The 103,466-nt window shown below is 43.0% G+C and carries 109 protein-coding genes; 31 read left to right on the top strand and 78 right to left on the bottom strand.

Features of this window, described 5'->3' with window-relative positions; translation table 11 throughout:
• Nucleotides 1-230: 230 nt before the first annotated feature.
• On the bottom strand, nucleotides 231-1,271 hold the full coding sequence (locus CVD27_RS04950; RefSeq protein ID WP_101646774.1) for an NAD(P)/FAD-dependent oxidoreductase: 1,041 nt from the start codon (nucleotides 1,269-1,271) through the stop codon (nucleotides 231-233).
• A gap of 233 nt (nucleotides 1,272-1,504) precedes the next feature.
• Between CVD27_RS04950 and CVD27_RS04945 the strand changes: the two genes are divergently transcribed.
• From CVD27_RS04945 to CVD27_RS29040, 7 genes are all read left to right on the top strand, one after another.
• Nucleotides 1,505-2,350: an ABC transporter ATP-binding protein gene (locus CVD27_RS04945; protein ID WP_101646773.1), complete on the top strand. Its 846-nt coding sequence runs from the start codon at nucleotides 1,505-1,507 to the stop codon at nucleotides 2,348-2,350.
• Nucleotides 2,301-3,221: an iron-hydroxamate ABC transporter substrate-binding protein gene (locus CVD27_RS04940; RefSeq protein ID WP_101646772.1), complete on the top strand. Its 921-nt coding sequence runs from the start codon at nucleotides 2,301-2,303 to the stop codon at nucleotides 3,219-3,221. Before CVD27_RS04945 ends, CVD27_RS04940 begins: the two co-directional genes overlap by 50 nt.
• Nucleotides 3,222-3,279: 58 nt before the next feature.
• On the top strand, nucleotides 3,280-4,287 hold the full coding sequence (locus CVD27_RS04935) for a FecCD family ABC transporter permease (protein WP_101646771.1): 1,008 nt from the start codon (nucleotides 3,280-3,282) through the stop codon (nucleotides 4,285-4,287).
• A complete protein-coding gene (locus CVD27_RS04930; RefSeq protein WP_101646770.1) occupies nucleotides 4,284-5,291 on the top strand; it encodes a FecCD family ABC transporter permease in 1,008 nt (335 codons plus the stop codon). The genes CVD27_RS04935 and CVD27_RS04930 overlap by 4 nt, the downstream gene beginning before the upstream one ends.
• A 388-nt stretch (nucleotides 5,292-5,679) precedes the next feature.
• On the top strand, nucleotides 5,680-8,625 hold the full coding sequence (locus CVD27_RS04925; RefSeq protein WP_101646769.1) for a DEAD/DEAH box helicase: 2,946 nt from the start codon (nucleotides 5,680-5,682) through the stop codon (nucleotides 8,623-8,625).
• A 240-nt stretch (nucleotides 8,626-8,865) separates the two neighbouring features.
• Nucleotides 8,866-9,276, top strand: coding sequence for a CBO0543 family protein (locus CVD27_RS27925; protein WP_180960152.1), 411 nt, complete (start codon nucleotides 8,866-8,868; stop codon nucleotides 9,274-9,276).
• A gap of 164 nt (nucleotides 9,277-9,440) precedes the next feature.
• Nucleotides 9,441-9,959: a CBO0543 family protein gene (locus CVD27_RS29040; protein ID WP_101646767.1), complete on the top strand. Its 519-nt coding sequence runs from the start codon at nucleotides 9,441-9,443 to the stop codon at nucleotides 9,957-9,959.
• A 5-nt stretch (nucleotides 9,960-9,964) separates the two neighbouring features.
• Here the strand turns inward: CVD27_RS29040 and CVD27_RS04910 are convergent, their stop codons facing one another.
• Nucleotides 9,965-10,627 carry an AraC family transcriptional regulator gene (locus tag CVD27_RS04910; protein ID WP_101646766.1) on the bottom strand — a complete coding sequence of 221 codons (663 nt, stop codon included), beginning with the start codon at nucleotides 10,625-10,627 and terminating at the stop codon, nucleotides 9,965-9,967.
• A gap of 385 nt (nucleotides 10,628-11,012) precedes the next feature.
• Between CVD27_RS04910 and CVD27_RS04905 the strand changes: the two genes are divergently transcribed.
• From CVD27_RS04905 to CVD27_RS04880, 6 genes are all read left to right on the top strand, one after another.
• Nucleotides 11,013-11,876: a dimethylarginine dimethylaminohydrolase family protein gene (locus CVD27_RS04905; RefSeq protein WP_101646765.1), complete on the top strand. Its 864-nt coding sequence runs from the start codon at nucleotides 11,013-11,015 to the stop codon at nucleotides 11,874-11,876.
• Nucleotides 11,877-12,081: 205 nt separating this feature from the next.
• The gene (locus tag CVD27_RS04900) at nucleotides 12,082-13,566 is read left to right on the top strand and encodes an aldehyde dehydrogenase family protein (RefSeq protein ID WP_101646764.1); all 1,485 of its coding nucleotides are present in this window, start codon (nucleotides 12,082-12,084) and stop codon (nucleotides 13,564-13,566) included.
• Nucleotides 13,567-13,713: 147 nt separating this feature from the next.
• Entirely contained in the window at nucleotides 13,714-14,112 is a 399-nt protein-coding gene (gsiB, locus tag CVD27_RS04895) for a glucose starvation-inducible protein GsiB (protein WP_101646763.1), read from the top strand.
• 177 nt (nucleotides 14,113-14,289) lie between these two features.
• Nucleotides 14,290-15,384, top strand: a complete 1,095-nt coding sequence (locus CVD27_RS04890) for a hypothetical protein (RefSeq protein WP_101646762.1) — start codon at nucleotides 14,290-14,292, stop codon at nucleotides 15,382-15,384.
• Nucleotides 15,384-16,076, top strand: a complete 693-nt coding sequence (locus CVD27_RS04885; protein ID WP_101646761.1) for a hypothetical protein — start codon at nucleotides 15,384-15,386, stop codon at nucleotides 16,074-16,076. Before CVD27_RS04890 ends, CVD27_RS04885 begins: the two co-directional genes overlap by 1 nt.
• A 257-nt stretch (nucleotides 16,077-16,333) precedes the next feature.
• Nucleotides 16,334-16,849, top strand: coding sequence for a type 1 glutamine amidotransferase domain-containing protein (locus tag CVD27_RS04880; RefSeq protein ID WP_101646760.1), 516 nt, complete (start codon nucleotides 16,334-16,336; stop codon nucleotides 16,847-16,849).
• Between the two features lie 210 nt (nucleotides 16,850-17,059).
• Here CVD27_RS04880 and CVD27_RS04875 read toward each other — a convergent pair whose 3' ends face one another.
• Both CVD27_RS04875 and CVD27_RS04870 read right to left on the bottom strand, forming a co-directional pair.
• On the bottom strand, nucleotides 17,060-17,605 hold the full coding sequence (locus tag CVD27_RS04875) for a DoxX family protein (RefSeq protein ID WP_101646759.1): 546 nt from the start codon (nucleotides 17,603-17,605) through the stop codon (nucleotides 17,060-17,062).
• A gap of 155 nt (nucleotides 17,606-17,760) precedes the next feature.
• Complete coding sequence (locus CVD27_RS04870; RefSeq protein WP_101646758.1) at nucleotides 17,761-18,642, bottom strand: PhzF family phenazine biosynthesis isomerase; 882 nt, start codon at nucleotides 18,640-18,642, stop codon at nucleotides 17,761-17,763.
• Between the two features lie 232 nt (nucleotides 18,643-18,874).
• Here CVD27_RS04870 and CVD27_RS04865 point away from each other — a divergent pair, with 232 nt between their 5' ends.
• Nucleotides 18,875-19,798: a sensor domain-containing diguanylate cyclase gene (locus CVD27_RS04865; RefSeq protein ID WP_180960151.1), complete on the top strand. Its 924-nt coding sequence runs from the start codon at nucleotides 18,875-18,877 to the stop codon at nucleotides 19,796-19,798.
• Between the two features lie 19 nt (nucleotides 19,799-19,817).
• Here CVD27_RS04865 and CVD27_RS04860 read toward each other — a convergent pair whose 3' ends face one another.
• Both CVD27_RS04860 and CVD27_RS04855 read right to left on the bottom strand, forming a co-directional pair.
• On the bottom strand, nucleotides 19,818-20,636 hold the full coding sequence (locus tag CVD27_RS04860; protein WP_101646756.1) for a class I SAM-dependent methyltransferase: 819 nt from the start codon (nucleotides 20,634-20,636) through the stop codon (nucleotides 19,818-19,820).
• Nucleotides 20,637-21,068, bottom strand: coding sequence for a MarR family winged helix-turn-helix transcriptional regulator (locus CVD27_RS04855; RefSeq protein ID WP_101646755.1), 432 nt, complete (start codon nucleotides 21,066-21,068; stop codon nucleotides 20,637-20,639).
• Between the two features lie 512 nt (nucleotides 21,069-21,580).
• Between CVD27_RS04855 and CVD27_RS04850 the strand changes: the two genes are divergently transcribed.
• The 3 genes from CVD27_RS04850 to CVD27_RS04845 all read left to right on the top strand — a co-directional run bounded on the left by CVD27_RS04850 (nucleotide 21,581) and on the right by CVD27_RS04845 (nucleotide 24,432).
• On the top strand, nucleotides 21,581-22,585 hold the full coding sequence (locus CVD27_RS04850; protein WP_101646754.1) for a peptidoglycan recognition protein family protein: 1,005 nt from the start codon (nucleotides 21,581-21,583) through the stop codon (nucleotides 22,583-22,585).
• A gap of 206 nt (nucleotides 22,586-22,791) precedes the next feature.
• Nucleotides 22,792-22,998 (top strand): spore germination protein, encoded by a 207-nt coding sequence (locus tag CVD27_RS27730; protein ID WP_142384076.1) that lies wholly within the window; start codon nucleotides 22,792-22,794, stop codon nucleotides 22,996-22,998.
• 144 nt (nucleotides 22,999-23,142) lie between these two features.
• The gene (locus CVD27_RS04845) at nucleotides 23,143-24,432 is read left to right on the top strand and encodes an NCS2 family permease (protein ID WP_101646778.1); all 1,290 of its coding nucleotides are present in this window, start codon (nucleotides 23,143-23,145) and stop codon (nucleotides 24,430-24,432) included.
• A 62-nt stretch (nucleotides 24,433-24,494) separates the two neighbouring features.
• Here CVD27_RS04845 and CVD27_RS04840 read toward each other — a convergent pair whose 3' ends face one another.
• The gene (locus CVD27_RS04840) at nucleotides 24,495-25,676 is read right to left on the bottom strand and encodes a NupC/NupG family nucleoside CNT transporter (RefSeq protein WP_101646753.1); all 1,182 of its coding nucleotides are present in this window, start codon (nucleotides 25,674-25,676) and stop codon (nucleotides 24,495-24,497) included.
• Nucleotides 25,677-25,931: 255 nt separating this feature from the next.
• Here CVD27_RS04840 and CVD27_RS04835 point away from each other — a divergent pair, with 255 nt between their 5' ends.
• Nucleotides 25,932-26,693 carry a TrmB family transcriptional regulator gene (locus CVD27_RS04835; RefSeq protein WP_101646752.1) on the top strand — a complete coding sequence of 254 codons (762 nt, stop codon included), beginning with the start codon at nucleotides 25,932-25,934 and terminating at the stop codon, nucleotides 26,691-26,693.
• Between the two features lie 28 nt (nucleotides 26,694-26,721).
• Here the strand turns inward: CVD27_RS04835 and deoD are convergent, their stop codons facing one another.
• The 7 genes from deoD to ssb all read right to left on the bottom strand — a co-directional run bounded on the left by deoD (nucleotide 26,722) and on the right by ssb (nucleotide 32,448).
• On the bottom strand, nucleotides 26,722-27,426 hold the full coding sequence (deoD, locus tag CVD27_RS04830; protein WP_101646751.1) for a purine-nucleoside phosphorylase: 705 nt from the start codon (nucleotides 27,424-27,426) through the stop codon (nucleotides 26,722-26,724).
• A gap of 46 nt (nucleotides 27,427-27,472) precedes the next feature.
• Nucleotides 27,473-28,639, bottom strand: coding sequence for an MFS transporter (locus CVD27_RS04825; RefSeq protein WP_101646750.1), 1,167 nt, complete (start codon nucleotides 28,637-28,639; stop codon nucleotides 27,473-27,475).
• A 326-nt stretch (nucleotides 28,640-28,965) separates the two neighbouring features.
• Nucleotides 28,966-29,535, bottom strand: coding sequence for a DUF6241 domain-containing protein (locus CVD27_RS04820; RefSeq protein WP_101646749.1), 570 nt, complete (start codon nucleotides 29,533-29,535; stop codon nucleotides 28,966-28,968).
• Nucleotides 29,536-29,745: 210 nt separating this feature from the next.
• Nucleotides 29,746-30,927 (bottom strand): 3D domain-containing protein, encoded by a 1,182-nt coding sequence (locus tag CVD27_RS04815; protein ID WP_101646748.1) that lies wholly within the window; start codon nucleotides 30,925-30,927, stop codon nucleotides 29,746-29,748.
• Between the two features lie 128 nt (nucleotides 30,928-31,055).
• Nucleotides 31,056-31,490: a hypothetical protein gene (locus tag CVD27_RS04810; RefSeq protein WP_101646747.1), complete on the bottom strand. Its 435-nt coding sequence runs from the start codon at nucleotides 31,488-31,490 to the stop codon at nucleotides 31,056-31,058.
• 372 nt (nucleotides 31,491-31,862) lie between these two features.
• Nucleotides 31,863-32,087 carry a hypothetical protein gene (locus CVD27_RS04805; protein WP_101646746.1) on the bottom strand — a complete coding sequence of 75 codons (225 nt, stop codon included), beginning with the start codon at nucleotides 32,085-32,087 and terminating at the stop codon, nucleotides 31,863-31,865.
• The gene (ssb, locus tag CVD27_RS04800; protein ID WP_101646745.1) at nucleotides 32,074-32,448 is read right to left on the bottom strand and encodes a single-stranded DNA-binding protein; all 375 of its coding nucleotides are present in this window, start codon (nucleotides 32,446-32,448) and stop codon (nucleotides 32,074-32,076) included. The genes CVD27_RS04805 and ssb overlap by 14 nt, the downstream gene beginning before the upstream one ends.
• Before the next feature lie 245 nt (nucleotides 32,449-32,693).
• On the opposite strand from ssb, the gene CVD27_RS04795 reads away from it, so the two are divergent.
• Nucleotides 32,694-33,125, top strand: a complete 432-nt coding sequence (locus CVD27_RS04795; protein WP_101646744.1) for a YwpF family protein — start codon at nucleotides 32,694-32,696, stop codon at nucleotides 33,123-33,125.
• Between the two features lie 92 nt (nucleotides 33,126-33,217).
• Nucleotides 33,218-33,478: a hypothetical protein gene (locus tag CVD27_RS04790; protein WP_101646743.1), complete on the top strand. Its 261-nt coding sequence runs from the start codon at nucleotides 33,218-33,220 to the stop codon at nucleotides 33,476-33,478.
• Nucleotides 33,479-33,674: 196 nt separating this feature from the next.
• Here the strand turns inward: CVD27_RS04790 and CVD27_RS04785 are convergent, their stop codons facing one another.
• The 5 genes from CVD27_RS04785 to spoIIID form a co-directional block, all read right to left on the bottom strand.
• Nucleotides 33,675-34,016 (bottom strand): hypothetical protein, encoded by a 342-nt coding sequence (locus CVD27_RS04785; protein WP_101646742.1) that lies wholly within the window; start codon nucleotides 34,014-34,016, stop codon nucleotides 33,675-33,677.
• Between the two features lie 105 nt (nucleotides 34,017-34,121).
• Complete coding sequence (gene fabZ, locus CVD27_RS04780; protein ID WP_101646741.1) at nucleotides 34,122-34,556, bottom strand: 3-hydroxyacyl-ACP dehydratase FabZ; 435 nt, start codon at nucleotides 34,554-34,556, stop codon at nucleotides 34,122-34,124.
• 74 nt (nucleotides 34,557-34,630) lie between these two features.
• Entirely contained in the window at nucleotides 34,631-34,918 is a 288-nt protein-coding gene (locus tag CVD27_RS04775; RefSeq protein ID WP_101646740.1) for a DNA-directed RNA polymerase subunit beta, read from the bottom strand.
• 271 nt (nucleotides 34,919-35,189) lie between these two features.
• A complete protein-coding gene (locus tag CVD27_RS04770) occupies nucleotides 35,190-36,191 on the bottom strand; it encodes a rod shape-determining protein (protein WP_101646739.1) in 1,002 nt (333 codons plus the stop codon).
• A 254-nt stretch (nucleotides 36,192-36,445) separates the two neighbouring features.
• Nucleotides 36,446-36,718, bottom strand: a complete 273-nt coding sequence (gene spoIIID / locus CVD27_RS04765) for a sporulation transcriptional regulator SpoIIID (RefSeq protein WP_007086083.1) — start codon at nucleotides 36,716-36,718, stop codon at nucleotides 36,446-36,448.
• 604 nt (nucleotides 36,719-37,322) lie between these two features.
• Here spoIIID and CVD27_RS04760 point away from each other — a divergent pair.
• Nucleotides 37,323-37,634 (top strand): MGMT family protein, encoded by a 312-nt coding sequence (locus CVD27_RS04760; protein WP_101646738.1) that lies wholly within the window; start codon nucleotides 37,323-37,325, stop codon nucleotides 37,632-37,634.
• 75 nt (nucleotides 37,635-37,709) lie between these two features.
• Here the strand turns inward: CVD27_RS04760 and CVD27_RS04755 are convergent, their stop codons facing one another.
• The 8 genes from CVD27_RS04755 to CVD27_RS04720 form a co-directional block, all read right to left on the bottom strand.
• Nucleotides 37,710-39,707 carry a penicillin-binding transpeptidase domain-containing protein gene (locus CVD27_RS04755; protein ID WP_101646737.1) on the bottom strand — a complete coding sequence of 666 codons (1,998 nt, stop codon included), beginning with the start codon at nucleotides 39,705-39,707 and terminating at the stop codon, nucleotides 37,710-37,712.
• A gap of 300 nt (nucleotides 39,708-40,007) precedes the next feature.
• Nucleotides 40,008-40,817: a M23 family metallopeptidase gene (locus CVD27_RS04750; protein WP_101646736.1), complete on the bottom strand. Its 810-nt coding sequence runs from the start codon at nucleotides 40,815-40,817 to the stop codon at nucleotides 40,008-40,010.
• Between the two features lie 223 nt (nucleotides 40,818-41,040).
• Nucleotides 41,041-42,075 (bottom strand): stage II sporulation protein D, encoded by a 1,035-nt coding sequence (spoIID, locus tag CVD27_RS04745; protein ID WP_101646735.1) that lies wholly within the window; start codon nucleotides 42,073-42,075, stop codon nucleotides 41,041-41,043.
• Between the two features lie 312 nt (nucleotides 42,076-42,387).
• The gene (gene murA, locus CVD27_RS04740; protein WP_101646734.1) at nucleotides 42,388-43,698 is read right to left on the bottom strand and encodes a UDP-N-acetylglucosamine 1-carboxyvinyltransferase; all 1,311 of its coding nucleotides are present in this window, start codon (nucleotides 43,696-43,698) and stop codon (nucleotides 42,388-42,390) included.
• Nucleotides 43,699-43,730: 32 nt separating this feature from the next.
• Complete coding sequence (locus tag CVD27_RS04735) at nucleotides 43,731-44,531, bottom strand: YwmB family TATA-box binding protein (RefSeq protein ID WP_101646733.1); 801 nt, start codon at nucleotides 44,529-44,531, stop codon at nucleotides 43,731-43,733.
• 251 nt (nucleotides 44,532-44,782) lie between these two features.
• Entirely contained in the window at nucleotides 44,783-45,019 is a 237-nt protein-coding gene (locus tag CVD27_RS04730; RefSeq protein ID WP_101646732.1) for a DUF1146 family protein, read from the bottom strand.
• 180 nt (nucleotides 45,020-45,199) lie between these two features.
• A complete protein-coding gene (locus CVD27_RS04725; protein WP_101646731.1) occupies nucleotides 45,200-45,379 on the bottom strand; it encodes a hypothetical protein in 180 nt (59 codons plus the stop codon).
• Nucleotides 45,380-45,446: 67 nt separating this feature from the next.
• A complete protein-coding gene (locus tag CVD27_RS04720) occupies nucleotides 45,447-45,773 on the bottom strand; it encodes a general stress protein (protein WP_101646730.1) in 327 nt (108 codons plus the stop codon).
• 156 nt (nucleotides 45,774-45,929) lie between these two features.
• Between CVD27_RS04720 and CVD27_RS04715 the strand changes: the two genes are divergently transcribed.
• Both CVD27_RS04715 and CVD27_RS04710 read left to right on the top strand, forming a co-directional pair.
• Nucleotides 45,930-46,277, top strand: coding sequence for an IDEAL domain-containing protein (locus CVD27_RS04715; RefSeq protein ID WP_101646729.1), 348 nt, complete (start codon nucleotides 45,930-45,932; stop codon nucleotides 46,275-46,277).
• A 70-nt stretch (nucleotides 46,278-46,347) separates the two neighbouring features.
• Complete coding sequence (locus CVD27_RS04710) at nucleotides 46,348-46,602, top strand: GlsB/YeaQ/YmgE family stress response membrane protein (protein ID WP_101646728.1); 255 nt, start codon at nucleotides 46,348-46,350, stop codon at nucleotides 46,600-46,602.
• Between the two features lie 90 nt (nucleotides 46,603-46,692).
• Here CVD27_RS04710 and cls read toward each other — a convergent pair whose 3' ends face one another.
• The 3 genes from cls to CVD27_RS04695 all read right to left on the bottom strand — a co-directional run bounded on the left by cls (nucleotide 46,693) and on the right by CVD27_RS04695 (nucleotide 51,988).
• Nucleotides 46,693-48,192, bottom strand: coding sequence for a cardiolipin synthase (gene cls / locus CVD27_RS04705; RefSeq protein WP_101646727.1), 1,500 nt, complete (start codon nucleotides 48,190-48,192; stop codon nucleotides 46,693-46,695).
• Nucleotides 48,193-48,344: 152 nt separating this feature from the next.
• On the bottom strand, nucleotides 48,345-49,184 hold the full coding sequence (locus tag CVD27_RS04700) for a CheR family methyltransferase (RefSeq protein ID WP_101646777.1): 840 nt from the start codon (nucleotides 49,182-49,184) through the stop codon (nucleotides 48,345-48,347).
• 32 nt (nucleotides 49,185-49,216) lie between these two features.
• Nucleotides 49,217-51,988: a CHASE3 domain-containing protein gene (locus tag CVD27_RS04695; protein WP_101646726.1), complete on the bottom strand. Its 2,772-nt coding sequence runs from the start codon at nucleotides 51,986-51,988 to the stop codon at nucleotides 49,217-49,219.
• A 234-nt stretch (nucleotides 51,989-52,222) separates the two neighbouring features.
• Between CVD27_RS04695 and CVD27_RS04690 the strand changes: the two genes are divergently transcribed.
• Nucleotides 52,223-52,678, top strand: coding sequence for a Dps family protein (locus CVD27_RS04690; protein ID WP_101646725.1), 456 nt, complete (start codon nucleotides 52,223-52,225; stop codon nucleotides 52,676-52,678).
• A gap of 40 nt (nucleotides 52,679-52,718) precedes the next feature.
• Here the strand turns inward: CVD27_RS04690 and CVD27_RS04685 are convergent, their stop codons facing one another.
• From CVD27_RS04685 to CVD27_RS04670, 4 genes are all read right to left on the bottom strand, one after another.
• Complete coding sequence (locus CVD27_RS04685; protein WP_101646724.1) at nucleotides 52,719-53,861, bottom strand: PP2C family protein-serine/threonine phosphatase; 1,143 nt, start codon at nucleotides 53,859-53,861, stop codon at nucleotides 52,719-52,721.
• Nucleotides 53,862-53,943: 82 nt separating this feature from the next.
• A complete protein-coding gene (gene sigB / locus CVD27_RS04680) occupies nucleotides 53,944-54,738 on the bottom strand; it encodes an RNA polymerase sigma factor SigB (RefSeq protein ID WP_101646723.1) in 795 nt (264 codons plus the stop codon).
• Nucleotides 54,704-55,186 carry an anti-sigma B factor RsbW gene (rsbW, locus tag CVD27_RS04675; protein ID WP_101646722.1) on the bottom strand — a complete coding sequence of 161 codons (483 nt, stop codon included), beginning with the start codon at nucleotides 55,184-55,186 and terminating at the stop codon, nucleotides 54,704-54,706. The genes sigB and rsbW overlap by 35 nt, the downstream gene beginning before the upstream one ends.
• A gap of 13 nt (nucleotides 55,187-55,199) precedes the next feature.
• The gene (locus tag CVD27_RS04670) at nucleotides 55,200-55,514 is read right to left on the bottom strand and encodes an anti-sigma factor antagonist (protein ID WP_101646721.1); all 315 of its coding nucleotides are present in this window, start codon (nucleotides 55,512-55,514) and stop codon (nucleotides 55,200-55,202) included.
• Between the two features lie 187 nt (nucleotides 55,515-55,701).
• On the opposite strand from CVD27_RS04670, the gene CVD27_RS27920 reads away from it, so the two are divergent.
• On the top strand, nucleotides 55,702-55,872 hold the full coding sequence (locus CVD27_RS27920) for a hypothetical protein (protein ID WP_180960153.1): 171 nt from the start codon (nucleotides 55,702-55,704) through the stop codon (nucleotides 55,870-55,872).
• A gap of 66 nt (nucleotides 55,873-55,938) precedes the next feature.
• Here CVD27_RS27920 and CVD27_RS04665 read toward each other — a convergent pair whose 3' ends face one another.
• Both CVD27_RS04665 and CVD27_RS04660 read right to left on the bottom strand, forming a co-directional pair.
• Entirely contained in the window at nucleotides 55,939-56,277 is a 339-nt protein-coding gene (locus tag CVD27_RS04665; RefSeq protein WP_101646720.1) for a hypothetical protein, read from the bottom strand.
• 176 nt (nucleotides 56,278-56,453) lie between these two features.
• Nucleotides 56,454-57,380 (bottom strand): magnesium transporter CorA family protein, encoded by a 927-nt coding sequence (locus CVD27_RS04660; RefSeq protein WP_101646719.1) that lies wholly within the window; start codon nucleotides 57,378-57,380, stop codon nucleotides 56,454-56,456.
• Nucleotides 57,381-57,501: 121 nt separating this feature from the next.
• Between CVD27_RS04660 and CVD27_RS04655 the strand changes: the two genes are divergently transcribed.
• The 3 genes from CVD27_RS04655 to CVD27_RS27915 all read left to right on the top strand — a co-directional run bounded on the left by CVD27_RS04655 (nucleotide 57,502) and on the right by CVD27_RS27915 (nucleotide 59,175).
• Nucleotides 57,502-57,771: a hypothetical protein gene (locus CVD27_RS04655; RefSeq protein WP_101646718.1), complete on the top strand. Its 270-nt coding sequence runs from the start codon at nucleotides 57,502-57,504 to the stop codon at nucleotides 57,769-57,771.
• A 54-nt stretch (nucleotides 57,772-57,825) separates the two neighbouring features.
• Complete coding sequence (locus CVD27_RS04650; protein ID WP_180960150.1) at nucleotides 57,826-58,539, top strand: hypothetical protein; 714 nt, start codon at nucleotides 57,826-57,828, stop codon at nucleotides 58,537-58,539.
• A gap of 399 nt (nucleotides 58,540-58,938) precedes the next feature.
• Nucleotides 58,939-59,175: a hypothetical protein gene (locus CVD27_RS27915; protein ID WP_180960149.1), complete on the top strand. Its 237-nt coding sequence runs from the start codon at nucleotides 58,939-58,941 to the stop codon at nucleotides 59,173-59,175.
• A gap of 30 nt (nucleotides 59,176-59,205) precedes the next feature.
• On the opposite strand, the gene CVD27_RS04645 is transcribed toward CVD27_RS27915, so the two are convergent.
• Both CVD27_RS04645 and CVD27_RS04640 read right to left on the bottom strand, forming a co-directional pair.
• On the bottom strand, nucleotides 59,206-60,492 hold the full coding sequence (locus CVD27_RS04645) for a hemolysin family protein (protein WP_101646717.1): 1,287 nt from the start codon (nucleotides 60,490-60,492) through the stop codon (nucleotides 59,206-59,208).
• Between the two features lie 77 nt (nucleotides 60,493-60,569).
• On the bottom strand, nucleotides 60,570-62,069 hold the full coding sequence (locus CVD27_RS04640) for a mechanosensitive ion channel (protein WP_101646716.1): 1,500 nt from the start codon (nucleotides 62,067-62,069) through the stop codon (nucleotides 60,570-60,572).
• 147 nt (nucleotides 62,070-62,216) lie between these two features.
• On the opposite strand from CVD27_RS04640, the gene CVD27_RS04635 reads away from it, so the two are divergent.
• Nucleotides 62,217-62,456, top strand: a complete 240-nt coding sequence (locus CVD27_RS04635; protein ID WP_101646715.1) for a hypothetical protein — start codon at nucleotides 62,217-62,219, stop codon at nucleotides 62,454-62,456.
• 43 nt (nucleotides 62,457-62,499) lie between these two features.
• Complete coding sequence (locus CVD27_RS04630) at nucleotides 62,500-62,670, top strand: CsbD family protein (protein ID WP_101646714.1); 171 nt, start codon at nucleotides 62,500-62,502, stop codon at nucleotides 62,668-62,670.
• A gap of 191 nt (nucleotides 62,671-62,861) precedes the next feature.
• Here the strand turns inward: CVD27_RS04630 and nuoN are convergent, their stop codons facing one another.
• The 13 genes from nuoN to CVD27_RS04565 all read right to left on the bottom strand — a co-directional run bounded on the left by nuoN (nucleotide 62,862) and on the right by CVD27_RS04565 (nucleotide 75,840).
• Nucleotides 62,862-64,349: an NADH-quinone oxidoreductase subunit NuoN gene (gene nuoN, locus CVD27_RS04625; RefSeq protein ID WP_101646713.1), complete on the bottom strand. Its 1,488-nt coding sequence runs from the start codon at nucleotides 64,347-64,349 to the stop codon at nucleotides 62,862-62,864.
• 6 nt (nucleotides 64,350-64,355) lie between these two features.
• Nucleotides 64,356-65,864: an NADH-quinone oxidoreductase subunit M gene (locus CVD27_RS04620; protein ID WP_101646712.1), complete on the bottom strand. Its 1,509-nt coding sequence runs from the start codon at nucleotides 65,862-65,864 to the stop codon at nucleotides 64,356-64,358.
• Nucleotides 65,861-67,732 carry an NADH-quinone oxidoreductase subunit L gene (nuoL, locus tag CVD27_RS04615; RefSeq protein ID WP_101646776.1) on the bottom strand — a complete coding sequence of 624 codons (1,872 nt, stop codon included), beginning with the start codon at nucleotides 67,730-67,732 and terminating at the stop codon, nucleotides 65,861-65,863. The genes CVD27_RS04620 and nuoL overlap by 4 nt, the downstream gene beginning before the upstream one ends.
• Before the next feature lie 139 nt (nucleotides 67,733-67,871).
• Entirely contained in the window at nucleotides 67,872-68,186 is a 315-nt protein-coding gene (gene nuoK / locus CVD27_RS04610; protein ID WP_101646711.1) for an NADH-quinone oxidoreductase subunit NuoK, read from the bottom strand.
• Nucleotides 68,183-68,704, bottom strand: a complete 522-nt coding sequence (locus tag CVD27_RS04605; RefSeq protein WP_101646710.1) for an NADH-quinone oxidoreductase subunit J — start codon at nucleotides 68,702-68,704, stop codon at nucleotides 68,183-68,185. Before CVD27_RS04605 ends, nuoK begins: the two co-directional genes overlap by 4 nt.
• The gene (nuoI, locus tag CVD27_RS04600; protein WP_101646709.1) at nucleotides 68,701-69,120 is read right to left on the bottom strand and encodes an NADH-quinone oxidoreductase subunit NuoI; all 420 of its coding nucleotides are present in this window, start codon (nucleotides 69,118-69,120) and stop codon (nucleotides 68,701-68,703) included. The genes CVD27_RS04605 and nuoI overlap by 4 nt, the downstream gene beginning before the upstream one ends.
• Nucleotides 69,121-69,210: 90 nt before the next feature.
• Nucleotides 69,211-70,215 (bottom strand): NADH-quinone oxidoreductase subunit NuoH, encoded by a 1,005-nt coding sequence (nuoH, locus tag CVD27_RS04595; protein WP_101646708.1) that lies wholly within the window; start codon nucleotides 70,213-70,215, stop codon nucleotides 69,211-69,213.
• Nucleotides 70,215-71,315 carry an NADH-quinone oxidoreductase subunit D gene (locus CVD27_RS04590; RefSeq protein ID WP_101646707.1) on the bottom strand — a complete coding sequence of 367 codons (1,101 nt, stop codon included), beginning with the start codon at nucleotides 71,313-71,315 and terminating at the stop codon, nucleotides 70,215-70,217. Before CVD27_RS04590 ends, nuoH begins: the two co-directional genes overlap by 1 nt.
• Nucleotides 71,316-71,318: 3 nt before the next feature.
• On the bottom strand, nucleotides 71,319-72,761 hold the full coding sequence (locus tag CVD27_RS04585; protein WP_101646706.1) for an NADH-quinone oxidoreductase subunit C: 1,443 nt from the start codon (nucleotides 72,759-72,761) through the stop codon (nucleotides 71,319-71,321).
• 3 nt (nucleotides 72,762-72,764) lie between these two features.
• Entirely contained in the window at nucleotides 72,765-73,277 is a 513-nt protein-coding gene (locus CVD27_RS04580) for a NuoB/complex I 20 kDa subunit family protein (RefSeq protein ID WP_101646705.1), read from the bottom strand.
• The gene (locus CVD27_RS04575; RefSeq protein ID WP_101646704.1) at nucleotides 73,268-73,639 is read right to left on the bottom strand and encodes an NADH-quinone oxidoreductase subunit A; all 372 of its coding nucleotides are present in this window, start codon (nucleotides 73,637-73,639) and stop codon (nucleotides 73,268-73,270) included. Before CVD27_RS04575 ends, CVD27_RS04580 begins: the two co-directional genes overlap by 10 nt.
• A gap of 578 nt (nucleotides 73,640-74,217) precedes the next feature.
• Nucleotides 74,218-75,075 (bottom strand): YitT family protein, encoded by an 858-nt coding sequence (locus CVD27_RS04570; protein ID WP_101646703.1) that lies wholly within the window; start codon nucleotides 75,073-75,075, stop codon nucleotides 74,218-74,220.
• Nucleotides 75,076-75,120: 45 nt separating this feature from the next.
• Complete coding sequence (locus CVD27_RS04565; RefSeq protein ID WP_101646702.1) at nucleotides 75,121-75,840, bottom strand: GntR family transcriptional regulator; 720 nt, start codon at nucleotides 75,838-75,840, stop codon at nucleotides 75,121-75,123.
• A gap of 310 nt (nucleotides 75,841-76,150) precedes the next feature.
• Between CVD27_RS04565 and CVD27_RS04560 the strand changes: the two genes are divergently transcribed.
• A complete protein-coding gene (locus CVD27_RS04560; protein WP_101646701.1) occupies nucleotides 76,151-77,137 on the top strand; it encodes an SIS domain-containing protein in 987 nt (328 codons plus the stop codon).
• Nucleotides 77,138-77,500: 363 nt separating this feature from the next.
• Here CVD27_RS04560 and CVD27_RS04555 read toward each other — a convergent pair whose 3' ends face one another.
• The 27 genes from CVD27_RS04555 to prfA form a co-directional block, all read right to left on the bottom strand.
• Complete coding sequence (locus CVD27_RS04555; RefSeq protein WP_101646700.1) at nucleotides 77,501-78,337, bottom strand: PfkB family carbohydrate kinase; 837 nt, start codon at nucleotides 78,335-78,337, stop codon at nucleotides 77,501-77,503.
• A 57-nt stretch (nucleotides 78,338-78,394) separates the two neighbouring features.
• Entirely contained in the window at nucleotides 78,395-79,408 is a 1,014-nt protein-coding gene (locus CVD27_RS04550; protein WP_101646699.1) for an SIS domain-containing protein, read from the bottom strand.
• Nucleotides 79,409-79,613: 205 nt separating this feature from the next.
• Complete coding sequence (locus tag CVD27_RS04545; protein WP_101646698.1) at nucleotides 79,614-80,528, bottom strand: carbohydrate ABC transporter permease; 915 nt, start codon at nucleotides 80,526-80,528, stop codon at nucleotides 79,614-79,616.
• Between the two features lie 2 nt (nucleotides 80,529-80,530).
• Nucleotides 80,531-81,406, bottom strand: a complete 876-nt coding sequence (locus tag CVD27_RS04540; protein WP_101646697.1) for a carbohydrate ABC transporter permease — start codon at nucleotides 81,404-81,406, stop codon at nucleotides 80,531-80,533.
• Between the two features lie 94 nt (nucleotides 81,407-81,500).
• Entirely contained in the window at nucleotides 81,501-82,784 is a 1,284-nt protein-coding gene (locus CVD27_RS04535; RefSeq protein WP_374703040.1) for an ABC transporter substrate-binding protein, read from the bottom strand.
• Nucleotides 82,785-83,052: 268 nt separating this feature from the next.
• Nucleotides 83,053-83,460 (bottom strand): F0F1 ATP synthase subunit epsilon, encoded by a 408-nt coding sequence (locus CVD27_RS04530; protein WP_101646696.1) that lies wholly within the window; start codon nucleotides 83,458-83,460, stop codon nucleotides 83,053-83,055.
• 21 nt (nucleotides 83,461-83,481) lie between these two features.
• Nucleotides 83,482-84,903: a F0F1 ATP synthase subunit beta gene (gene atpD / locus CVD27_RS04525; RefSeq protein ID WP_101646695.1), complete on the bottom strand. Its 1,422-nt coding sequence runs from the start codon at nucleotides 84,901-84,903 to the stop codon at nucleotides 83,482-83,484.
• A gap of 232 nt (nucleotides 84,904-85,135) precedes the next feature.
• On the bottom strand, nucleotides 85,136-85,993 hold the full coding sequence (gene atpG / locus CVD27_RS04520) for an ATP synthase F1 subunit gamma (RefSeq protein WP_101646694.1): 858 nt from the start codon (nucleotides 85,991-85,993) through the stop codon (nucleotides 85,136-85,138).
• Nucleotides 85,994-86,079: 86 nt separating this feature from the next.
• Nucleotides 86,080-87,588, bottom strand: coding sequence for a F0F1 ATP synthase subunit alpha (gene atpA / locus CVD27_RS04515; RefSeq protein ID WP_101646693.1), 1,509 nt, complete (start codon nucleotides 87,586-87,588; stop codon nucleotides 86,080-86,082).
• 113 nt (nucleotides 87,589-87,701) lie between these two features.
• Nucleotides 87,702-88,238, bottom strand: coding sequence for a F0F1 ATP synthase subunit delta (locus CVD27_RS04510; RefSeq protein WP_101646692.1), 537 nt, complete (start codon nucleotides 88,236-88,238; stop codon nucleotides 87,702-87,704).
• Nucleotides 88,235-88,771 (bottom strand): F0F1 ATP synthase subunit B, encoded by a 537-nt coding sequence (locus tag CVD27_RS04505; RefSeq protein WP_101646691.1) that lies wholly within the window; start codon nucleotides 88,769-88,771, stop codon nucleotides 88,235-88,237. Before CVD27_RS04505 ends, CVD27_RS04510 begins: the two co-directional genes overlap by 4 nt.
• A gap of 119 nt (nucleotides 88,772-88,890) precedes the next feature.
• Entirely contained in the window at nucleotides 88,891-89,115 is a 225-nt protein-coding gene (gene atpE, locus CVD27_RS04500; RefSeq protein WP_101646690.1) for a F0F1 ATP synthase subunit C, read from the bottom strand.
• A gap of 73 nt (nucleotides 89,116-89,188) precedes the next feature.
• Nucleotides 89,189-89,902, bottom strand: coding sequence for a F0F1 ATP synthase subunit A (atpB, locus tag CVD27_RS04495; protein ID WP_101646689.1), 714 nt, complete (start codon nucleotides 89,900-89,902; stop codon nucleotides 89,189-89,191).
• Between the two features lie 22 nt (nucleotides 89,903-89,924).
• Nucleotides 89,925-90,299 carry an ATP synthase subunit I gene (locus tag CVD27_RS04490; protein ID WP_101646688.1) on the bottom strand — a complete coding sequence of 125 codons (375 nt, stop codon included), beginning with the start codon at nucleotides 90,297-90,299 and terminating at the stop codon, nucleotides 89,925-89,927.
• A gap of 2 nt (nucleotides 90,300-90,301) precedes the next feature.
• A complete protein-coding gene (locus CVD27_RS04485) occupies nucleotides 90,302-90,526 on the bottom strand; it encodes an AtpZ/AtpI family protein (RefSeq protein ID WP_101646687.1) in 225 nt (74 codons plus the stop codon).
• 396 nt (nucleotides 90,527-90,922) lie between these two features.
• Complete coding sequence (locus CVD27_RS04480; protein ID WP_101646686.1) at nucleotides 90,923-93,109, bottom strand: S8 family serine peptidase; 2,187 nt, start codon at nucleotides 93,107-93,109, stop codon at nucleotides 90,923-90,925.
• Between the two features lie 81 nt (nucleotides 93,110-93,190).
• Nucleotides 93,191-93,820, bottom strand: coding sequence for a uracil phosphoribosyltransferase (gene upp, locus CVD27_RS04475; protein ID WP_101646685.1), 630 nt, complete (start codon nucleotides 93,818-93,820; stop codon nucleotides 93,191-93,193).
• A gap of 255 nt (nucleotides 93,821-94,075) precedes the next feature.
• Complete coding sequence (gene glyA / locus CVD27_RS04470; protein ID WP_101646684.1) at nucleotides 94,076-95,317, bottom strand: serine hydroxymethyltransferase; 1,242 nt, start codon at nucleotides 95,315-95,317, stop codon at nucleotides 94,076-94,078.
• Nucleotides 95,318-95,499: 182 nt separating this feature from the next.
• The gene (locus tag CVD27_RS04465; protein WP_101646683.1) at nucleotides 95,500-96,066 is read right to left on the bottom strand and encodes a TIGR01440 family protein; all 567 of its coding nucleotides are present in this window, start codon (nucleotides 96,064-96,066) and stop codon (nucleotides 95,500-95,502) included.
• A gap of 127 nt (nucleotides 96,067-96,193) precedes the next feature.
• On the bottom strand, nucleotides 96,194-96,640 hold the full coding sequence (rpiB, locus tag CVD27_RS04460) for a ribose 5-phosphate isomerase B (RefSeq protein WP_101646682.1): 447 nt from the start codon (nucleotides 96,638-96,640) through the stop codon (nucleotides 96,194-96,196).
• Nucleotides 96,641-96,902: 262 nt separating this feature from the next.
• Nucleotides 96,903-97,343: a low molecular weight protein arginine phosphatase gene (locus tag CVD27_RS04455; protein WP_101646681.1), complete on the bottom strand. Its 441-nt coding sequence runs from the start codon at nucleotides 97,341-97,343 to the stop codon at nucleotides 96,903-96,905.
• A gap of 136 nt (nucleotides 97,344-97,479) precedes the next feature.
• On the bottom strand, nucleotides 97,480-98,037 hold the full coding sequence (locus CVD27_RS04450; RefSeq protein WP_101646680.1) for a manganese efflux pump MntP: 558 nt from the start codon (nucleotides 98,035-98,037) through the stop codon (nucleotides 97,480-97,482).
• A 138-nt stretch (nucleotides 98,038-98,175) separates the two neighbouring features.
• Entirely contained in the window at nucleotides 98,176-99,219 is a 1,044-nt protein-coding gene (locus tag CVD27_RS04445) for an L-threonylcarbamoyladenylate synthase (RefSeq protein ID WP_101646679.1), read from the bottom strand.
• A gap of 185 nt (nucleotides 99,220-99,404) precedes the next feature.
• A complete protein-coding gene (locus tag CVD27_RS04440; RefSeq protein ID WP_101646678.1) occupies nucleotides 99,405-99,851 on the bottom strand; it encodes a GNAT family N-acetyltransferase in 447 nt (148 codons plus the stop codon).
• A 123-nt stretch (nucleotides 99,852-99,974) separates the two neighbouring features.
• Entirely contained in the window at nucleotides 99,975-100,970 is a 996-nt protein-coding gene (spoIIR, locus tag CVD27_RS04435; protein ID WP_101646677.1) for a stage II sporulation protein R, read from the bottom strand.
• 309 nt (nucleotides 100,971-101,279) lie between these two features.
• Nucleotides 101,280-102,293: a peptide chain release factor N(5)-glutamine methyltransferase gene (prmC, locus tag CVD27_RS04430; RefSeq protein WP_257984263.1), complete on the bottom strand. Its 1,014-nt coding sequence runs from the start codon at nucleotides 102,291-102,293 to the stop codon at nucleotides 101,280-101,282.
• Nucleotides 102,253-103,326: a peptide chain release factor 1 gene (gene prfA, locus CVD27_RS04425; protein WP_101646675.1), complete on the bottom strand. Its 1,074-nt coding sequence runs from the start codon at nucleotides 103,324-103,326 to the stop codon at nucleotides 102,253-102,255. The genes prmC and prfA overlap by 41 nt, the downstream gene beginning before the upstream one ends.
• Nucleotides 103,327-103,466 lie beyond the last annotated feature (140 nt).

Genomic DNA, 103,466 nt, shown 5'->3' with positions numbered 1-103,466 from the left:
CCTTTCTGATGGCCTCCTTGGGCTTAATTAATTTTTTTTGTGACCTTACACCCTTTCTGATGGCCTCCTTGGGCTTAATTAATTTTTTTTGTGACCTTACACCGTAACTAATGGCTTTCTTGGGCACTTTCAATTAGCCCCTCCCTACTAAAACGGGAAACTATTTTTTCGGCATTTTCCTATGTCACGACTGTCTTTTTCAATTGTACAAACACATGAACTCCTCCATTCTATTTAATTAATTGCCTCACCAATTCCTTATTCCGCTGCTTAAACACTTCATTATGCGAAGAAACCATCGCGCTTTTTTGCGCATCCGGCTGGATCCATTGTTTGGCTTTATTTACCGCATTGGCCGCATCTTGAAAAGCACCAGAAATTAATTGGACTTTTCCATCGTGCATCAGGATATCTCCCGCTGCATACAGTCCCTCGACCGAAGACTCGCTCGCCGCATTACCCGCAATATAATATTGATCGACTAAGGCAATATCCAAACTGCTATTCTTCAGCAGCGCTGCATCCTGTTCATAGCCGTGGTTAATGATCACTTCATCAATAGGCAGGTAGGATACCTCCCCTGTTTCAAAGTTCGTTAGCTCTACTTTTTCAATAACATCCTGCTCGGGGCTTGCCATCAGTTTCGTAATCGATGTATGCGGCAAACAAACCGCCGAACTGCTTAATAACTGGGTGGCCTGGGCCTCGTGGCCTTTTAAAGAATCCTTTCGATACGTGACATATACCTTTTTTGCAATCGACTCTAACTCATTGGCCCAATCAATCGCGCTATTTCCGCCGCCTGAAATAATCACCGTTTTATCCTTGAAATGCTTAAGTGATTTGACCGTATAGTTTAAATTGGACACTTCAAATCTCTCGGCTCCTTGAATTTCGAGTTTTTGAGGTTTCAGAATGCCGCTGCCGATCGCCACAATGACCGTTTTCGAAAAATGTTTCTGGCCTGAGGCAGCCTGTAAGACAAACACCCCTTCTTCATTGCGACTAATCGACTCCACCTTTTCATTTAACACGACGTCAGGATTAAACGTTAATCCTTGAGCCACCAGCTGTTCCATTAGTTTTGCTCCCGGAATTGGGGTCTGTCCCCCTACATCCCAAATCATTTTTTCAGGATAAATATGTAACTTCCCGCCTAACTGCGGCTGAAATTCGATTAGCTTCGTTTTCATTTCTCTTAATCCGCTATAAAAAGCAGAGTAAAGCCCTGCTGGTCCTCCACCGATGATTGTCACATCAAATAATTCCATTAGGCGCCCCTCCAATTGATAAACATTATCAGTTAATCGTATTGTAATTGAAAACGATTATCAATATCAAACATTTTTTATTTTTTTCACAAAATTTTAATAAATGATCTTGTTTATTCACACTTCTCCAAAAAAGTTATTGACAGCCTATTGTCATTCAACATATAGTTAATATCGAAAATGATAATCATTATCAATTGAACGGATCAATCTTATGTTAAGGAGGTTTACAAATGGTCCGATTATATACAAATGATTTAACAATTGGCTATGGCGAACAGCTCATTGTGAAAAATCTCAGTGTGACTATACCTGATCGAAAAGTGACGGCAATCATTGGCTCGAATGGCTGTGGAAAATCGACGCTATTAAAAGCGATTACCCGGATTATTTCGCAGCAATCTGGTGCTGTCGTATTAGATGGGAAAGACATTTCAAAGGAAAACACAAAGCTACTGGCAACCAAAATGGCGATTCTTCCGCAATCCCCTGAAAGTGCCGGCGGACTAACGGTTGGTGAACTTGTCTCTTATGGCCGCTTCCCCTATCAAAAAGGCTTCGGGCGTCTCACGAAAAGAGATATGGAAGTGATTGACTGGGCCTTGGAAGTAACAGGAACGAGCGACTTCAAGTTCCGCCCTATCGATGCCTTATCAGGCGGACAGCGGCAGCGCGTCTGGATAGCCATGGCGCTTGCGCAAGAAACAGACATTATCTTTCTCGATGAGCCCACTACTTATTTAGATATGGCCCATCAGCTCGAGGTGCTGGAGCTTTTACAGAAGCTGAACATAGAACAGGGACGTACAATTGTTATGGTCCTTCATGATTTAAATCACGCGGCCCGATTCGCGGACTTTATGATTGCCATGAAAAACGGCCACATCGTGAAGGCCGGAGATTGTGAAGAAGTGATGACCCGAGACGTGCTCCAAGAGGTTTTTCAAATCGACGCTGAAATTGGCAGAGATCCTCGAACCAATAAACCTATGTGCCTTACCTATCATTTAATTAAAGGAGACGATTCAAATGAAAAAGCTATTATTCCCGATTATTCTGCTCTTAGTGTTAATTATTAGTGCCTGCAGCCATTCTTCATCTGAAAAAACAGCAAGTACAGCTTCTAAAAAAGAAGCCAAAACCTTTACATATCAATCAGAAACGGGTCCTGTCGAAGTACCGACGCACCCGAAACGGGTGGTTTTGCTCTCCGGCTTCACCGGTAATGTCCTCTCTTTAGGAGTAAATGTGGTCGGAGTCGATGTTTGGTCTAAAAATAGCCCTACTTTTAAAAATGAGTTAAAAGATGTGGCCGAAGTGTCTGATGAGAATTTAGAGAAGATTATTGAATTAAATCCAGATTTAATTATTGGGTTATCCAATATTAAAAACCTCGATAAGTTAAAGGAAATTGCCCCTACTGTCACTTATACATGGGGAAAATTGGATTATCTCTCCCAGCATGTTGAAATTGGTAAACTATTAAACAAGGAAAAAGAAGCTCAAGCTTGGGTCGATGACTTCAAAAAGCGTGCTGACGAAGCTGGAACAGAGATTCGTGCGAAAATCGGTGAAAATGCGACCGTATCTGTCATGGAAGCATATAACAAAGATCTTTATGTATTCGGCAATAACTGGGCGCGTGGAACGGAAATCTTGTATCAGGCGATGAACTTGAAGATGCCTGAAAAGGTGAAGGAAATGGCGTTGAAGTCTGGTTATTATGCGATTTCTTCAGAGGTCCTTCCTGAGTATGCCGGTGACTATGTGATTCTAAGCAAATATTCAGATGCTGATACGTCCTTCCAGCAAACGGAGTCCTATAAGAATATTCCTGCTGTTAAGAACCATCATGTCTATGAAATGGAAGGGAATGGCGCTTCCTTCAGTGACCCGGTTACCCTGGATAAACAGCTCGAATTTTTCAAGAAATCATTTTTAGAAAAATAAGATGGCGTCGAGGGATTCTTGTATAGAATTCCTCTTCCCTATTCTAGGAGATAGACAGATGATAGAAAATCGACACTCCCTCCCCTTTATCTATAAACTAACGGTCAGTCTGCTTGTTTTGATCGGAATGTTTATCATTGCTTGTCTTTTTGGTGCCGCTGAGACCACGCTCAAGGATGTGTGGCTGGCACTTACGACCAATGCAAAAAATGAAACGACGCTGATGCTTCGTGAAATCCGCTTTCCACGAGAAGTCGCCGCGATCTTTGTTGGTGCTGGTTTGTCTGTCGCCGGGGCGATTATGCAGGGACTGACGCGAAATCCCCTCGCAGACCCAGGTATTCTTGGACTGACAGCTGGTGCCAACGCAGCGCTGGCAATCACGATTGCCTTTTTCCCTTCTGCTAATTACCTGTTTATCACGCTCGCTTGTTTTATTGGTGCGGCGGCCGGGACGATTATGGTTTTCGGAATTGGCACAATCACAAAAGGCGGTTTTTCTCCGCTCCGGATTGTCTTAGCGGGGGCGGCGATTTCTGGCTTCCTTTATGCGGTTGCTGAGGGGATCGGGATTTATTTTAAACTATCAAAAAATGTTTCGCTGTGGACTTCCGGAGGATTGGTTGGGACTTCTTGGAAACAGTTATCTGTCGTGGTGCCGGTTATTATCATCGGCATCCTGATTTCCCTCCTGCTTGCGCGGCATCTTACCATCCTTAGTCTAAATGAAGAGGTCGCCGTTGGCTTAGGGCAAAAAACCTCCCAAATCAAGGCCATCCTGTTTATCGTGATTATTCTGCTTGCCGGTGCATCGGTGGCGCTGGTCGGGAATATGGCGTTTATCGGTTTAATGATTCCGCACGTTGTCCGGGCCATGGTCGGGACGGATTACCGGTTGATCCTGCCGATGAGCGCCATTTCTGGAGCGATCTTTATGCTGTTCGCCGACACAGTTGGCCGGACGATCCATTCACCCTATGAAACACCCGTGGCCGCGATTGTGGCGGTACTAGGGCTGCCTTTCTTCTTGATTATTGTACGTAAAGGAGGCAGTATCTTCTCATGATTCATCCTGCATTAGTAAGAAAACAACGCTTGAGCTTTGTTATTTTGGTTATACTGATTTTACTTACTACGATCATCGCTATGGGGTGGGGCTATTCCTCTGTTTCTTATGACCGGATCCTCCCCACTCTGCTTGGTCATGGAACGTTTAAAGAGGAATTTGTGCTTCTTTCGATTCGGCTGCCTCGAATTGTGATCACCCTCTTGGCCGGGATGGCACTCGCCTTATCTGGCTCTATTTTACAAGGAATTACCCGAAATGATTTAGCCGATCCTGGGGTGATGGGCATTAACTCTGGCGCTGGTGTTGGGGTGGCGGTTTTCTTTCTTTTTTTCCCAATTGAAGCTGGCTCGTTTGTCTATGTCCTGCCACTTGTTGCCTTTGTTAGTGCGCTGCTAACGGCTGGGTTGATCTATCTATTTTCCTATAAGCGGACTACGGGGCTGCAGCCTGTACGATTGGTGCTCGTCGGGATTGGTTTTGCTATGGCGCTGTCCGGTGCGATGATTGTCCTGATTTCCTCAGCTGAGCGGGAAAAAGTTGATTTTATCGCGAAATGGCTGGCGGGGAATATTTGGGGAACGGATTGGCCGTTTATCTGGGCGATTCTTCCCTGGTTAGTGATTCTGATCCCGTTTACGTTATTCAAAGCCAACCGGTTGAATTTGCTTGGATTTAGTGAACCGGTTGCGATTGGGGTTGGGCTGTCGCTTGAAAGGGAACGAGTGGTACTGCTTTTAACCGCCGTTGCTTTAGCCGCTTCTGCTGTTTCGGTGACGGGAGGAATCTCCTTTATTGGATTAATGGCTCCGCATATTGCCAAGGCGTTAGTCGGACCGAGGAATCAATTATTTATCCCGATTGCCCTTCTTATTGGGGGCTGGCTCTTATTAGTTGCCGATACCTTGGGGCGGAATCTTGTGGAACCAAATGGAATTCCGGCGGGGATTATGGTGGCATTGATCGGGGCTCCTTATTTTTTATACCTTTTAATGAGAAGATGAGCCATTTTAAGTGTAACCCTCTTGGAAAGTTCTAAAGACTTGGCAAGAGGGTTTTATTTATACCTAATTGCATAGATTAGAGCAGATATTTAGTGTATTAGCTTACCTTCTTTAAGATATTATCAACCACTTTAGACCATTTATCGACCACTCCTCTAAACAAGAATTTAATGAAAAATCAACACATCATCCTCCCCCACTCCTCTAACCACAAATTTTTGGTTATAATATAGAAATATGGATTTTTCTAAGACAGCTGCATTACAAAAGGTGTCAGGCACCATCCGTGGACAGTGTCCATACCAGGTGTACAACGCCCATGATATATACATAACTTTAATAACCCGGGCTAAGGCCTTGTGGTTTGGTTTAAAGGGGTACGTTATTTATGCTTAAAACCAGGTTTATCAAATTACTGACAACTAAATTGGAGGATGGCCGTTTTCTGTTGACGGCTCAGGATGAGCGTGGGAAATATATGAACCCGTTCAGATGGAAAAACCTCGTTTTTAGCAGCCATGAAGAGAGCTTTTTTGGCACACTTCTCGAGACAGAAACAGTGAACGATGTAGAAGGTGTCGTCGTCAGCGGCTGGCAGCTCGTCTCTTTGTTTGCCAAGGAATCCTTCAATCGTTTTATTGACTGGGATTGGAACGAGCAGTCTGAGATCTGCCTTGCTTCTGCACTCGCCCTTTATGAAGGGATTTTAGAGAAGGATTGGCTGCCAGACTTTTCAGTCTGGGAGCATGGCGATTTCCGTTGGAAACTGCCGGAGCGGGTCAAGGACGAATTCGACTCCTCCTTTTGGGAACAGACTATCGTGGATGAATCTCAAACCTCAACTAGCGGTGAGGATGAACTTGACACGACCAAAGAATACATTTCGGAGTTATTTAATGGGGCCCTTGATGCCTATCTCACACGGAATTCAGCCATGAAGGATTTGTTTGGCCCCAAGCTAGATCTATTGAGAAAGCAAGAAATATCCGGTGTCGATCTAGCTCGTTACTTTGATGAAGAAAGCTGGCTTCAGTGGGTCGGAATTAAGGAAAATGACACCCCTTTTACCATTGGTCTTCGACTCGAGGAACCAATGGATGGTGAGGGTCCTTGGAGTCTGGATGTCTTTTTGCGCGGAAAAAATAATGTAGATGATATTTATGACGTCGAGGGCGTACGGAAGATTCCCGCGAAGTGGCGCCCGTACCTAGAAAAGGTCGACGAGGAGCGGAGCCGCTGGGCCCGGTTAATTCCTTGGCTTGAAGAGGATGGCTTTTTTAAGACTCATCTTACCGAGGAAGAAGCCTGGATGTTCTTAACCGATGCTAGTGAAACCTTGGTTGCGCTGAACGTTGAAATCCTCCTTCCTTCTTGGTGGCAGGCCATGAAGAATGCCAACTTGAAGGTGAAGGCATCCCTGAAGGGATCCTCCAGTCACCGTCCGTCCTTCGTTGGACTACAGGCAATGCTTGATTTCAACTGGCGCTTCTCGATGAACGGGGTGGATTTGTCTGAAGAAGAGTTTGGCCAGCTTGTCGAGGAAAAACGCCGGCTTGTGTTTATCCGCGGCCGCTGGGTAAAGCTCGACCCTCAGTTTATTCGTCAAATTCAGGATTTAATGAAACGGGCTGAAAAAGAGGGCTTACATGTCCGTGACCTATTGGAGCAGGAGCTCGTTGATTCAACAGCGACCGAAGAAGAATTGGAGAATCCTAAGGCCTTTGCAAAGATCCAGATCGAATTGAATCGTCAGTGGAAACAGATGGTCAAGATGCTTTCAGAAGTGCACGAAATTCCTCTGGAATCTGTTCCCGAAGGCTTGAATGGTGAACTCCGTCCTTACCAGCAGCTCGGCATGAGCTGGCTCTGGTTCCTGCGTCAATTTGGATTTGGCGCCGTCCTTGCCGACGACATGGGCCTCGGCAAAACCGTCCAGCTCATCTCCTACCTACTAAAGGTAAAAAACGAGGATACCTTAGAAATGGTGCCTGACACCGTTAGCACTACCAAACGCAAAAAAACGTCAGGTGCGGATGCGGCGGATTCTGCTCCAAAGGAGAAGGTTCCTACGAAGGCGTCGCTAATTATTTGTCCGACTTCTGTACTTGGAAACTGGCAGAAGGAGCTGGAACGGTTTGCTCCGGAGATGAAGGTGTATCTGCACTATGGTTCGAACCGTCTGAAGGAAGATGGCTTTAAGGAACGCGTTCAAGAGGCTGATGTGGTGCTGACTTCCTATGGATTGAGCCACCTGGATACAGAAGAATTCGATTCTATGCTTTGGAGTTCGATTGCCATTGATGAGGCGCAAAACATCAAGAATGCTCAAACCAAGCAATCGAAGGCAGTAAGGCGACTGCGCGGCCGTCACCATATTGCACTAACGGGAACCCCCATGGAAAACCGCCTATCAGAGCTGTGGTCTATCTTTGATTTCACCAATCATGGATATCTCGGCAGCTTAGGGCAGTTCCAGAAGAAGTTCGTCATTCCCATTGAAAAGGATGAAAAGAAGGAAAAAGTTCAGCAGCTTCAGTCTTTAATTCGTCCTTTCTTACTGCGCAGGACGAAAAAGGATGAAGAGGTCGCTCTCAACCTGCCGGATAAACTTGAGCAGAAGGAATACTGTCCGCTTACAGCAGAGCAGGCCTCCTTATATGAGCAGCTGATCCACGATACCTTTGCAGAGATTGAAAAGTTATCTGGTTTTGAGCGTAAGGGATTAATTCTCCAGATGTTGAGCCGCTTAAAACAGCTATGCAACCACCCTGCTCTCTATCTAAAAGAGAAGTCAGTTGGACGCGAGCTGCTCGATCGCTCAAATAAGATGGAGAAGCTGGTAGAGCTGGTGGATGCAGTCTTAGACCAAGGCGAGAGCTGTCTGATTTTCACCCAATATATTGAAATGGGTGAAATGATCCGCAGTGCCATAAAGAAACAGTTTGGTGTCGAGGTCCCATTCTTGAACGGAAGTATCCCGAAGACGCAGCGTGACAACATGATTGAACGGTTCCAAAATCAGGAGTTCCCTGTGTTCCTATTGTCGTTAAAGGCAGGCGGTACGGGGTTGAACCTCACGGCAGCCAATCACGTGATTCACTATGACCGCTGGTGGAATCCGGCAGTTGAAAACCAGGCAACCGACCGTGCTTACCGGATTGGGCAATCACGGTTTGTGCACGTGCATAAGCTGATTTGTACAGGGACACTTGAAGAAAAGATCGATGCTATGCTTGAGAAGAAACAATTCCTCAACGACCAAATCATCACCAGCGAAAACTGGCTCACCGAGCTCTCTACCGATGAACTAAAGGATTTAGTCTATTTAGGGTAAAGCCAGCCGGCGAGGGCAAGATTAGTACAGTGATGAAATAAGAAACGGTGACAGGCACCATTTGCAGCATCATGTTAAAAAGGGAAGATTCTATCCATTTTAGAATCTTCCCTTTTTATGACTAAAAATATAATTTAAACAAAATATATAGAATAACGTCTAGAAATATGGAAAGAGAAAGGAGAGGTAAAGATACTTTTCCTAATTGCGTCCCTCATAATATTTTACTTAATCGTCATCTTGATCCCCAAACGTATTTCCTGGCTGCAAATTTGGTCAACTGCCTTATTTTCAATTGTAGCTGAGAATATGTCCAATTTGGCATTAGATTTGAAATTAAACCTGTTCGGCTACATCGCACCAGGTAATCAATGGTCTGGATTTCTCCCAATTTTCTTATATCCGCCCGTAAATGCCATTTTTTTAAATTACTATCCTTTCGAGAAGTCTAAATTTCATCAGTTGCTTTACATTCTTGGTTGGACGGCATTTTGCCTTATGTATGAAGTAGCTGCGTTACGTTCAGGATTCTTTTACTATACGAAATGGAAACTGTGGTATTCAGCATTGTGCTACCCATTTTTGCTTTTAATGGTGCTAGGAAATTACAAATTAACTGAACGGCTCCACCGTCAGGCGGGCAAAATCTAAGCAGTACTGCCCCACCAACACAACCTTAATTTTCTGCTAGCCTTTTACCAGTAGAACATGAAATTACTTATAAATAAGTTAGAGAGTATTAATATGAAACTTTAAATAATTAAAATACCTTTCATGCGTAATACCTAATTTTAAAAACTTAGTTGGTGGTTATTATGTTTCTTATCTTATTTGGCATCATTTCGATTATATGTGCGTGGAGGTGGGGGGATTGGAGAAATTGGCGCCTTTATCTCCCCACCATCCAATATTTCATTATGGGTGACATGCTTTATAACTTATTCACTTGGAATTATTCCTTATGGTCATACCCAAACCCGCCCAATTTATTACCAAATCATTTACTCAATAACCTTTTCATCATGTTCACGATTTACCCGAGCACCATGCTAATTTTTTTATATCGCTTTCCTAAACAAAAACTGGTGAAGCTATTACTCTATATCTTCATTTGGATACTATTATGGTTAGGTTTTGAATTGGTTATGGTTTTAAATGGATTATGTGTTTATCATCACGGCTGGACATACGGGTGGTCGGTTGCTTTTGCATGCATAATGGTTCCAATGTTGATCCTGCATCACAAACGTCCTTTGTGGGCGTATATTTTGTCTGTGCCTATAACCGTGTTTCTGCTTTTATGGTTCGATGTTCCTGTGTTGAGTAATAAATAAAATAACTACTGGTTTTTTGGGCGGTTTTTTATTATTTCAAGATATTGTGTATCTCCTAACCCATAATCTCGGAATTCATTGATTAACGCCCATACAAGTTCCTTTTCCGGAACATCCCGGTTTTTTTCAATATACTGCATAAGATCACTGTCTTTATGAAGGTAATTCAAATAAAGCTCCACTCCCCTCTTTAAAGAGGCTGGCTGGATATCTGCAGGAAATGTTTTATCAATGAGAACTTGTTTGTAAATTGAATTATAACCATCCGCTTTTATAATAAAATGACTTAAAGGTTCAAACCGTTCACCGACGATATGTATTTCCACCTTCTCTTTATATTCCATACGGTCTAGCCAAGCAAGAATGGTTAAGAGGTTGATCTGACAAAACATATCCGCATCAAACCACAATTTTATCTGCGTAAATTCTTTTTGAAAAAGAGGACGCAGCGGCTTTAGCGTGTGATCCGTATACTGTTCTGCCGTTACGTGATGAACCTTCGCCCGTCTTTCGATAAATTCTTGCGAAAACAGATCCTTACTGGTGCTTCCATAGCACATCGCCTCATTAAAAGGGGCCATTATCTCCCCTTTAAGAAAATTCGTCTCTTGGTAAAAATCAAACATGGCTTGTCCATTAAGAATATGTAAGGTCTTATTATGAATCATTGTTTTACACCTCTTTCGGAGTGTTTTGTCACATACTATTATCGATTGGCATAGTGGCAGATGGCGAATACCATCCTTTATCTAGCGCCGAGGCACTTTACTCTCGGATATGTCACATTTTCTCTCGCATAACACACGATTTCTCTCGCATAACCCGCTTTCACTCTCGGATACACCTTTTTTACTAGCGCCACCCTCATTTACTCTCGCATAACACACGATTTCTCTCGCATAACCCGCTTTTACTCTCGGATATACCTTTTTTACTAGCGCCACCCTCATTTACCCTCAAAATATTGCCGATTCAGCACCCCAATTAATTCGTTTACTCTACACCTTTACAGGGAATATTATAAAATAATTTCGACTGCCCGAGGAGGACAACATGCAAAATCATACTCCAACCATCAAAAGCGCTTGTTTTAGTGAATATGACACCCTAAGAAAAGTGGTTTTATGCCCAGCGGACTTTATGACCATCCGCGAACCGATTAACGAGACTCAAAAGCAATTTTTAAAAGAAAACATTGATACCGAGCTAGCAAAAAAACAACATCAGCAGCTCGTGAAAACCTTAGAAGAAAACGATGTGGAAGTCCTATTGGTTTCTCCATCCAAGGCATTTCCAGAGCAAGTCTTCACTCGTGACATTGGCTTCACGCTGGGAAATCAGGTGTTCGTAGCGCATATGGCACATGATGTCCGTAAAGGTGAGGAACAGCCGCTAATTGATCTGCTCGAAAAAGAAAAAATTACTTATACCAACCTGTTAGAAGACAAAATTGAAGGCGGCGACGTCTTAATTGACCGTCACACCATCTATATTGGTATTAGTAACCGGACCAATGAATCCGCCATCGACCATTTACAAAGCTTACTGCCCACGTTTGAAGTCATTACCATTCCATTTACGGATACATACCTGCATTTAGACTGCGTCTTCAATATCCTCTCTGAACATGAGGCCTTAATTTTTCCGGGAGAAATTGATGAAGAAAAACTAAAGTTACTTGCTTCCCGATACGATTTAATTAAAGTTTCAAAAGAAGAACAAGCCACCTTAGGGACCAATGTCCTCTCGATCGGTAACAAACGAGTGCTAAGTTTGCCTATTAATAAAGAGGTAAACAAGCAGCTACGGGATCGTGGCTATAAAGTGATGGAGGTCGATATTACAGAAATTATTAAATCCGGCGGTGCGTTTCGTTGCTGCACGATGCCGATTTTGCGAGAAGCTCCACAGGTATAACTTATATCAAAAAACCTTCCTAAAATATCCAGGAAGGTTTTTTGTTATGTTTTGTTAAGTTTTGTTAATTTTCGTTAGGGTTCGTCATTCCTTGTCAGAATATTTGTATAATATTTTATTGAATCTACTATAATCGCAGTGTTAACCTTTTTTATGTGAGCTATCATGAGTAAATACATAGAAACTACTTTTATGGAGGGATCGTATGAATCAACTAACAGCAGTTCTAAAAGAAAAGGTAGAAAAGTTTTTAAGCGGAAAGAAGAAACTTTTTATTAATGGGGAATTTGTGGAAAGCAAATCTCAGAAAACCTTCGATTCCTATAATCCTGCGACTGGAGAAGTACTAGCCTGTGTTTATGAGGCAGGCCCAGAAGATATTGATTTAGCTGTAAAAGCCGCTCGTAAAGCCTTTGATGAGGGCCCATGGTCCAAAATGAGCGCGGCTAATCGCAGCCGTCTTATGTACAAGCTTGCTGATTTAATGGAAGAAAACGCTGAGGAACTAGCACAGCTCGAGACGCTCGACAATGGTAAGCCCATCCGTGAAACCACTAATGCCGATATCCCTTTGGCGATTGAACATATGCGCTATTATGCAGGCTGGTCTACAAAAATCGTTGGACAAACGATTCCTGTTAGCGGCCCCTACTTTAACTTTACCCGTCATGAAGCGGTTGGAGTGGTCGGACAAATTATCCCTTGGAACTTCCCTCTTCTCATGGCGATGTGGAAGCTTGGTGCGGCTCTTGCCACTGGATGTACCGTGGTTCTCAAACCAGCTGAACAAACGCCATTATCTGCTCTATATTTAGCAGAATTAATTCAAGAAGCCGGTTTCCCTGCAGGTGTGGTTAACATCGTGCCTGGTTTCGGCGAAACAGCCGGTCAGCCGCTTGTCGATCATCCTTTAGTGGATAAAATTGCTTTTACCGGCTCGACTGAAGTTGGTAAGCTAATTATGGCCAATGCCTCTAAAACATTAAAACGAGTGACCCTTGAGCTTGGCGGTAAGTCGCCAAACATCATCCTTCCAGATGCGGATTTAACCAAAGCGATTCCTGGTGCCCTTAATGGAGTTATGTTTAACCAAGGACAGGTTTGCTGTGCTGGATCCCGCGTGTTTATTCAGAAAAAGCAGTTTGATAATGTCGTAGCCGATATGGCCTCCCATGCTGAAAAAATCAAGCAAGGCGCTGGAATTCATGCCGATACAGAGATTGGACCGCTTGTTTCCGCTGAGCAGCAAAACCGGGTACTTGGATATATTGAAAAAGGACTTAACGAAGGCGCCCAGCTAGTTGCAGGCGGCATCAAGCCTCTGGAGCAAGGCTACTTCGTCTCCCCTACGATCTTTGCCGATGTTCGTGATGAAATGACGATTGCCAAGGAGGAAATCTTTGGACCGGTTATTTCTGCTATGCCTTATGATGATATTGACGAATTAATCAATCGTGCAAATAACAGCGAATACGGTTTGGCTGCTGGTGTGTGGACACGCGATGTGGCAAAAGCTCACTATATTGCCGGCAAGCTCCGCGCCGGAACCGTTTGGGTCAACTGCTACAATGCCTTTGATGCCGCTTCCCCATTTGGCGGATATAAGCAATCTGGTATCGGACGTGAAATGGGCTCCTATGCACTGGATAACTATACAGAAGTGAAGAGTGTCTGGATTTCCATGCAGTAACGTAAAATCAAAAGGGCTGATTCTGTTTACTCAGAATCGGCCTTTTTTTAATCATCCTAGAAAAATGTTTTAGAATCATGGAGCCCGGGTAGATAAAGAGTGTAAGTCGCAATAGCAATTCCAAATTTTATTAGGAGGGATTTTATTATGGCAAACAGAAAAGACGAAGACAAAGGTAAAATGACATTGGAAGAAGCAGGCCGTAAAGGCGGAGAGACAACTGCTCGCAATCACGACAAGGAATTCTACCAAGAAATCGGGCGTAAAGGCGGAGAAGCTACTGCTGAGAGCCATGACAAGGAATTCTATCAGGAAATCGGACGCAAAGGCGGAGAAGCTACTGCGGAGAGCCACGATAAGGATTTCTACCGGGAAATCGGGCGTAAAGGCGGAGAAGCCACTTCGGAGAACCACGATAAAGAATTCTATCAGGAAATCGGCCGTAAAGGCGGAGAAGCCACTTCGGAGAATCATGATAAAGAATTCTATCAAGATATCGGTGAAAAAGGCGGAAACGCACGCGCAAAACAACGAAATGATGACTAAAGCTAGTTAACATAGGGAGAAGATCTTCTTCTCCCTTTTTACATACTCCCCTTCCAAAACTCCCCTATTGACATTTCTCGATATTTTCAGATAAAAATCCATTCGTTTCTCCATAAAAATGGTAAAATAATTAGTAAATTGATAGATAGATAGAAATGCAGGAGTTGGACTTTTAAAATGAATCCTACCTTGATTGATTTCCATAAAAAAAGGTACGAGTGGGCTTTTAAGGCGATACAGGAATTCATCCATCTATTTGATGAATATCCGACAGAATCGGACTACACCAAGGGTCTGACCGATCTTTTTCATCAGGTGCGGTACGACCTTGAAAGCCCAGACAAGCATACCTTTAACAGCTTCACGACATTTTTAAAAGAAAGTGAAGAGGAAAGTAAAAAAGAGCTAGAAAACTATGAAAAACAATTAGAGCAGTACAAGATTTTATTTGCCAAACAAGCATCTATCATCGAACATGAAAAAGAAGAAGCTCTATTACAAGCGGACCGGTTTGAAAATGACATCCTTCACTATGACCAATTCCTAAAAGGGGTGGAGTTTAAAAAAACGGATTCTGATCACATTTGGGAGTTGGTGGATGATCTCATTGAGTATACTCCCTATAACAGAAAAGCAAGTGTCATCAATGAGGGAGCCGCCAGGTTACAGCTAAGTGTTGAAAGAGAATTAGAGATCGCGATTCGGAAAATCAAACAAGAGGCTGGTACTCTAAAAATAGAGCCAGGTCATTCTTTAGAACCGCCTGACCTCTCTCCTATTCCACAGATCGAGCAGAAAATTGATGCCTTCTGGTTTAAAGCCACCTATGAAAAAGCCCTTACCAATATGAAGAGCCGGGCACATGATTGGCTGACAGAGGTGTATGAAAGCTATAACCAGCTGCTGACATCCTTCTTAGATGGAATTAAAGAGCAAAAAGAGCAGGTCATCAAACAGGCAGAGGCTTCCAATCATGCGTACATACAAAAAATAAACAGCCTAGAAAATGAATTTCTCACTTATCAAAAGGAAGAGGCGGAGCTTAAAGCCCACTATCTAAAGGTAAGTCAATTGTGGAACCAATTTGGTGAACACGCATCCCAATTACAGGGCTATTTGATCCAGTATTGGCTGGAGTATAAAGAAGAGTTAATGCAGCATTTCCTTTATGGTCATAGAGAGGAACGCTTTCTTGCGGCACAGTATTTACAGCTGTTACGGCAAGACGGCAAGGATATGATTGAATCTTTAAACGGTGGAGGCGACGAATAGTGGCAACAACAAATCTCCCTACAAAAAGTGAATACGAAAAAGCGGTTAATGAATTAAAGAAGCTGAACGAAGACATTTTTTACGGTGATTTTAAAGAAAAAATAAACCTATTGGAAAGCAGTCACAAGGAGCTCTTGGATAAAGCGGTATCGGGCATTGATACGGTTTCAAACGAAATTGCCTCCTTTACGCACGAGCTCTCCCTTTCCAACGAGAGCAATCGTAAATTTTTGAAGCAAAATGAGGCGTTTGTCACTTTAACCAGTGAAGAGATCGCGAAAACTGAAAAAAGAATAGCGGCACAAGTGTCGGCTCTTCAGCAACTGGAGAACCGATTAGAGCTGCTGCAACAGTCCTACAAAGAAATGTTTTATAAACATTCTGAGTCTATTAATTCCATTCTAGTCGTACGGGAAGAAGCACTCATCAATAAAGTGGTCTATCAGCTCGAGTGCGCCACCCAAAAACAATTCGACCAGCTGGAACAACATAAGTTAGAACTTGAAGAATTGCAGGGAAAAGTCGAGTCGATGAGCAGACATAATCATGATGTCCTCCACTCCCTCTCTACCCAGATGGCTACTAAAGGGGATTTGGCGAAGACGGAGAAAAGAAGCACCCTTAAAATGAATCTTCTTTTAGGCGTCGTTGTGGTAGAAGCGGTGTTAATAGGGCTGCAATTTTTCATGTAAGAAATACGGGGCTTTCCGCCAAGTGGCGGGGCCCCTTTTTGTTAATATGATGGAATTTTTGTTCATATCCGCTTATTTTTTGTTAATATATTCGAATTTTTGTTCATATCCCTTCGATTTTTGTTAATATCGGCGGAATTTTGTTAATATCTCAAAACACACGTCCTCCACAAGGCAAGAAAGCCTTCTAAACGCGTTTCATCCACCATCATAATGGGTACTTTTAATATGGAGTCTTAGAAAAGGAGTTGATTGCTATGAGCAAAAAAATTGCTGTGTTAGTAACAGATCATTTCGAGGATTCCGAATATAGCGAGCCGGTGCAGGCCTTTAAGGAAAAGGGCCACGAGATTACCGCTATCGAAATGAAGAAAGGCAAAACGGTGAAAGGCAAACAGGGAAATAGTGAAGTGGTCATCGACCAAAGCATTGATGACGTCTCTCCAGAGGACTTTGATGCCCTGTTTATTCCCGGCGGATTTTCACCGGATATTCTCCGGGCAGACGAGCGTTTCGTCCAATTTGCCAAAAGCTTTATGGATGCTAAAAAACCTGTCTTAGCCATTTGCCACGGACCTCAGCTGCTGATTACAGCCGAAACACTCGAAGGCCGTGATGTGACGGGTTATAAATCCATTCATGTGGATTTAAAAAATGCCGGCGGTAACTTGCATGACAAAGAAGTTGTTGTCTGCCACAATCAACTGGTCACCAGCAGACAGCCGGATGACATCCCGGCCTTTGTCCAAGAATCTTTACGAATTTTAGGATAGGAACAAAAGCGCAAGCGCCTTGATCAGCCCCGACAAGCATAAGGCGAGCCGGCCGAAAGGTTGCTTTTTAACCTTTTGGACGGATTGGCTGTAGACCATCGAGGGGCTAGGCGCTGGAGCTGGACGTTTCTAAACCTGTAAAAGGTTATCCACAAGTAGTTAATCTATAATTTCCTAAACAAAAAAAGGCAGAAGGCCCCCCCTTCTGCCTTAATTATTTATTTTGAACGTCTGTTGGTGATCTAACTCGATCATGGTCATTTGATTTTTATCTTTCGGTATGGCTTGACGAATAAATGGAATCACCCAGTGGTCAAGACCAAATTTTCCAGCGTTAAAGCCGGCAAAAAGGATGAGACCTCCTAACAGGATATCCATTGGGTTCGATGAAATGGCTCCGGCAAATAAATAGGAAAAGTTCATCAATAGACCAAAAAACATGGCCGCCGTGGTCAAGCAGCCTAAGATTAAACCTAAACCAACTACAAACTCCCCAACGGGAATCATAGTATTAAAAACATGAACATTCGGTAAGGCCACCTGTTTTAAGAAATCGACATACCAGCCAAAGACGACGGCTCCGTCCGGTCCTTTCACCGGATTTGCGATCGCTCCTTTTAAGAATCCGGAAGCGTCGAACCCTCCGCCCGCTAACTTATGCCAGCCTGCCACAAGCCAGCTGAATCCTAGATATAAACGAATAACGGTTAATATTCCAGCAGCAATTTTATTGTGTCTCCACCAATTGACTACCATTTTGCAGCCTCCCTTAGAAAAAACTAGTTTTGGTACGGTTTAACCATAACAAAATAGTTTTTGCCTGCGGGAAGTTTCTTTGTAATGTAACAAGCTCTTAAACACTACTTAAAATAATTCACATAATTGCAATGAAATCGAGGATTCTACCCTGCCTACAATATCACCTCAAACTCCTTAACATACACAGCATTCCCCGTAATCTCAATCTCATAGCTATCCCCTGTCTTGACGACATGGACTTGCACCAGGCCATCTTTCCCCATCTCCTGCCCTTGTTCCACTACTAGATTCAGTGACTCCTCCACATCCGGCTTTATGTATTTGGCATAATAGGCCCCCATGACTCCTGAGGCGGTTCCTGTTACAGGATCTTCTGTCGTTCCGGAATTCGGTGAAGAGAAATGACGGCCGTGCATATCTGCCTCCGAATGATAGGTTTCCAAACAGATTGGATGGATCGAGGCCTGCGGTATTTCTTTTAAAATCGTTGGGAAACTCTCATTATTAGGTTTCATTTTTTCAAAGGATGCTAGTTTCTTAATGGGGATTACTAGCGTCCAATTCCCCGTACTTCCATAGAGAACCGGCAGTTCCTCATCGATTTCCTCTTTCGTTAACCCGATCGCATGGGCTAACTCTTCCTTTGACCCGTGAAATGCTTGAAACTGTGGGGCAGCCTGTTTCATTGTAATATGTGTTTGATTATCGATTTTGACGGGTAAAATGCCCGCTTTGGTTTCGATTGTCAAATCGGTCTTGTCCCCTAAAAACCCCTTTGTTTTTAAGGCGTAGACCATCGCCATCGTACCGTGTCCGCATAAATTCATTTCATGACCGGGTGTAAAAAAGCGGAGTCTCAGATCGGCGATGTCTGATTGAACGGGAAACGCCGTCTCATTAAACCCTACTTTGAAGGCAACCTCCTGCATTTCTTCTTCCGTCAGCTCCTCTCCATTCAGCACCACACCAGCTGGATTCCCTTTATTCGGTTCCTTGCTAAACGCATCATAATGATACACTTTCACTGACTTCATTTTTAAAACCCCTTTATCAATAAATTGGCATGATAGATCAGCCCACATAAACTATAATATTGAAAATAAATACTTATTTGGATTATTTAGTAAATAAATTATAACATATGTGATTGCTTATATTAAAAGAGTTCCAACAAATTTCTCCCCACTAAACTAAGAAACTATTTTACAAAACATGGATGTTTTCCATACAATAGATTCAAATGAATTTTCCATGAAGGTGAACTCCGTGACTAAAAATGTAGACCTACTATCTGCCCATGTGGAGGATGGATATCAGCAGCTGATTGAATTTTTCCCAGAAGCCATCATTATACATATTGAAGGAATCATCGTTTATAGCAATGTGGCTGCACAAAAAGTTTTAGGCGCTGATTCAAGCGGCCAATTGGTTGGAAAGCCCGTACTTGAGATTGTTCATCCAGATGAACATGAAAAGGTGCTGGCCGCCATTATGGGCGCACTGCAAAACCCCTATGATGCCGGAATCGGACAAAGCGGTCCGGAGAACAGATATATTGAAGAACGTTTAGTAAGGCTTGACGGTGGAATTGTTGAAGTGGAAGCGACTGGCATATCGATTATCTATGAAGGCAAGCCGGCTATTTTAACCATTGGAAAAGAAATCACCCATACCAAGCGATACGAAAGCCTATTGAACGACCTGGCTTATATCGATTCTTTAACAGGATTATATAATCGCCGCTGGTATATGGATGTTTTTCGGAAAAAGTTAAGCTCCAAAGAATATGAAACGATGGCGATCCTTTTTATCGATCTCGATGGCTTTAAGAAAGTCAATGACACCTACGGACATTTAGTTGGTGACTTGTTCTTGAAAGAAGTCGCTGAAAAAATGAAGCAGATTGTGGGAACGAAGGGTGAAGTGGCCAGATTTGCGGGAGATGAATTCATCGTTCTCCTTCACTCCTATGGAAACAGGGAGGAAATCGAACAAATTATCCATGAACTTATTGATCAGGTGGGGAATAACCAGCAGAATGATATGACTGTCACAGCCAGTGTTGGCGTATCCCTCTATCCGGAAGACGGCGAGAATGCCGAGACCTTATTAATGCAGGCAGATAAGGCCATGTATGTGGCAAAATGGAAAGGGAAAAATCAATTCTTTTTTTATCATACAGAAAGCTAAACCCTAACAGCTGTTAGGGTTATTTTTTCAAAAATTGCACATGAACAAACTTCAGCATCTTAATTAAATCGACCAGCCGGACCATCAGCCGTGTTCCGCTTTCCCACTTCTTACTTACCGGGATCCCTTTGAAATACGGCTCCCACGAGATTACCTTGAGTTTTTCCGACCAGTCTTCTAGGACTTTCGGGTTGTTGATATAGAAATACATTTTGGCTCCCCTATTCCCTGTTTTTTCAACGGTCCGATTGGAGATGTTTACCGCGAACTTGGATTCTGCATCAAAGAACAGCTCTCCACCTGGAAAGCGCTGGGCCATTTCCTGAACCATTTCCTTAAGCTGGCTTTCCTGAAAATAGTAAAAGACTCCGGCCGAGATAAACAGGATGCCATCCGCTTCCTGAAAAACGACATCGCCAAACCAAGAAACGTCGAAAAATGATTTGGCGATGCTGGTATTCCGCGGTGAGTCAGCAATCAAGGTTTTACGGAAGTCGATGGCATCGGGTAAATCCAGGTTGTACCAGTTGATTGTCCCGTTATCTACCCTCGAAAAAGTCGTATCCAGCCCAGCTCCGATGTTGACAATGGTGGCATGAGGATGTTTTTTGATAAACGCCCGGATCGTGTCATCGATTTTTCGTGCCCGGACGATGTAGCTGATTCCGCCGTATTCCCCGAAGGTCTTGGCTATCTCGGTAAAATCCATTCCACAGCCCGCAATGATCTCGATGGCTTCCTTGTCGTACAAGATGTCCGGATTTTTCTCGCTCGCGGTGGCGCGTCCCCAAAGCGGGATGAGCATGGTGGCTTGGACGGATTGTAAATTGATAGACATTTATCGTTCCTCCATTTGTCTCAGCAAGATATTCACTTTATGCAGTGCGTATTGCAGATCAAGCTGCTCTTCTGTATCTAATTTGGCTAAATCAGCAACGAAGTTCTGATAGATTATTGCCCATTTTTCTTGTTGTGAGGCTGTTCCATTCTCTGTTAACTCAATAACAAATGACCTTTTATCCTCTTTATTTTGGCTTTTTGTAATATATCCCTGCTCCATGAGGCGCTTTACCAAGTCTGTCATTTGCTGTTTGGGGACATTCAGACCCTCACTTATTTGTTTGATTGTCAAGGGATGTTGGTACATGAATAAGTATTCCAGGATTTGATTTTGTAAGTGTGTTAAGTTGCTTGCTTTTTGATTTATGCGCTGGAAACTTTTAAACAAGTTAGGGATTAACTCGAGATATTCTTTACTTATTTGCTGCATTGGCACTTCCTCCTATATAGTAAATAATTATATACTAAATTTAACAATGTTTAACCAATAATTAAAAATTAGTAATTATTTATTTACTATATGGTGGGTTTTGTTTGAAATTTTTTATATTTAAAGATTTGTTCATAGTTTGTTCATCTATAGGGGGTATGATAGGAACATGAAATTGATTTACCTCTTTTTCATAAATGACCCCCTTTTAATTATATATTTTTTTATCCAGCTCCTAACCGGCTGGATCTTTTTTTTGTATATAATTAGAAAAGGCTCTTTTCGTAAACATTGTTGCTTTTGGACCTTGTAAAGGACCATTTACTAAGATTCAGGGCAATTTTCGCAAATGTTCTTACGAAAAGATGCCACGATGCATAAAGTTAAACGGGTCGATGAACTGTTACGAAAAACAACAATTTATGCGAAAATAGCCTTAGAAAAGGTAATCATGCACCAACCCTTGAGATTCGCATAGCTTAAAATATGTTTATAAAAGGAGTGGAAAACGAATGGCATTTGAGATTCTTACTGTTGACCAAGTTATTCAAAGGTTAAAAGGCCGCAAGTACAGATATACTCAAGTTCATCACACTTGGGAACCCAGTCATAATGATTTCAATGGCAAGAACCATCTCCAATTACAACAAGCAATGAGAAATTACCATGTGAACACGCGCGGTTGGGATGATATCGGACAACATGTCACGCTTATGCCTGATGGGTTATTTGTCACCGGAAGGCCGTTTAATGAAACACCAGCCGGGATCGTCGGCTACAACGAAGGCGCCTTTATGACCGAGATGTTAGGAAACTTTGACATCGGCCATGATGTGTTAGAAGGCGCACAGCTTAATTCCATGTTAAAGCTGCAACATTTTCTTGTTACTTCCTGCGGGGCGCAAATCATGTTCCATCGCGAGCATGCTAGTAAGACTTGCCCGGGGACCTCGATAGACAGAGACAAGTTTGTTAGTCAGGCTATCAATTATGGCAACATTCACCCTACCCTTGTTGCTGCCGCTCATACAGAACAGCCCTCTGCTGTCCCATTATCAACATCCTCTAAATCAAAACCAACATCCACATCCGGCCCGAATTTGTTACAGCTAGGCGATACAGGCCCAGATGTTAAAAAACTGCAGCAGTATCTTCTAAAAGCTGGTGAAAAGCTGCCGAAATACGGAGTCGACGGTGATTTCGGAAAAGAAACGGAGGCTGCCGTAAGATCCTTTCAATCACGCCATGGACTTGCTGTGGACGGTATTGTCGGACCTAAGACGAAAGCCAAGCTTGAAGCAGTGGTAAACGCTGCCGATCGTCCTTATCCTGGCCACCTGATTAAACGGGGCTCCAAGGATGCAGCGAATATTAAATTGATCCAAAAAAGAGTTGGGGTAGCTCCCGATGGGATTTTCGGCCCTAAAACGGAGGCTGCCGTCAAAGCTTATCAAAGAAGCTATGGTCTGGCAGCGGATGGGATTGTTGGCCCAAAAACCTGGGCAGTCATGTTTTAATCCTTTCTGACGCCACGGGATGGGGGTCTCACTTCATTACTATAAATAGACCTGCTGGCAGCAGGTCTCTACATACATAATTTCATTTTGGCGTTGGCGGGAAGTTAGATCTTTTAACAGCGGACAAGTCTCTCCCAATCTCGATGGGTATTTGGACAATCATTGTTCCTAAGGGACCATAAGATACATTAGGACGGTGATAAAAAATGAAATTCATCCATATCACTAATTTTAGTGTGGACAGCCTCTCTAATAATGCCAACATTAATATTGGACCCACCCTTCAAAATAGCCATACAGCCAATTCCATTATCGTTGGCAGCAATATCAATATCGGCGATCACGGCAAAATCCTATCCAAAATCATCAACAAAGGCACAAATATCACACCTTCTAAAGATAGCGGCGATTAAACCTCAATTAAACCTACTTACAGATGGTAAATGGTGACAGGCACCATTTATCATCTGTTTGTGTTATAATATGCTCCGGCATGAGTTAATTTTATGAACTTAATGCGGGTGGGAGAGGGAAATCGCGAAAGTGTGATAATAATTATGAAGGGAGTTTTTAAGCTTAAGCAGCATGAAACAACTATTAGAAAGGAGGTTATAGCAGGGTTAACGTCGTTTTTTTCGATTGTCTATATCCTGGCCGTGAACGCAAAGATTTTGGAAGATGCGGGAATTCCTTTAGAAGCTGGAATTATTGCAACTGTCCTTTCTTCGTTTATCGGATGCTTGTTGGTTGCCTTTATCGCCAATACCCCATTAATAATTGTTCCAGGAATGGGGATTAATGCCTTATTTACGTTTACGATTGTAGGTTCGATGGGGCTTGATTATAAGGAGGCTTTAGGGGCTGTTGTTCTTTCTGGCATCCTTTTTGTGTTGGTTGCCTTTACCAAATTACACAGCATCCTGACTAAGGCGATTCCAGATTCATTGAAAGAATCGATTTCAGTTGGAATTGGTCTATTTATTGCCTTTATCGGCCTGCAAAAAAGCGGCATTATTGTCGGGAATTCAAATAACTTTGTTTCCCTTGGTGAGTTATCGTCACCTGTGGTGTTGGCCTCCATTATCAATCTGATCATTGCCTTATTTCTCTTCTTAAAGAAGGTACCGGGGAATTTTTTAATCACGATCATCTTAGGGACGTTGGTTTCCTATTGGTTTGGTCTGGTCCACTTTAATGGGATGGACACTAGCTTCATCTCCTTTGAGAGCTATAAGGATGTTTTCCTAAGCAGCCATTTTGGAAAGTGGTCTTTCCTTCCATTTTGGTCGGCTGTCTTCTCATTGGTGTTAGTGCTCGTCTTTGAAAATATCGGGCTGGTCCATTCCCAGGTGAACGGGATGCTCGGGGCACCTGAAAAGAGCGGGAAATCTTTGAAGGCCATCTCTATTTCTACCATAGTCTGCGGACTTTTAGGCACAAGTCCTGCTGTTTCAACGGTTGAAACAGCAGCAGGGATTACGACAGGCGGGAGAACCGGGTTAACCTCTGTTATAACAGGTTCACTCCTTCTGCTATCTCTTTTTTTCATGCCGTTTATCAAACTAGTACCAGATGCCGCCATCACCCCTATTCTCATTATTATCGGGGGACTGATGATGAAAAACGTGGTAAATATCGATTTCACTGATTTTACTGAAGCATTTCCGGCCTTTCTGGTCATCATTATGATTCCATTAACCTATAGCATTGTTGATGGAATTGCTTTCGGATTTATCGCTTATCCGCTTGTAAAAGTTTTTTCAAATAAATCCAGACAGATTACTTTTTCAAGTGTCATCATTTCCCTGTTGTTCTTTACGAATTTTCTGCTTCATGCAGTTGGGTAATGAAATACAAAAATACGCCGCGGTTCGCAAACCGCGGCGTATTTTTATCTAACCCCAATCCGTTACAAAACAATACTTACAATCACCGCTGATAAAACACTTACTAAGGTGGCTCCGTATAATAGCTTTAAACCAAAACGTGCAACCGTATTTCCTTGCTTTTCGTTTAAGCTCTTTACGGCTCCTGCAATAATTCCAATCGAAGAGAAATTCGCAAACGAGACAAGAAAAACCGAGATGATTCCTAATGTACGCGGACTAAAGCTGGATTCCATTTTTGATAAATCCATCATGGCTACAAACTCATTTGTTACCAGCTTTGTTGCCATAATTCCTCCAGCCCGTACTATTTCTGAAAAAGGAATACCCATGATAAAGGCAAGCGGTGAAAAAACATATCCTAAGATTTCCTGAAAGGATATCCCGAAAATTAAATCGAAGACGTTATTAATTCCAGCCATCAATGCCACAAAACCGATTAACATGGCACCCACAATGACGGCTACTTTAAACCCATCCAAAATATATTCCCCTAGCATTTCGAAAAAGCTTTGTTTTTCCACCTCTTGTATCACCAAAATATCCTCACTTGGTTTCACCAAATAGGGATTAATAATAGAGGATACGATAAATCCGCCGAATAAATTAATGACAAGGGCAGTGACGACATATTTTGGTTCAATCATGGTCATGTAGGCTCCGACAATGGACATAGAGACGGTCGACATGGCGGAAGCACACAACGTATATAAACGATTCGCCGGGAGCAGACCAAGCTGTTTCTTAACCGTAATAAACACTTCAGATTGTCCAACAATGGCCGAAGCCACGGCATTGTATGATTCCAATTTCCCCATACCGTTTATTTTGCTTAGCAATAATCCAATTCCTTGCATAATCAACGGAAGGATTTTCACATACTGAAATATCCCAATTAAAACTGATATAAATACAATAGGAAGCAGAACCGATAAGAAGAACGGTGATTCTCCCTTATTTGCAAGCCCGCCAAACACAAACGATATTCCGCTTGCCGCGTAGTCTAATAATTTAGTAAACACCTCAGCAAACCCTGTGATAATGACTAACCCAAAGGTTGTATTTAATAACAAAGCGGCTAAGATGACTTGAATAACGATCATAAGGATAATCGGTTTCCATTTGATTTGTTTCCGATTATTACTTGCAAGAATTGCTAGTCCAAAAACAACTAATAATCCGATAATAGCAATGATGTACTTCATAATTATGTTCCTCCACATACTGTCTTCACTAACTGAAGTCGCTTACAATTATTCGTAAGCTTCAATTTTTAACCTATTGATAAAAAAACACTGGATTACTATATCAGTAGTAACTATTTTTGTAAAGGTAAAAATCACTTATAATGTTTACTTATTTGTTTCGCCTATGCTAATTGCGCAAAAACATTTTACAATGCCTGCTTTATCCCCTATGATTAATTTAGTTTTTCAAATTTTTCAAAAGAGGTCTGATGGATGCTTAAAAAGTTTGGATTTTCTCAATATGAAAGCAAAGTATATGAAGTTCTCGCGTCCACCAATGAGCCGTTGGATGCCACGCTCATTGTAAAATATTCCGGCGTTCCAAAAGCCAAGATCTATGAAGTGCTGACTCGAATGATTGAAAAAGGACTCGTCTTAGACTCTGTTTCCGAAAAGAAAAAGCTCTACACTGCCCTGCCTTTACATCTTGTGATCGAAAAATTAACAAAAGAATTTCAAGAAAATATAAATCAGTTAAAAAATAATACCTATCAAAGCAACCTGTCTGATGACCGGGTGTGGAGTTTGAAGGTCGATTCTTCGATCCAGCTCCAATGTAAACAGCTTCTCCAAGAAGCCAGTCATTCGATTCAAGTTTCGGTGTGGAAGGAGGACTTCCAAGAGTTTTTGCCTGTTTTAATCGAAAAAGAACAATCCGGTGTGAAAGTAGAGGCACTCGTTGTAGGTGAGGTTCAAGAGTCAGCCTTATCCTCCCTGCATGTCCTGTCACCTAATGAAGAACACCGAAGATTAGAGAAAAACCGCCTCATCATTATTGATGAGGAGACGATTTTGTTTGCCGGTGTGGAAAACGATGCATGGCAGGCCATGATTACAAAATCAAAACCATTTGTAAAGTTTTTTGTCGAGTTTTTCTACCATGATGTTGTTTTAACAAAGGTCACCAAAAAATATGAAGACCAGTTAATGAAAGATGAAGAATTCAAACATCTCCTATTGAGGCTTCGGTATTAAGAGCGCAGAGGGCTAGCCCCCCTGCCTTTTATTTTGTAAGGGTGTCAAGAGCAATAACCACCATATCATTAAAGGTTGTTTGCCGCTCTTCAGCTGTGGTATCTTCTCCCGTGAAAATATGATCGCTGACTGTTAGAATGGATAGTGCCGAAACTCCATACTTAGCCGCTAAGGTATACAAAGCGGTGGTTTCCATTTCAACAGCCAATACCCCGTAGTCTCCTAACTTCTTGACGATTTCCATACTGTCACGGTAAAACATGTCCGCTGATAATACATTACCGGCCTTCATGTCCATTCCCATTTGAATCCCCTTTTCGAAAGCTTTGTTTAACAAATGGAAATTTGCACATGGTGCGTAATCAATCCCTGGGAAGGTGAGGCGGTTGATATTTGAATCCGTAGATGAAGTCATCGCAAGAATCACATCACGCACATGGATATCCTTTTGGATGGCACCGCAGGAACCCACCCGAATTAAGTTCTTTACACCATAATCGCGGATTAATTCATTAACATAAATGGAAATGGAGGGAATCCCCATGCCCGTTCCCTGAACGGATACTTTCTTCCCTTTATAAGTTCCGGTAAATCCCAGCATCCCTCGGACCTCATTGTAGCAAATAACATCTTCTAAGAAGGTCTCAGCAATGTACTTTGCTCTCAAAGGATCTCCAGGCAATAGAATATCTTCAGCAATTTCCCCTTGTTTTGCATTAATATGAACACTCATTTGATCATGATTACAGAGATTCCGTAACCATGTTCACCTCCTATAGTTAAATTTGTTGAGCCGCCCGATTCCGCACATTTCCCCGTGTTATGGAAAAAATGGCGCACATTAGTGCGATGAAGACAAAAATCCCGCCAATTGAGGCATTATATAGAACTGAATATTGATTGATGACCATACCGCCAATAACAGACCCTAAGGCAATTCCAACATGTAAGGCGGAATTATTTAAACTTTGTTGAATATCAGATGTCTCAGGCGAGGTCTCAATTAAATAGTTTTGCTGTGCAGGTGTAATCGCCCAGCTTAACATACTCCACACCATCATGACAATGACAAACAAAGTAATGGAAAACGTCACTTTTGGCAGGATAAACATCACAAGGCAAAAGATCACCACAATAGTCAATATACTTTTCTTTGAACCCCACTTGTCCGCCATAAAACCGCCCAGTCCTCCGCCAAAGACGGCAGAAATACCAAAGATCAAATAAAAAATACTCACCCATGTCGGATCTAAATGCAAGGTAGATTTTAAAAAGGGTGTCAGGTAGGCATATAGGGTTAAATGACCTGTTAAAAACAAGATCGAAGTTAATTGTGCAAACAAAATTTTTGTATTTTTTAAGGTCTTTAATTGCTTGCCAAGGGAAATGACTGGTTTGGGTTCAATTTTATCCAAAAAGAAATAAACCCCCATCATCGATATCAGTGTAAGAATGGCGATGAAAAGGAATGGCGACCGCCAGCCGAAGTGATTTCCTACGATAAGTCCAGCCGGTACCCCTAAAACTAAGGAGCCGCTGATTCCCATGAAGATCACTCCAATGGCCCGCGCCCGGAATTCATCCTTCACCATACTTGATCCAATGGTTACACATAGGACCACTAATAAGGATCCACATGCTGCAGAGATGATCCTCGATAAGAAAAGAACCAGAAAATTCGGACTTAAAAAGGCTACAAGATTCCCCGTAAAAAATAAACTTAATGTAATAAGTGCTAATCGTTTCCGTTCCACCTTAGCGGTTAAAGTTAACAGAACAGGTGAAGAAATCGCAAAGACAAGCGAATAAATGCTAATTAGTTCACCAGCCTTACTAATGGAAATCCCCAGCCCACTTGAAACAATGTCTAAGATTCCGCCAACAATTAATTCCGCCATGCCTACTACAAAAGAAACAATAGCTAAAATATAAACTCTAACATTCAACTACTCTAACCTCCCTTTCATGGATTCGTCTATTTGGTTACCACTGTAATGGTAACCTATAGAACAGATATATGGCAAGCACTTTTTTTACAATAGCTCTGTTAAATTTGGTTGTTGATTTCCGCTCCAGGCGCTCGCTTTCCGCGGGCGTGCCGGGGAGCCTCCTCGGCGCTTTGCGCCTGTGGGGTCTCCCCTGCCCCGTACTCCCGCAGGAGTCGAACGCCTTCCGCTACAATCAACAGAGCATAAAAACAACAATGTCGTTTAACAGAGCCTTTACAATAAAAAAACCCTAACGGAAGGTTAGGGTTTAACGATTTTCGGTCTTATTCAAAATTATTCTTAATAAACTTTTCTTCTTCCTCTTTACTCAATACACCATACGCTTTTCCGATGGTTCCGTCTTCCAATTCCCAGAAATAGTTATGATCATGGTCAATCTGGTCAAAGTCGCCTTTTTTCCACTTATCAAGGATTTCTAGTAACTGTATTTTGTGGACAAAACTACTTTTTGAAACGATGGTATATACTTGATTTATAGTGTCCTCGGTTAAAGGAATGGCTCCCCACTTTTCACTTGCTTTTACTTTTTGATGAGTCATCTTGTGCATCACTTCCACAACGAGAGACTCTTTGGATTCCTCATCAATTCCTATATCATACTGAACCCCGCCGATTTTTGCGGTTTGATCTTGCTGTGAAGTTTGTTTTTGTTTCGCAGGTGTAGTCGTTTTTTTACTTTCTGAGGGTTTTGACGTTTCCGATGGTTCCGCCGTCACTTCCGAAGCTTTGTTTTTTTCGTATTCAGCCGCATTGTTCATTATTTTATAGCTGGCAAAAATACCAATAATTAATAGTATAAGGACCACTCCAGCTACTTTTAAATCTTTTTTCATTTTATCCCCCCTATTTTTGCCCTTGAAATAAACAAAATTCAGAATAGTGTATAAATATTATTTCAAAAAATGGATATTATTTCAACCTTGCCTTCGGTCAAACAGAAAAAAGAGACCCAACATTTTATTTGTCAGGTCTCTTTTATCGTTAATAAATCATTCAGTTTATTTTCAGCTAGTAATCTAGTTTTTACAATTTTGATTCTACAACTAATTCAGGATGACTACTTTAACGGTTCTTCTTCCAAAAGCTAAAGCTTTTGCTTTTGTTGGCATTAAAATATCAATTCTGTGACCCTTAATGGCACCGCCTGTATCGCCGGCAACCGCTACTCCATAGCCTTCTACCCATACTTTGCTTCCAAGAGGAATGATTCTTGGGTCTACCGCGATTACTTTCATATTTGGATTCGCAGCAACATTAAGACCCGTAGCTGTACGTCCGGAGCAGCCCTTACAATCGACAGTATACGCAGTTGCCGTCACATAGATTTCTTTCCCTTCTGCAGTACCTTTGGTGGCTGAGTTATTTGAAGCTGCGTTATTGCTTACTGGAGCTGCAACCGGTCTAGCCGTATCTGCACTCGCTTTCGCTGCTGCTGCCGCTTGGGCTGCACGAGCTTTTGCCTCTGCCTGTTCCCTTTGAATAGCTGCTTGGAGGTTCTTCATTTGTGACTCGATTCCCGCTTTTTCCTGCTGGGCTACTGACACCTGCTGCGAGATTTGCGCATATTTTTGCTGCATAACGGTTAACGTTTGCTGCCTCTTTTGCATATTTTGATCAAGCTCCGCCTGCTGTCCTGCAAGCGCTTTCTGATCCTCTTCTAATACTTTCTCTTGACGATCAATTTCTGCTTTATCCTTTTCGATCTGTGCAAGATCCTCTTGTTGAGCTGTTAAAATATCTTTGTCTGCATCAATTAATTCTGAAGCAGCACTCGCACGCTGGATAAAATCTGTAATACTATCAGATTCAAAGAATAGATTAATGATTAAGTTCGCGTTGCTGTTTTGCTGCATGGCTACTGCCCGCTTTTTCATCACATCTTGCCGGGCAAGCATTTTATCTTCTATTACAACGATCTCTTGTTTTTTCTCTTCGATTAACTGATTCGTAGCATCGATTTTTTCCTGTAATCTTGCCATTGCGTCTTTGTTTTTGGCAATCTCATCGGAAATGGATGTTAATTCAGTTTGAATATTTTCAATTTCATTATTAACCGTTTGTTGTTCTTGTACTTTTTGCTCTACGATTTGCTGCTTCTGCTCTAACTGGGCTTGGGCGTTATGTAGTGCTTCTGTATTTGTTTGTGCGTATGTAACCATTGAACCTGATACACAAAACATAGCTGTAAGTAAACTGAGAATTATACGCTTTCTTGTCGTTTGCATACCCTTCTCCCTCCTTATTACTATCATTTATACCAGAACAATGTAACAGTCATGTTACAAAAAGAATAAAAGTGTATCACAATTTGTCTTATTTCTTAAGAAAGTGTCTATTCTGTGGCATAACAGTGTCAACTTTTGGGCTGTCCGGATAGATTGTCTAGGTTTTTCTCTGCGGTAAGGAATCGTCTATTTTTCTTTTTCCGCGGCCGCATTTTCCGGTAAGAAGAGGTCTCCAAATAGGTCACCCTATCTTCTATTCTTACAATAAAGTTATTAAATATCTCTAAGACTTCTTCTTCGGTAAGAATTTGATCGGTTTCTGCTATTTGCAGGGAGTTTTGCTGATAGGAGAGGACGATATGGTAATTTTTCATTTGGATTGAAATGTTTGCTTGCTCCTCCAGCGGAATTGATTGGTAAGATTCATTCGTAGGTGTTGGAAAAGCAGCGAGTGGTTCGTTTGATAATAGGAAAGCATCGTAAATACTTGGTTTTCTAGTGATTCGTATTTCTTTGCTGCTAACAATATCTCCAATAAACATTAAGCTGTTTTTATTCTCCAAACACAAAACCTCCATTAATGACAATTCTTTACACCAATTATTGTTATTCGACAATAATATCCATCACACCTGTCATTCCCTTTTCGAAAAGTGTCAAATTTTTGAACGTTATATCACACGAAGAAGCCGCTGACACGAGATCAGCGGCTTCTTTTTAAAAAAACAGGGGGGTTTTTCTACTAGTTTGCCCTGCCGGCTGATTTTTATACAGAAATATTCAGAATATATTTATAAAAAAACGGCACCTTGCTAGATGCCGGAATAAAGGGGGGTTATCGGGGATAGGATTGATTCTTTATATGAAAGGAATGTTTTTAAAATAAAACTCGCTGTCATTTGCGAGCCCCTGCGGGCAATTTAAATTGGGTCTGCTCAAAAATGTAATGGGAATTTTTCTAGTGAATGGTGGTGATGTCTGGGGTAGTTTTCTAAGAGGTCTTTTTCCTTTATGACAAGCTGCTGCTCCCGAATCAGGCATTCTAGCTGGCGTACGCGTATCTGCAGGTTATCCACATTTTTATTAGCCTTTCCGACCATTTTAATTAAACTTTCTAGCAGCTGCTCTAATTTGGCCTGATCGTCCTCATGATATCCCAATCGCGGTTTCCTCCTTTTTTCCCTCTGGTACCACATCGTGCGGCCTTGCACTTAGGAAACGAATCGATTCTGCGACTACCTCTGTCACATAGACCTTTTTCCCATCTTTGCCGTCGTAATTGCGGGACTGCAGTCTGCCGGTAATACCTACGACCGCTCCTTTTCGACAATACTGGCAGGTGTTTTCTGCCGCCTTCCGCCAAAGTGTACACTGGACAAAATCTGCCTCTATTTCTCCATTATGATTGCGAAAATTGCGATTGACCGCAAGCGTAATTTGCGTCACGGCCGTTCCCTCCGTTGTTTTCCTTAACTCCGGATCCCGGGTCAGCCTGCCAACAAGTGTAACTTGATTAATCATTTTCTCAACTCCTCTACTATTTGATGGCTTTATCATAGCTTCTTTGTTCCACTGTTGTAAAATGGAGATAAAACAAGTATTATGGATGTTTTTGTCAAATATTTTAATTAACTCCCCTGTTTTTGTCATGGATCCGTGCCATTTTACCTATAAAAATAGATTAACCAATTTTCGACAAAAAGTTTTCGACATTTGCATTTGCTTGACTTATGCTATAATTAGGAAAAAATAAACAGGAGGTAGCGATGAAATCTTTTAAGTTGTACTCATTAGAAGTCGTGGAAGATGAAAACTCAGTGGATATTCCATTAGTGGATGGCTTGATTCTGAACAAAGAAGACGAACACTCCACCTGGCTGCTTGAAGCTTATACAGACCTGTCCCTCTTTGATTATTTTAAGAAAATCTCCGAAGAAGATCGCGATATCATTATTGAAGCGGTCATCACCAAGAAGGAGAACGCCCCTGCCTATTTTCAAACCAAGATTTGCTCACTGATTCAATTCGAAAAACATATTAGCGTCCTTTTCCAAGGCCATCTGCGCCGCAGTAAAAGTGATTATTCTGAGCTATTGCTTGACAGCCTGATTGAAAAAGGGTTGAAAGGGCCAGAACTGCTTAAGGAATTCAAGGAAAAAATGCAAAGTAAACCGAAAATAAAAGTTAAAAATCACTGATACCAGCCACTGGCTGGTTTTTTATTTGTGAAATTCTTATTGCTTTTTTGGGTAATTCTGGGGATACTTAAACTACAAAGGGGGAGTTTTATTTGGAAAGTGCGATTAGTTTAATTGTCAGTCTTGCATTTGCTATTTTTTTATTTATTGATGCACCAAAGCATAATAAAAGCCGCTGGCTGTGGGCCATTTTGGGATTTATTTTCGGGCCGATTGCCCTGGGGATTTATTTTATTAAAACAGGCCGTAAGGTGGCAGGCTGGATTATTACCATCCTGGCGATTCTTTTCTATATTGTGATCATTGGCCTTATGATTACTGCTGCTGTATTATTTACAAACGGATTTTCATAAGAAAAGCGCAAGGCGCCCGTCTATCGGCGACAAGCACAAGACGAGCTGGCCAAAAGGTTGTTCTTTAACCTTTTGGACGGATTGGGCTGTGACCTCGAGCCGTTGGCGCCTGGAGCTGGACAATTCTCGAAGTCGAAATTTATACTTTCTTATCTGTTGAGAAAAAGGGGCAGGCTTATGGCCTGCCTCCTTCTTTTTACCGGTCAATATTATCTCGGTCGTTTCTATCAAGGTCATCTTCAATGATTTCTTCTTGTTTCGTATTGATGTCCTTCACAGGGTCTTTGTCAGTGTCCGTGTTTGTATCATTTTTATAACGATCATTGTCATTTACATCATCGTCATCGATATTATTGTTGTCGATTAGGTCATCGTTTCTGTCATCTCTTAGATTGTTATCGGCAGGATTTTGGATATCGTTCCTCATGTTGTTATCCGTGATTGGCGCATTTTTATCATTATCGTTGTTGTTACAGCCGACTAAAAGTACCCCTGATAACATAGACCCAATGAGTAATTGAAAAAGCTTTTTCTTCAAGTTAAGGTCCCCTTTCGCAAATGGTGTTTGCGTTATTAGGGTCCCTTGACTTGGTTTTTTTTATCCTAAAAAACGGCTAAGATTCCCCCAGCCGTTCTTGTCAACTTATTCCTTTTTCTCTCCAAGCGCAAAGGTGATTTCTGCTTCGCACGCAATTTCTCCGTCCACGGTTGCAACGGCTTTGCCTTTACCGACAGGGCCGCGCAGGCGAGTCATTTCCACTTCAAGGCGAAGCTGGTCGCCAGGCTTTACTTGCTTTTTAAAACGGCAGTTGTCAATTCCTGCAAAAAATGCTAAACGGCCGCGGTTCTCTTCCTTTTTCAACATGGCCACAGCTCCAACCTGAGCTAGTGCTTCCACGATTAGGACACCGGGCATAACTGGGTAATCCGGAAAGTGGCCGTTGAAAAATTCTTCATTGGCAGATACATTTTTAATTCCGATCGCTCTTTTGCCTTCTTCTACTTCAAGAATGCGGTCAACGAGCAGAAAAGGATAGCGGTGGGGAATGATTTCTTTGATTTGTTCGATATCTAACATAATTAGTACCTCCTCCTAGTAACTGATTCCATTCTACTATATAGAAATGGGAAGGGCAATTACTCCCTTCCCCGTTATTTCTTATCAACTAAATCGATGATATGCGTCCATGTCGATTCTTTAAATACATCTCCCACATTTCCACCGCCAAGCGCTCCATAACCAACCGTTGCTCCCGCTATTACGCAGATAACTATACTAACCAACAAAAGAACAAGACGAAGCCAGATCGGAATCAAGCGGATCCGAACTCGCTTGGTGTCTTGAGACACAGGTGCAGCGTCTTTATTATTCTGCAATGCCTCTTGTTTCGCCTTTTTATATTCTTCTCTCGAACTAGCTTGTCCATTATTTCCCGTCATTCATTAATTCCCCTTTAGCCAAATTCCATTCCTTCCAAGAATCCGGCGAGTTAATACATATTATAACCGATAAATTTCGCTTTACTTAAGGTTCATTAACTCTATTATAAAAAATTATTCCTAAATACTCATTACTTTTTTTTGGAAGCATGGGGACGGTTCTTGCGCTTCCTCTTTTTGGAAGCGCGAGAACCGTCCCCATGCTTCCCCAAATAAAAAAGTCCAATGATGGGGCTTGTCCAGCCTGCTTCATTAGACTTTGTTTGGGTTGTTATCCTAGTTTGCGGTTTGAGATGCGGTCGATGTTATCTAGCATGATGCCTGTGCCGATTGCTACACAATCCATTGGATTTTCTGCCACCAATACAGGTACTTTTAACTCTTCAGCAAGCAGCATATCAATGCCATGCAGCAATGCTCCGCCTCCAGTTAAAATCACACCACGGTCGATGATATCTGCAGAAAGCTCAGGTGGTGTGCGTTCTAAGACGCTTTTTGCAGCCTGAACAATGACGGCCACCGATTCACGAAGGGCACCTTCAATTTCTTCTGAACGAACAGTAATGGTACGCGGTAACCCACTCACCATATCACGGCCGCGGATCTCCATTTCCTCTGAACGGGAACCTGGGAATACCGTACCAATGTTAATTTTAATATTTTCAGCCGTACGCTCCCCGATTAATAACTTATACTCGCGCTTGATGTAGTTGAGGATTTCCATGTCGAACTTGTCGCCGGCCATTTTGATGGAGGAAGAAGTAACGATATCGCCCATCGATAGTACGGCCACATCTGTTGTTCCTCCTCCGATATCTACTACCATGTTTCCACTAGGCTGGAAGATATCCATACCGGCACCGATTGCGGCTACCTTTGGCTCTTCTTCCAAGTAAATCTTTTTGCCGCCGCTTTTTTCTGCAGCTTCTCTGATTGCCTTCTGCTCGACGCTTGTGATGTTCGTTGGGCAGCAAATCAGGATGCGTGGCTTCGATAAAAAGCCCTTAACGTTTAATTTATTAATAAAGTGCTTTAGCATCGCTTCAGTCACATCAAAATCAGCGATCACGCCGTCTTTTAGCGGACGAATGGCCACGATATTTCCAGGTGTACGTCCGACCATGCGGCGCGCTTCTTCACCTACTGCTAGTACTTTATTTGTATTTTTATCAATCGCTACGACGGAAGGTTCATTCAGCACAATTCCACGGCCTTTCACGTGAATTAACACGTTAGCCGTTCCTAAGTCAATCCCAATATCCCTTGCAAACATTCTTTTTCCTTTCCTCCTTGGAAACAAAAATCCACATTCTTTTCCTAATTGACAATTGTACCATATTCGGTAACATTTCCATAACAATTTAATGTAATTATCATGACATTTGTTGAACTTAATCGAATGGAAGGCTTCAGGAAAGAAAATTGAATGGTTGCATGAAAAGAGCAATCTGATATCAGATTGCTTGTTTCACCTTTTTAGGCTTTCATAAAAGTTTCTAGATAAATGAGATACTCTCAAAAAGCAGCTTACTTTACGGCCTCGCCTTCTTTTTCTTCTTTCTGATATTTCATTTTTGTCGCCTCTCCACCCCTGAGGTGACGGATTGATTTATGGTAATCTAAAATTTCTTTAACCTCATTTGCCAGCTCTGGATTAATCTCAGGAAGTCTTTCTGTTAAATCCTTATGGACTGTACTTTTGGATACGCCAAACTCCTTCGCAATGACGCGAACCGTTTTCCTCGTCTCCACGATATACTTTCCAATCTTGATAGTTCTCTCTTTGATGTAATCGTGCACACTCTCGCCCTCCCTAAATTGGATGTGAGTAGTGTGAAATGAGACCCGCTTATCACTTCGACGAATTCTGCTTCCGTGTGTAGTGTTAATGGTGACAGGCACCACAAAAAGACATTGTCCACGTTAGGCGGACACTTTGCACATACTTGTTCCACACGGCAGAAAGTTTTTACCTTCTGTCAATACGATGAATAATCATGTCCCCGGCTAAATACCTGCATCTTCAAACGACTCCTCACCTCAAACACTCTCTTTGTAAAGGTTTGTAACCATTTTATTAGCTTGGATACGGGTTTATGCACAAAATCCACAAACAGGACAAGGCTGGTTAAAGAATTTTTCGAAAATAGGACAATGACCTTTTTTTCGACATTTGGCCCAAATTCAAGCCCCCCAAGGGATTGAGCCCAATTTTAGTCTCAAAGGCCTAACGCCCTTTAAGGGATTTGTCGAAAAATTTTTTTGCAAATTGTTATTTTAATGAAGTTTTTTTAACGCCGTATGATTCCGAAACACTAGAAAGACAGACAGTTTCTACTTGTGTTATCAAAATATTATATAATGTTCCTATCATAAATTATTCGAACGGAAAGGATTTCACTCTATGACACCATTTACTGAACATGTGATTCAAATTATCCGCAGCATCCCCGAGGGGAAAGTCATGACCTATGGCCAAATTGCCGCTCTTTCTGGGAGCCCTCGTGCCGCCCGTCAGGTCGTGCGTGTCCTTCACTCGATGAGCAGGAAATATAAGCTTCCTTGGCACCGTGTGATCAACAGCAAGGGCCAGATTGCTCTCACAGACGACGAATCCTATCATGAGCAATTGTTTTCCCTCGAAAGTGAAGGAGTGGAAATCGGACTGAATGGAGTCATTGATTTAAGAAAATATCAATATCACCCAGAGGAATAGTTCTTCATTATTATCAATACCTCATCCAATAAAAAAGCACAAGTGACCTAAATCTCTCACTTGTGCTTCTCTCTCTTATTTCCATTTTTCGAATACACTCTTCACTTTTTTCACCGTTATCGACGATCCGCCCCGGCCTTGGACATTCTCCACCATCATCGCCACCATCAGGCTTGGCGAATTCGTATTATAGGCAATAAACCAGCCATTTTCGGTGCCTGTCACCCCTTGCTTCTGCTTAATCTCCGCTGTCCCCGTCTTGCCTGCCAACGGATAACCAGAAATCTCAGCGGTATGGGCCGTCCCGCCAGGATCACTTACGACCTTCCGCAAATCTCCCGAAATCAAGGCAGCATTCTCAGCTGACACCACAGCTTCTTTCCAAACCTGCCCCTGCTTATCATCGGCCAGCAAAATCGGTTTCAGCATATTGCCGCTGCCGCTCACAAACGGCGTATACGCGGCCATTAAATGAACAATACTCATCTGTACCTGCCCCTGGCCGTAGCCTGAATCAGCAAGCGCAATCTCGTTCCCTAGCGTGCCTGTGACCGACTTCTCAAGCGGGTACGGATATCCCATATCCTCTTCAAAGCCAAACTTCTTCAATCCATCCACAAATTTATCTTTCCCAAGCTTCAACGCTGCCTGGGCAAAATAGATATTATCGGAATACACAAGCGCCTTCTCTAGATTAACTGGATCCGTCCCGTCATGGACCCTCGTTACAAAATAATTGCCCCATGACTTATCCTTCTGCCACTTTTTGCCGAGAATCGGCACGCCTTCAGCCGGCACAATGGTCCCATTCGTCAACCCAATCGCTGCCGTCAATGGTTTCATCACCGAACCAGGCGCATAGCCCATCTTAAACCTTGTCAACAATGGCTGCTTCGGATTGTTCCTTAAGGCCTGCCACTCCTCCGCCGCCAAACCGAGCGTCACCTGATTGGGATCAAACGATGGGCTGCTGACAAGCGCGAGTGTTTCCCCGGTCACTGGGTTCATCGCTGCAGCTGTCCCTGCTTCCCCATTCAGTTCGTTAAACACCGTCTTCTGTAACTCTGCATCAATTGTCAGCTTAACATCCTGCCCATCGACAACCGGCTTCTCCGCAAGCACCACATTCTCGGCCCCGGCTGCCTTCTTTTTAATGACGATTTTCACGCCGCTTGTCCCTCTTAAGCGCTCATCCAGCACCTGCTCAAGACCACGCTTTCCGATCACATCACCACTTGTGTACCCCTTGTCTTTCAGCTTCTCCAGCTCATCGGCCGTAATCGCCCCGACATAGCCAAGAAGCTGTGCCGCAGTCTGTCCATAAGGGTATACCCTTGCTTCCACCTTGCGTGTCTTTACAGGCTCTAGCGCAATCAATTTGGCAATCCGCTCTTTGTCATCCATTGACACCTTCTTCAGCGGCACAAACTGCCCCTCTTTCACCCAGCTTGCACTAAGCAGCTTGGTGATTTGCTCCCGAGTCATCTTTAAAAGCGGGGCTAATTCTGAAATGACTGAGTCCACTGACGTCCCAGCCACCACACCGACCTCGTACACCTGGCCATTCACGGCCAGACCGTTGCCGTTCCGGTCCAAAATCTCGCCGCGTTTAGGCGCCGTCGTGCTCACGCCAATTGTGTCGCCTTCTTTTAATTCTGGAAAAATAAACTCTGTATTCCAGTCTACATACCAGTTTTTGTTATTGTCTCTTTTTTCCTCTTGTAATCTAGCTTGCTGGGTAAATTTAATAGGCCCTGCGATGCTATTCATACTTGCGGTAAAAGAATATTTAGTTTGTTCTTCCTCTTTCTGATCTTTAGTTGGCTTTTTGAAGTCAATCTTGAGGTCTGTAATCTGAAGATCATCGTAGAGTTTTTCATAGCGGCTCGTGAACTGCTCTTTGGTCATATTCTTTTTCGCATCAGTTGATAAGTAATCATACATTTTTGCAAACTTTTGCTGGTTCCATAAGGCTATGTAATCGGAGAATCGCTGCTCTGGGGTTGGTTCCTTGCTGCAGCTTGTAAGGACTGCGATGACGAGCAGGAGCAAGACCCCTAGAATCTTTTTCAAAACTAAATCCCTCCTTTTATTCCCATTTTAACATATATGTACAAGGAAAGGATTTTAACGTAATAAGTTCCTTTTTAGAAAATATTAATCGTTTATTAATAATTTGTTCATATATAGGCGCTATACTATGTTTATTCACACTTATTCAAACCCCCTTTGATATCCGGCCACATGGCCGGATTTTTTTTGTAAACAAGGGGACGGTTCTCATGCTTCCGAAGCATGAGAACCGTCCCCTTGCACACCCGTGCACACAAAAAAAAGAGGAAAGTATTTTTCCCCTTCCCCTTTGTTGCTTTATTATGAGTTGCTGTTATCTGTAGAGTTTGTTGAATCGTCAGAAGCAGGATCTTCAATCTTTTGTTGGTCTTGCTTTACTTCTGGAGTTTTTGACGATTCTTTGCTGTCATCCGATAAAGTGTCTTCTTGCAGTGTGTTCAACGACTTTTCGAAGTAGTTCGATGGGTTTACTGCTACACCGTCTTTACGGATTTCAAAATGTACATGGGTTCCAGCTTTTTCATTGAACAAGCTTTGTCCAGCCTTGGCAATCACTTGATCTTGTTTTACTTGTTCGCCAACCTTCACTTGGATGTCTTTCACAGATTGATATTGTGTGACGATGCCCTTGTCATGTTCGATTTCAACGACGTTACCTAGGGTTGCATCTTCTTCAACACGTGTAACGGTTCCGCTAAGTGATGCTGTCACATCAAAGCTTTTGCCGTTTTTCATTGTGATGTCGATACCAGTGTTTGGCACATACGTATTATTGTAGAATACTAATGCGGCTTCCTGGTCTGCTGCTTTGCCTTGGAAATCGTAGAATTTTGTTTTGACTACTGCATCATCGGCATTTGCTACCGGCATTTTGAAGTTTTCCATTGCTTTGTTTACTTCAACTGCTGGAGCATCGTTCTTTTTACCGGAAAGGTCAGTGGCCTTGTAATCATACTTATTTGTGTTGCTGCTTGATGATTGATACCATAGAACTCCGGTTAAAATGATTGCTGCACTTGCGATATAGATGGCTGGAAATACCCAACGCTTTTTGAAAAAGCGTTTTACACTGGAACTTTGAGAAGATCGTTTGTTTTCTTCCTCTCTCATTTTCATCACCTCAGCAATCATTCTGAACAGATAAGTAGAATTATATACACGAGTCCAAAAAAATTTTAAAAACTTATTTTTCGACACTGAGTATGTTTTTATGCATGATATTAGAAAAATTTTTTTTGGAGGTTGTTTTAAAAATATTGTTTGCGGTTATTGCCTTAACCATCACCTAAAACAGCAAAAAGCCAGGCACATTGCCTGACTCAAGGTTCAAATTCTATTTTTGTGCTGTCAAAGTCGATAGCATACTATCTGCGGAGGTAACCTCTACGCCTTTATAATAATGCTTTACAATCTCCTTATAATCGGCCCCTTCTTGTGCCATTCCATTCGCTCCATACTGGCTCATCCCGACACCGTGGCCAAAGCCCTTTGTCGTAATCACGATATTATTCCCTTTCCTCTGCCACGAGAAATCGGATGACTTCAAATCTAGTTTTTCACGGATATCCTTACCCGTTAGCACTTTCCCATTAAAGTTCACTTTTCCAACCCTTTTTCCAGTAGTTCGGGCCGTTATTTTTCCAATCGTGGAGCTCGATCCAATCTTCACACCGAGCTTTGACTCAAACTCTTTCACCGTCAACACCTTTTGATTAGAAAACTTCGGTGACTTTTTATCCCATGGACTTGATACACTTCGCAAATAAGGAATGCTGCCTGCCCAATAATCCTCTGAGTCTTCCGTATAGCCATTCCCCGTGGAGAAGAATAAGGCATCAATCGGCTTCCCTTCGTAAGTCAAAATCTGGCCGCCTGTCGTCCGGACTGCTTCGATGACCTTTTTCTTTTTCCAAGCATAATCCTGGCCCCAGTCCCGTCTCATTTCCGCATCATTCATGTAAACCTGGTGAATTTGCGTGTCCGTTACCTGTGCGCCCTTTGGCACACCCATCGTATCTTTATTGATTAGTCTGTTTACAATATATGTCCGAGCCGCCAGCGCCTGTGCCTTGAGCGCTTCTTCTTTAAATTCTGCAGGCATTTCTGCTGCCACGACACCCACAAGATACTCCTCTAAAGGAACTTTTTCAATGACCCGCTTAGCTGAACGAAATACCGATACCGTTAGAGCTGGATCTGCGCTTGAGGTTGTGGGTGTTCCCTTTGCTGAGGCCTTTGTTAAGTCTTCTCCGAGCTTTCCGCTCGTCTTTTGATCACCTGAAAAGGGCAGTACAACAACAGAGGGAATAATGATGGTTAAGGCAATGAGGAGCGACGCTAGTACGATGAGTGGTTTGATTTTGTTCATGATAGTGCCTCCAGTTTGTAAGTTTCTTGAGCCAGCACAACCTGCCGGAATACATCTCATTTCATACATATGGAAGCGGACAAGCATTTATTACAGAAATTTTCACAAGAATAGATAGTGAAAATAGTGCCTGTCACCGTTACTACTCTACGCATCATGTATAACCATGAAACGGTGACAGGCACCCCATCGGCACACCTCACCACAGTGTCACCAAAATAAAAGAATCCCTTAGTATCACAGCCGTCGGATATCAGACGATTGTCTACTAAGGGATCCTTTCACTTAAATTTCATTCTTTTTTATTAAGCTTTATGCATTCATATCAGAAACAAATTTCTTTACTTCAACAAATGTTTCGTCTGCTTCTTTCACACGTTCGATATCTGCGCCTAATCCAGCCAGCTTGCCGTGGAAGTTCACATAACCGCGGTCTAAGTGTTTCAACTCCGTCACGCGTGTCACGCCTTCAGATACCAATCCAGTCAGAATCAACGCTGCCGCTGCACGAAGGTCAGTAGCAGCTACTTCCGCACCTTGCAGATTTGAAGGACCATTTAAGATGACAGAACGGCCTTCAATCTTGATGTCTGCATTCATGCGGCGGAACTCTTCCACATGCATAAAACGGTTCTCAAACACCGTTTCCGTAATCATGGAAGTTCCTTCAGCACGAAGCAATAAAGCCATCATCTGTGACTGCATATCAGTCGGGAAACCAGGGTGCGGCATCGTCTTAATATCGACTGCCTTTAAACGCTCAGGACCGATGACACGAACGCCATCTGCTTCCTCCTGAATTTCAACGCCCATCTCTTCCATTTTCGCAATCAAAGAGGATAAATGCTCAGGTACAGCACCGCGAACCAATACATTACCTCCCGTAATCGCTGCAGCCACCATAAACGTACCCGCTTCAATCCGGTCAGGAATAATATTATGATCAGCGCCGAATAATACATCAACGCCCTCAATTCGCAAAGTACCAGTGCCGGCACCCTTCACGCGAGCGCCCATTTTATTTAGGAAATTAGCTAAATCGACAATCTCAGGTTCTTTTGCTACATTCTCAATAATAGTCGTACCCTGAGCAAGAGTCGCTGCCATCATGATGTTTTCTGTTGCTCCTACACTTGGGAAATCCAGGTAAATCTTTGCACCTTTTAAGCGGCCGTCAACCTCCGCTTCAATAAAGCCATTTCCTACTTTCACCTTTGCACCCATGGCTTCAAAGCCTTTTAAGTGCTGGTCAATAGGACGGGATCCAATCGCACAGCCGCCAGGTAAAGCAACCCGAGCCCGGCCATTCCGAGCCAATAAAGAACCCATTACTAGGACAGACGCACGCATTTTACGTACGTATTCAAACGGCGCCTCATCTTTTAACACTCTAGATGCATCAACAATAACGGTATTATTGTCAAAAGCCACTTCAGCGTTTAAGTTGCGTAACACTTCATTAATTGTAAATACATCGGAGAGTGTAGGTACATCACGTAACACACTTTTTCCATCACTTGCTAATAATGTTGCAGCGAGAACAGGTAATACGGCATTTTTTGCGCCTTCCACTTTAACTGAACCATATAACCTTTGTCCGCCGCGGACGATGATCTTTTCCAAGAGTATTCCCCTCCGCGTCCATTTTCTCTATATTAATATTCAATCGTAATGATAGGGGTTCCAACTACTATGGTAGTCTTCGCGCCCAATCCTTCGGAGCGTAAGCCAATTTGTAAATTCATGTTATTCAATTTGTGATCTATGGAGCCTGTAAACATTGGCGATGTTGCCGAAACAGACATGAAATTCTCCTCTTTTAACGCTTCGATCTCTTTTGCATTAAAACCTGACATTACCTTGCCAGCTTTCTTTGCCAAAGCCGTATCCATCTTATCACTGAAAACGCCTTTCATACAAGAGAAAACTGTAGGTTTTTCCCGAAATATGTCAGATAGCCTATTTCGGAACTTTTTGGTAGTGAAAAAGCCCTCTGTCGCCTTGTTCCACTCGCTTCCACGAACACTATATACTATATACGCATCTACAGGTTGTTTTGTGTGGGTTGCCATCAATTGAAGCGTTTCTTGGTGGTGTTTTGATGATGGAGATATTGCTGTCACTTGCCATTTCTGGCTGGTGTTGGTTACAGACCAATCCCAATCCGGAAACTTTTTCTGAAGCTTTTTCGCATAATTCTGCACTTCCTCCATACTTTCCATGCCCGTTACATGTTCACGTGCATAAAAAGACCAATCATTGAGCAAAATATTTTCGGCTTGTAAAACAGAACCAATACTCGCTAAATCATTGGCGCCTTTTGGCAAAATCGATGAGTCATGCTTTTCTGCCTTTAAAAAACTGCTCATAGCTTCAGTCGTTCTGTTCCCCATCACAACAAGGATCAAACTGACAATCGAAATCATATATAAAAAATTCTTAAAATGTCTCTTCATTTCGCTACTCCCCCTTACCACCATTGTTGCCAGGCGGTAAAAGAGCAATACTTAGGAAATGTCGTCACATTCTGACAAAGATAAGCTTTTGACATTCTTAGCTTTCCACATAAACTCGATTGTACTCAAAATATCGCGAAATGGAAACATGTAGTTAGACCTAAAAATTTTCCAATTTTGGAAGCATGGGGACGGTTCTCACGCTTCCAAGAGGAAGCACGAGAACCGTCCCCATGCTTCCCCCATGCTTCCTATTGCATTATTAATGGCAGCTGTTTTGACCATTGGAGATAATCAAGGAAAAAGTTACTAACAGATGAACCGATGAAAATAGCTAATAATATGTATAGTAATCGCGCCTGAAATACATGGTTCGGTTTCAGCAGCTTTTCTAAGCGAATGGCCTGCAAGGCATACCAGGAAATCGCGATGCACACCAGATGCGACAAGATACTAACTAACGCTATTTGACCAAAATCATCCATCAACTTTCCCTCCCTTTTTAGGCCCAATGACTATTCTATCATACAGACGTTTGAAATTCAGAAAAGATTCACCATATTACAATTGTTGGAATTTTCTAAATCTAGAAAGGGTTTACATAGAAATTGCCCGCCTAAACAGTATTCCTCAGAAAGAAGAAAATTGTTTAAGCAGGCAAATCTACATTAGGCTTCATTCCAAACCCGCTCAATATTTAATGGTACAAATACTCGATCTCCTTGAATCTCCTTATGGATGATCGGATTTTCAAAGTTTTCTTCCAAGATGTGTTTCTCACGTTTTTTATGTCTTGCGATTCGATGGACACCAAGTATGGTATCTAAACTCTGTTTCGAAAATTTCATATTATTCACCTCATTTTTTTATAAAATCGATAGGAAGCCTCCCCTTCCTATCGATTTCTTCTATTATTTAGGCAGACTTTGATGCAACAACAACAACCTTGCCAAGGTCTAATTCTTTTTCATATCGCTCGGCATCGTTACTTGATAACCCCAGTGACTCCATTTTGGAGCGGAGCTCATCTCCCCGAGTCCGGAATACATTGGCAAGGGAGTCCATTACACCCTGTTCACTCATACCAATGTCGCTAATATCTAGTGAATCTGTTAAATCATTTGAGCGGTCTTTATCATGAGCTAATAAGTAGATTTCATCTTTTGTGTAGCCCTGCATAATCAATTGCTCGATTTCCTTCTTGGCTTGTACACCATTTTCCACTACTCTAACTGTTTCCATTTGTATTCCTCCTCCTAGGATATTTTTTTCAAGTTATGTAACTTATATATCCGCACACACCAAAACGAAACCTATTTTTCTAAAAATCTATTAAGTTTAGGAATAAATCAAATGTGGGTATATAGAAAACACTTATCACTTATTGGAGGTGTATATATGAAGAAATTAATTTGTAAAAATTGTGGAAACTCCGAGTTCTATGTATTAAATGTAGGTGAAACTCTTTGTAAGTGCGGCAAGCGGTTAACTAAACTAACTGATTATCAATGGGAAAACTCGCAAAAATGGAAGGATATCCAAAGGCGCCGCGCTGAGATCATTTCCAAAATGAGTTTATTGAAACGGGAGATCGATGAGTGCCTGGATAGGCGGGACGAGGAAGGCTTTAAAAAGCGTACCTTCGAATTAAAGCTATGCGAGCACTTTTTAGACAACTCGCTTCAGAGTCCGCAGGTGCGTCTGCGGGAGCGCATCAAGCAAAATCAAGACAAGTTAAGTTTTTAAGTTTCATTCTTCCGCATTCGGGTACTTAAATACCATAACCACTTAAAAACAATAGAAAGGGGACATTCTCATGGGATTTATTTGGTCATTAATTATTGGAGGAATCATCGGCTGGTTAGCCGGACTTATTCTGGGTCGTGACATTCCAGGAGGCATTATCGGAAATATTATCGCAGGTTTTATCGGTTCATGGCTCGGTTCATTACTATTAGGCGGATGGGGGCCAGAAATTGGCGGGTTCTTTATCCTTCCAGCTCTAATCGGTGCCATTGTCCTTGTATTTGTCTTAAGCCTCATCTTAAAAGGGATGAGAAAAACCACATAACCATCTAAAGACTGACGAAAAGTCAGTCTTTTTTTATTTTAATTTGTCTTCGTCACACAAAAAAACAGTACCCGCAAAGAGCGGATACCTCTATAAAACTCCAGAAAACAGTCTGGCAAAGGATTCTTTCCATTTTACAGACATCCTTCTTTTATAAAACTCCACCGGGCGAATGCGCCGGCAATCTTTTAGGTCTTCCTCATAGTGGGCAACCAGATCATTAATCGAGTCTGTTCCTGTTAAAAATAAATTCACTTCGAAATTCAATTGGAAACTTCGCATATCGACATTGGCCGTCCCAATCGAAGCCAGATCACCGTCGACAATGATGACCTTTTTATGCAGGAATCCCTTTTCATAAGAATAAATCTCTATCCCAGCCCGTAAAAGTTCAGGAAAGTATGATTGGGTCGCATATTGGGTCAGGAAGCCATCATTGGTGTCAGGCACCATCAAGCGGACCTGGATTCCTTTTCTGGCTGCGACTCTGAGCGCCGTCTGAATCGCCTGGTTGGGAATAAAGTACGGGGTGGCAATCCAAATGGATCTTGTGGCGCAGGTGATCATCGTGTAGTAATGATCACACATATCACGTGTTTCTGGACCTGTTGCGACGACGTGCACTAATCCATCTCCGACAGCAGGTACCGGCCGCATATAGGGTTCATTTTCAAAAAGGATTTCGCCAGAGGCATACTTCCAATCTAGTAAAAATACCGCATGTAGGGTTTGGACGGCTTCCCCTTCGAGTACGGCGTGGCTGTCACACCAAAAGCCGAAATCGTCATCTTCGCCCAGGTATTCGATGCCGACGTTGAGTCCGCCGACGAAGCCGATTTTGCCATCGATGACGATGATTTTGCGGTGGTTGCGGAAGTTAAATTTCTGATTATACCAGCCGAACTTTAGCGGTAAAAAAGGCTGGACCCTTATCCCAGCCTCCTCCATCGTTTTTATAATCGGCTTCGATAGAGACATACTGCCGACGGCATCGTATAACAGCCGCACCTCGACGCCTCCCTTTACTTTGTCTTTTAATATTTCGATGAGTTCCCGGCCGAGGCGGTCATAACGGAAAATATAATACTCGAGATGGATAAAGTCCTTCGCTTCGACCAGCCGGCGTTTAATTTCCTGAAAGGTATCTTCGCCGTTTCTTAAAATCCTGGTGGTGGTGTTCTGGTTTTGGTCGGTTAACGTGACCTTGTCCAAATAGCTGGCAAAACAGCGCTGATGGTCATTCAGGTTAGATAAGTCGAGCGGTCTTTGTTTTTTGCCAAGTGCTTCGAATAGCTGCCGGTCGCTGATTCGCTTGCTTTTAAATAGTTCCCCTTTGACAAGAAGCTGACCGGAGTAGACGTAGATGAAATAACCAAGGATCGGCAGTAACACTAAAATATAGGTCCATAAAAGTGTGGTATGGGCGGGGCGGTTTTCGAGCCATAAAGCTAGGACCGTGTAGAAAATGATGACGGCGTATAGTGTGATGCACAGAATCTTCCACCACCTAGGTACGTCCATAAAAAGGACCATATAGCCGCCAACCATCATCAACGCGGCAATCAGCCATTCAAAGCGTTTTATTTTCATACGGGTTTCATCCTTTTTTTCTATGAAATACCCTATAGGGATGGCGATGAAACAAAAAAGCCTGACCCGTGAGCGGGCAGGCTTCTGTTTGGCGGCGATGAAATGGTCATTTCTTAGTTTATCAGCAGTTTTCCAGCTGTTATCAGCACTTTCTATCTCTTGCGGTAAATCTTCTCCTGCGGATTGAATTCCTCGTATTTCAGACTCTTAGGCACAAACAGAAGCGACTCTTTACTTCCGAAGCCGACGAAGCCGCCTTCCGCCAAGCTGCTGTGGATCAAGCGATGAACCTGCTGCTGCAGCTCGTTATCAAAATAGATCATCACATTGCGGCATAAAATGACGTGAAATTCATTAAAGGATCCGTCCGTCACCAGGTTATGCTGGGCGAAAAATAAGTTCTCCTCGAGGATCGGGAAAAAATAAGCATACTGGTGGTCGGTCGTGTAATACTCTGAAAAGGAATTCTTGCCGCCTGCTTTGAGATAGTTTTTTGTATATTGCTGCATTTTCTTTAAAGGGAATGCCCCCTTTTGTGCAGCAGCCAGGGCCTTCTCATTCATATCGGTTGCATAGATTTTGGTCTTTTTTGCGAGGCCTTCTTCCAGCATCAAAATCGCCATGGAGTATACTTCCTCCCCCGTGGCGCACCCGGCATGCCAGATACGGATCTCTGGAAGGTCTCTTAAAAGAGGCACGACCTGGCTGCGAAAGGCTGCAAAGAAACTAGGGTCACGGTACATTTCCGTCATCCGAATCGACAAATCATTTAACAAGCGCTCCAAATACCCGGTTTCATGCAGTACTTTTTCGATGAGCGCTGTAATCGTCGGAAGCTGCTCTGCTTTCATGCGGTTTAAAATCCTTCTTCTTAAAGAGGCCCGTACATAGCCCCTAAAATCATACCCATACATCTGATAGAGGGCTTCAAGAAGCAGATTGATTTCTATTTCTTGTAATTCGTTCGTTGGTTCATCCTCTATTTCAGTCATTACATCGGGCGGTGAATAATTCGTCGGTTTGTTCAATCTTGGTTCACCTGCTCTGTCAGCCATACCCGCATCAAGGAGAAAAGTTGATCGATATTTAATGGCTTCATAATATAATCAGATGCTCCTGCTTCCATACACTTGTCACGTTCGCCTTTCATGGCCTTAGCCGTCAACGCAATAATCGGAAGATGGTGCATCCCAAGGTCTTCACGGATGGCTTCCATGGCCTCATAGCCATTCATCACCGGCATCATGATGTCCATAAACACAAGGTCAAAATCGGTGCGTTTTTGCAGAATTTCGATGGCTTCCTTCCCGTTTTCTGCCACTTTCACCTTTACGCCCTTTCTCTCGAGCGCAGTAACAAGGGCAAAAACGTTGCGGCCATCATCTTCTACTAAAAGAACTCTTTTTCCCTTAAACAAGTGCTCCCCCGAACCTTCTTCTTCATTTGAGTCGATCTCAAGGTCCTCATTCAACCAAGTTGCTTGTTCCTCCGTTACTTCCTGAGTCACAGCCACTTCCTCCAGCCCCAGCCGAACATCAAGCGGCACCACTTCTTCTGCCTCCAACCGGCTTGGGATATAAAGGGTAAACGTACTTCCTTTTTCCGGCTCGCTTTGGACCTCGATCACTCCGCCAAGTAACCGGGTAAATTCACGGCAGATGGATAAACCGAGGCCTGTCCCGCCATATTGACGGTTGGTCGTCCCGTCCACCTGCTGGAAGGCATCAAAAATAATTTTCTGCTTTTCCTGTGGGATACCGATTCCTGTGTCCGTTACAGAAAGGGCCAGCACCGGTTCTCTCGTTTGTTTGTTAATCAATTTCTTTGCTTTTTCAGGAGGTGCCAGTTCAATACGCAGCGTGACGCCGCCCTGTTCCGTAAATTTAAAGGCATTCGATAAAAGGTTCTTTAAGATCTGCTGTAATCTTTGTCCGTCCGTCGAAAGGACAGGCGGGATATTTGAATCGGTTACGACCTCGAACTGTAAATTCTTTTTCGCTGCCACGGGGTTGAACATGTTCCGCATCGTCTGTGGAATCTCTGTGACATTGACTTCATCGGTTAAAATTTCAATTTTACCTGCTTCGATTTTGGATAAATCAAGGATATCGTCAATTAATCGAAGCAAATCAGCACCGGAAGTATTGACGACCTTTGCGTATTCTGCCACTTCCTCATGGTCCATATCTGAATTATTTTCCATCAGCATTTGCGACAGGATCAGAATACTGTTCAATGGTGTCCGGAGCTCATGTGACATGTTCGCAAGGAAATCGGTTTTATACTGTGAACTCATCCTTAATTTCAATGAATAATCCTCTAGCTCGTCTTTTGCTTTTTTCAGTTCGATTGCCCGCTGTTCAGCAAAGTCCTTCTGCTCTTCTAAATATTCATTGGAAAGCCTTAATTGTTCCTGCTGCATTTGCAGCTCTTCTGATTGTGCCTGCAATTCTTCCGATTGTGCCTGCAGTTCTTCGGTAAGGACTTGCGATTCCGCTAGTAGTCTCTCTACTTCCATCCGTCCAGATACACTTGAGATGGATGAGCCAAATTTATCCTGAATCAAATCGAGTAAGGTCAGATGCTCTGACTGGAATGGCTGCAGTGAGGCAAACTCTACGATTGCTTCCACCCGACCCTCAAAAAGAATAGGCGCCACTAATAGACTGCTTGGGTTCGAAGCGCCTAGTCCGGTTGTTATTTTAAAATGGTCTTCTGGAATTTGATCGATTAGAAAAATTCGTTTATCCAGGGCTGCCTGTCCAATAATTCCTTCACCTAAGCCAAAACGAGTCTTAACTAGATCGTCATCCGCGATGGCATAACCTGCTACTTTCACAAAGTCCACCTCTCCCCCTTGTTCGCGACGCAGATACACCACCCCATAGGCTGCTTGAACCAGTGGAGCCAGTTTGTTAATAAAAACGTGGGACAGTTCATTGATATCGGTAATCCCTTGATATAAAGTGGAAATATCGGTCAGACTTTTTTGCACCCAGTTGTGCTTTTCAAGATTGCTGAGTAACTCGTTCATCGCCTCGGCAAGTTCCCGGGTCTCGTCCCGTGTGTTGACCTTTATCCGTGAAGTTAGGTCGACATCAGAGTTTGAATCGGTGATTCCTTTAATCGTTCTCACTACCTGTTTAATGGTTTTGACAATTGAGTTAGATAGGAAAACAGCGATGGCAATTGTAAAGACTGTGACTAAAAGAATCAGTCCATATAATATTATTTTTAAATTGTTGGTATGCTCATTTAGGTTATTAATACGGTCTGCTGTTAATGCCTTTTCCGTGGATAAAAAGGATTCAAATTGTGTACGCAGTTGATCTGTAATCTTCTTTCCCTTATTTTTCGCAAAGTGCTCTTTAATAAGTGCTGCATCATGATTCTTTTTAGCATTAATCAGACTTTCACCAGAAGTGTTGATCCAGTTTAAAATCAACGGTTTGATCTCTTCCAGATTTTGCTGCTGGCGTCCGTTATCTTCTAATAAGGAATGAAGATTATTATAATTATCCATCCAGCTTTTGTTTCCATCATTATAGGGTTCGAGATACTCTTGATTCCCTGTTAAGACGTAGCCCCTCATCCCGGTTTCCATGTCTAGCACATTCTTTTGAATTTGGTTGGCTAGGTCATGTATTTCTATATCATGTTTGGCAACATAATCAATCTCTTGTTGTAAATCTGTCATTCTATTAATCACCGTTAGAAGTGACAGGACTAAGCAAATGAGGATTGTTAAATATCCTACAATTATTTTTGCATGGATGTTGAAATTCAAGCTCTTCATGGTAACCTCCCCCTCTTTACATTTACTCTTATTTTAACCTGTAAAATTCTAGGTTTCATCCCGTTCAATCCATTTTGATACGATAGTAATAGTTTCCATTCCAGTTCTTTTATCCTACTTCTATTACCCGCTTTTTTCCCTTTTGAAACCTCTTTTTTTAAAAATTTCTATCGTTTCAAATGAGCTGGTGAGGGGTATTTACTAGTTATCATGACAATCTGGGAGGTAGAAAAAATGGCAAAAACGAAAGAAAAGGTTCAATTAACGGAGACACTTAACCAGCAAGTAGCCAACTTTTCCGTTCTTTACATGAAGCTGCATCATTATCATTGGTATGTGAAGGGTGAAAACTTTTTTACCCTGCATATTAAGTTTCAAGAATTGTATACCGAAGCGGCGCTCCATCTAGATACGATTGCCGAACGGATGCTGTCACTTGGGGCGGCACCAACAGCGACGATGAAGGAGCAGTTAGAGATTTCCTCTATTAACGAAGCTAGCGGAGAGGAAAGTGCCCAGGAGATGGTTCAGTCGCTGGCTGATGATTTTGAACATGTCTGCAAGGAGCTTACCGAGGGAATCACGGCGGCGGAGGATCAGGAGGATCAACCGACAGCTGACATGTTTATTGAGATTCGAACTTCGTTAGAAAAGCATTTATGGATGTTTAAAGCTTATTTAGCTGAATAGAGGAAATAAGAAAGGTGCCAGCTGCCATGCTGCACCTTTCTTACTTATTCGCAGAAACCATCACCAAACACATATCATCCTTCGAAACGCTCATCATCTCCGGACTCGACTGCAGGCGTTCAAATAATTCCTTCGGATCATCCTTCACTTGTTCCTGCAAACTGTTGATAAGTTTCGAAATGGCATCCTCATATTTATCCTCAAGCCACTCCGACAGGCCATCGGTAAAAAGCAAAATCCGGGCCCCTTGCTTATAAGGAATCACCCCTTTGGTCACATCAATCTCCTCAAAAAAACCAAGCGGGCAGCAGCTATTTTTCAACAGCTTTACTTCCTCATCCACAATGGCAATCCCAGCCGGATGACCAGCATTTACATATTCAATCGTCTGCTCAGCCGTATCCAGCACAAAATAAATCGACGTAAAATAATAGTTTTCCATACGATCAGGCATCTGCAGCTGATTCATCCTCCGGTTGAGTTCAATCATTACGGCTTCAGGGTCACCTATACCAGTAATTGCATCCTTTAATGTGGAATATATGTACATACAAACAAGAGATGATGATATCCCATGTCCCATCATATCAAGCAAAATAATCCCATAGCGGTTCGGGCTGATTTGGTACCAGGCATACAAATCCCCGGCAAGCTCGAACGAAGGCTTATAGACTGCTGAAATATTGACATCCTCGTTTTGAATTGGATCACTTAACATACTTAGCTGCACCTGTTTAGCCAAATTCAGCTCATGCTGAATCCGTTTATCCCGTTCTTTCCGAAGATCCTTTTCATATTTTAAGCGCAGGACTGAACGAATCCGTGCGAGCAGCTCGACTTTATTAATCGGTTTCATCACATAATCAAGTGCACCGGCATCCATGGCCTCGGCCATTTTATAAGAATCACCCATGGCGGTGACAATAATAATTGGCAAGTCTTCGTACCGCTCATTCGCAAGAATCGTCCGGCACGCTTCCAGACCATCAATCTCCGGCATCATCAAATCCATTAGAATGAGGTCGACTGGAACTTCTACCGGACTAGGCGCGTCAAGCTGCAGGTAATGATATAATTCCTTGGCAGAAGACAACAAAACTAATTGATCATATCCTGCTTTCTGCAGGATTTTTTCAATAATCATCAGATTTGTCATATTATCGTCGACAATAACTATATTCATAGGCCTCTCCTTTTTAAAAAAGTGCCTGACCCCCGCTGTTAAACCTTTAGCTTTGAGCAGGGGTCAAGCACCTTTTATTCTATTAAACATAGTTCGCCCCACGCCTCGCCTCATTTGCGAGTTCCTTGCGAAGCTTTTCAATCGCCTTTTTCTGCAGGCGGGAAACATGCATTTGCGAGATTCCTAATTGCTCCCCTGTTTCTTTCTGACTCTTATTTTCCACGAACGTGCAATGGATAATTTCCCTCTCCCGCTCTGTTAATACATGAAGAGCACTTTCTAGTAAAAGTTTTCGGTCTACTTTTTCAAAGCCTTCATCTTGCGAACCGAGGATATCTAAGGCTGTTACTACATTCCCCTCTGACCCCGTTTCAATCGGCAGATCGACAGAAGCGGCTTGATAGCTTTTCCCCATTTCCATCGCTTCTAGAACTTCCTCTTCAGAAATTTCCATATAATCCGCGATTTCCTGAATCTTTGGGGACCGTTGATATTTATTCGTCAGCTCGTCCACGACGTTTTTAATCTTTGGCCAAACTTCCTTGACACGTCTTGGCACATGAACACTCCAGGTTTTATCTCGTAAAAAACGCTTGATTTCACCAATGACGGTTGGGATTAGAAAGGATTCAAACGATTTTCCAGCCCCGCTGTCATATCTTCTGATGGCTGCTAATAACCCGATCATTCCGACTTGCATAATATCTTCATGGAAATCCCTGCCCTTTGAATATTTCCTGGAAAGGCTCCCCACAAGAGCGGTATAATGTTCTACTAAAACGGTTTGGGCTAAAGAGTTTTCGTTTTGCTGGAATTCCAAGATCAGGGCGTCAATTTCTTCCTTAGTTCGCTTCACGGGTTGTGGCTGCTGTCCCATTATTTTCACGCTCCTCACTTAGAAACTTCGCCATGAAGACCGTTACCCCGGAATGATCCAAAACACGGACTTCGTCCATTAGTGTTTCGATCAAAAACAGCCCTAACCCTCCCTCTGAAAGTTGTTCCACTGTACTTGATTCCGTATAAGGGCCTAGTTCGTTTTTGGTCTCGATAAAATTAAAACTCTTTCCGCTGTCAGCTACCATAATTTCTAACTTATCCTGATAGATGCCGAAGCCAACCGTTACTTCTCCGCCTTCCTCATTGGAGTACGCATGCTGAACAGCATTTGTAGTGGCTTCACTTACAGCTATTTTAATATCTTCAATTTCCTCATATGTATAACCCATGCGGCTACAAATTCCTGATAACGTTAATCGAATGACACCAACATAATCCGGTTTTGCAGGAATCTTCATTTCAATATAATCCATCACTTGTTTCATCTTCCCCCACCTCTTAATTTGCAGAAATGTTCATAATGTTACCCAAGCCAGTAATCTCAAAGAGCCGTTTCAATCGATCGGATAATTCAATCAGTCTTAATTCCCCGCCGTTCTCCTTCATCTTTTTAAATAGACCGACAAATACACCAAGACCTGTGCTGTCTAAATAGGAAACATCCTTAAGATTCACAGTCACTACTTTTTTGTCCCCTTCAGCGAGCGGCAACAGCTCCTCTCTAAGGTTTGGTGCTGTAAAAGCATCAATTTCCCCCGCAAGCAAAACCGACACTTCCTCGTTTTTCTGATGTATATCTATACTAAGATTCATTCCAACATCACCTCTAAGATATTTATTGTATATATACCACCTTTTAAAAACTCTAAACCTACTTTTTAAAAAAATTTTTTTGAGGCAGGGGGACGGTTCTCATGCTTCCAATTATACCAAATGTTTTGATTTCTATTAAATGGGTATATAGAAGCTACCAAATAAAAGGAAAAGGAGATTGAGTGGAATGGATGAAATGAATAAGTTAAAAACGAAGTTGAAGGTGGAGACTGAGAAAAATGGATCGATGGCACAGAACTTCGAGGAGGTTAAAAAGCTTGGCAAGGAAATGAAGGAAGCGAAAACTGGCTCTGAGCTGGAGGAGGAAGACGACAAAACTCAAGATCCACTGCAATGATAAAAGGGGCTTGCACTCTTATCGGTGCAAGCCCCTTGTCTATTAATAAAAATCGATCCCATTCTGTTAAATCTGTTTCTCCAGCGGGTCGTCTTGACCATATCTCTGATAGAATTCATCTACCTGTTTTTCTGGATTGGGATCTTTATTCTTTTTTCGTAATTCATTATTTGGATCATCGTCTTGCTCATCGCTCCGGGCAATATTATAACCGGCCATCTGCCGCTCCGGTTCTTGACGGTCCTCTTGGGAGCTTAGCACATCCGAGGGAAGATCATCCTGTCTATGGCCGTACTTGTTTGACAAGTCCCTCTCGTCGTCCATCGTTCTATTTTTATAAAGAACGTCATCTTCCTTGATGCCTGCTTGTTCCATATCCTTCGTATCCGTATAATTCTTTGCCATAACGATTGCCTCCTTTTATTTTCCTCGACTGCTGTTTTTCATCCCTAGTTTTTCATGCAGGGTTTACCGAACAGGCAACCACATACTTCAATCACCCTCTTCCCTTCATTCATTATTGGACAGCTTTTTGCTGCCTCTATTCATGTAGTACCACTTAAAGTGACTGCTCAAACCTATTATTTAAAAAACGATCCTCTCTTTTTTCCTTTTAACAAATCGCCTGTCCAGCCTTTCACTTTTAAATAGCCATATAAAAGGACGGTGGAAATAATAATGATTATAATTGAAAAAATATAGCCATAGCGCCACCCTAACTCAGGCATATGCTTAAAATTCATGCCCCATAATGCCCCATACGCCATAATCGGTGTAAAAATGGTGGTTAATACCGTTAATGTTTTCATAATTTCATTCCCGCGATGGGACGAAATGACCTCTTCCAAATTGATCAGCGAGTCAATTTCATGCTCATATTCATTGAGCAGCACCATTGCCCGCTCAATCCGTTTACAGGTACACGAAAAAAATTCTCCCTCGTTCACATCAGGAAAATGAACTTCATCTATGGCCATTTTTACTTCATTGATAGGAATTAACAAATTTTTGCAAATTAGCAGTTCATGACGGCGTTTATAGACTAGTTCAAGAATCCCTATTTCATTTCTTTTTCTCATGCTCCAAATCAGGGTCTTAAGTGTCTCCTCAAACTGATCAATATCCACTAGCAGTTCGTTCATCAATTCTCCCAGAAAAAGTAAAAAACCTTCCACGGCATTACTGGTTCGTGATAATAAGCAGTACAGTATGTCCCTATCTAAGGAGCGGATTTCAAGATCGGCCGTAATCAATTGATTAGATGTCAAAAAGAAATGGAAGATTTTATAATCCTTTTCCTCTTCGTAGCTTTGTTTATAAATGAGAGAACCATTTATGACTTTTTCGCCGTTCTCTAGGCTGGTTACACGCAAACTATTGGTTTTATCGTTTCCAACCTGCTTTAGCCAGGCAGTCATGACTGGATCCCTGCTAGGTGTGCTTTGGTCCATCTTCTCTCTGTCCCACTCCACCCACGTCCACTCGTTCAAACCAATATATTTTTCCAAACGAATCCCTCCTCTTTAGAACTTATCCCCCCTTATCAGCAAATTTAAACGTTTCATCTTTCAGCAAAGCGGGTATTCATGGATTAAATAGGTTCTTCAAATCTTAAGGAGGGACATTTTTATGAAACGAGTCTTAAGTATGAGTTCACTATTAGCAGTAGGAGTTGGTGCTTCGGCGGCAATGTGGCTGAGCAATAAACCTAATCGAATCAAGGCAGAAACAATATTAAGAGATTGGAAACGAAAGATTTTGCCAACGGCCTATCAAAAAAGTGAACAGCTTCCTATTCAGAAAGGCGGTCATCCGCATCCACAGGATGTGGAAGATAACAAAATGGTGGATGAAGGCGCGATGTACTCCGTTCAATTTTATAATGAGAAAATGCAGTAACAGCGTTCAGTTGGGGCAGTGTTTAGCCCCAACTATTTTTATGAGGTGATACAAATGATTCTTTTTTTGTTTATCTACATGCTGATTATTTTTGCTGTGATTGAAATATTTGTCATTTTGTTCCGCTTAACAGGGCTGAAGGTGGAGGTCTCCAGGTTTCAAGTAATCTCCATGATGACGGGAACCGGTTTTACTACCGGGGAATCCGAGCTGATCTTAGGGCATCCAATCCGCCGAAAGCTCGCCACCTTTCTGATTTTGTTTGGTGCCTTTTCCCTGGCCGTGATTATTTCATCCATCAGCCAATTTCTTTCAGAGGGTCTTCGGGCAAAAGAAATTTTGATCTGCGCCGCCGCTGTTATGGTCCTCTTGGGCGTGTTAAAAATGGAGAGCGTCCGTCGGGTCATGGCTAAGTTTTTCAATCGCCAAATGAAGCAAACAATCGAACTAGCGGATCTGCCGATTCGTGATGTTTTTTTGAATAATAAAGAAGATCTTCTGCTCCATCTTTATATTTATGAGGACTCTGCCCTTGTAAACCAAACATTTCATGAAGCCATTAAGGATTATGAAGAGTTGGATCTGGTTTTATTGTTTATTCAGCGCGGTGACATCAAGATTCGCAAAAACCTCTATGATACGAAGCTTCACGAAGGGGATCAGCTTTTGATTTATGGTGTAAAAGAGGTGATCTTCAGCATCCTGCACGAGGATATATCCATCATGAAAGAAAACCAAAAGAACTTCGAACAATCGAAAATCATATAAAAAGCCTCTATCAAGAGGCCCAGATTGTCGAGAAAGGATATTTTTCTCGGCAATTTCTTATTTTTGTCTAAATCTGATTACCAACTTTTTTATTAATTGATTAGTGTCTGCTAACTGGCCTGTTGATTTCCACTCCGGGCACTCGCTTTCCGCGGGGAGGTCCGGGAGCCTCCTCGGCGCTAAAGGCGCCTGCGGGGTCTCCCGTTACCTCTCTATCCCGCAGGAGTCGAGTGCCCTCCGCTCCAATCAACAGGGAGGCAAATCAATCTAAAGTACTGCAACACACTTTTTCAAACCAAGCTAAGTGTGTTGCAATCTTTTTGGCAGGTGAAGTAGGTGTGATCACTTTTACCTTAAATCTCTTGAACGAGGACATCTAAAAGATAATAGTATTTTAAAATGACGTTAATGGTTCCAACTGATCGTAGAATGATAGGATTAGATTATTATTTTAAATGGACAGTCTTTTTAAATACCCCTGTTGATTGGAGCGGAAGGCGGCGAAGACTCCTGCGGGAGTACGGGGCAGGGGAGACCCCGCAGGCGTTAAACACCGAGGAGGCTCCCCGGCACGCCCGCGGAAAGCGAAGCCGCCTGGAGCGGAAATCAACAGCCAATTCAGACAAACAAACCTAATTTTAAGAGTGTTATTCAGTGCCCGCTCTATCAAGAGGCTTTTTCGACTTCTACATATTTGATGTGATATCCATCTGATTCGATGACTTTAAAGGTAAATCCTTGAGCCTCTACCACAGAAGACCTTTCTGTTAAAAACCAACCGCCAAGCGTTTCGATTCCCTCAGCATGTAAATCGGTCCCCAGCAGCTCGTTCACCGTATGAATAGAAACCTTCCCATCAATAATATAATGGGCGCGCGGCGTGATGGTCCGAATCTCAGAAACCTCGTCCGCATCAAATTCATCTCTTACCTCCCCGACGATTTCCTCAATGATATCTTCAACGGTTACTAACCCTGATGTACCGCCATATTCATCAAGTAAAATGGCCATATGGGTCCGTTCCTTTTGCATCAGCAGCAAGAGGTCATGAATCGGGATGTTATCAATCACCGTAATCACAGGCTGAATATGGTCTTCAATCTTCCATTCTTGAGTCGAGCTTTTACTCAAAAATCGGTGTGTTAATAACATTTTCACATTCAACATCCCTAAAACATGATCCTTATCCCCATCTACCACAGGATAGCGGGTATATTTTTCATTACGAAGCTTTTGAGCAATGACTTCGATTGTATCGTCTAGCGATATGCAGCACATCTCTGTGCGGGGCACCATGATTTCTTTGGCCAGACGCTCATCAAACTCAAAAATATTGTTCACATATCGCCACTCGCTACGATTGATTTCTCCGCTTTTATAGCTCTCCGATAAGAGGATGCGCAGCTCTTCCTCCGAGTGTGCCAATTCATGTTCAGAGACAGGCTTGAAACCAAAAATTCCGACAAGCAGACGGGCGGAATGGTTTAAAAGCCAAATAAACGGAAAACAGATTTTGTAAAACCAAATAATAGGCTTGGCAAACGACAGTGTAATTTGCTCCGCTTTTTGGATGGCGAAGGTTTTTGGCGCCAATTCCCCTGCGACTACATGGATAAAGGTAACCACAACAAACGCCAGCGTAAAAGATAACAAGTGGGTAACCGCCTCATTTAGGCGGAAATAAGCTAACACGGGATGAAATAGTTTTTCAACCGTCGGTTCCCCAAGCCACCCGAGGCCTAGTGCTGTTACAGTGATACCTAGCTGGCAAGCTGATAGATACTCATCGAGATGAGTAACGACCCTCTTGGCGGCAACCGCCCGCTTCTCCCCTTCCGTAATCAATTGTTCAATCCGTGATGTTCTTACTTTAACAATCGCAAATTCAACCGCAACAAAAAATCCAGTTAGGATGATCAATAGGATGATGGTAAACACATTCAACCACAGCATTCGCTAAAAACACCTCCCGTAAAACATAACAATCCGAAATCCCGCTTGGATTCCGGATTGCCATGGCCTATTATTGATTACTTTTTATCCAGCTTATCGTCTAGTTTTTCTAAATATTTAGCAGCAAAGGCCTTTCCGCCAAGACCAAATGCTAGACCAAATGCCAAGGCCAACCCGCCTAATACTAAAATGAAGGCTGCATTAACAATGGAATGTGCAACACCAAGCTGATCTAATGCCATAAATACAGCGATGGCAAAAATCGTATATTTAGCAATAGCAGCAAGAGTACGTGAGTAGTTATTTTTAATGACATTTTGTAAAACACGCTCGATTAAGTGTCCTAAATACAATCCTACTCCTAAGATTAATATAGCGGCTAATAACATCGGCAGGTAGGCAATGACTCCTGTAGCCAATGTTACTAAGAAGTCTAAATGTACAATTTGTAAGGCTTCAACCGCAAATAATAAAACAACTACAATTTTAACAAGCAGTCCGACCACCTGTGATAAGGAATACTTTGATTTTTCCTGTGCTGCTGAACCAATTCCTATCTGTTGGAAGATGCTATCAAAGCGAAGACGCCATAGCATTTGTACAACCATTTTTTCAATCCATTTTCCAAGCCAGATCCCAACTAACATGAGAATGATGGCAACCACAATATTAGGAATGAGCGTTAATATGTGATTTAACATCGCAATGGCAGGTTCAGAGATCCCCTTCAAATCTAGTTTTTCCAAAGCCGTGATAATGGTTGGGATTAAGATGAAGATAAAGACAATATTTCCGATTATACTAGATAGATTCGTATCTTCTTGATTTTTCATGACGCCAAAACGCTGACCTAATGAATCGGCTCCCAAACTTTTTAAGAAGTTTGTTAAGATATCACGAACAAGCTTCGCAATCAGCCAGCCGATGAACACAATCAGTGCGGCGGCAAATAATTTCGGAATAAAAGCTACCATAGAAGTTAATGCATGTGTGAATGGTCCAGAAATCCCTTCAATTTGTAAGGCTCCCAATACCCCTGGTAAAAATAGCAAAAGAACAAAGTAGAACACTCCCTGGGCAATTCTTTCTACACTATAATGAGCATTTACTTCATTTTCTGCCATCTTCCATTTAACTAATCTTGATTCTAAATGAAGCATCGATGCGGCCTTTTTGAAAAGCAGACGCAGCAGATAGGCAACCACCCATGCAAACAGTAGAATGAGAGCTGCTTTTATTAGATGTGGAATGGCTCCTGTTATGGTTGACATCATATTCACCAGTGGTGAAGCAATCAAACTTAGGTTCAACATATTGAAAAAGATGATAAAGACAACCACTAATAACGTATAGTAAACTATTTTTCCAATAATCGTTTCAGAGGAATATCGTCTTGTGTTGCCAAAGCTAGAAAATAGTTTGTCATCCAAACTTGTCTTCTTTAATAAGGATGTCACCGCTTTTCCTATTCCTTTGGCAATGAGCCAGCCCGCTACTAGGACGACTAGTGCTAATATCAGTCTAGGAATCTGATCTGTGTATATGTACCAGCCAGCTAACATATCTTTTACGTTCATAAACATCGCTCCTTTTTGTATCTTTCATTTCGTTTGCTAGATGGTATACCCGGTCTGTTTTGTTTCAAACATTTGAAAAAATGAGTTTCGTGAGCAGTTTCCGTGGGAATTATACACAACAACCAAATAACAAAAGGAGGAGAAACAATGAGGAAGAAAGCATTGTTAGCTGGCGGATTAGCAGCGTTACTGACTTTTGGCGGGTTAGCCGGGTGCGGTGATGGTGTGGACCAAGACAATGGCGTTAGTGACGGCCAGCAAAAAGATGCGGTTGATACCAGTACTAAAAACTCGGTTAAAGAAAACATAAAGCAAACAAAGAATAACTTAAATGATATTAAGAATAATGTAGAAAAAGAAATGAAAGAGGATACTAACAACAACTAAGATAGATGTAACGAAGTGTATAAAAATAAAGGAGGCAAACAAGATGAATAAAGAAGAAGTAAAAGGCCGTGTCGATCAAGTCAAAGGTGAAGTAAAGGAACAATGGGGGAAAACAACGGATGACCGTTCAACGGAAGCAGAGGGTAAATTTGATAAAGCGAAGGGCAAAGTGAAGGAAGGCATCGGAGAAATCAAAGATAAATTTTCAGAGTAATGAAATATGGACAAAAAAGAAGAGGCTCCCCCAGCCTCTTCTTTTTCTATATTTACCCCTTATTTAACCCTTTTCCGGGTCGGCTGCCTTCCCCAAAGCAGCCGCCAGGATGATTCATTTATTTCCCCGGGAAATAAACTCCCAGGACAAGCCAAGGTATAAAGCCCCAGCTAGAGTTCCTTTTTCAAAAATTATTGCAAATTATTTAAAAAGTCTAGTGCAATATTTGGCGCGACTCCGAATAAGACTGAACCGACGACGGCAACGAGTAAGACGACGACGAGGCCGAATGGAATGTTCAGTTTTCGCTCGTCAGCTGCCGGGCGGAAGAACATTTGCGTCATGACGCCGAAATAGTAGAAATACGAGACAACGGTCGTTGCAATCATGATCGATGCCAGTACATAGTGCGGTGTACCGTAGAAGGCTCCGACAAAGATGTTTAATTTCCCGATGAATCCGGCTGTGCCCGGGAAGCCTGCCAAGGAAATAAGCAGAATGCCCATGATGACGGCAAGGACTGGCGAACGGCGGTAAAGCCCAGCGAAGTCGGCTATTTTCGTCGAACCAGCCTGCTCGCTGATCAGCTGGATGACCGCAAAAGCACCAAGGTTCATGAGCATATAGGCAAGCAGGTAGAACCAGATTGAGAACAGCATGTTCGAGCTTAATGTGGTTAACGCAACCAGTAAATATCCGGCGTGGGCAATACTGGAGTAAGCGAACATCCGCTTAATATCTGACTGTTTTAATGCGACGACGTTTCCGACAATCATTGTCACAGCGGCAATGACTGCCAGGTAGTCTTGCATTTTAAACAGGATGCCCTGTCCGTTTGCGCCTGTTGGTGCGGCATTGTAAAAGACCGCGATCAGCAAGCGGATGACGATCACAAAGCCGGCTGATTTAGAAATCACACTCAAGAAAGCCGTCACCGGTGTCGGTGCCCCTTGGTAAACATCCGGTGCCCACATGTGGAACGGAGCCGCTCCCAATTTAAATGACAGGCCGACAAAGATCATTAAGAATGATAGACCAAGCAGGTAGGCATGCTGGGCATCTGTCACGGCTGACAATGTTTGCGAGATTTGGTACAGGTTTGTTGTTCCTGTTAAGCCGTACACATAGCTCATCCCAAACAAGGTAATAGCGGTGGAAATTCCGCCGTTAATGACGTATTTCATTGCTGACTCGTTTGACTTTAAGTTATGCTTGCGGATCCCCGCTAAAACATAAGAAGAAACAGTTAATAATTCCAACCCGATAAATAACGTGATTAAATCACCACTCGAGGTCATCACCATAGCACCGAGCAGGGCTGTTAGGAACAAGTAATAAAACTCTCCGCGGTAATCTTCCAGTCCTTCCTTTGCATCATAACTGACCGCAAGGAACATGACGAGCCCCGCCCCGACAAGCAGGATTAATTTAAAGGCTTTGCCAAAGGCATCAAGTGTAAAGCTGTCATCCAATATCGATGTCGCTTCCGTATTGAGTAGCGATGCAACCGATATGATGGCGGCCAAAATGCCGAGGATTCCAATCCAGCCAAGGAAGCGGCGGTCTTGCTTTTTCGGTAAAAATAAATCGATTAATGTGAGCGCTGCGGCCACACCGAGGATGATGAACTCTGGTGTCATGACACTCCAGTTAAATGATTTCAATGTCGCTAAATCCATTCTTCATCACCCTCCTAACCCTAACATGATGGTTTCTAGTGTTGTTTGCAGCGGAGAACTTAACACACTTGGATATACTCCGATTAACACGATTAAAAGCATTAGTACTACTACTGGTATGAATTCGACGCCTTTTAGGTCGACGACACCCGTAAACTCGCGGTGTGATTTGCCGTAGGTAATCCCTAAGACGGCACGCAGGACGTATGCTGCGGTCATGATAATGCCGATGGTTCCAACAGCAGCAAGCCATGGAATTTCCTTGAAAAGCCCCAGGAAGGCCATAAATTCACTGACAAAGCCGGACATGCCAGGAAGTCCCAGTGAGGCCATCCCGCCTGCTAGCAGGAAGCCAGCCGCGAGCGGCATCCCCTTTGCCATCCCGCCGAGATTCTCGAGAAGCGACGTATCGGTCCGCTCGTACAAGACACCGACGATAAAGAATAATAACGCAGAGATTAAACCGTGCGATACCACTTGGAAAATCGCTCCCTGCACACCTGCCGCGTTCATGGCCGCAAGACCGATGAGCACGATGCCCATGTGGGAAATCGATGAGTAGGCCAAGACCATTTTAAAATCTGTTTGAATGAACGCTAGGAACGCCCCGTAAAGAAGGTTGATCACACCAAGGACAGCAATCAGTGTCGCAAGGGTCTCAAACTGCTTAGGGAAAATCCCCATGCCAAAACGGATTAATCCGTACGCACCAATTTTTAATAGAATCCCAGAGTGAATCATAACCACCGATGGCGGCGCCTGAACGTGCACCTTTAACATCCAGCTGTGCAATGGGAAGATTGGCAGTTTCACCCCGAAGGCAATCAATAGACCAATTAATAAGCCCATTTTCAGGTCACCGGAGAGCGGTGCACTTGGATCTGCCATCATTTGTGTCAGCGTATTAATGTTGGTGGTACCTGTTTTTGCAAACAAGATCATAATGACAATCAGAAGTACGGCCGAGCCGAATCCGTTGTAGATTAAGAAACTGAAGGCAGCCTTTTCTTTTTCAAAATAACCCCATTTTCCGATTAAGAAGAAGGTTGGAATAAGGGTGATCTCGAAAAATATGAAAAATAAAATTAAGTTTTCAGCGGTAAACACACCTAGCATACCGATTTCTAACAAAAGGAAAAGCATGAAATAGCCTTTCGATTCTTTTTTAACAAACCGTGCGGCCGCAATCGCTGACAAGGTTGCCACTACGGCGGTTAGTACGACAAGCAGAAGCTGAAAGCCGCTAAGGCCCAGTTCATAATTGACGGCAAAGTAAGGCTCCTCGGTCCCCATGCCGCGGAAGTGAATCCACTCTTTCGCGACATTGAAGTCTGCCAGGTTTTTTCCCCATTGAAAATGGAGATAGCAAGCCAACGCCAGGAATAGTGCCGGTAACGTCGCTAAGAAGCCAACGATTTTGATTGGTTTTTCTACTGATTTTGGCATCATGGCCAAGACGATGATACCGAGTATCGGGGAGAATACTAGGATTGAAAGAACAGCTGATAAATTCATCGTAAGTACCCCCCTGTTAGTGCAAAGATGACGGCGAGCAGTGCAAGACCGATAAAGGCAACCGCCCCATAAGTCTGAACCTGTCCGGATTGCAGCTTGGAGCCGGCTCTGCCAAGTCCTTGGACAATCCCGACCACGCCTTTGACGAGACCTTCCACGAGGAAGACATCAATAAACCGCAGGAAGTAGCTGAGTGCTTTCGTAGCAGCCACTACGGTGTATTGATAAAACTCATCCACATAATACTTATTAAATAAAATACTGTGCAAGGTGTCCCCTGTACCGCTTAACCAGTTGCGGGAGACGGAACGCTTATAGTACATCAAGTAAGCAAGGAAGATTCCTGCTAATGATACAAGCGTTGCGGCGATCATAATCCAGACAGGGCCATGTGATTCTGCATGATGGGCAAGTGTTTCATTACCGTCCACCAGCCAGTCGCCAAGGAAGGTTCCGAACCATGGTGTATTCACATAACCAGCAATGACCGCAAGGACGCCAAGGATGATCATCGGCAGGGTCATATTGGATGGCGATTCGTGAACATGTTCTTGCTTTCCGCGAGCCTCTCCAGTAAAGACTAGGAAGAACAGACGGAACATATAGAATGCTGTCATGAAGGCTGCTATGAGCGCTAACAAGAATAGGATTGGATGTCCGCCTTCCCATGCAGCAGCTAAAATCTCATCTTTTGAGAAGAAACCGGATAATAATGGTACCCCGCTGATTGCGAGTGTTCCAATTAAAAATAACGGCCCGGTGATCTTTAATTTTTTCCAAAGCCCGCCCATTTCCTCAATGTTTTGCGTGTGAACCGCGTGAATGACGGAACCCGCCGCTAAGAAGAGCAAGGCCTTAAAGAAGGCATGTGTCATTAAGTGGAACACACCTGCTACATAACCGGCAGAGCCAAGGGCTAACATCATATAGCCAAGCTGTGACACGGTCGAGTAAGCAAGAACGCGTTTGATATCGGTCTGCACTAACCCAATACTTGCTGCAAAAATGGCGGTAAACGCTCCGATGACTGCGATCGTAAGCAGTGCCGTTGGGCTTGCTAGGAACAGCGGGAATAGTGCTGCGACTAAATAGACACCAGCGGCAACCATGGTGGCAGCGTGGATTAAGGCCGAAACCGGTGTCGGACCTTCCATCGCATCCGGAAGCCAGGTGTGCAGCGGGAACTGACCGGATTTTCCGACGGCCCCGATAAAAATTAAGATCGCAATTAACGTAATCATTGATGTAGGTATTGCACCAGTTTCTACGGAATGGAAAATCGTGCTGTATTCAAAGCTTTTCGTTTCCCAGAAAAGAAGGATCATACCAATGAACAAGCCGACATCCCCGATACGGGTCATGATAAAGGCTTTTTTAGCGGCTGCCTTCGCTTCTTCTTTGTAAAAATAAAAACCGATTAGTAAGAAGGAACCTACCCCAACAAGCTCCCAGAAAACATAAGTTTGCAGCAGGTTTGGCGAAATAACCAATCCTAACATCGCAAAGGTAAATAATCCTAAATAGGCGTAGAATACCGGGAACCGCTCGTCTCCATGCATGTACCCTTTGGAGTAAGTATGTACTAAGAAACTTACGAGCGAAACGATCACCAGCATTAGTGCATTTAATTGATTGACTTCGAAGCCCGCTGTAAGATGCAGATCTCCTATCGTGAGCCATTCAAAATTTGTCCCGTAGGTTGGCTCTGAAAAGCGCTCGAATAAGACCAAAATGGAATAAATCAGCGATGCGAGCGTGAGGAGAATCCCCACATATGCGCTCGCCTCCTTCAGCCGCTTACCGAATAGAAGAAGGATCAAAAACGATAATAGCGGGAAAAGCGGGATAAGCCATGCATTTTCCAATATTATCAACCCCTTGGATGGTACTTAACAGACCATCCGAATTTTGTCGATGCCCTCTTCGGGCGCTTTTAGTTGCTGCTGCCCGAAGCTTGGTCGAATATACGCTTTGGTGTGACAGGGCTGCTGCCACCCATGAGCGTTATTAGTGTTTCATCGTGTCCATTTCGTCGATGTTAACAGTTTTCTTGTTGCGGTATAGGGCAATCAGAATGGCCAGCCCGATGGCCGCTTCTGCTGCAGCGACACTGATCGAAAACAAAGCGAAAATTTGACCTGTAATGGACGGTGTAATGCCGTATTTGCTGAAGGTGACCAGATTAATATTTACGGCGTTCAGCATGAGTTCAATAGAAATCAAGACGATAACAGTATTTTTCTTTGTCAAGGCACCGTACAAGCCGATGCAAAATAGGATTAATGCCAGTGCCAGGAAGGCTGAAGCGGGAACTGAACTCATTCCTCATCCGCCTCCTTCTTCTTATCATTTTTTGCTAAGACAATCGAACCAACAAGGGCAACTAACAGCAGCACGGATGTTAACTCAAATGGAATAATATATTTTGAGTATAGGGCCTGCCCAATTTGGAACGTGTTGTTTTCATGAAGCTTCGTTGGAACTTGCTCAATATCAAAATTGTAGATGCCGATGTAAACCGCAAAGGCAAAACCAACTACTCCCAGGAACAGGAGGAATTTTCGCAGTCTTTCTTTTTTCGGTTCACTTTCATCGTTATGCCTTGTTAACATGATTCCAAAAAGCATAATGATCGTAATCGCACCTGAATAGATTAAGATTTGTACTGCTGCGACAAACTCTGCGGAAAGCAGAACATAGATCCCCGCGATGGCCACGAAAGTGAAAATAAGGGCTACGACCATATGAATGACCTTGTTCAAGTTTAACAGCAGCACGCCGCCGATAATGGCAACGAGTGCGAGTCCCATAAATGCGAGGAATTCGCCTGAAAGTGTCATGGTTTATTCACCTGCCGTACGTTTTCGTCGTTTTCATCCAGCCATTCCAGGTTCTTAAATAACATGTCACGGCTGTATTCGGCGAGCTCGAAGTTATTTGTCATGACGATGGCTTCCGTTGGGCAAACCTCTGTGCACAGGTCACATAGGATACAAATTTCGAAGTTAATATCGTATGTGTCAATGATCTTTCCTTTTTTGGCTGGATCCGGATGCTTCTTACCCGTAAGGTCAATACATTCTGTCGGGCAGATATTCATGCACTGATTGCAAACAATACACTTTTCCGGATAAAACTTCTGGATTCCGCGGAAGCGGTCCGGGAGCGGAAGCGGCTCATTCGGATAATCGTACGTAACCTTCTCGCGCGATAATTGTTTCAGGGTATATTTCAAGCCTTTAAATACTCCAAGCACGTTTTTCACCCCTTTTTTTATTTCTGGTGTCAGGCACCATTTGTACCATTTCCACATTGTTAATGTCGATAATGGTGACAGGCACCAACTTTAGAAGAATAGTGATTTGATGATGGCGGTTAGGAAGATGTTTCCTAAGGCGATTGGCAATAGGACTTTCCAGCCGAATTCCATCAGTCGGTCGACGCGGAAACGAGGCAGTGTGCTTCGAATCCAGAAATAAACAAAGACTACGAAACAGAATTTAAGGGCAAACCATACAGCTCCAGGGATAAAGTTAAGGAACGCAAATGGTGCCAGCCATCCTCCTAGGAAAATGACCGTAATCAGCGTCGACATTCCAAAGACATATACATACTCTGAAAGCATAAAGAACGCCCAGCGAAATCCTGCATATTCAACGAAGTAACCGGCAACCAGTTCGTTTTCCGATTCTGGCAAGTCAAACGGTGTCCGGTTTAATTCCGCAATCGAGGCGATAAAGAATACAATAAAGCCAATTGGCTGCAAAAGAATAAACCAGCCATGCTTTTGCTGGGCCACGATATCATTTAAATTTAGACTTCCTGCTAAAAGAATAACCCCTAACACGGACATAACCAGCGGGATTTCATAAGAAATCATCTGTGCCGCTGCACGCATCCCGCCTAAGAGAGCGTACTTGTTATTCGATGCCCAGCCGCCAAGCAGCATTCCAAAAACAGTTAAGCCGGAAACAGCAATATAATACAGCAAGCCGACACCAATATCCGCAAATTGGAACTTATCAGTAAACGGCAAGGTTGCAAGTACCATAAATGACGGTGCGAACGCAATGATCGGTGCTAAAATAAATAATGGACGATCGGCTGCTTTCGGAATGACATCCTCTTTTAATAAAAGCTTTAATACGTCAGCGACCGTTTGCAATAGTCCAAAGCGGCCGCCGAGCTGGTTAGGGCCGTGACGCAATTGCATATATCCCATTACTTTCCGTTCGGCTAAGATTCCGTAGGTAACGAAACCTAAAACGACTAAAAGCAAGATAACACCAAGTAAAAAGAATATCCCAAAGTTAACCAAGCCAGGGCTGGATTGGAGCAAATCTTGAATCATTAGCCGTCTACCTCCCCAAGGACAATATCCACTGCCCCTAAAATGGCAATCAGATTAGCAATATTTTCACCAACTAGTAATTTCGGAAGTATTTGTAGATTATAGAATGATGGCCTCCTAAACTTTAAGCGGTACGGTTCCTTCTTCCCGTCACTGTAAATATAGCAGCCAATCTCCCCGCGCGGCGATTCAATTCTGACAAAGCCTTCACCCTTAGGGACCTTAATAATTTTAGGGACCTTCGCCATGATCTCCCCTTCAGCCGGGAACTGCTCAACCGCTTGCTCAATAATTTTCAAAGATTCACTGATCTCAGCAAGGCGCAAGTGGTAGCGTGCCAGGCAGTCTCCGTCCTCTGATGTTGGGACATCAAAGTCAAACCGATCATAAATGGAATATGGTTCATCCTTACGAAGATCCCACTTTACCCCCGTACTGCGGAGATTTGGTCCGCTTAGAGAGTATTGTAGTGCTTCTTCCTTCGTATAGATACCTACACCTTTTACCCGGTCTAAAAAGATTTCATTGCCGGAAACAAGATCATGGTAGCCTTTCAGCTCCTGACGCATATATGGAACAAAATCTCTTACTTTTTCAACCCAGCCTTCAGGGGCATCCCACTTTACACCGCCAACACGCATATAGTTGAAGGTCAAGCGGGCGCCTGACAACTCGTTTAACATATTGATAATCATTTCACGATCACGGAAGGCATAGATAAATGGGCTTGTTGCCCCAAGGTCAAGGACGTAAGTTCCCCAGGCCACAAGGTGGCTCGCAACCCGCCCTAACTCCATTGCAAGGACCCGCAGGTACTCGGCACGGTCAGGAACCTGAATTCCCATCATCGTTTCGACCGCATGACAGATCACATAATTGTTGGTCATGGCGGACAGGTAGTCCATCCGGTCAGTATAAGGGATAATTTGAGTGTATTGCAGATTCTCAGCCAATTTTTCTGTTCCGCGGTGTAAATAACCGATGACAGGCTTTGCTTCGGTAATGATTTCCCCATCAATTTTTACAACCAAACGGAATACACCGTGTGTACTTGGATGCTGAGGCCCGACGTTAAGTAACATTTCTTCTGTTCTGATCATTGGTTATACCTCCACATCATACTGTTCATAATCTTTACGCAGTGGATGGCCAACCCAATCTTCTCCAAGCAGGATCCGATGCAAATCCGGGTGTCCTTTAAACTTAATTCCAAGTAAATCATATGCTTCACATTCAGGCCAGTTCGCTCCGGCCCAAAGTGGCTGCAAGGAATCGATCGTTGGTTCATCTCGGTCAATCTTCACTTTCAATGCTACCGATTGCCGCTTTTTGTATGAGTATAAGTGAACATAGACTTCCATATGTGTTTCAAAATCCGTTCCATGCAGCTCAGACAGGTAATCAAATCCCAGCAGCTCGTTGTATTTTAAAAATTGAGCTACCTTGAAATATGTATCACGCTTCGCCACAAGGGTCGGAACATCTTTGGATAGTTTATTAATATAAGAATCTTCTAAAACATCCGGACCTAAGTGTTCTCCAATCACTTTTACATACTTATCTAGGTATGGCTGATTGACGGATGGTTTTGCTTCTGCTGCCGGTTCAGCTGCAGCGCCCGCTTTTCCTCCCGCGGCTGCCTTTGCTTTGGCTGCTGCCGCCGCTTTGGCTTTCGCTTTCGCTGCTGCGATGGCCTTTGCCTTTTCATCATCGCTGCCAGCATCCGCAGTTTCTCCTCCGGCTGCTTTGGCCTTTGCGGCTGCCGCGGCCTTCGCTTTTGCTGCCGCGGCTGCTTTCGCTTTCGCTGCTGCGGCTGCCTTCGCATCGTCTCCAGCTGGAGCCTCATCCGCTGCCGCACTATCACCGCCGGCTAGTTCCATTGCTTTGCGCTTCGCTGCTGCCGCTGCTTTCGCTTTTGCCACTGCGGCCGCCTTTTTCTTTGCCAAGTCGTCCGTATCGTCTGATGCTTCAGAAGATGCTTCTTCAGCAGGTGCAGTACCGCCAGCCAATTCCATCGCTTTGCGTTTCGCTGCTGCCGCTGCTTTCGCTTTCGCCACTGCGGCCGCCTTTTTCTTCGCGAGGTCGTCCGCATCATCTACTGCAGCAGTTTCTGCAGCCTGGGCTGGCGCTTCCTCAACAGGCGCCTCTTCCTCTGTGATTCCTTCGCGTTTCTTTTTCGCTAACGCCGCGGCCTTTGCTTTCGCCGCTGCGGCCGCCTTTTTCTTTGCTAGGTCATCGGCCTCACCAGCTGAAGTTACTTGAGCTGCCTGCTCCTCCGTCGCAGGCGCCTCTTCCTCTGTGATTCCTTCGCGTTTCTTTTTTGCTAACGCCGCCGCCTTTGCTTTTGCTGCTGCTGCAGCTTTTTTCTTTGCTAGATCATCACCAGCACTAGCAGTAGGTGCTGGCGCCGGTGCTTCCTCTGGTTTCGGTGCAGGTGGAGGTGCCGTTTCGCCAGCCTCTTTCGCCTTGCGCCTCGCTAACGCCTCAGCCTTTGCCTTTGCGGCCGCCTCTTTCTTTAATTGTTCGAGATCCTTCTCCCCGCTCATAGGTTAGATCACCTTCTTCCCAGTCTTCGCTTCATAACGAATTTTTCCCTTTAATTTATTAATACCATATATTAAAGCGGCAGGATTTGGCGGACATCCCGGAATATAGACATCAACTGGTACGATCTGATCGACCCCTTTAACCACAGAGTACGACTTTACATACGGCCCGCCTGCAGTGGCACATGAACCCATCGCAATGACCCATTTAGGCTCAGGCATTTGGTCATATAGCCGGCGTAAGATCGGTGCCATCTTTTTCGTCACCGTCCCTGAAACAATCATACAATCCGACTGTCGTGGAGACGTACGAAAGATCGTTCCAAATCGGTCAAGGTCATAGTTGGCTCCCCCGGTGCCCATCATTTCAATCGCACAACAAGCCAGACCAAATGTCATCGGCCACAAAGAATTACTCCGTGCCCATGCCTTAATTTGCTCCAGCGTGGCAAAAAATACATTTCGTTCTAACTCTCTTACTTCTTCCGGTGTGAAATCTTCTAGTCTTAAATCCATTGTAGCACCTTCTTTTTCCAAGCATACACCAGGCCTAATAGCAGCATCGCCACAAAAATTAACATCTCGACGAGTGCAAAAATCCCCAGCTTATCATAAGCCACCGCCCATGGATATAAAAACACAGTTTCTACATCAAAAATAACAAACATCAGGGCAAAAATATAATAGCGGACATTGAACTGCACACGTGAATCGTGAAATGGCTCAATACCGCTTTCATATGTGGTATTCTTCTCATCACTCGGCTTATTGGGGCGCAGAAATTTCCCCAAAGTTAACGCCACCACAGGCAGCAGCACACCAAGACATAGGAACACAAAAACTATCAGATAATTATTCTGATATACATTAAGTTCCATGTCTATCCCCTCCAATGTTGTAAATTTTCATACTAATTAAATATGTAACCGAATTCATTATAGCACTGTTACAAACCTGTGTCGACAAGCCAACTTTATAAAAATTGGAATTATCTCGCCGTGCTCATTTACACACTAAATTTGGCTTACGACCTCAGGCACCTCCCCGTTTTAAACAGCTCTTATCGAAGGATTCTCTCTTACCAGTAACATACTGCAAATTATGACAATACACCACTATTTAACAATAACATTGTCAATATTGTCTGTGAGATTTGTCATCAAATGTTCACTTTCCTTTGCTATTTTTTAAAAATAGTCAAAAATCTCTCATCTTCGCAAAAAACACCACGGAACTTGTTATATAACTCAGGCCATTCCTTCACTTTACATCTCAACCTTCATAACCATTTCCCTATCATCATATGAAAAAATTGTCCTCCTCATACCATCCACAAAAAAACTGAGTCTTTCTCACCAAACCTCACTAAAAAAGACCAGTCACAAAGACCAGCCCACCTTATTCAATCCTCTACCAATAGAAGAAAGAGTGCTTGCAGAAGCACTCCCTCAACCCACTATATACTTTTCACCATTTTCGTCTTACCTACCTTATATCCCTTTCCCATCATCTCTTGGACATGATGGACAGTTACATAGGCATTTTCATCCACTTCATAAATCAAATTCTTCAACCGGATAATTTCCTGTTTATTAATAACGATGTAAAGAACATCTTTATTATCACCTGTGTATCCGCCGCGGCCCTCTAAAACTGTGATTCCTCGTGATAGCTTATTCGTAATCGCATCCAGCACCACATCAGATGAATTAGAGATAATCAGGACGGCCACCTTTTCTTCCAGCCCTTCGACGATAAAATCAATCGCCTTAGCACCTAAGTAAACAGCAATCAGCGTATACATCGCTTTCCCAAGTCCAATAATAGGAACCGAGCAGGCAACTACGATAATATCCATAACTAAGATACCCTTCCCCATACTCCAACCGAGAAACTGGTTGGCAATCCTCGCTAAAATCGTCGTCCCGCCAGAGGTGCCGCCGGCTCGAAAAATAATCCCTAAACCGCCTCCCACCAATAAACCAGCAAAGATCGCCGCTAATAAGGTGTCATCCGTCAGCTGTTTTCCCGTTTCCTCTGTCATATATAAAAACAAAGAGCAAGAAAAAATGGAAAATAACGTATAGATAATCGCTCTTTTTTCCAAAAACTTCATTCCAATTAAAACGAGTGCCGTATTGAGGATAAAATTCACAATCCCTGGCGACCAGTGGAACAGATAATGGAAGATCAAGGTTAAACCAATAATACCGCCTTCAGACAACAGGTTTGGGATAGTGAAATAATTGATTCCAATTGAAAAAATAAGTGAACCCAGCAAAATGTATAAACAATCTTTGATTGTTTTCCTCATCTCGATCTACTTCCTCATGTATTATTGCTCATGTTACCTTTCCTGCTATTGCTGGAAGATAAATTTATAACTATCACCTAAAATATACTGTTTCCCGCGATGTACAGGCTCATTGTTTTCATCATAAACGGTTGTATCCATATAAAAAAGAGGTTCACCACTTGAAGTATTGAGCAATGTCACTTCATCCTCTGATGCCCGGACAATCTCCAAAGTCGTCTCCCAGGAACCACGGGGCTTAATATTCAGCTTTTCTTCCATTACTTTGTAGACCGAACCTTCTAAGTCTTCATTGAGTAAAATATGAAATTTTTTATAGGAGTAATAGTTATTTTCAATCATAATCGGAGAATCGCCGGCGTAGCGAACCCGTTGAATAAATAATAGGGCATCCCCTTCATCCAGCTGCAACAGCTCTTTATCCTTTGCCGTTGGCTGAATAATTTCCTTTTTAATCACTTTACTGCTGGCTGTAAGGCCATTCGCCTTACAAGCATCACTAAAGCTAAGAAAGTGGACAATCTTCCGTTCAATCTTCCGCTTGTTTACGAATGTTCCCTTTCCTTGCCTCTTTACCAGATACCCTTCTTCCACTAACTCAAGAATCGCTTTTCTTACGGTAATCCTGCTAATCTTAAAATCCTCACTCAATTCTGCTTCGGTTGGGATCTTGTCCCCGTACTTTAATTCTCCATTTAAAATAGAGCTGCGGAGTGATTCCTTTAATTGAATATATAAAGGAATTTGATCATCCTGTCTTAACATATTAATCACCTGCCTAATTTAGTTATAAGTAATGAGGGGAAGAAACTACCCCCTTGATGAATCTATTCAACTGCCGCTTCCGTAAAATTCCATTGATACTATTAGTATATAAAAATTAATTCCAGCTAACAAGATAGTTAAAGTTAATATAACATCATATTATGTTATAAGTCAATTTAGTATTAATTTCTATCAAAATATATTATTTAATCTTCAAAATAGATTGACAATTACAATCATGTATAATACTATAACATCATATAATGTATTATTATATTTAAGACCAAAAAGTCCTAAGGAGGAAAAATGAATGGTAAACTCACAAGTAGTTGTAGATCCACAGGTTAAAAACGTGTTAGATGCTTTGAAAGGCCGTACCATTAATCATGTATACTTTGTTGCATGTGGAGGGTCCTCTGCAATCATGTATCCAAACAAATATATCATGGACCGAGAAGCAAAAAACATTCCTTCTGATGTATACAGCTCCAATGAATTCATTCATCGCAACCCTAGAAAACTTGGCGAAAACTCACTAGTTATCTTATGCTCCATGTCTGGTACGACTCCTGAAACAGTCAATGCAGCCGTATTTGCCCGCCAAAAAGGGGCATTAACTGTTGGTTTTACAAACGAACCGGCTTCCCCGCTAGCACAGGAAAGTGAATTTGTCGTTAAATACGAATGGGGTACTGAGTCCATTGCCTTCAATACTAACTTAGGCCTGCTTTATCAGCTAACAATGGGTGTTCTTAACGTATTAGAAGGAAATGATAAGTTTGAAAAAATGGTTAACAGCTTATCAAATACCCAGGCTGCTTTTGAAAAAGCTGAAAAGCAATTTGCAGAAAGAGCCACACAATTTGGTCAACAATACAAAGACGAAAAAGTCATTTATACAATGGCGAGCGGAGCAAACTATGGAATTGCTTATTCCTACACCACTTGTATTCTATTAGAAATGCAGTGGATTCACTCCAATGCCATCCACTCAGGTGAATACTTCCATGGTCCTTTTGAGATCATTGACAAAGAAGTACCATTTATTATCCTCCTTGGCATCGATGAAACACGTCCTCTTGATGAAAGAGCATTAGACTTCTCGAAAAAATATGGCGAAAAACTTGTCGTATTAGATGCAAAAGAACTTGATTTAGAAGGCATTGACGAAGAGTTAAAAGGTTACATTGCACCGCTTGTATTAAATTATGTTCTACGCAGATATGCAGAACAATTGGCAGAAGCTCGTAATCACCCCTTATCAAAAAGAAGATATATGTGGAAAGTTGAATATTAAAACGATCAAGCTCCCTTTAAGTCCTAGAGACTTAGGGGGCTTTTTTACTTCCTTAATGGGGATAAGAAAGAGAGGGTGTCCCCAAAGTATATCTTTTAGGGGCACTTCCTTTTTTATTACTCTGAACCTTGTCTGTTAATTTCCGTTCCAGGCGCGAGCGGTTCGCGGGCGTGCCGGGGAGCCTCCTCGTCGCATTCGCTCCTGCGGGGTCTCCCCTGCCCCGTACTCCCGCAGGAGTCTGCGCGCCTTCCACTCCAATCAACAGAGCGGAAATATTACTGTAGAACTTTGAACAATAAAGGCTGACTCAAAAATGTCGTGATTCAACGACCTTTTGAGTCAGCCTCTTCTTGATCCTTCATCTTAGCCAATGGTAATCCGTTTCCCGCGCTTTTTCCCATGGCCAAAGGCACCAAAACGCTGGCAGGTTTCAGCAGCTGCCGCTGCCCCCTTCTCCATTGCTTCCTTGGCATTCCCAGACAAGACATATTCTTTTAAAAAGATCGCCACAAAAGTGTCGCCAGCACCGAGCGTATCCACTACTTCTGTTTCAATAATCCCTTGTCTATACACTCTCTGTGAATCGGAGAATAACGATCCTTCAGAGCCTCTGGTCACAATAATATTAGGTGTTCCCAGCTGATGGACACGGGTGATTAATGCTTCACATTCCTCCTCTGTTAAACTCCCGCCAGAGAAAATAGCATATTTAATATATGGACAGACAAGCTTTAAATAATCCTCATCATAATTCGTTGAAAAATCAAATGAGATATCAATATACTGCTTAAGTATTGGCAGTTCTTTTTCTAAGCGGCTAAATACACTCGTATGAAGCAGCGAGAAAGTGCTGATGAACGCTAGTTCTGATTCTGTAAAATTCAATTTCAGCTGGTTCTGTACACCGCCTTTGTTCGAGCCGACAAATATACGGTCCCCCCGCTCATCCAATGTAACAACTGCTTCACCAGATGGACCAAACACTCTCCTTACCCTGGAAACATCAATCTGTTCGTGGGCTATCGAGTTAACAATATGATCGCCTTCTTCGTCATTTCCAACAATGCCTATATAGGACACTTCCTCCACACCATAGCGCTTCCAAAAAACAGCTACATTGACGGCATTCCCCCCTGGGAACATTTCCTCCCGATCTTCATAGTAATCCACTACATTATCTCCAACCGCTATTAATCTCATTAATTGTCCCTCCCATTTGTGAATAGGGGAAAGATTCCATCCTTCCCCTGCCGCTTTTTAATATGCTACTGTCCGATAATATCTACGAATCTCTAACGAGTGATTACGTTTATCCTCTAAGTGTACACTTAGTCTTTGTAATAGAGTAGATATTACAATCGGTGATAGATACTTTCTGAACTCCTCACTGATTCCCTCTAACGGATAGTCTTTTGTATCTAGCACGGTTAATTTCTTTGTATACTTTTCAGCAAACTGCTCCACACGGTCCATCAATGGGCGAGTTTCATCTTCTCCTTTAAATAAGATGACACTCGTATCTTCTTCCACAATCTCCAAGGTACCATGGAAGAACTCCGCGGCATGAATCGATTTGGTTTTAATCCATTGCATTTCTTCCAATACACACATCGCATAAGAGTAAGCGCGGCCCCATGTGTTACCAGAACCAACGACCATGTGATAGGGTTCATCTTTATAGGCAATAGCAAACGCTTCTGCTTTCGCTTCAAACTGCTCTTTGGCCTCGATTAGCTTTTCCGGGAGTGTTTCAAGCTGCGCCGCAAATCTTTCATATTCAGGGAAATCTCCATTTTTATGCATGAGTCTAAAAAGCAGGTGGAAGAGCACTAATTGATTGGAATCACTCGCAAAATCATTTTCTGCAAAATTGACTAGTGGAAAGTCAACAATATCAGCAAGAGGCTGATTGTACTCACCTGTTAAGCCAATCGTGGCTGCGCCTCTATCTTTACAATATTTCGCTGCTGCGACTGTCTCCTCTGTCGTTCCTGATAGAGAAGATAGAATGACAAGTGAATTCTCACTAAATTGTTTATGATTTTGTAAAACAAATTCTGCAGCAATCTCTGCATAAGCTGGAATGGTGGATGTTGAGTTCACCATAAATTCAAATGGATAGAACGTTGCAACAGCTCCGCCCGAACCGATTAAGAATAGGTTTTTAAATCCTTTTTCGTAGACTTTATCTACTACTCTTTCCATTTCTTCTCTCAGGCCAATGGCTCCGCCTGTCACCTTTAGGTACTTTTCCCTGTTAAAATTCAACATTGCGTCCACTCCTTATAAATGTTGTTGATTTCCGCTCCAGGCGCTTCGCTTTCCGCGGGCGGTCCGGGAAGCCTCTTCGGCGATGAAAGCGCCTGCGGGGTCTCCCCTGCTCCGTACTCCCGCAGGAGTCTCGCGCCTTCCGCTCCAATCAACAGTGTTACAAGATTAACATGCCCTTTAACACAGTCATTCTTTTATAACAAGCTTACCCCTTTACACTTCCCTCGGCTAAGCCGCGGACGAAGTACTTCTGCATCATGAGGAAGACGGCAATTAGCGGAATGGCGGAAATAACCAATCCAGCCATTAATACACCCCAGTTCGTACTTAAGGCACCTTTAAACACTAAGAGTCCAGAGGTAATTGGTTTCACGTCTTCTGTTTGTATGAAAAGAATGGAAAACAAAAACTCATTCCAAGCATAATAAGCGGTTAATATTACACCCGTGAACAAGATCGGTCTGCTCATTGGCAGGAATATTTTTGTGAACACCTTAAAACTGTTCGCCCCATCCAAATAGGCTGATTCCTCCAACTCTTTCGGAATGGAAAGGAAAAAGGCACGGATTAACAGCACGGTTAAAGGAATTCGATAGGCAGTAAATGTTAGAATCAGCGCCCAATACGTATCAAAGATTCCCAGCTTTTGAACCAATTCATAGAGAGGAATCAAACTGCTTTGCGGTGAAAACATAAGACCTGCTGAAACGAATAAGAGCAGAAATTTCCCGCCCTTGATTTGGAAACGAGTCAACCCATAAGCACATAAGGCACTGACTATCACCGTCAACAAACAAGTGCCGCCTGTGATGATCAAACTATTCATAAAGTAACTGGAAACCCCTTGTTCCCAAGCAGTCGTATAATTTGAAAAGAGCCATTCTTTTGGAAGACCCCAGCTGTCGTTAAAAATGGCTGCGGTCGTTTTAAAGGAGTTGATAATCATCCAAATCAATGGATAGGCAATGGCAGCAAAGTAAAGGAGTAAAAAGAGAAAAATCAGTCCCACAACTAAGGAAAAGCCAGATTTGCTTTTAGTAGATTTCAAGTTTAGATCGACTCTTTCTGCAAGCTTAGAATCTTGTCTTACCGAATCTCCCTGTGATTCCACCAGCTTCATTTCTACTCCTCCCCTGTTTTTAAGAATTTATTTTGTAGGAAATAAAAGATCAGCGTAATCCCAAGAATCACGTTTGCTATTGCGGAAGCAAATCCTGGTTCATTATCAATAAACGCTTTTTGATAAAGATATGTACTAAACACCTGTGATGAGTTCCCCGGACCACCACTCGTTAATACATATACTTCACTAAAAACTAGGAAGGATCCAGTGACTGTATAGATTAATAGAACAAATGTCATTTCCTTCACCTGTGGAACGGTTATGCTAAAGAAGGTACGAATTTTCCCCGCACCATCAATCGTAGCGGCTTCATATAATTCGCCAGGGACCTTTTGGACCGCGAGCACATACAACATGACCGCATAACCGATACTTTGCCATTGGGAAACGAAAATCACTGCATAAATGGCTGTGTTGGCATTACCCAGCCAGCCCTCTGTCCATTCCCCTAGTCCAATTAGTCTTAAGAAACTGTTCAGTAATCCTACTTCAGGATTATAAATAAAACTAAACAGGATCCCAATCACCGTCATGGAGATAAGAACCGGAAGGAAGAAGGTTGTCCGGAAGAAGGTAGAAAATCTCCTAAAGATTTTATCTTCTAGTATGGCTGCAATGACTAACCCAAGCCCCACCTGAAAAATGACTGAAATAACAGCGTATAGTAAATTGTTTTTCAGCACCTTGTAAAAAACAGGGTCTTTAAACAGTCGTACATAGTTATCTAAGGCAACAAATCTTCTATCTAATGTAAATGGGTTCCATTCATAAAAGCCATTTACGACATTTCGAATTAAGGGGTAATAGACAAATAAAGCCAGCAGACCTAAGGCCGGTGCCATATATAGAATCGGGACTATTCTTTTCTCGCGCATTTTAACCCTCCCCAAACAACTACATCATTTGCAATATTGCCGGTTAATAAGGCTCCATGGCTATTAACCGGCACCTTTGAGATTTGGAATTAAACTACTTATTGTACACTTGCTTTGCTGCTTCCTGAACACCTTTAATAACTTCTTCTGGCTTCATTGCTCCACTAAGCATGGTCTGTACACCATCACCATATGGTTTGAAAATTCGGCTGTCTAACGCACTATCTGTCCAGATCAGCATATTTTTCTGTTCCTTAATTAAATCCATTGCTTTGATTTCTTCTTTCGTTGCTGTATTTTCATTGACCGCTCCAGCAACCGTACTAGCCAAACCTGTTTCCTTAATCAATTTTTCTCCGTTTGCTTTTGACGTCATAAACTTCAAGAACGCTACCGCTTCTTTTGGATGAGTGGATTTAGCGTGAACCATGAAACCTTCAGGAGCACCGATCAAACCGCCTTGATCCCCTTTTGCTCCTTCAATGGTAGGAACTTTAAAGGTATCCCATGTAAAGGCTGCGTCTTTCATATACGTAATTTCTTGTGTTTCAAGGAAGGTGATACCTGCTTTACCGCCAAGGAATAGGTTTCTTGCTTCATCATGTGCCACTGCATTTGGATCTTCATTGAAATATGGTTTTAATTCATTTAATTTCTTCAACGCTTCTAAATACCCAGGGTCAGTAAACTTTGCTCCCTGATAGCTAAGATCTTTGTCTAGTACTTCTTTCGGAACTAATCGCTGATTCAATGCCGTTACATAGTGAGCAGCAGCCCAAGGATCTTTATTTCCTAGAATAATAGGAGTGGTTCCATTCTTTTTAAGAGTCTTTAATACAGTCATGAACTCATCCCATGTCGCTGGCGCTTTTAAACCTAACTTATCAAATAGGTCTTTGTTGTAGAAGAACAGCTTGCTGTCTGTAAAAAGCGGCACACCATAGACTTTGTCGTCCTTTTTAAAGAAATCTACTTGTGAACTAATTAACTGGCCAGACCACTCCGTATCCTCTTGATAATATTTTGTAAGATCTAATGCAATACCATCTCTAATAAATTTTTGTCCATATTCTCCAGGCCAGGTAAAGAATACATCAGGCGGGTTCTTGCTTCCTAAAAGGACATTTGCCTTTTGTTTATAATCCTCGTTTAATGCGGTTACTTCTTCGACTTTAATGTTAGGATGTTGCTTTTCAAACTCGGCAATAACACTCTTGAAATAGGACTTGTATGGCTCATTTGGCCAACGGTAAAAAAAGGTGATTGTAGTCTTTCCGTCTTTTGATGTTGAGGTAGTGCTTTTTGAGGAACATCCGATTAATAAGGACATGATCAATAAAATACTGAATGCTACATTAAACCAACGTTTCACATACATTCCCCCCAATAATTTTAATCTAATGACAAAAGGCATTTTAAACCGCTTTCAAAATTGAACCATATGATGTCTTAATCTCTTTCGTTCATCCTCCTTCGACCTTCCCTGTCAGTGTTCATAACGTGTTGTATTATAATATATTATTACATGTTATAACGTTTATCGTCAATATCGAAATAGATAAAACTTTCAAACAATTGGATGTGATTTTGAAAATAGCAAAAAACCCCTCTGGTACAAACCAGAAGGGTTTTCATACATTCTAATATTATAATTTTTTTTCCGATACGGCGAGGCGATTGATGGCACGCTGCAAGGCAAGCTCAGCACGTCTGAAGTCAGTATGCTCAGCACGCTGCTCCTGCATACGCTGTTCGGCACGCTCCTTCGCTCTTAAAGCACGTTCAACATCAATATCAGAGGCTAATTCAGCTGTTTGGGCCAAAATAGTCACCTGATCCGGACGGACCTCCAAGAATCCACCGCTGACTGCGACGAAATCTGTGTTTCCACCCTTTTTCAATCGAACCGCACTAATGGCAAGGGGAGCAACCAACGGAATGTGACCAGGCAAAATTCCAAGCTCACCACTCTTAGCCTTGGTACTAACCATCTCTACTTCAGAATCATACACCGGGCCATCGGGAGTAACAACACTGACTTTTACGGTCTTCATTTTTTACCCTCCTGGCAAACTTTAAGCTTCTACACCCATGCGTTTTCCGGCCTCAACCACTTCTTCAATACGTCCAACCAAACGGAACGCATCTTCTGGAAGATGATCGTACTTCCCTTCAAGGATTTCCTTGAAGCCTTTAACCGTTTCTTTAACAGGTACATATGAACCTGGCTGGCCAGTGAACTGTTCTGCCACGTGGAAGTTTTGTGATAAGAAGAATTGTACACGACGTGCACGGAGTACCACTAACTTATCATCATCAGAAAGTTCGTCCATACCTAGGATTGCAATGATATCCTGTAATTCACGGTAACGTTGTAATGTTGATTGAACTTGACGCGCAACATTATAGTGCTCTTCGCCAACAATTTCAGGTGACAATGCACGAGAAGTTGATGCAAGAGGATCCACCGCTGGGTAGATACCCATCTCAGAAAGCTTACGCTCAAGGTTTGTTGTTGCATCCAAGTGAGCGAAAGTAGTAGCCGGAGCCGGATCCGTATAGTCATCGGCTGGTACGTAAATCGCTTGAATTGATGTTACAGAACCTACGTTAGTAGATGTGATACGTTCTTGTAATTTACCCATTTCAGTTGCAAGGGTTGGCTGGTAACCTACCGCAGAAGGCATACGTCCTAATAGCGCGGAAACCTCAGAACCTGCTTGTGTGAAACGGAAGATGTTATCCATGAAGAAAAGAACGTCCTGTCCTTGCTCGTCACGGAAATATTCAGCCATTGTTAAACCAGTCAAGGCAACACGCATACGTGCTCCTGGCGGCTCGTTCATTTGTCCGAATACCATCGCCGTTTGCTTAATAACGCCAGAATCCGTCATTTCGTGGTAAAGGTCGTTACCTTCACGAGTACGCTCACCAACACCAGCGAATACAGAAATACCGCTGTGCTCTTGGGCGATGTTATTGATTAATTCCTGGATTAATACGGTTTTACCTACACCGGCACCACCGAATAGACCGATTTTACCACCTTTGATATATGGCGCAAGAAGGTCTACTACCTTAATACCCGTTTCTAGTATTTCAACCTCAGTTGAAAGATTTTCAAACGTTGGCGCTTCGCGGTGAATCGAATCACGGCGGGCACTTGCTGGAATTTCTTCTTTAAGGTCAATGGCATCACCCAATACGTTGAATACACGGCCAAGCGTTACTTCGCCAACCGGTACAGAAATTGGTCTGCCTGTATCTTCAACTTCCGCATTACGAGTTAAACCGTCAGTAGAAGACATCGCAATCGTACGAACTGTATCATCACCTAAATGAAGGGCTACTTCAAGGGTTAAGTTGATCTCAACTTCTGATTCAGTACGCGCTGTGTTTACTATTTTCAATGCGTTATGGATTTCAGGAAGCTGACCGCTTTCGAACTTAACGTCAACAACCGGACCCATAATCTGAAGAACGCGTCCTCTGTTCATCATGTTCCCTCCTATCTTACTCTCTCAGACAAAGAGCCAGGAATGAAAAATTCATTCCCACGACTCGTCATATTTCGGACCCTGACTAGGGTTCTTTTTAAAATAACTTTGATTACTGTCCAGCTCCAGCGCCTAGGGGCTCTTTGGTTTAAGCCAATTCGTCGAGAAGGTTAAAGAACAACCCTCCCGCCGGCTCGTCTTATACTTGTCGCCCCTGGTCAATGCGCTTCCGCTATTCTAATGCTGCCGCACCGCCGACGATTTCCGTAATTTCTTGGGTAATCGATGCCTGACGGGCACGGTTGTAGCTTAATGTATAGTTTTTAATTAATTCCTTGGCATTATCAGTTGCGTTTCTCATTGCCGTCATCCGTGCGGCGTGCTCACTTGCTTTACTGTCAAGCAGCGCACCGTAGATTAAGCTTTCAGCATACTGTGGAAGGAGAACTTCCAAAATTTCTTCTGCAGATGGCTCAAATTCATAGGAAGTGAGCTTTGAAGAAGTCGTAAGATCCGTTAATGGAAGCAGCTTCTTCTCAGTAACCTCTTGAGAAATTGCACTTATATAATGGTTGTAAAATACATATAATTCATCAAAGGTTCCGTCCTCAAACATCCCGACAGTTGAACTGGTTAGGTCTTTAATGTCGCTGAAGTTTGGCTGATCGGAAATCCCGACGATCTCAAGCGCTACGTTCATGCCGCGCTTTGTGAAAAAGTCACGGGCAACACGGCCAATCGTTATGATGGCAAACTCATCGTTTGATTTATGACGGCTTTGGATCGTTTGATTCACACGGCGGATCACGTTACTGTTGAACGCACCAGCAAGGCCACGGTCAGATGTGATGACAATATAACCGGTCTTCTTAACAGGACGAGCTTTTAGCATCGGGTGATTTACACCTTTTGAGCCAATTGCAATCGACGCTGTTACTTCCTGGATTTTTTCCATGTAAGGTACAAATGCTTTTGCATTCATAACACCGCGGTTCCATTTTGCAGCCGAAGTCATTTCCATCGCTTTTGTGATTTGACTCGTCTTTTTCGTTGAAGTAATACGCTGTTTTATATCACGTAATGAAGCCATAGGTTCTCACCACCCTCATTCAAAGAATGTCGGTTTAGGCCGTGCGGCGGACCGCACGCCCAAACCCTTCAATATGTCAGACCCTATTATTCGGAAACTGCAAACGTCTTTTTGAAGTCGTTGATTGCAGAAGCCATATCCTCATCAGAAGGAAGATCCTTCGTTTTGGTAATATGGTCTAACAATTCTTTGCGGTTGTGGTCTAACCAGTTATGGAATTCAGATTCAAAGCGGCGAACATCCTCTAATGGAATATCATCAAGGAAACCGCGTGTTAATGCATAAAGAATGACAACTTGTTTTTCAACAGAAAGCGGCTTGTGAAGATCTTGCTTCAGAACTTCAACCGTACGAGCACCACGGTTAAGCTTCGCTTGTGTTGCTTTATCAAGGTCAGAACCGAACTGAGCAAATGCTTCTAATTCACGGTATGAAGCAAGGTCAAGACGCAGTGTACCTGCAACCTTCTTCATCGCTTTGATTTGCGCGGATCCACCTACACGGGATACGGAAAGACCTGCGTTGATCGCCGGACGTACACCGGAGAAGAATAAGTCAGATTGTAAGAAAATTTGTCCATCCGTGATGGAGATAACGTTTGTTGGGATATAAGCAGAAACGTCCCCTGCTTGTGTTTCAATAAATGGCAATGCTGTGATTGAACCAGCGCCAAGTGTGTCGTTGATTTTTGCAGCACGCTCTAAAAGGCGGCTGTGCAAGTAGAATACGTCCCCTGGATAGGCTTCACGGCCTGGAGGACGGCGTAGTAACAAGGAAAGCTCACGGTATGCAGCAGCTTGCTTAGAAAGATCATCGTATACGATCAATACGTGCTTGCCGTCATACATGAACTCTTCTGCCATAGCAACACCTGCGTATGGAGCTAAGTATAATAGCGGTGCAGGCTGTGATGCAGAAGCTGTTACAACGATTGAGTAATCTAATGCGCCATACTTACGAAGGGTTTCAACCGCGTTACGAACCGTTGATTCCTTTTGTCCGATCGCAACATAGATACAGATCATGTTTTGACCTTTTTGGTTTAAGATGGTGTCGATCGCAACAGATGTTTTACCAGTTTGACGGTCACCGATGATTAATTCACGCTGTCCGCGTCCGATAGGAACAAGCGCATCAATCGCTTTAATCCCAGTTTGAAGCGGCTCATGAACGGATTTACGCGCCATAACACCTGGTGCAACTGCTTCAATTGGGCGAGTTTTAGTTGTATTGATTGGTCCTAGACCATCAACTGGTTGTCCTAATGGGTTTACAACACGTCCGATTAGACCTTCCCCAACTGGAACCTCCATGATGCGGCCTGTGCGGCGAACCTCGTCTCCCTCACGAATATCTGTGAAAGGTCCAAGGATGATAATACCGACGTTATTTTCTTCAAGGTTTTGTGCCATACCCATAACGCCGTTTGCAAATTCAACAAGTTCTCCGGCCATAACATTGTCGAGGCCATGAACACGTGCGATACCGTCACCGATTGAGATAACTGTACCAACATCAGTCACTTGAATTTCTGCCTGATAGTTTTCAATTTGAGATTTAATCAGGGCACTGATTTCTTCAGCTTTGATGCTCATGAGTTTCACCCCTATCTATGATACTTTGCTTATTTTCGTACATTGGACTATTGTCCAGCTCCAGCTCCCAGCGACTAGTGTACTTCGCTTAACGGTCGCTTCCGCTTTTCTTATTAACTTAACAATTTACGTTCTAAACGGTCTAGCTTTCCGCGCAAAGAGCCGTCATAAATTCGATTTCCAATGCGAAGGCGGATGCCGCCAAGCAGATTGGAATCGACGATATTTTCAATTCTTAGTGATTTTTTGCCAATTTTCGCAGCGAATACCGCAGACAATGCCTCGCGTTCAGCATCCGTTAATGCACGTGCACTGAACACGTCTGCTTCTGCTATTCCCATTGCCTCATCTGCCAGTTCAATAAACTGGTCAGTCACTTCAACAATTTGGTCCTCGCGATGGCGATCAATTAAAATCAAAAGCGTATTAAGGACATACATATTTACTGATGCAAAAGCATTTTTCACAATCTCTTTTTTCTTAGCAATCGTAAGTTTTGAAGATTTAAGAACAGCTTTCAAATCAGCATTGTATTCCAAGACTTCCTTAACTACACGAAGGTCCTCTTCTACTTGACTTAGATTCTGCTGTTCATTAGCAATTTGAAAGAGAGCGGACGCGTAGCGTTTTGCTACCAATGTGTTGCTCATCGTCCTTCTCCTGCCTCTTTAATGTATTCGTTAATAAGTGCATCTTGATCTTGAGCTGTTAATTCCTTTTCAATCACTTTAGAAGCAATTAATACAGACAAGGAAGCAACCTGTTCGCGAATGGCAGCAACTGCTTTTTCCTTTTGCTGCTCGATTTCAAGCTTCGCAGCTTCTTTAATGCGTTCTGCTTCAGCCCGGGCCGTCGTGATAATTTCTTCACGCTGCACGTCGCCTTGCTTCTTCGCATTTTCAATTAAGTTTTGCGCATCATTACGTGCTTCTTTTAAAAGATTACGCTGTTCTTCTAAAAGTTTCTTTGCTTCTAAACGGCTGTTCTCTGCCGAAGTAATTTCGTTAGCGATATGCTCTTCACGCTGTTTCATAATGCCCATTAATGGACCCCACGCGAATTTTTTAAGCAAGGCTAACAAAATAATAAATACGATCAGCTGGAAGAAGATATCTCCAGTATTAATGCCGCTGTGTTCGCCTGCTTCAGCCGCAGTGGCCAATACTAAACTGCTTGTTAACACCCTGGGTTCACTCCTTTCAAGAGTTGCTAAACATAAGGAAAACAATCAATGCATTTGGAATAAACATAAATGAATGGCGAAGGATTCGTTTATCTTCGCCACTTGGAATTTTTCGAGTTTTATCGGTTTAATACCATGAACGCAATAACTACCCCGATAATCGGTAGGGCTTCTACTAACGCAACCCCGATGAACATTGTAGTTTGAAGCATACCACGTAATTCAGGCTGACGTGCACAACCTTCTACTGTACGTCCTACGATAAGACCGTTACCAATACCTGCACCAATAGCTGATAAACCAATTGCGATCGCTGCTGCTAAAATACCAATTGAACCTGTCATTACTTTTTTTCCTCCTTAAATGTATGAAAACATAATATTTTTTTGTTTTTGTTCATGAGTATGAACGATTATTTTAATGGTCATGACTCACTTTATGAGACATGTAAACCATTGTTAACATGGTAAAGATGTAAGCTTGGATAGAACCAACAAACACAGAGAAACCTTGCCATACTAATGTTAACGGCACTGCTGCAATGGTACCAGCGATACCTTGGTGTGCTAGTCCAGCGGCTAATAATGATAACAGCAGCTCACCTGCGAAGATGTTACCATAAAGACGCAGACCGAGCGTTAGTGTGTTAGCAAATTCCTCAATGATCTTTAATGGAAACAAGAATGGCATCGGGCTGAAGAAGCCTTGTGCATATCCCTTGACACCTTTTAACTTTACACCGTAATAATGGGTTAGACCCAAAATCATGACAGCGAGAGTTAATGTGATGATTGGATCAGCTGTTGGTGATTTCCACCAAAGTGTTCCATCAATCACAACCGAAAACGGCAAACCTAACATATTGGATACAAAGATATACATGATGAGTGTGATTCCCAGGATGTGAAATCTTCCCCCATCCTTCCAGTCCATCGTGCTGTTGATAATCCCCTTCACGAAGTCCATCACCCACTCAAAGAAGTTCTGCATCCCAGTAGGCTTCATTGCCAATCGGCGTGTGGAAAGAACGGCGATTAGAAAAACAATGACACTTGCTACAGTGATCATTAAAACATTAGCGCCATTAAACCATAGACCCAAGAACTCAAACTCAGGAGCTTTATGTTCCATATAAACTCACCTCACTTCCAATTCATTTATGTACATGCATTGCGTTGTAAAAATAATCTATCATAATGACAATATAGGATGTCATTAGTCCTATCACTAAACCAAAAACATTAAAATATTCTGGGTACCTAAGTGCGATCACTGCCGCAATACCCGCTGTTGCCATTCTTGAAAGGGAGCCCAAAGAGCGGACCTTTTTGCCTTGCTGCACTAGTTTATCGAAGCTCTCTGTCTTCCTTACTAGCAGCCAAAGATTTAAGAACCCAAAACAAGTCCCCAAGATTAATCCTAGAAATAGTGTTTGGTACGACGTAAAGCCCCAGCCAAGAACATAAATGGCCAACAAGTAGAATATCCATTTCTTTTGCCTGTTGTACATGACTCTGAAATCTGGCATTATTATTTATCTCCTGAATAGAAATGGCGGATTGAAAGAAGCATAGAAAAGGTCCCCGCTGCCAGTCCCAAAAGCAGTCCGATTATTAAGAAGATTGGTTCGGTACCCCAATGCCGATCGAGCCATCTGCCGGCAAAAATACCTATGAGAATGGAGCCGACTAACTGGGAGACAATCGCGGACATTAACGCCATTGCTTGGAATGGGTTGCGGTTATTTTGACGCAAACAGATCACATCCTCACTCTAAGAGAATGTCAATATGGCATTCAGAAATTCATTCCATTAAAACTATCTTTATATAGATAAAATTACATGAAAACCCTATCATGAATACCCTTTGTAAGCATACAATAGCCACTTGTCAATGTCAATAAATTTACGTGAATTATACCACAAACAACTATAGATAATTTCTGAAATTTTGACACCTTGGTTACACTTTTATTGTATTGTAAATTTTGAATTTTTTTAGGCTAATTTGTGTCTAATTTGTGAACTTTTAATCGAATTTTAATCTAATTCTAATAAAAAAGTTTTTTCATGACATAATGGCAGAGTTATTTTTTCCAATATTTACGTAAAAAATAGGCTGGATTCCATATTGTCCCCAGCCTAAAAAAACTAATCATTCTTTTCTATTGATATCATTTTTTCAATAAAATCTTCCTTACCCGCCTTTTTCGCAAACACCTTTATCAGATACGTTCCGTCTGCCGGCAGCTGTTCTTTCGGAATCACCTTTCGCATCTGCCCCTTTTTCACATTTATTTCAGTATCCAGGAAGCCGACAAATCGATAACTCTCCGGGTTAAAGAGCGCAATACCAAATTCCTCGGCACCGCCTGGCAGGTAGACCTCATAGCGGTATTCCCCCGGCCTGTCGCCATAAGCAAAATCAAATCCCATCACCCGGGGATAACCTGGTTCCTCCAGCACATACAAATACGGAATTTGAATCAGCTCCGAACCTGCCTCAAGCTGCAGGAACCCATCATGAATCTTGCTACTAAAAACCTGCGGGTCAATTTGAAGTTCAAGCGTAATCTCCTTCGACTCTTTCGGTCCAAGCGTAAACGACAACGGAAACCTCCAGCTCACACCTTCCACCTGGTGTGGGATTCGAAAAGAGTAACGCTGCGTCTTCCCGCTCTTATTTTCAATTTTTAAATAGGCCTTATGGCTGTTATTTTCATCCGTATATTTTCCAAACCGAAGACTGCTGGGAGTAACGAGCGATGATGTTTGGATGGCTTCATCCACCTGAATCCGGCCCGCCCCCTGCTCATACGTACGATAAACGGCATTGACACTCGGACCAATTGGTTTAGCCGTATTCATCAGTGCCGCCTTAATTTGTGCAGGTGTCCAATCCGGATGGGCCTGCTTGATTAACGCACATGCCCCCGCCACATGCGGTGCGGCCATACTCGTACCTTGCAGAGATAAATAGCCCCCTGGAATCGTCGAGTTAATCGCCACCCCCGGCGCCACAATATCCGGCTTAATCTCCCAGCTCCCCGTCACTGGTCCCCGTGAACTGAAGTCCGCGAGCCGATCCCGCTCTTCGCGGACCCAAACCCGTGCACTTACCGATTGTTTCGTTAATTTTTTTTGTAAAAATACTCCGTCACCTTTAGCGAGTGCTCCGACTGGAATGGTCAGCGGAGTTTCGAGGTTTCCCATGAAGCTGCCGCTCAAGTTGTTGTAGATTAATACCCCTTTTGCACCCGCTTCATAGGCGTTCTTGGCTTTTTCAGAAAACGTTATGGTCCCCCTCTTAATCAGGGCGATTTTACCTTGGACATCATGAAGGTCCTCTTTTCTTCCAATCCCTCCCTCAGCCAATTCAAAGGAACGGTCCAATCCCCAATTTGCAGCTCCATCCATCGGCTGAATACGGATCGGCTGTCTGGTGCCCTCTATTATTAAGGAGGGAATTTTCATTGTTGGAGTGGAGGCGCCTACCGAAATTGCCTTGGATGCGGTGCCAGGAGATCCGACCGTCCAAACATTTGGGCCGGAATTCCCCGATGCCGCTACAGCCACAATCCCCTTGTCGACCGCACGGTTTAAGGCAAGGGAAATCGGCAGATCAGGCCCGTTGATGTCATTGCCGAGCGAAAGATTGACGATATCGACTTTGTCTTTGATGGCCTGTTCAATTGCAGCGAGCACCTGCTCAGTGGTCCCGCCGCCGCCCGGGCCGAGTGCACGGTAAGCCACTATTTTTGCTTCAGGGGCAACGCCCTTAATTTTTCCATTAGCAGCAATGATTCCGGCGACATGGGTGCCGTGGATGGTGGCTTTTCCAACTGCTAGAGTCTCCATGGGGTCTCTGTCATTATCAACAAGGTCATGGCCGCCAGCATAATTCCGTTTCAAGTCCGGGTGGGTGTAGTCGACCCCCGTATCGATGACCCCCACGGTGATTCCCTTCCCGGTGAGGCGTTGATTGTGATGATCAAAATATCGGCGCACCTCTTCGCCGCCAATAATTTTGACGCTCTCCTCGGTTTCCGCCTGGTATGTAGCGGCAGGCGATACGGTGAGGATATGCTCTTGCCTGGCCAGCCTCGCGAGGGCCTCTGGGCTGCCTTCAACGGAAAATCCATCAAGGGCTTCCCGGAAAATGCGTCTTAGTTTTATCCCTTTATAGGAACTGATGAGCCGGTTGATCTCCTGCTCGGATTGCGGCTGTTTTAGAACAACAATCGCGACCTTTGCGGGAGCAAATTTTGGGATGGGCGGATGGATGAGTACGGTGGAGGTGGTTTGTAAGGTTAAAAGGAACGAAAGCAGCCATTTCATTGTAGATTCCCCTTTTTCCTCATAGCGTTTTCTTTAGGATGAAAAAGTATACAAAAAAGCCGAGCATTGCTGCTCGACTTTTTATTTTGTACCAAATAAGCGGTCACCGGCATCGCCTAAACCTGGGACGATATAGCCGTGATCATTTAATTTTTCATCTAACGCTGCGATATAGATATCCACATCAGGGTGAGCCGACTTTACAGCTTCCACGCCTTCAGGAGCAGCAATTAAGCACATAAACTTGATATGCTTCGCGCCGCGTTTTTTCAAGGAGTTGATTGCTTCAACAGCGGATCCGCCTGTAGCAAGCATTGGGTCAACCACGATAAAATCACGCTCTTCCACATCACTAGGAAGTTTAATGTAATATTCAACGGGCATCAATGTTTCAGGGTCACGGTACAAGCCCACATGGCCTACCTTCGCAGCAGGAATTAGCTTTAAGATTCCATCCACCATACCAATTCCGGCACGGAGGATTGGCACGATACCGATTTTTTTACCGGAAAGAACTTTTGATTTTGCCGGGCAAACTGGAGTTTCAATATCGATGTCTTCAAGAGACATGTCTCTTGTGATTTCGAATGCCATCAAAGTTGCCACTTCGTCTACAAGCTCACGGAATTCCTTTGTTCCTGTATGTTTATCACGTATGTAAGTAAGTTTATGCTGAATTAGCGGGTGGTCGAAGACGTATACCTTAGCCACAATAATCGCCCCTTTATATAAAAATTAATCATCGCCTCATTTTACAGAAAAAAGACCCATAGAGCAACTCTTGTTCATCCGTAATGTCGGATACAAAATAGAGTGAATTTTCCCTCTATATAAGGCTTTACAGATGGTCTTTATTTTTCTCTATTAAAATGTGAAATATTCGTGACAATGGGGACAACCCGCTTTTTTATTTCCACGGAAACAAAAAAACGGCCCCTCCGAGGAGGAAGACCGATTTTTATACGATTAATACTCTGGATATAGGATGAATTTGTTTGTTAATGCTTCGACGCGTCCACGTGCTTCTTCAAGCTTCGCTTCATCTTCGTGGTTTTTCAATGTGAAGGCAATGATTGACGCGATTTCGTCCATGTCCTCTAAACCAAAGCCACGGCTAGTAACCGCCGCCGTACCGATACGGACTCCGCTTGTTACAAATGGGCTGTTTTGGTCAAATGGAATGGTGTTTTTATTCACGGTAATGCCGACTTCATCTAACACATGCTCTGCAATCTTGCCTGTTAAGCCAAGGCTAGTCACATCAACCAATAGCAAGTGATTGTCTGTACCGCCCGATACAAGCTTTAAGCCTTCTTTTTGCAGACTTTCAGCTAAACGGCCCGCATTTGCGATAATATTTGCTGCATACTCTTTAAAGCTGTCTTGAAGTGCTTCACCAAAAGCAACAGCTTTTGCTGCGATAACGTGCATTAATGGACCGCCTTGGATACCAGGGAAGATCGATTTATCGATTTTCTTACCAAATTCCTCTTTGCAAAGGATCATCCCGCCACGAGGTCCGCGCAATGTCTTATGAGTAGTGGTAGTGACGAAATCAGCGTATGGTACTGGGTTTTGGTGCAATCCAGCTGCAACAAGTCCTGCGATATGCGCCATATCGACCATGAGGTACGCACCGACTTCATCAGCAATCTCACGGAACTTCGCAAAATCGATTTCACGTGGGTAGGCACTTGCACCTGCAACGATTAGCTTCGGCTTGTGAGTAAGTGCTTTTTCACGAACATCTTCATAATTAATGCGGTGAGTGGTTTCATCTACACCGTATTCAACGAAATTATATTGAATACCACTGAAGTTTACAGGGCTTCCGTGTGTTAAGTGTCCGCCGTGAGACAGGTTCATACCAAGTACAGTATCCCCTTGCTCGAGGATGGTGAAGTAAACGGCCATGTTGGCTTGTGCGCCTGAATGCGGCTGAACGTTTACGTATTCAGCGCCGAAAATTTGCTTTGCACGATCACGGGCTAAGTCTTCAACTATATCGACATATTCACAACCACCATAGTAACGACGGTTTGGATATCCTTCTGCATACTTGTTTGTTAATACAGAACCTTGTGCTTCCATGACTGCTTCACTTACAAAGTTTTCTGAGGCAATTAATTCAATTTTTGAACGCTGGCGTCCTAATTCCTGTTGAATCGCTTTAAAAACCTGCTCATCCGCTTGAGACAAATACTTCATCCTAAATCCCCCTTTTATATTCAAACCATTAAAATTCAAATTCGAAAATTCCTTCTTCATTCTAACACATCTTTCGGATTTTGCCACCATAAACTCTATAAAAATAGAATAAAAGGTCCCTTTTACCCTTAATAACCGAACAATCATGTAAATATCGGAAATGGTGACAGGCACCATTTCCACTACGAACAGCTTGTATTTGCGGTGTTTTTTTCGTAGATGGCGCGTGCGCCGCCGATTAGTTTTGGGCGGGCTTTTGCCAAAGTGACGAGGGCATGTCCGATGCTTTTTTGTTTTACGCGGACAGGAACGGCGACATGTTTTAGATGCATGCCAATCAATGTTTGACCAATGTCGATTCCGGCCTCCGCCTTCACAAATTCCACCACAACGGCATCATCCATTTCAGCAAAAGCATATGTAGCCATTGCACCGCCGGCTTTGCGGACGGGAACAACGGAAACCTCTTCAAACCTTCGCGCCTCGGCAGCTGAACGCTCCATCACCAATGCCCGATTCAAGTGCTCACAGCATTGAAAGGCAAGCTCAATTCCGGTCTCTTCTTTCAGCGCCTTCAGCTGCCTAAAAATCATTTCTGCCACTTCAATGGTCCCTGAGGTGCCAATTTGCTCGCCGATCACCTCACTGGTGCTGCAGCCGATTACTAATAGCTGGCCAGGCTTGAAGGCTGCCTGGTCTTTAAAGTCTGCAAGAATCGATTCTAATTCTTTCTCCCATTCGTTAATCATCACCCTCGACCTTTCTTTAAAAAGAGTCTAGTTTTATTCGGTATCTTTCCCGAAAAGATCCCTTTTTTCATGACGTAATGATCCTTGAGGACCTTCTAAGAAGCAGATACCCAAAGACTATGCCAAATTATGAATGCTGCTTCTCATACTCCGTGATTTTTCCAATGCGGTTCGCATGACGGCCGCCTTCGAATTCTCCTGTCAGCCAAATCTCAGCGATATCACGTGCTAGTCCTGGGCCAATCACACGCTCGCCCATCGCCAGCATATTCGAATCATTATGCGCACGAGTTGCCCGTGCACTAAACGTATCGTGAACAAGGGCACAACGGATGCCTTTTACCTTGTTTGCCGCAATACTCATCCCAATCCCTGTTCCACAAATCAATATGCCACGGTCAAACTCACCGCTTGCTACCTTTTCCGCCACGGGCAGTGCATAATCCGGAAAATCCACTGATGTTTCACAATCACAGCCAAAATCCACGTATTCAATCTTTAATTCTTCCAGTAATTTGGCGATTTCCTTACGAATATTGACGCCGCCATGGTCTGACGCTAATGCCACTTTCATGTATAGTTCCTCCTAATCCTTGTCCCAAAATTCGAATAATTAAGTTTCTACCTGCCCCAATAAGCAGATGCCATCATCCACCTCTGCCCTTTTGGGGATAATCTGTTTACATTTTGACACACTGGCCCAAAAATTTAAAGCACAAACCTTCCTTAGCTATCGTTTTGGAATCCAAAATAAATAGCCCTCTTTTTCTTAAGAGAGCTCCGGTTTTCTATTCCTTATAGTTTTTGCAAAAAACTTTACAGCATTCCAAAACAAACTATGACTTTAATTTTTCAATTGCTTTATCAATGTATTTTTCTAATTCCTGATACGTCTCCTCGTAGGTCGCGAGACTGCCGCCGTACGGGTCAACTACATCCTGATTGCCGGGTTCTCCCGTATATTCTTTCAAGGTAAACACCTTCATCACTGCCTGAGGAAACTGCTGCTGAATCGCATACTTGTGAGAACTCGTCATCGTTAAGATAAGGTCTGCCCATTCAACAGCCTCTAGAGTCAGCATTTGTGAGCGATGATTGTGCCGGACTTTTCTTTCATCCAGCACCTGTTTTGCATGGGTGGACGCCTCACTGCCGGTTGCAGCATAGATTCCCGCTGACCTTACCTCAACTTCATCGAGATTTTTGTTTCTTAAAATAGCTTCTGCCATCGGACTTCTGCATGTATTTCCTGTACAAACAAACAAAACACGCCGCAATCGATTCGCCCCCTTTCTTTAAAATTCTACCCCAAAATTGGGTAATCCAACAACTATATTGGATGCTTTTCAAATAGAATGGCTTTTCCTCTATTCTAGCATTTTAGGGGGAAATTTTAATAGATTCATAGCTTCTTTACCAAAAAGGTGTGAGCAGCTTTAAACCAAAGGCAAGCAGGATGGCTCCTCCTAAGGCTTCGCTATAAGACCCGAGCCAGCCTTGAACCTTTTTGCCGAGTAATAACCCCGCCCATGTTTGCACCGTGGCAACGATCCCAAAGCACAAAATAACCATAAAGGTTTTTGCCCCGTAGATCCCTAAGGTCAATCCAACTGAGAAACTATCAAGACTCACACTTAATGCAAATAACAGTAAGCCGAAGCCCACTGGAGTGATCACCTTTGCTTCTTCCTTTTTCATGGTCGACCAAATCATTTGCACCCCTAGTAAGATAAGGAGTCCTCCCCCGATTAAGGTAGCAAATGTACCAAATTTTTCCGAAAGAAATTTTCCGGCTAAGAGGCCTAAGAGCGGCATCCAAACATGAAATAAGCCGATCGTTAGACCGATATTAAAAATTTTCCTCAGCGGCAGTTTGTACATTCCCATGCCAAGCCCAACCGAGAAGGCATCCATACCAAGTGCAAATGCCATTAATATTAGTGTTATCAGTTCGCCAACCATATCTGACATCGATTTTTCCGCCCCCCTTGGACTAACTATCCTAGCCTATGCACGTCCAAGGGGATTTAGAAGTGAGAATGTTCAAAAGGTCCGTGTCTATGTGCTTCTAGAAAAAAACACCAAACCTCCTTAAAGGAGATTCTGGTGCTATTCGCTGATCAGTTTATTGCCGGCGGCTTTTTGCAGTCGGTTCATGATGGCATGTCCGACACCTTCGTTCGGAAAAACCTCACTAAAAATAATCTCGACCTTTCCCTGATTGAAACTGCGAAGCGTATCATATAGAGCAGCCGCTACTGTTTCAAGCTCGGTCCGCCTGCCGCAGGATAGAACCAAATCCGCGTGATAGAACTGGTTATTTTCCTCCGTTGTCAATACACCCACTCGAAGTCCTTCCTGCACTTTCTCTGTTACTAATTTTTGCAAAAATTCCTTTGGTCCGGCTACCATATAAAGCGGAGCATTCGGGGCGTAATGGGTGTATTTCATCCCAGGCGCCTTGGGACGCGCTGCCTGGTCCTTTAAAGCTGCATCCTCATAAACTTCGCCAACTACCGCTTCTAGCTGCTCTTTCGTTACACCCCCAGGCCTTAAGATCACTGGTATTCCTTCCGTACAATCAATGACCGTTGATTCGACGCCAACTCCTGTCGCTCCGCCGTCCACTACTCCGGCAATTTTTCCATTTAAATCATCTAACACATGCACAGCCTTAGTTGGACTTGGCTTTCCGGAGCTGTTTGCACTTGGGGCTGCAATCGGCAATCCACAGGTTTTCAACAGTGCCAGTGCGACCGGATGATCCGGCATCCTAACTGCAACGGTACTAAGTCCAGCCGTTGCCTTCTCGGACAGAACGCCTTCTTTCTTTTTAAAAATAATCGTGAGGGGTCCCGGCCAAAATGCATCCATTAGCTTTGCCGCTGTTTCAGGTACTTCCGTTACAAATCTACTAAGCTGATTGCGATCGGCTATGTGGATAATTAACGGATTATCCCCGGGCCTTCCTTTCGCTGCAAAGATTTTAGCTACGGCTTCATCACTTTCAGCATTCCCGCCAAGCCCATAAACGGTCTCTGTCGGCAGGGCTACCACTTCATTTTTACTTAAAAAATTCGCTGCATCCACAACCTGTGGATTATTTTCGAGATTATCCACATATTTATCCACTAACCAAACATTTGTGTTCATAGTTATCCACCTTTATTGATGACAAGACTCTTATCGAATTTTGGCGAATTTACACGGAAAAACTCCTACTTCTTCACCTAGTACGTTTGAAAGTATAAAAGAAGGTGGGTATAAAAACAAGTTTTATCCACAAATTGTGTATAAGTTTATTGAAATAGTGGATAACTTTGTGGATTAATCCACAGTTATAAAGAAAATTTTAAAAATAATGAGTTATCCACATTTAAAACGTGTCGAATATGCTCAGAGTTGTTAAACTCTGTGGGTAACGACTCCCGCTCGGTTTTCTGAAAGCCCATTAATTCAAAAAATGGCAAGGCTACACTTTTATTTGTTGCCAAAAACAAGTTTTTCATCCCTTTTTCTTTGGCTAGTTTAACCATTTGTTCAAAAAGAATGAAGATTTCTTTGTCTGCTTGTCCAGGTGAAACGACGAGCGAACGCAGCATTCCACTTTCGTTAAATACCTCCAGACCAAGCGAACCACGAATGGTCCCTTCTAGATTTTCTAATAGAAGAAAATATTCTACTGTTACCTCGTTTAGTCCATCAGTCCCAAGGTTTGCTCTTGTCAGAAACTCTCGCAGTTTTCCTAAATCCTCTTGATTAGCTTTCCGAATAATTGCTTGCATCCCATCCACCTCGTTTAAAAGATTCTACTCTATTACTATGAAAAGCTAGAAATAATAGAACAGGGATTTCGCAATTTTTATCCGCCGGCCGCACAAAAAAACCAGTCCTCTGCTGGACTGGCTTTAATCAAACAACTTCTCCCACATTTCTACCACGAAAAACTTTACTTTTACTGGTTCTTCATCTTTATCCGTGTAGACAGGTGCTTCTTTCTTTGCCGCTTTATGTGTCTTTTTCACTGGTTTTTCTGTAGCTGTTGCTTCGTCATGAACCGGTTTCTCTACTACTTGTTTTTCTTCTTCTATTACTTTCTTTTCTGTTTGAATGTCAGCTGTCGGTTTATCTTGAGTTACTTCTTGAACAGGCTGTTCCACTTTTTGATTTGTTTCAACTTGTTTTTCTACTGTCGCCACTCGTTCTTCTGTCGGATTACTTTGTGTTCCTTCCACCGTTTTTTCTTCTGCTGGGGCAGGAGCAGGTTCAACTTCATCCTGTTCTTCTGGTTCTGGTGTAGATGCAGGTACTACATCTTCCTTTTCCTTCTGAGCCTCTGATTCTTTTTCACTTACGGTCTCTGCTTTAGCCACATGCTTTTCCTCAAATCCATCACTCACGGCCACACCATTCGAGAAATCAAGGAAACATAACGGCGGGTATAGTACGCACCACCAATTGGCTCCTTCCCCTTTACCCAACGTAATCAAAATCGCTTGATATTCTCCTGCTGGATATAAATACTGGCCATATAATTTGGTAGGAAACTGAACTTTTCCAAACTCCACTTTTACCGATTGTTTTGAACCTTGGTCATGTACAACTTTTTCTGCAATGGCCTGAATTTCAGGAAGCTTAGCGTTAATGACTTTTCTTGCTTCGTTCATTGATGTTAAGTCCTGAACCCATAAGGTGATTTGAGCATTAACCGCATCGCGCACCTTGCGCTTAATGGCTTGGTCTTGTTCAAAATCACTATTTGCTAAAATCCTAAGGCGAATGGCCTCTCCTGGAATGACGATTGATTCCTTTGCTGCTGCTTCGGTCTTTGGCATATATAAATTTAACATTGTTCCCAATGATAGAATGACTAAGTATCCCCAAACGATTAGTTTGCTTCTCATCTCTAGCCCATCCCCTTTGCCCTTCGATAGTTTCATTTTGGACAAAGAATAAGAATCTTAAACTAGTAAATTGGAAAAACTCTATTAAAAATTGGAGAGATGCTCATATGGGCTGGGAGATATAAGAAAAGCGCAAGGCGCCCGTCTATCGGCGACAAGCACAAGACGAGCCGGCCGAAAGGTTGTTCTTTAACCTTTTGGACGGATTGGCTTGTGACCTCGAGCCGATGGCGCCTGGAGCTGGACAATTCTCGAAGTCGAAATTTATACTTTCTTATCTGTTAAAAAGAGTGCCAAACCCATTTGGATTTAACACTCTTTCATTTCGGCAAAAACCATCCGATCCCTGCCATTAATATCATTAACTATTTCGACATGAACCTTTGGGAAGGTTGTTCTGAATAACTCCGCTACTGCTTCGCCCTGTCCCATTCCGATCTCAAAACAGACGAGGGCAGTCGGGGCAAGGACTTGTGGCAGTTCCGCCATAAAGCGACGGTAGAAATCAAGACCATCTTCACCGGAAAAAAGAGCACGGTGCGGTTCATGTTCCGTAACTACCTCAGACATGGTTTCCATATCAGCAACAGGAATATACGGTGGATTTGACACCACCACATCCAACTTTTCCCCGTTCTTAATAAACGGTTTAAGCAGATCTCCCTGAATAAACCTCACATCCGCTCCAAGACGCGCCGCATTCTCCCGCGCCACCGCAAGCGAACCCTCCGCAATATCCGTCGCCGTCACAAAAAGCACCGGGGCAGCTGCCACCCTTTGTGCTGCACCAGTATTAATATTTGTAGCTGTCACCTTTTGCACTGCTCCGATATTATTATTGGTGCCTGTCACCTTTTGTACTGTTTTCAACTTGTATTCCCGCTCTAAGGTGATGGCAATGGCGCCGCTTCCTGTGCCAATGTCAGCTAAGCGGATTTCTCGGCTGCCTTGGAAGAGTTTCTCCATTCTTTGGAGGGTCCCATAGACGAGTTCCTCTGTTTCCGGCCGTGGAATGAGGACCTCTTCGTTGACAATAAAGGTCCGGCCGTAAAATTCCTCTGAACCGATAATATATTGGACCGGAACACCTTCTTCTACATGCTCACGCACTGCTTTTTCAAATGCCTCCCAGACGCCCGGATCTACATTCTCACGCATGTTAGCAAACAACTGCGCCCTTGACATCCCAGTAAAATGACGGAGCAAGAGCTCACCTGAATTCTCCTCACGGCCCGCTTCCACTAAAAAAGAAGAAGCCCATTTTAGGGCCTCGAATACTTTTTTACTCATTAGATGCTTCTTCCAGTCTTCTTGCCTGCTCATCCATCACCAATGCATCAATAATTTCATCCAGCTTACCTTCAATAATTTGATCTAATTTTTGAATAGTTAAGCCAATACGATGGTCGGTTACTCGATTTTGCGGGAAGTTATACGTACGGATCCGTTCTGAACGGTCACCGGTTCCGACTGCAGATTTACGCACCTGATCGTATTCAGCCTGCGCCTCCTGCTGGAATTTATCATATACACGGGCACGTAATACTTTCATCGCTTTATCCCGGTTTTTGTGCTGGGATTTTTCATCCTGGATTGAAACCATAATTCCAGTTGGAATGTGTGTCAAACGAACGGCTGACATCGTCGTGTTAACGGATTGTCCGCCGGCGCCGCTTGAAGCGAATGTATCAAAACGGATATCCTTTTCATGAATTTCATACTCAAATTCTTCCGCTTCTGGTAAACATACAACGGTTGCAGTTGACGTATGAATTCGGCCGCCAGACTCTGTTTCTGGAACACGCTGTACGCGGTGGGCTCCGCTCTCAAATTTCAATTTAGAATAGGCACCTTGGCCGTTAATCATGAAACTGATTTCCTTATAGCCGCCAAGTCCTGTTGGGCTGGCATCAATAAGGTCCGTTTTCCACCCTTGGGCTTCTGCATACCGGCTGTACATCCGATAAAGGGTACCGGCAAACAATGCCGCCTCATCCCCGCCGGCCGCGCCGCGGATTTCAAAGATAACGTTTTTGTCATCGTTTGGATCCTTTGGAACAAGAAGAATTTTCATTTTTGCTTCAAGCTCTTCAATTTGGGCTTCAAGCTCACTGACTTCCTCTTTCACCATCTCACGCATTTCAGCATCAAGCTTCTCTTCAAGCATGGCTTTTGCATCTTGAAGCTGCTCACGAGCCTCTTTGTATTGGCGGTATGTTTGTACAGTTTCTTGTATATCAGCTTGCTCTTTTGAGTATTCGCGAAGTTTTTTTGAATCATTAATTATTTCTGGGTCGCTTAAAAGTTCATTCAACTTTTCATAGCGATCTTCCACGGATTGAAGACGATCAAACACAGTTCATTCACCTCGAGTTTTAGTCCATAACATTCTAATTATAGTATAGGTGAAAACCCCCGTCAAAACCAAATTGAGGGAGAATATTTTTAATAAGAAAAGCGCAAGCGCCTTGATCAACCCCGACAAGCATAAGACGA

The organism is Neobacillus cucumis, from assembly GCF_002860255.1.
Classification (GTDB): domain Bacteria; phylum Bacillota; class Bacilli; order Bacillales; family Cytobacillaceae; genus Neobacillus; species Neobacillus cucumis_A.
Note: the sequence above shows the minus strand (reverse complement) of the source record. Positions and strands in the feature narration are given on the sequence as shown.

Bases quoted from the DNA above. Each gene is read 5' to 3' on its own strand.
- CVD27_RS27730 (WP_142384076.1), top strand. From the start codon at position 22,792: ATGAAATTCATCCATATCACTAATTTTAGTGTGGACAGCCTCTCTAAT.
- CVD27_RS04930 (WP_101646770.1), top strand. From the start codon at position 4,284: ATGATTCATCCTGCATTAGTAAGAAAACAACGCTTGAGCTTTGTTATT.
- CVD27_RS04665 (WP_101646720.1), bottom strand. From the start codon at position 56,277: ATGGCAAAGAATTATACGGATACGAAGGATATGGAACAAGCAGGCATC.
- CVD27_RS04560 (WP_101646701.1), top strand. From the start codon at position 76,151: ATGGTAAACTCACAAGTAGTTGTAGATCCACAGGTTAAAAACGTGTTA.
- rsbW (WP_101646722.1), bottom strand. From the start codon at position 55,186: ATGAAACAAGTGATGGATTATATTGAAATGAAGATTCCTGCAAAACCG.
- CVD27_RS04695 (WP_101646726.1), bottom strand. From the start codon at position 51,988: ATGAAGAGCTTGAATTTCAACATCCATGCAAAAATAATTGTAGGATAT.
- CVD27_RS04900 (WP_101646764.1), top strand. From the start codon at position 12,082: ATGAATCAACTAACAGCAGTTCTAAAAGAAAAGGTAGAAAAGTTTTTA.
- CVD27_RS04940 (WP_101646772.1), top strand. From the start codon at position 2,301: ATGAAAAAGCTATTATTCCCGATTATTCTGCTCTTAGTGTTAATTATT.
- CVD27_RS04725 (WP_101646731.1), bottom strand. From the start codon at position 45,379: ATGAAATTTTCGAAACAGAGTTTAGATACCATACTTGGTGTCCATCGA.
- CVD27_RS04450 (WP_101646680.1), bottom strand. From the start codon at position 98,037: ATGTCAGATATGGTTGGCGAACTGATAACACTAATATTAATGGCATTT.
- CVD27_RS04655 (WP_101646718.1), top strand. From the start codon at position 57,502: ATGAAACGAGTCTTAAGTATGAGTTCACTATTAGCAGTAGGAGTTGGT.
- rpiB (WP_101646682.1), bottom strand. From the start codon at position 96,640: ATGAAAGTGGCATTAGCGTCAGACCATGGCGGCGTCAATATTCGTAAG.
- fabZ (WP_101646741.1), bottom strand. From the start codon at position 34,556: ATGTTAGATATCGAACAAATCAAAGAAATCATTCCCCACCGCTATCCT.
- CVD27_RS04855 (WP_101646755.1), bottom strand. From the start codon at position 21,068: ATGCAGCAAATAAGTAAAGAATATCTCGAGTTAATCCCTAACTTGTTT.
- spoIID (WP_101646735.1), bottom strand. From the start codon at position 42,075: ATGAACAAAATCAAACCACTCATCGTACTAGCGTCGCTCCTCATTGCC.
- CVD27_RS04585 (WP_101646706.1), bottom strand. From the start codon at position 72,761: ATGAGCGGGGAGAAGGATCTCGAACAATTAAAGAAAGAGGCGGCCGCA.
- atpB (WP_101646689.1), bottom strand. From the start codon at position 89,902: ATGGAACATAAAGCTCCTGAGTTTGAGTTCTTGGGTCTATGGTTTAAT.
- CVD27_RS04630 (WP_101646714.1), top strand. From the start codon at position 62,500: ATGAATAAAGAAGAAGTAAAAGGCCGTGTCGATCAAGTCAAAGGTGAA.
- CVD27_RS04820 (WP_101646749.1), bottom strand. From the start codon at position 29,535: ATGAAAAAAGATTTAAAAGTAGCTGGAGTGGTCCTTATACTATTAATT.
- CVD27_RS04640 (WP_101646716.1), bottom strand. From the start codon at position 62,069: ATGAACGTAAAAGATATGTTAGCTGGCTGGTACATATACACAGATCAG.
- CVD27_RS04510 (WP_101646692.1), bottom strand. From the start codon at position 88,238: ATGAGCAACACATTGGTAGCAAAACGCTACGCGTCCGCTCTCTTTCAA.
- CVD27_RS04635 (WP_101646715.1), top strand. From the start codon at position 62,217: ATGAGGAAGAAAGCATTGTTAGCTGGCGGATTAGCAGCGTTACTGACT.
- CVD27_RS04715 (WP_101646729.1), top strand. From the start codon at position 45,930: ATGAAGAAATTAATTTGTAAAAATTGTGGAAACTCCGAGTTCTATGTA.
- prmC (WP_257984263.1), bottom strand. From the start codon at position 102,293: ATGAGCAGGCAAGAAGACTGGAAGAAGCATCTAATGAGTAAAAAAGTA.
- CVD27_RS04750 (WP_101646736.1), bottom strand. From the start codon at position 40,817: ATGAGAGAGGAAGAAAACAAACGATCTTCTCAAAGTTCCAGTGTAAAA.
- CVD27_RS04870 (WP_101646758.1), bottom strand. From the start codon at position 18,642: ATGAAGTCAGTGAAAGTGTATCATTATGATGCGTTTAGCAAGGAACCG.
- nuoH (WP_101646708.1), bottom strand. From the start codon at position 70,215: ATGATTCAAGATTTGCTCCAATCCAGCCCTGGCTTGGTTAACTTTGGG.
- CVD27_RS04795 (WP_101646744.1), top strand. From the start codon at position 32,694: ATGAAATCTTTTAAGTTGTACTCATTAGAAGTCGTGGAAGATGAAAAC.
- CVD27_RS04565 (WP_101646702.1), bottom strand. From the start codon at position 75,840: ATGTTAAGACAGGATGATCAAATTCCTTTATATATTCAATTAAAGGAA.
- CVD27_RS04845 (WP_101646778.1), top strand. From the start codon at position 23,143: ATGAAGGGAGTTTTTAAGCTTAAGCAGCATGAAACAACTATTAGAAAG.
- CVD27_RS04760 (WP_101646738.1), top strand. From the start codon at position 37,323: ATGACACCATTTACTGAACATGTGATTCAAATTATCCGCAGCATCCCC.
- CVD27_RS04690 (WP_101646725.1), top strand. From the start codon at position 52,223: ATGGCAAAAACGAAAGAAAAGGTTCAATTAACGGAGACACTTAACCAG.
- CVD27_RS04465 (WP_101646683.1), bottom strand. From the start codon at position 96,066: ATGATTAACGAATGGGAGAAAGAATTAGAATCGATTCTTGCAGACTTT.
- CVD27_RS04840 (WP_101646753.1), bottom strand. From the start codon at position 25,676: ATGAAGTACATCATTGCTATTATCGGATTATTAGTTGTTTTTGGACTA.
- cls (WP_101646727.1), bottom strand. From the start codon at position 48,192: ATGAAAATAAAACGCTTTGAATGGCTGATTGCCGCGTTGATGATGGTT.
- sigB (WP_101646723.1), bottom strand. From the start codon at position 54,738: ATGGGACAGCAGCCACAACCCGTGAAGCGAACTAAGGAAGAAATTGAC.
- CVD27_RS04530 (WP_101646696.1), bottom strand. From the start codon at position 83,460: ATGAAGACCGTAAAAGTCAGTGTTGTTACTCCCGATGGCCCGGTGTAT.
- deoD (WP_101646751.1), bottom strand. From the start codon at position 27,426: ATGAGTGTTCATATTAATGCAAAACAAGGGGAAATTGCTGAAGATATT.
- CVD27_RS04700 (WP_101646777.1), bottom strand. From the start codon at position 49,184: ATGACTGAAATAGAGGATGAACCAACGAACGAATTACAAGAAATAGAA.
- CVD27_RS04835 (WP_101646752.1), top strand. From the start codon at position 25,932: ATGCTTAAAAAGTTTGGATTTTCTCAATATGAAAGCAAAGTATATGAA.
- CVD27_RS04710 (WP_101646728.1), top strand. From the start codon at position 46,348: ATGGGATTTATTTGGTCATTAATTATTGGAGGAATCATCGGCTGGTTA.
- atpA (WP_101646693.1), bottom strand. From the start codon at position 87,588: ATGAGCATCAAAGCTGAAGAAATCAGTGCCCTGATTAAATCTCAAATT.
- CVD27_RS04775 (WP_101646740.1), bottom strand. From the start codon at position 34,918: ATGACGGGAAATAATGGACAAGCTAGTTCGAGAGAAGAATATAAAAAG.
- atpG (WP_101646694.1), bottom strand. From the start codon at position 85,993: ATGGCTTCATTACGTGATATAAAACAGCGTATTACTTCAACGAAAAAG.
- gsiB (WP_101646763.1), top strand. From the start codon at position 13,714: ATGGCAAACAGAAAAGACGAAGACAAAGGTAAAATGACATTGGAAGAA.
- CVD27_RS04605 (WP_101646710.1), bottom strand. From the start codon at position 68,704: ATGACACTTTCAGGCGAATTCCTCGCATTTATGGGACTCGCACTCGTT.
- CVD27_RS04620 (WP_101646712.1), bottom strand. From the start codon at position 65,864: ATGAATTTATCAGCTGTTCTTTCAATCCTAGTATTCTCCCCGATACTC.
- CVD27_RS04950 (WP_101646774.1), bottom strand. From the start codon at position 1,271: ATGGAATTATTTGATGTGACAATCATCGGTGGAGGACCAGCAGGGCTT.
- CVD27_RS04685 (WP_101646724.1), bottom strand. From the start codon at position 53,861: ATGAATATAGTTATTGTCGACGATAATATGACAAATCTGATGATTATT.
- CVD27_RS04645 (WP_101646717.1), bottom strand. From the start codon at position 60,492: ATGCTGTGGTTGAATGTGTTTACCATCATCCTATTGATCATCCTAACT.
- CVD27_RS04445 (WP_101646679.1), bottom strand. From the start codon at position 99,219: ATGAACACAAATGTTTGGTTAGTGGATAAATATGTGGATAATCTCGAA.
- CVD27_RS27915 (WP_180960149.1), top strand. From the start codon at position 58,939: ATGACGTTAATGGTTCCAACTGATCGTAGAATGATAGGATTAGATTAT.
- CVD27_RS04910 (WP_101646766.1), bottom strand. From the start codon at position 10,627: ATGATTCATAATAAGACCTTACATATTCTTAATGGACAAGCCATGTTT.
- spoIIR (WP_101646677.1), bottom strand. From the start codon at position 100,970: ATGAGAAGCAAACTAATCGTTTGGGGATACTTAGTCATTCTATCATTG.
- CVD27_RS04880 (WP_101646760.1), top strand. From the start codon at position 16,334: ATGAGCAAAAAAATTGCTGTGTTAGTAACAGATCATTTCGAGGATTCC.
- CVD27_RS04650 (WP_180960150.1), top strand. From the start codon at position 57,826: ATGATTCTTTTTTTGTTTATCTACATGCTGATTATTTTTGCTGTGATT.
- CVD27_RS04535 (WP_374703040.1), bottom strand. From the start codon at position 82,784: ATGTATGTGAAACGTTGGTTTAATGTAGCATTCAGTATTTTATTGATC.
- CVD27_RS04890 (WP_101646762.1), top strand. From the start codon at position 14,290: ATGAATCCTACCTTGATTGATTTCCATAAAAAAAGGTACGAGTGGGCT.
- ssb (WP_101646745.1), bottom strand. From the start codon at position 32,448: ATGATTAATCAAGTTACACTTGTTGGCAGGCTGACCCGGGATCCGGAG.
- CVD27_RS04875 (WP_101646759.1), bottom strand. From the start codon at position 17,605: ATGGTAGTCAATTGGTGGAGACACAATAAAATTGCTGCTGGAATATTA.
- CVD27_RS04860 (WP_101646756.1), bottom strand. From the start codon at position 20,636: ATGTCTATCAATTTACAATCCGTCCAAGCCACCATGCTCATCCCGCTT.
- CVD27_RS04540 (WP_101646697.1), bottom strand. From the start codon at position 81,406: ATGCGCGAGAAAAGAATAGTCCCGATTCTATATATGGCACCGGCCTTA.
- CVD27_RS04570 (WP_101646703.1), bottom strand. From the start codon at position 75,075: ATGAGGAAAACAATCAAAGATTGTTTATACATTTTGCTGGGTTCACTT.
- CVD27_RS04545 (WP_101646698.1), bottom strand. From the start codon at position 80,528: ATGAAGCTGGTGGAATCACAGGGAGATTCGGTAAGACAAGATTCTAAG.
- atpE (WP_101646690.1), bottom strand. From the start codon at position 89,115: ATGACAGGTTCAATTGGTATTTTAGCAGCAGCGATCGCAATTGGTTTA.
- CVD27_RS04580 (WP_101646705.1), bottom strand. From the start codon at position 73,277: ATGGATTTAAGACTAGAAGATTTCACACCGGAAGAAGTAAGAGAGTTA.
- CVD27_RS04945 (WP_101646773.1), top strand. From the start codon at position 1,505: ATGGTCCGATTATATACAAATGATTTAACAATTGGCTATGGCGAACAG.
- CVD27_RS04670 (WP_101646721.1), bottom strand. From the start codon at position 55,514: ATGAATCTTAGTATAGATATACATCAGAAAAACGAGGAAGTGTCGGTT.
- CVD27_RS29040 (WP_101646767.1), top strand. From the start codon at position 9,441: ATGTTTCTTATCTTATTTGGCATCATTTCGATTATATGTGCGTGGAGG.
- CVD27_RS04935 (WP_101646771.1), top strand. From the start codon at position 3,280: ATGATAGAAAATCGACACTCCCTCCCCTTTATCTATAAACTAACGGTC.
- CVD27_RS04815 (WP_101646748.1), bottom strand. From the start codon at position 30,927: ATGCAAACGACAAGAAAGCGTATAATTCTCAGTTTACTTACAGCTATG.
- CVD27_RS04720 (WP_101646730.1), bottom strand. From the start codon at position 45,773: ATGGAAACAGTTAGAGTAGTGGAAAATGGTGTACAAGCCAAGAAGGAA.
- CVD27_RS27920 (WP_180960153.1), top strand. From the start codon at position 55,702: ATGGATGAAATGAATAAGTTAAAAACGAAGTTGAAGGTGGAGACTGAG.
- CVD27_RS04770 (WP_101646739.1), bottom strand. From the start codon at position 36,191: ATGTTTGCAAGGGATATTGGGATTGACTTAGGAACGGCTAACGTGTTA.
- CVD27_RS04490 (WP_101646688.1), bottom strand. From the start codon at position 90,299: ATGCCAGATTTCAGAGTCATGTACAACAGGCAAAAGAAATGGATATTC.
- glyA (WP_101646684.1), bottom strand. From the start codon at position 95,317: ATGAAGTATTTGTCTCAAGCGGATGAGCAGGTTTTTAAAGCGATTCAA.
- CVD27_RS04735 (WP_101646733.1), bottom strand. From the start codon at position 44,531: ATGAAGAGACATTTTAAGAATTTTTTATATATGATTTCGATTGTCAGT.
- CVD27_RS04575 (WP_101646704.1), bottom strand. From the start codon at position 73,639: ATGGAACTTAATGTATATCAGAATAATTATCTGATAGTTTTTGTGTTC.
- CVD27_RS04550 (WP_101646699.1), bottom strand. From the start codon at position 79,408: ATGTTGAATTTTAACAGGGAAAAGTACCTAAAGGTGACAGGCGGAGCC.
- nuoN (WP_101646713.1), bottom strand. From the start codon at position 64,349: ATGGATTTAGCGACATTGAAATCATTTAACTGGAGTGTCATGACACCA.
- CVD27_RS04905 (WP_101646765.1), top strand. From the start codon at position 11,013: ATGCAAAATCATACTCCAACCATCAAAAGCGCTTGTTTTAGTGAATAT.
- CVD27_RS04480 (WP_101646686.1), bottom strand. From the start codon at position 93,109: ATGAAATGGCTGCTTTCGTTCCTTTTAACCTTACAAACCACCTCCACC.
- CVD27_RS04555 (WP_101646700.1), bottom strand. From the start codon at position 78,337: ATGAGATTAATAGCGGTTGGAGATAATGTAGTGGATTACTATGAAGAT.
- CVD27_RS04590 (WP_101646707.1), bottom strand. From the start codon at position 71,315: ATGATCAGAACAGAAGAAATGTTACTTAACGTCGGGCCTCAGCATCCA.
- nuoK (WP_101646711.1), bottom strand. From the start codon at position 68,186: ATGAGTTCAGTTCCCGCTTCAGCCTTCCTGGCACTGGCATTAATCCTA.
- atpD (WP_101646695.1), bottom strand. From the start codon at position 84,903: ATGAACAGAGGACGCGTTCTTCAGATTATGGGTCCGGTTGTTGACGTT.
- CVD27_RS04850 (WP_101646754.1), top strand. From the start codon at position 21,581: ATGGCATTTGAGATTCTTACTGTTGACCAAGTTATTCAAAGGTTAAAA.
- CVD27_RS04925 (WP_101646769.1), top strand. From the start codon at position 5,680: ATGCTTAAAACCAGGTTTATCAAATTACTGACAACTAAATTGGAGGAT.
- CVD27_RS04440 (WP_101646678.1), bottom strand. From the start codon at position 99,851: ATGCAAGCAATTATTCGGAAAGCTAATCAAGAGGATTTAGGAAAACTG.